Genomic DNA, 90,319 nt, shown 5'->3' with positions numbered 1-90,319 from the left:
GCACCCGCGCGGACTTGGACTTCGAGGTCGGCTTCTGCTCTGACATACCGGTAGGTCTCCTTCCACGAGCAGGCACAGCCTGCCCGCCGACGAGCCCGACCGTTTACACAGCTCATCTGACACCCCCACCGACGGCGCCACACCATGCGCAAGCGCTCCGGAGCGGCGTCCCTGCTGGCTCTCACCGTCGCGTTGGGCCTGGGCGTCAGCCTGGCACCTGCGGCGCAGGCGGGGACGACGATCCCGCGCCTCCCGCAGACCAACGCGGCGGACTGGACCCCTCGCGTGGTCGACGACGGCACCCGCACCGACGCCGGGGTCTACGAGCTCCGCCAGATCGGCAACACCATGTACGCCGGCGGCGACTTCACCAGCGTGCAGAACGCGACGGGCACCGTGACCTACCCGCGCACGCGGCTGTTCTCCTTCGACGCCACCACCGGAGCGGTGTCCGCCTGGGCGCCGAACGTGAACGGCCAGGTGTGGGCGATGGAGCCGAGCCCTGACGGCCGCTACCTCTACATCGGCGGCGAGTTCACCCGCTTTACCGGCCGCGCGGTCAACCGGCTCGTGAAGTACGACCTGCTCAACCAGCGGGTCGACACCGCCTTCAACTTCCCGACCTCGATCCGCAAGGTCACCGACCTGCAGCTGGTCGGCAACCGGCTCGTCGTGGCGGGCACCTTCCCCGGCGGCATCGTCGGCGTGAACCCCACCACGGGTGCCCCGGACGACTACTTCCGCAACACCCAGGCGACCGGTCAGGAGCAGGGGTACAACACGCAGGTCTACCGGTTCTCGGTCAACCCGGCCGGCACCCGCATGGTCATCCTCGGCTCGTTCACCGCGATCGGCGGCCAGCCCCGCCAGCAGGCCGCGATGCTCACCCTCGGCTCGACGTCCGCATCGGTCTCCGGGTGGTACTCCACGCGCTGGAACGAGGACTGCTCGACGACCCTGCGCCACTACACCCGTGACGTCGACTGGTCGGTCGACGGCAACAACTTCGCGATCGTGACCACCGGCGGACCGGCCCCGAACAGCCGACGGCTCTGCGACACCGTCACCTGGTGGCGCAACACCGACTCGGCCAACCAGGAGCCGGTCTGGATCAACTACTCCGGCGGCGACACCTTCCACTCCGTGGCGGTCACCAACCAGGCGGTCTTCGTCTCCGGCCACTTCCGGTGGCTCGACAACCCGCAGGGCCGCGACACCCCGGGTCCCGGGTCGGTCTCCCGGCAGGGGCTGGGGGCGATCTCGCCGACCACCGGCCGGGCGCTCTCCTGGAACCCGACGAAGAGCATCGAGGGTGGCCGCGGCGGCTACGACCTCTACTTCACCGGGGCCGGGCTGTGGATCGGCCACTTCGAGCAGCGGCTCACCCGTGAGCTGCACCCGGGGCTCGGGCTGCTGCCCTACTGAGCGGCCCCCTGAACGACACAGGACCCCTCCGGCTGGAGCCGGAGGGGTCCTGTCGTCCTGGGGTCAGCTGCGGGTCCAGGTCCGCACGTAGTCGATCTTCATCGCGGTCCGGTCACCCCAGCGGGTGGTGGAGTCCGGTGAGCCGCGGTGGCCGCCGATCTGCAGGTTCATGATCATCGACCAGCGCTTGCCGGCCTCGAAGATGCTGTTGAACCAGGTCGGGTCGCCCTGCTGCCACAGCCCCTTGCGCTGGCCGTCGACGAACATCTCGATCTTGCCCTTGGTCTTCTCGATGACGTAGGTGTGCCACCCGCGCGGGTCGCCGGGAAAGACCTTCTGCTTCTGGTTGGTCTGGTGACCCTTCCCGTAGGCGTTGTGCACCGTGTGGTGGACGCGGTACTCGCCGAACTTCTTGATGTCGTGGCCGTAGGTCTCGACGAGGTCGATCTCGCCGCCGGACCCGTCGGCAGGGCGGAACCACATCGGAGCCGCCCACATCCCGAGCTCGAGCGGCACCTGGGCGCGGATCTCGACGCGGAAGTAGTTGGGAAGCGTGTACTTGCCGCGGCTGTGGACGTAGCCGGAGGTGTACTTCCGGCCGCCCATGCTCTCCTTCTTGCTCTGCACCTTGAGGATGCCGGAGGAGACGGTGACGTTGCGGGACAGCAGGTAGCTCTCCTCGTTGCTGTGCGCGGCGTTGTTCTTCACCGTCCAGCGGGAGGTGTTGATCGAGCTGAAGCCGTCGTCGAGGTCGAGCTTCCACCCCGACAGCGAGGTGGAGCCGGTGCTCGTCGTGGTGCCGGCGACGCCGGGCGAGGAGAGCCCGCCGACGAGGACCGGCCCGGCGAGGGCGAGGACCGCGGTCGCGGTCAACGCCGTACGACGGCGCGAGCGGAGCACGGAAATGCGGGAGGAGCTGGATTCGGGCAGGCGCATGCGTCTGGTCCTTTCGGACGCCGACCGGGTTAGCTGACGGGTTCGGGCCGAAAGGTGGCCCTACGACCTGGTGGTCGATTCACCCCGGGACTGCGGTGGGTCCCCGGCTCCGGACCTGGTCCGGACTAGGCGTGAGGGTGTGTGGGGGCGTCCCCTGAACGGATGTTCGGGGGCCGTGGTGCGGACGGAAATGTAACCGCACCTCGGGCCCGAAAGGTAAAGGGGGTCGAAGTTCTCCAGGCGCATTAGGGACGCCATTTCTTAAATCGCCACATAGTGCGACAGGAGTGGCTTAGACCGTCGACGGTATTTGCCTGGACCGTCCAGCTCCGCGCTGGCACGCCCCGTCAGCGCCGGGTCCAGACCTTCACCCAGTCGACCGACATCGTGCTGCGGTGCCGGCGCCAGTCGGTGGTGCGGTCGGGGAGCCCGCCGTAGTCGCCGCCCACCTGGAGGTTGATCCGCATGCTCCACCGCTTGCCGGCCTCGTAGTAGCGGGCGAACCAGCTCGGTGAGCCCGTGCGCCACGTGGCCGTCCGCTTGCCGTCGACCTTCATCACGATGCGTCCCGGCGTCTTGACGACGGTGTAGACGTGCCACTTGCGGCCGGTCCGGTCACCCACGCGCTCGAACGGCGTCGGTCTGGCCGACTTGCGGTGTCCCGGTCCGTAGTCGGTGTGGATCGTCTGGTGGATCAGCGGCCGGCGCTCGAAGCCGTAGGTCTCGACGAGGTCGATCTCGCCGCCGGAGAAGTCGGTGGGCCGCAGCCACAGTGGGGCGGCCCACAGCCCCTGCTCCATCGGGACCTTCGCGCGCACCTTGACCACGAAGTAGTTGGGCAGCGACACCTTGCCGATGCTGTCGACGTAGCCGGAGGTGTACGCACGGCCGCCGGCGCGCTGCTTGCGCGCCTGGACACGCAGGGCGCCGCGGTGCACCCGGACGTTGCCCTGCAGCAGGAAGCTGTCCTCGTTGGCGTGCTTGGTGTTGTGACGCCGGTTCCAGCGCCGCGGGTCGAGCCGGTCGAACTCCTCGACGAAGCTCACCTTCCACCCCGACGGGGACCTGCCCGGCTGCTTGGGCTTCTTCGGCTTCTTCGGCTTGGCGACCTGGGCGACCTGGGCGACCTGGGCGACCGCGGGGATGGCAGCGGGGGTGGCAGCGGCCGGCGAGGCGGGTGCGGGCACGGTCCAGCCGGCACCCACGAGGGCGGCGACGGTGGCCACGCCCACGGCGAGACGCGGTTGCACTCCCACTGCCTCCCAACAGCTCCGACGGCCCCCATCCTCCGCGCGGATCCGCCTCCAGCAGGGTAGTCGACCTCAGGACACCCCGCCGCCGAACGGCTGCGAAGGGGCCGGACATGGGCGAGTGCTCAGCCGACGGGGGAGACGACTGAGCACCCGCGGGAGGAAGCCTCTTGCATCCGGGGGACGCCACGCAAGGGACGAACGTCTGCGCGCGCCAGATTTGACCCACCGCCCCGTCACCGGCGGAGGCCGAGGAAGCCCAGGCCGCACGTACGCTCGATGGGGTGAGTGTCGCCCCGTCCCGCACCGTCGCCCTCGGCAACCGCTTCGCCACCGAGCTCCCCGAGCTCGGGATCCCGTGGAAGGCGCAGCCCGTCGCGGACCCACGGCTGCTCGTGCTCAACGAGCGCCTCGCGCAGTCCCTCGGGCTCGACGCCGAGTGGCTCGCCGGGGACGAGGGGCTGCGGTTCCTCACCGGTGGCGCGGTCCCGCCGGACGCGACACCCGTGGCGCAGGGCTACGCCGGCCACCAGTTCGGCTTCTACTCTCCGCGGCTCGGCGACGGTCGCGCGCTCCTCCTCGGGGAGCTGGCCGGCGCCGACGGGGAGCTGCGCGACCTGCACCTGAAGGGCTCAGGCCGCACGCCGTTCGCCCGTGGCGGCGACGGGCTGGCCGCGGTCGGCCCGATGCTGCGCGAACACCTGGTCTCCGAGGCGATGCACGCTCTCGGCGTCCCGACGACCCGCTCGCTCGCCGTCGTCGCCACCGGCCGCCAGGTGCAGCGGGAGACCGTGCTGCCCGGGGCGCTCCTGGCGCGGGTCGCGAGCAGCCACCTGCGCGTCGGGTCGTTCCAGCTCGCCCGGGCGACCGACGACCTCGACCTCCTCCGCCGCCTCGCCGACCACGCGATCAGCCGCCACCACCCGGAGGCCGCCGACGCCGAGCACCCCTACCGGGCGTTCTTCGCCGCGGTCGTCTCCGCCCAGGCCCGGCTCGTCGCGCAGTGGATGCTCGTCGGCTTCGTGCACGGCGTGATGAACACCGACAACATGACGGTCTCGGGGGAGACGATCGACTACGGCCCCTGCGCCTTCATGGACGCCTTCGACCCCACCGTCGTGTACAGCTCGATCGACGAGGGCGGCCGCTACGCCTACGGCAACCAGCCGGTGGTCGCCGAGTGGAACCTCGCGCGGTTCGCCGAGTCGCTGCTGCCCCTGCTCCACGACGAGCAGGACGAGGGGGTGGAGATCGCCGTCGAGCTCCTCGGGGCGTTCCGCCGGGAGTACAGCGCGGCGTGGGTGGCCGGCATGCGCGCCAAGCTCGGCATCCCGGAGACCGCGGACGAGGCCGTCACCCGGCCGCTCCTCGACGACCTGCTGGCGCTGCTGCGCGACAACCACGTCGACCACACGTCGTTCCACCGCCGGCTCTCCCGAGCGGCGCGCGGCGACTCCGAGCCGGCGCGCGCCCTGGTGCTCGACCTCGCCGGCGTCGACGCCTGGCTGGACCGGTGGCGCGCGCTGGACCCGGACCCCGACGCCATGGACCGGGTGAACCCCGCCTACGTGCCGCGCAACCACCTCGTCGAGGAGGCGCTCGAGGCCGCCACGGCCGGTGACCTGGCACCGTTCCACCGGCTCCTCGACGTAGTCACCCGCCCGTTCGAGGAGCGGCCCGGGCTGGAGCGGTACGCCGAGCCCGCGCCCGACAGCTTCGGCCCCTACCGGACCTTCTGCGGGACCTGAGCGGCTAGCGCCGCCGGCTCTTCGGGTAGACCACCTGCGCCTCGCGCCACTTGTCCTGCGCGAGCTGCTTGGCCCGCGCGGCGAACGACGGGGCGAGCGAGGGGTCGGGGAGCACGGTCGCACCGGCGGGCGCGACCGACCAGCCGGTGCCGGCGTCGAGCAGCGACTCGTGCTTGACCCGGTAGTAGTCGCGGCTCACCTCGATCGCCACCCCCTCCGCGCCGCAGGCCGCGGCCAGCAGGTGGAGGTGGAACCGCGACGTCAGCCACGTCTGTCCAGGACGGGCCGGGAACTCCTGCTCCCACAGCCCGAGGAAGGGGACGAAGTTCTCGCGGGGGATCAGGTCCTCGAGCCGCTCGTACGCCGCGTGGTCGACGCCGGGGATCGCCTCGACGTACCTCACGGTCCGGCCCTGGAACGCAGGGCTGGTGAGCGTCGTGCGCAGCCCTTCGACCGCCGCCTCGAACACCGTCTGGTCGGACATGTCGCTCTGCAGGCACACCCACACGTCACCGGGCTCGGCAGGCCGCTTGTCGGCCACCTTCATCCGGGCGACCTCGAGGAAGGCGTCGTCCGCGCCGAGCTCGGCACCGGCGAGCTCGGCGCTCGGGCGGTCGCGGACGCCGACGTGGTCGAAGGCCTTGAGGGACTCCAGCAGCGACGGCTCGGTCGGCGCCGGCACCAGCCCGAGGCCGGTCGCGGCGAGCCGGGCCCCGGTGTGCTCGCGCAGCGCACGGGCCGCGCGGAGCAGCCCGGCGTGGTGCGGCCAGATCGCGTTGATGTAGCCGCCGCCGAGCACGTGGATCGTCGTAGCGTGGCGCGCCGCCTGGAGCCCGATGTCGTAGCGGGGCGTCCCGAAGTGGGCGACCCGCTCGTCGATGAGCTGGTCGGCTTCCGCGCGCTCGAGCGAGGCGGTGTCCCAGACCAGCCGCCACAGGGTGTCGGTGAACCGGACCCGGGGGTGCATCCCGCCGAAGAAGTGGGCGGCCTGGCCGGGCACGGGGCAGTCGAGCCAGACGTCGGCCTGCGGGCGCACGCCGGCGAGGAACTTCAGCCAGGCCGCGGTGATGAACTCGTCGCCGAAGTTGGGGTGACCGCTGGTGCCGACCAGGTAGATGGTCTCCCGTCGGGAGCCCCGCGCGGAATGGTTCACGGCCGCAGATTACTCAGCACGAGCGCCCTTCTGGCGTTCCGCCTCGGCGAGCAGCTCGACGACCCTGACACCGAGCCGGAGGTCGGCCGGATGGGGCTCTCCGGTCGTGGCGCTGCGGACCAGCGCGTCGGCCGCGCGGCCCAACGCCGCGGGCGCGTCGGCGCCGGTCTGCCCCGGCATCGTGGTCAGCCCGTGGTCGCCCCAGAGCCACACCTCCTGCGTCTCGGCGGCGGCCGGGGTGAAGATCCCGAGCGTGGCGGTACTGGTCGCGCCCGAGCGGTGGGTCAGCACGAGGTGCACCAGGTCCTCCTGCCCGGCGACCGCGACGATCCTGTCCACGGGGCCGAGGAGCGCGATCATCGTCGAGAGGGCGTGCGGCCCGATGTCCCACAGCGCTCCGCGGTCGAAGCGCCACGGGGACTTCGGGTAGCCCTGGCCGCCGGGCTCGGCGAGCGCGGCGAGCCACCGCATCTCGCCACCCCGCCACCCACCGGTGCGACGGGCCTCCTCGATCCAGGCGGAGCCCACCTCGGAGAACCGGTCGGTGAAGAACACCACCGAGGCGACCCCCTGTTCGGTCACCACCTCGGCGAGGGCCCGGGCGGCGGCCACGTCGGTGGCGACGGGCTTGTCGAGCAGCAGGTGCTTCCCGGCACGGGCCGCGCGGAGCGCCAGCTCCGCCTGGACGGACGGGGGCACCGCGAACGCCACCGCGTCCACGTCCGCCAGGAGGTCGTCGAGGTCGTCGTACGGGCGGACGCCGAGGGCGTCGGCGAGGGCGCGCGTCCTCTCCCCGTCGCGCCCCCAGACCCCGTCGAGCGTCGCGTCCCGGGCAGCGCGGAGCCCGGGACCGTGCACCCCGGTGGCCCACGGGCCGGTGCCCACCAGTCCGAACCTCATGGTGACCTCCTGGAGGCACCGTAGTGCCGATCGTTTGTTGTGAGCCACCCCAAACACACCTCCGGGGAGGATGGACACGCGCCGGAAGGCCGACTAAGTTGTCGGCGACAACATTAGATGTGACGCCGATCACGGGCGGTCACGACGTAGGGAAGGGTGCTCCCTCATGACCAGACGCAGGATCAACCGCGCCGTCGCGCTCGGCGCGACGACGCTCCTGACCCTCACCGTCGCCGCGTGCGGCGACGACGACGGCGGTTCCTCCTCGAACGGCGGCGGCGGCGGGGGCGGAGGCGAGTCGACCGGCAGCGTCGGCGTGATCCTCCCGGACTCCGTGAGCTCGCCGCGCTGGGAGGCCAACGACCGGCCCAGCCTCCAGGCCGCCTTCGACGAGGCCGGCATCGAGTCGAACATCCAGAACGCCGAGGGCGACGTCGCCAAGTTCGGCACGATCTGCGACAGCATGATCAACGAGGGCGTCGACGTCCTGATGATCGTCAACCTCGACTCCGAGTCGGGCCGGGCCTGCCTCCAGAAGGCCACCGACGCCGGCATCGTCAGCATCGACTACGACCGGCTCACCCTGGGTGGCGGCGCGCAGTACTACGTGTCGTTCGACAACGTCGAGGTCGGCCGGTTGATGGGGCAGGGGCTGCAGCAGTGCCTCGACGACGCCGGCAAGACCAAGGCGAATATCGCCTACATCAACGGCGACCCGACCGACAACAACGCGGCGCTCTTCAAGGAGGGCTACGTCGAGGCGCTCACGCCGAAGATCGACACCGGCGACTACAAGCTCGTCGGCGACCAGACCGGCGAGTGGGACGCCGACAAGGCGGCCGACGCCTTCGACGGGATCTACACCAGCAACGACGGCAAGGTCGACGGCGTGGTCTCTGCCAACGACACCATGGCCGGCGGCATCGTCGCCCGGCTCAAGGCCAACGGCCTGGCCGGCAAGGTGCCGGTCACCGGCCAGGACGCCAGCGTCGAGGGGCTCCAGCGGGTCCTCGCCGGGACGCAGTGCATGACCGTCTACAAGAACACCGCCCTCGAGGCCAAGGCGGCTTCCGACCTGGCGATCGCGCTGATCAACCAGGACGAGGCCGCGGCCGACGAGCTCGCCACCGGTTCGGTGCCGGACACCGAGACCGGCGAGGACGTGAAGTCCGTCCTCGCCACCCCGGAGGCGATCTTCAAGGACGACGTCAAGAAGGTCATCGACGACGGCTTCCAGTCCGCGGAGGATGTCTGCACCGGTGAGTTCGCGAAGTTCTGCGAAGAGGCCGGCATCCAGTAGCGCCGGGAACCACTGCCGGCACACCGACCGAGGGGACCGACAGAGGTGCCCGTCCGCGACTGCTCGCGGGCGGGCACCCCTGCCCCGCACCAGGACCAGGAAGACCATGGCCACCACCTCCACCGAGCTCCCGCAGCCGACTGCGGGGACCGGGCCGCTGCTTCAGCTGCGCGGCATCCAGAAAAGCTTCGGAGCCGTGCACGTGCTCCGCGGCGTCGACTTCTCCATCACCCCCGGGCGGGTCACCGCGCTCGTCGGGGACAACGGCGCCGGCAAGAGCACCCTGATCAAGGGGATAGCCGGGATCCACGCCTTCGACGAGGGCGAGTACCTCTTCGACGGCCGGCCCGTCACCGTGCACGGGCCCAAGGACAGCAGCGCCCTCGGGATCGAGGTCGTCTACCAGGACCTCGCGCTCTGCGACAACCTCGACGTCGTCCACAACATGTTCCTCGGCCGCGAGCTCACCAGGGCCGGACGGCTGGACGAGGCGGCGATGGAGACCCGCGCCAAAGAGGTGCTCCAGGGGCTGTCGGTGCGCACCCTGAAGTCGGTGCGCACGGTCGTCGCCAGCCTCTCCGGCGGCCAGCGGCAGACCGTCGCGATCGCCCGCGCGGTGCTGTGGAACTCCCGCATCGTGATCCTCGACGAGCCGACCGCGGCCCTCGGCGTCGCCCAGACCGAGCAGGTCCTCAAGCTCGTACGTCGGCTCGCCGACCGCGGCCTCGGCGTGGTGCTGATCAGCCACAACCTCAACGACGTCTTCCAGGTGGCGGACGACATCGCCGTGCTCTACCTCGGCCAGATGGTGGCCCAGGTGGACGCCCGGTCGGTCAACAACAGCCAGGTGGTCGAGCTGATCACCACGGGTCGCTCCGGCGACCTCGGCATGCAGGGAGGGGCGGCCTGATGAGCACGTCGACGACGGCGGCCTCGGGCCAGCCCGGTTTCGAGGAGTACCACCCCGACGAGGAGGACGACAGCCTCGCCGGTCAGGCGCGCGCCTACTTCGCGCGGGTGCGGGGCGGCGACGTCGGCTCGCTCCCGGCCCTCTTCGGACTGGTCTTCCTCTGCATCGTCTTCGCCAGCCTGAAGTTCGACGCCTTCACCAACGCGTTCAACTTCGCGAACCTGATCAACCAGGCCGCCGGCGTCACGGTCATCGCGATGGGGCTGGTCTTCGTCCTGCTCCTCGGCGAGATCGACCTGTCGGCGGGGTTCACCGCCGGCACCGCCGCTTGCATGCTCGCGATCGTGCTGACCGACCACGGGTGGCACTGGTTCCCCTCGGTGCTCGTCTGCCTGGTCACCGGGGCGGTGGTCGGCACCTGCATCGGGATGCTGGTCGCCGGGCTCGGCATCCCGTCGTTCGTGGTGACGCTGGCCGCCTTCCTCGGGCTGCAGGGCGTGATGCTGGTGCTGATCGGCGAGGGCGGGACGATCCCGATCCGCGACGAGACGATCCTCGCGGTGATGAACGACAACCTTCCGCTGTGGCTGGGCTGGCTGCTGTGCGCCGTCCTCATCGCCGGCTACGCGGCGAACACCTTCCTCACCGCGTCGGCCCGCCGGCGGGCTGGGCTGAAGGGGCAGCCACTCTCGCTGTCGCTGCTGAAGATCGGGTCGCTGGCCGTGATCCTCGTCGCCGCCACGGCGTACCTCAGCAAGGAGCGCAGCCGCAACGTCATCATCGCCTCGCTCAAGGGCGTCCCGGTCGTCGTCGTGGTCCTCGTCGTGCTGCTGGTCGCCCTGACCTGGCTGCTGACCCGGACCGCGTGGGGCCGCCACGTCTACGCCGTCGGTGGCAACGCCGAGGCGGCGCGGCGCGCAGGCATCAACGTGTTCCGCGTCCGGCTCTCCTGCTTCGTCATGTGCTCCACGCTGGCCGCCGTCGGCGGGATCCTCCTCGTCAGCCGGACCAACTCGGTGTCGCCGTCGACGGGTGGGTCGCTCACCCTGCTGTTCGCGGTGGGGGCAGCCGTCATCGGCGGCACCAGCCTCTTCGGCGGCAAGGGGCGGGTGGCCAACGCGGTGATGGGCGGCTTCGTCGTCGCGGTGATCGAGAACGGGATGGCGCTGCTCAACCAGCCGTCGGGGCGGGTCTTCATCGTCACCGGACTGGTGCTGCTGCTGGCGGCCAGCGTCGACGCGGTCAGCCGGCGCAGGGCAGCGGCCACCGGGCGGGTATGAGCGGCCCCACGGTCCGCGGCCTCGGTGGTCCGGGGTCGCGGGCCGCTCGAGGCCAGGAGGTGGTCCGGCGGTCCAACCGCAGCGCCGTGCTCAGCCACGTGCACGTCGCCGGCCCCACGAGCCGTGCCGAGCTGACCTCGAAGCTGGCGCTGAACCGCAGCACCATCGGCGACCTCACCGCCGAGCTCGTCACGATGGGGCTGGTCACCGAGGAGCCCCCGGAGGAGCAGCCGGCTCGGTCGGCCCGACGCACCGGGCGACCCTCCCTGGTGGTCCGTCCCCGCCCCGACGTCACCGCGCTCGCGGTGGCGCTCGAGGTCGACCGGATCACGGTCGCCCTCGTCGGGCTGGGCGGGGTCGTGCTCCGGCGGACCTCGCGGCGCCACCGGCCCGGGCAGCACGACGTGCGCCACGTCGTCGATGCAGTCACCCGGCAGAGCGAGGAGCTCCTCGAACCGGGCGGATACACCCGGTGCGTCGGCGTGGGGGTGAGCATCCCCGGGGTGGTCCGCCGCACCGACGCGCTGATCCGCTTCGCGCCCAACCTCGGTTGGGTCGACGCTCCCTTCCCCGAGCTGCTCTCCAAGGAGCTCGGGATGAGCGTGGTCGCCGACAACGACGCGACGCTGGGCGTGGCCGCCGAGCACCTGCGGGGTGCTGCCGTCGGCGTCGAGGACGTCGCCTACGTGCGCAGCGACATCGGCATCGGCGGTGGAGTGATCAGCGGCGGGAAGCTTCTCCACGGCGCCCAGGGCGGGAGCGGCGAGGTCGGCCACCTGCTCGTCGACAGCCGCGGCCTCGAGTGCCGCTGCGGCGCCACCGGCTGCTGGGAGACGAAGGTGGGCGTCGACCGGCTGCTCACCAGTGCCGGTCGGCTCCCCGGCGGCGGGTCGCACGCGGTCGAGGAGGTGCTCCGCGCGGCCGAGGCCGGTGACGAGCGGTGCGCCGAGGCAGTCGACGAGGCGGCGTACTGGACCGGCGTCGGGCTGGCCAACGTGGTCACCGCCTTCGACCCCCGGGTCATCGTGGTCGCCGGGGTGCTCGACCAGGTCTGGCGGGCGCGCCCCGACGTCGTCCACGACGGCATCGGCCACGCCTCCCGCATCGCGCTCCTCGAGGAGGTCGACGTGCGCAGTGCGGGGCTCGGCGAGGACTCTCCGCTGATCGGCGCCGCGGAGCTCGCGCTCGCTCCGTTGCTCGCCGACCCGGTGGGGGAGGACCCTGCCTGACATGGGCGTGATGGACGAGGCCGAGCTCTTCGAGCCGGCGTCGCTCGAGGAGTGGTCGTCCTGGCTCGAGCGCCACCACGCCGTACGCCGTGGCGTGTGGCTGGTCACCGCGAAGCGGTCGACCGGGCGGCAGCCGTTCGACTACGAGGACGCCGTCGTCGAGGCGTTGCGTTTCGGCTGGATCGACGCGACCCAACGCACCCTCGACGAGGAGCGGTCGATGCTGTGGTTCGCCCCGCGGAACCCGCGCAGCGGCTGGTCGGGGACGAACAAGGCGCGGATCGAGCGGCTCGTGGCCGAGGGGCGGCTCGAGCCGGCCGGGCGCGCCGCCGTCGAGGTGGCGCAGGCCAACGGCTCGTGGTCGCTGCTGGACGACGTCGAGGCGCTCGTCGTGCCGGACGACCTGGCGGTGGCGCTCGAGGCGGCAGGTGTCCGCGAGAGGTGGGAGGCGATGGCTCCCTCGCGGCGGCGGCAGCACCTCCTCGCGCTGGCGCAGGCCAAGCGGCCCGACACGCGGGCACGACGGGTGGAGGCCGCGGTGGCGGATGCCGCCCCGGGTGGCGCCGCCGGTTGACCCTCGGCTTCGATGGGCGGGTGCAGCTCCTCGCCCGCTGGCCCCTCGACGAGGGGGACGACCTGGCCGCGCGGCTCGTCGCGGCGTACGGCGAACCGCGGCGCAGCTACCACGACCTGCGCCACCTGGTCGAGGTCCTCGACCGGCTCGACGAGCTCGCAGAGGCAGGGACGCCCTTCGACGCCGTCCCCGTCCGGCTGGCCGCCTGGTTCCACGATGCCGTGCACGACGGCCGGCCCGACGACGAGGAGCGCTCGGCCCGGTGGGCCGAGGAGGCCCTGGCCGTGGTCGACGTGGACGCCGGTGTCGTCGCCGAGGTCGCGCGGCTGGTGCGGATGACCGAGCACCACGACCCCGCCGGCGCCGACCGCAACGGGGCCGCGCTGAGCGACGCGGACCTCGCGGTGCTCGCGCGGCCGCCGCAGCGCTACGCCGACTACGTCGCGGCAGTGCGGCGCGAGTACGCCCACGTCCCCGACGACCAGTTCGCGATCGGGCGGGCGGCCGTGCTCCGGGAGCTGCTCGCCGCCGACCGGCTCTTCCGGACCGACCACGGCCACGACCGTTGGGAGGACGTGGCGAGACGCAACGTCGAGGCCGAGCTGGCGGGGCTGGAGCCTCGGAGCGGGCTCAGCGGAGGCACGACCTGACGGTCAGCCGGCCCGCGCGCGCGTCGAGGGTGGCCGCCGCTCCGAGCGGCACCGGTCGGTTCCCGGGCACGTGGCCGAACGGCAGGTCGTGGACGACCGGCACCCCCAACGTCCCGAGCCGCTCGTCGAGCACCTGTCGGACGAGCGCGGGGTCGCCGCACCGGGTGAACGCCCCGAGCGCCACGCCGCGGACCCCCTGGAACCACCCGCTGCGGAGCAGCTGCGTGAGCGCCCGGTCGATCCGGTACGGCGCCTCGCCGACGTCCTCGAGCACCGCGATGCCGCCCTGGGCCGGGTGGACGAGGCCGGTCCCGGCCGAGGTCGCCAGCAGCGTCAGGTTGCCGCCGACGACGACGCCCTCGACGGTGCCCCCGCTCGTCCCGTTCGGGGTGCCGACGAGCTCGACTGCCTCGCAGCCCATCACCGCGCGCCGCACCTGGTCACGGGTCGCCTCGTCGGCGTCGCCGAGCGCCGCGATCCCGGGGGCGTGCAGGGTCGCGGTGCCGAGCCGCGCGGCGACCGCCTGGTGGAGGGCGGTGACGTCGGAGAACCCGACGAGGAGCCGTGGTGACGAGGCTCCGAGCAGCTCCCAGTCGAGGAGGTCGAGCAGCCGCTGGGTGCCGTAGCCGCCGCGCGTCGCCCACACCGCCTTGACGTCCAGGTCGGTCCAGGCGGCGACCAGCTCGGCGGCGCGGCGGCCGTCGTCGGCGGCGAGGTAGGGGAGCGGTGGGTCGGCGGGTGGCTCGGTGAGCTGCCCGGTCGGGCGTACCTCCAGGCCCCAGCCGCGCAGCACCTCGACCCCGGCGGCGAGCCGCGCCGGCTCGACCGGCCCGGCCGGCTGCACGACCGCGACGACGTCGCCGTCGCGGAGCCGCGGGGGCCGGAGCAACGTGGCGCCGGGGCGTCGGGGGACCGGGGTCCACATCTTCGGGCGACGGAGCCCGGCCTTCCGGAGCCGCTCGAGGAGCTCGCGGGAGGACACCGGCACGGCGCCGGCGGCCAGCAGCCGCTCGTACCACTCCGCCGGCACGTCGTAGTGGTCGCGGTCGAACCCCCGGCGGGGCACGCCGAGCGCCGCTGCGAAGGCGTGCAGCTCCTCGAAGGACTCGTCGCTGGCCACGTGGGACCAGAGCCGCCCGTGGCCCGCGGCGTTGGGCGGGTCCACGAGCACGGTCACCGCCCCATTGTCCCCGGAGCCCGGCGAGGTTTGCACAAACATGCAGTGCGATGACCTGTGTCCGATTTGACTGGTTCTCGGCGCCGAACTTTGGCACAGTCGTGGTGTCGGGACGATCGGCCGCGAAGCTTCTCTCCCAGGTTCCGCTCCGCACCGTGCCACTCCCAGTTCCTCCCGGCGTCTCCCAGGATGCGGAGGGCCCCGTCAGGGGCCCTCCGTCTGAGGTTTTCGAGCTCTTCCTCCTGGAATGGCCGCCTCCGCCACGGCGTTCTCCTCCTGTGCGTACCGACCTCGCCGACCGACTCCTCGACGTCCGGACGATCTACCTCGAACGCGGGGTGGAGGAGCTGCCGCGGGCCCGGCAGGTGCTCGAGCGCCACCCGGACGCGGAGCGGATCGAGGTGCTGTCGCACCAGGCGATCCCGGGGCTCTACGGCAACGAGGGAAACGTCTCCGAGTGGGTACGCAACAAGCGCGAGGTGCTCGTCCTCGGGGTGAAGAAGTCGCTGACCGCGCGCCGCAACGAGCGGTCGAGCGACTTCATCGCGCCGTCGACCTCGAACGGCTGCGCGATGGCCTGCTCCTACTGCTACGTGCCGCGACGCAAGGGGTTCGCCAACCCGATCACGGTCTTCGCCAACATCGAGCAGATCACCGGCTACCTCGAGCGGCATGCCGGCCGGCAGGGCGCGAAGCCCGAGCCCAACCAGTGCGACCCGGTCGACTGGGTCTACGACATCGGGGAGAACGGCGACTGTTCCGTGGACGCGATGGTCTCCGACAACGTGCGCGACCTGGTCTCGCTGTTCGCTCGGCTGCCGAACGCGAAGGCGAGCTTCGCCACCAAGCTCGTCAACCGCGACCTCCTCGACTACGACCCGCGCGGCGGCACCCGGGTGCGGTTCTCACTGATGCCCGAACGGATCTCGAAGCAGCTCGACATCCGCACCTCCAAGATCACCGACCGGATCGCAGCGATCGACGACTTCGTCGAGGCCGGCTACGAGGTGCACCTCAACTTCAGCCCGGTCGTCGTGCACGAGGGGTGGCTCGAGGAGTGGGCCGAGCTCTTCGAGCAGATCGACGCGGGCACGAACGCCGCGTCGAAGGCGCAGCTCGCGGCCGAGGTCATCTTCCTCACCCACAACGAGGGGCTCCACGAGGTCAACCTCGGCTGGCACCCGCGCGGCGAGGAGCTGCTCTGGCGGCCCGACCTCCAGCAGGCGAAGCGGAGCCAGAGCGGGCAGTGGAACGTGCGGTACAAGTCGCCGTGGAAGGGCACCTGGGTCAGCCGGCTGACCGACCTGATGGCGGAGAAGGTGCCGTACTGCCGCGTCCGCTACGCCTTCTGACGCACCCGCTCGAGCAGCCCCACCGCGTCGTGCGGTGCGAACCCCTTCGCGTCGTTGTCGAAGTAGACGTAGACGTCCCCCTGACCGGCCCACCCGAGGCACTTCCCGGCCCACCGGTCGAGCGCCTCGGGGCTGTAGCCGCTCGTGTAGAGCTCGGTGTCGCCGTGCAGCCGCACGTAGACGAAGTCGCTCGTCACCGCCTCGGCCATCGGCCACTTGCCGGCGGTGTCGGCGACGACGCAGCCGATGTCGTGGCGGCGCATCAGGTCGAACGCCTCGTCGGTGCAGTACGTCGCGCTCCGGAACTCCAGGCAGTGGCGCAGCGGCCGCTCGGCGTCGGCCTCGGTGTGCGCGCGGTCGTCGGGCACCTTGGCGTCGTGCTCCTTGGCCAGCACGGCGGCCTCCGTGGTCGTCCGGGGGAGCAGCGCGAAGAACGCCTCAAGCCGCGCCTCGTCGTACGGCAGGTTCTCGGGGAGCTGCCACAGGACCGGCCCGAGCTTGGGGCCGAGCGCGAGCACGCCCGAGGCGAAGAAGTTCGCGAGCGCGGTCTCGACGCCGCGGAGCTTCTTCATGTGGGTGATGAACCGGCCGCCCTTGACCGCGAAGACGAAGTCGTCCGGCGTCTGCTCCCGCCAGGTGGTGTACGACGACGGCCGCTGCAGGGAGTAGAAGGACCCGTTGATCTCTACCGACGTCAGCCGCTCGGCGGCGTACGCGAGCTCCTTCTTCTGGGTCAGCCCCTTCGGGTAGAAGTCACCTCGCCACCCGGCATACGTCCAGCCGGAGATGCCGACTCGGATCTCACCCATGCGGAAAGCGTGCGCGCTGCCCGGCACCTCGAAACCCTTCGCGGGTCAGGCTGCCTGGTCGGCGACCCAGCGTCCGAAGTGGCGCTCACCGGGGCAGGACGTCGCCGCGCTCCTCGAGGAGGAGGGCCGGGGCGGTCAGCCGCCACGCCTCGAAGGTGAGCTCGGCCAGCTCGTCCCGCTCGACTCCCTCCAGGTGCACCACCACCCAGCCGAAGGCGCCGGAGGTGAACTGCACCTCGAAGGTCTCCGGCCGCTCGGCGACCAGGGCGAGCTGCTCGGCGAGGGTCTGTTTCAGCCCGACCGTGCGCGTCGGCTCCCAGAGGTACCCGAACGTGCGCCCGGTGACCGCGAGCCGCCAGTAGCGGCCGTTGTCGTCCCTGGTGACCTGCGGCAGCTGGTCGGCGAGGTCGAACAAGTCGGCGATCGAGCAGCCCGTCACCCGTCCATGGTCGCAGCCCCCGCCGACAGGCGACACGGCGAATCGGTCGCGCGACCGATGCCGTCATGGGGTCCGGTGGCCTAGCGTCACCCCGTGCAGCAGCAAGTGACCGAGCGGGCGGCGGCGGACGACCCGCGTCCGTGGTGGTTCCCGCGCCGCCCACCGCACGTGGACGTCGCGATAGCGCTCGTGTTCGTGACGCTGGCCGTCTCGGAGCTGGTCACCTACGACACGATGGAGTCCGCGCTCCAGCACACCCTGCTCTCGGCGCTGCCGCTGGCGACGCTGGCCTGGCGACGGCAGTACCCCGAGCTGGTCGCCGGGCTTGTCGTGGTCTCCAACATGGTCAGCAACCCGACCTTCGAGTTCACGATCGTCCTGTCGCTCGTGCTCTGCAGCTACACCGTGGGCGCCGAGACGGATCCGCCGCGCAGCTGGTCGGGGCTGGTGGTCGTCCTGACCCCGTTCCTCGGGACGTTGTTCTTCCAGAACGGCTTCCTGCCCAGCGACGTCGCCGCCGCCGCGGTCTTCATCGTGGGCCCCTGGGCGCTGGGGGTGGGGTTGCGGCGACGCACCGCGCTCGCTGAGGCCGCCGTCGCGGAGGCCGAGGAACGGGCGAGGGTGCAGGAGCAGCAGGCCCAGGAGGCCGCTGCGGAGGAGCGAAGCCGGATCGCGCGCGAGCTCCACGACATCGTGTCCCACTCGATCAGCGTGGTGACGATCCAGACCCAGGCGGTACGCCGCAGGCTGGGGCCCGGTCAGGAGCAGGAGGCACGTGACCTCGCGATGGTCGAGGCCACGGCCCGGGAGGCGCTCGCGGAGATGCGGAGGTTGTTCGGCGTCCTCCGCACGGAGGGGCAGAGTGCCTCGCTGGCGCCCCAGCCCGGGCTGGGCGAGCTGCGCCGGCTCGTGGCGTCGGTCGGGACCGGGGGACCGGGGATCGAGGTCGTCGAACGGGGGCGGCCGGTGCCGTTGCCGCCCGGGCTGGACCTCGCGGCGTACCGGATCGCCCAGGAGGGGCTCACCAACGCGCTGCGCCACGCGGACGCGACCATGGTGACGATCACGATCGAGTACGGGGAGAGTGAGCTGACCGTCGAGGTGCGTGACGACGGCCGGGGGCCGTCCACGGTGGGTCGTACGCCGGGGCACGGCCTCGTCGGCATCCGCGAGAGGGTGGCGCTCTACGGGGGCCGTGTCGAGCTGGAGCACGCCGGACCGAGGGGTGCGCGGCTGGTGGCGAGGTTGCCGCTGGGGGAGGCAAGGGGACGGTGACCGGTCCGACGACCGTGGTGGTGGTGGACGACCAGGGGATGGTGCGCGCCGGCTTCCGGTCGTTGCTGTCGACCGAGCCTGGGCTCGAGGTGGTCGGCGAGGCAGGCAACGGCGAGGAGGCGGTGGAGGTCGTGGCCCGGCTGGCGCCGGACGTCACGCTGATGGACATCCGGATGCCGGTGCTCGACGGCATCGCCGCGACCCGTCGGCTGCTGGAGGGTGGTGCCACGACGCGGGTGATCGTGCTGACCACGTTCGACCTCGATGAGTACGTCTTCGAGGCACTGCGTGCGGGAGCGTCGGGGTTCCTCCTCAAGGACGCACCTGCGGAGGAGCTCGCCGACGCGATCCGGGTCGTCGCGGCCGGCGATTCGTTGCTGGCGCCGCAGATCACCCGCCGGGTGATCGACGCGTTCGTCGACCGCGCCGCCCCTCGCCGGAACGCGCCGGACGCGCGGCTGCAGCACCTGACGCCGCGCGAGCTGGAGGTGCTGAGGCTGCTGGCCCGCGGGCTCTCGAACCAGGACATCTCCGAACGGCTCTTCGTCTCCGAGGGCACCACCAAGACCCACGTCAGCAACGTCCTCGCCAAGCTCGGGCTGCGTGACCGGGTGCAGGCCGTGGTGTTCGCATACGAGAACGGCGTCGTGGTTGCCGGGGAGCAGGATCCGTCGTACGGCTGAGCCGGATCTCTGTCCTGCGCCGGATCCGGTTGAGGCGCCGCGACGGGAGCCTTGGGACATCGCTACTTCGTCCCAAGGAGACAAGAAATGACGACCGAGACCGTCACCCCGCCACCGGCCGCTGCTGCCGCGCCCCGGTCCGGTGCCCTGTCCGTGCGGAGGTGGTTCCTCGTTGCCTCGCCGGTGCTCGCCGGCCTGTTCGCCGTCGTCGGCGCCTACGCCGACCCGGCGGTGGGGCTCGACGGCAAGGAGCTGTTCCGGCTGTACGCCGACAACCCCGGCCCCCTGCAGTGGAAGTCACTCGGGTTCCACTGGTCCTACGCCTTCTGGATGGCCCCGGCGCTGCTGGTCGCGCCGTACGTGCGGGGCCGCGGCGCCTGGTTCGCCAACGTGACGGCGTTCGTCGGCTTCGCCGGGATGACCACCCTCCCCGGGCTGCTCTTCAGCGACTGGTACGACTCCGCCATCGGGCAGAGCTTCGGTGCCGAAGGCGTCGAGCAGGTGCAGCAGACGATGGAGGGGATGTGGGGTGTCCCGGTCTTCACGATGCCCGGGATGATCGGGCTGATGCTGTCCCTGCCGCTCGCCGCGCTCACGCTCTGGCGTGCTGGACGGGCGCCGGCATGGGGGCTCGTCGCGGCGGTCGCGGCGTTCGTCGCGTTCGCGGTCAGCGGCATCACCTGGTGGGGCTGCGCCATCGCCACGGTCTTCCTCGCCGTCGTCTCGATCGCCCTGCACCGGGCCACCGCGGAGGAGCCCGCGGCATGGAACCGCTGACGGACCCGCTGGAGACCCGCACGGTCCGGCTCACCGCCGGGCCGTGCGGCCGTCGGTCGTCGACCCACGGAGCAGCGTCACCCCGGCCGTGACGGTCCACGCGAGCTGCAGCACCAGAACCAGGAAACCGAGGTCGCCGTGGGGCGACAGCAGGCCGTCCGTCGCGAAGGCCACCGACCCGACGGCCGCGGCGCAACAGGTGACGACGCTCCAGGCGGCGAGGACCGGGCTGCCCCGCAGACCAGCCGCCGCGACAGCCCCGGTGAGCAAGGCGAGCCCCGCGGAACCCACGACGAACAGCAGCGCCGAGAGGTCGTGGATCGCGGTCACGACGTCGTTGCCGGCCGACTCGGCGGCGCCCTGGGCGAGGGTCGCGATCGCGGCGTATCCCGCCAGCTGGCAGGTCACCATCACCACGCCACCGGCCGCGACGGCGAACGCGGCGACGGGTCGTCGAGGGAGCAGCCAGGCGGCCAAGCCGGCGACCAGCAGCGCGCACAGCGCGGTCGAGAGGGTCTCCAGCGCCGCTGCCCTGAGGTATCCCGCGCTGCCCTCGGCGTAGCGGGCGGCGATGTCTTCCGGCGAGGTCCCTCCGCTGTCCGGGGGCAGGACGAGGAAAGCACCCAGCATCACCAGCGCGCTCAGGACCCCGGCCGCGCCGGCTGCCTGGAGCCCCGAGCGAGCGGTGCGCGGTCGTGGTAGCTCGGTGGACACGGTCGTGGTCATGGTCGATCCCTTCCGGCGGTGAGTGGTCCGACCCGACGCTAGGGACGGCGGCGAGCCGCTGTCGTCGACCGCCGGGCCGCTCGTGCTGCACCCAAGGGAGGAGGCGCCTCAACCCTGGGGGTGGAACTTCGTCGCGACGCTCGGTCCCGGGGCAGCTGTCGTTCTACGGTGTGCTCGTGTCCACGACCGCTCGCTCGCGTCGGCCTCGCTCCGCGGGTGACGTCGCGCTGGCCGTGGGGATCAGCGCGCTGGCGCAGACCGACGTCTGGGCCCCGGACCTCGCCGTGTGGGGTGACGACCCCGTCCCTGGTTCGCAGCCGCTCAACAGCGTGTTGTTCCTCCTCGTCACGGCCCCCGTGGCGTGGCGCAGGTCGGCTCCACTCGCAGCGACGTGCGTGGCGATGGCGGCGGTGGCGGTGCAGGCCGTGACCAGCCAGGACGCGCCGATCGGGCTGCTGCTCGTCGCCCCCGGCCTCGCGCTCGTCTATGCCGTGGGGTGCTACGCGGACCGCGTCCGCGGCTGGATCGGGCTCGGCGTCACGGCCTGCGCGACGGCCGTGCACGACGCCTTCGACGCCCAGATCCGCACGGCACAGGACGTGGGCGAGGCGTCGTACTGGTGGTTGGTGCTGGGCTCGACCTGGCTGGCCGGCAGGTACGTCGCCTCCCGGCGCCGCACCCGCGAGGCTCAGGAGGCGGAGGCGGAAGCGGTGGCCGCGGAGAGGCTGAGGATCGCCAACGAGCTGCACGACGTGGTGGCGCACGGGGTGAGTGCCATCGCCCTGCAGGCGGGGGCCGCGCTGGAGCTCCTGGACCGATCGCCGGAGCGGGCCCGGGCGCCGTTGGAGGCCATCGAGCGCACCGCTCGCGAATCGTTGGTGGAGATGGGAGCGCTGGTCGGCATCCTCCGGCAGGGGGAGGAGCCGGCTGCGGCACAGCCGTCGCTCCGCCAGCTCCCGGCGATGGTCGACCGGGCGCGCGCCGCCGGCCTCGCGGTCGAGGTGCGCACCGTGGGCGAGGCGCGGACCTTGCCGCCGGGCATCGAGCTGTCGGCGTACCGCATCGTGCAGGAGGCGGTGACCAACGCGTTGAAGCACGCCGGCCGCGGCGGCCGCGCGGTGGTCCTCGTCGAGCACCGGTCCGACGAGCTGAGGCTCACGGTCACCAGCACCGGAGAGCCGTCCGGCGTGACGGAGGGTCGGGGACACGGCCTGGTCGGGATGCGCGAGCGGACCGCGCTGTACGGCGGGACCGTGCACGCCCGACCGACCAGCGACGGCTTCGTCGTCGAGGCGACGTTGCCGCTACGGGGCGAGCCGACCCGCAGGGCGGTGCTGCCGTGACCGTCAGGGTGCTGCTGGCCGACGACCAGGCGTTGGTGCGGACCGGGCTCCGACTGATCCTCGAGGCTCAAGAGGGGCTCGACGTCGTCGGCGAGGCGGAGGACGGCGCGGTTGCGGTGCAGCTGTGCCGCGAGCTGCGGCCCGACGTCGTGCTGATGGACCTCCGGATGCCCGGCACGGACGGGGTCGAGGCCACGCGCCAGGTGACGAGTCTCGGGTTCGAGCCGCTCCCGAAGGTCGTCGTGCTCACGACCTTCGACCGGGACCGCCACGTCTACGACGCCCTGCGGGCGGGCGCCACCGGCTTCCTCACCAAGGACGTCGCCCGCGACGTCCTCGTCGACGCGGTGCGCCTCGCCGCTGCCGGCGAGGCGCTGCTCGCGCCCGCGCTGACCCGCCGGCTGATCGAGCAGTTCGTCACCATGCCCCGTCCCGGTCCCGAGCGCCCGGCCGAGCTCGAGCCTCTGACCGACCGGGAGGTGGACGTGCTGCGGCTGGTCGCGCGAGGACTCTCGAATGCCGAGGTCGCGGAACGGCTCGTGCTGGGAGAGGCGACGGTCAAGAGCCACCTCAACCGGATGCTGGCGAAGCTCTCGCTGGCCAATCGCACCCAGGCCGTGGTCCTCGCCTACGAGTCGGGGTTGGTGCGACCCGGCGAGCCGGACGTCAGCTGTCGAGGTGCTCGACGTCCTTGAAGCCGGTCTCCGTGTGCCGGATCCGGCGGTTGACGAACCAGGTGAACAGCCAGAGCGCGACGCCGACGAGGATCATCACGCCGGCGATGCGGTACTGGATCATCTGCTCGTCGGTCCGCGCCCAGGGGCCGATCAGGTAAGCACAGAACACCGCACCCAGCACCGGCGCGAACGTGGGCGCCCGGAACGACTCCCGGTGCGGGTCGTCCCGGCGGAGGACGAGGGCGGCGACGTTCACCACCGTGAACACGCACAGCAGGAGGAGCCCGGTCGTCCCGGACAGCGCGGTCACCGAGCTGTCGGCGAGCTGGCTCACCACGACGATGAGCACCAGCGCGATGCTCGTGGTGAACGCGATCGCGGTCCACGGCGACCGACGGCCAGGAAGAACGGAGCCGAGGTGGCGCGGCAGGACGTCCTGCCGCGCCATGCCGTAGATCAGCCGGCTCGCCATCAGCATGTTGATCAGCGCGGTGTTGGCGACCGCGAAGACGGTCAGGAACGGGAAGATCGTGCCGGCGGGGAAGTCCGGCAGCCCCTGAGTGACGACCGTGAGGAGCACGCCCTCCTCGGTGCCGGCGCCCTCGGCGATCTCGTCCAGCGAGAGCACCATGACGACGGCGACCGCGACCAGCATGTAGATCACCACCGCGATCCCCAGGCCGGTGAGCATGGCGCGGGGGAACACCTTCCGTGGGTCCCGGGTCTCCTCGACCATGTTGACCGAGTCCTCGAACCCCACCATCGAGAAGAACGCGATCGCGGTCGCGATGGTCACCGCGACGATCGCGCTCACGTCGCCGGTCCCGGTGAACTCCACGACCCGTGAGGGCTCGGCTCCGTTCCGGGCCATCGCGTAGAACCCGATCGCGATCACGATGGCGAGCGCGAGCAGCTCCACCAGGGTGAGCACCACGTTGAACTTCACGCTCTCGTTGACGCCGCGCAGGTTGATCAGCGCGAGGAGCAGGATGAACAGGAGCGCCACGACCACGGCGGTGGTCTCGCCGGTGGGCACCGAGAACCACTCGAGTCCGCCGTCGTCCCCGACGGTGCGGTCGAGGCCGATCAGCAGGTTGCTGGCCAGCAGCCCGGAGGAGGTCGAGGCGCTCGTGATGCCGGAGCAGACCACCGCGAACGCGACCAGGAAGGTGACGAAGTGGAGCCCGAACGCCTTGTGGGCGTAGAGCGCGGCGCCGGCGGCCTGGGGGTACTTGGTGACCAGCTCGAGGTAGGCGAGCGCCGTCAGCCCGGCGACCGTGAAGGCGAGGAGGAACGGCAACCAGGCCATCCCGCCGACCTGCGCCGCGATGTCGCCGGTGACCGCGTAGACACCGGCGCCGAGGATGTCGCCGACGATGAACAGCAGCAACAGCTTCGGCCCCATGACGCGCTTGAGCTCGGAGGTGCCTTCCTCCTTCGGCACGTCGGCCGCTGCGGTGTGCTCGACCATGACCCGCTCCTCACGTGAGTCCCCCGCGGGAAGGAATGCCCCGCTCGCTGACGCTTCACACAGGCTGCCCGCCCACGATCGGGTGCAGACTGGGGTGGTGAGCACGTTCGACACCGACCACGACGTCCTCGAGCCCCGCGACGTGCTGCTCGGGCGCACGACCCACGTCCGCCGGCTGCTCCCGCACAAGGTGCGCCGGACGGTGGGCGCGTGGTGCTTCCTCGACCACTACGGGCCCGACGACATCAAGGAGGTCGGGGGGATGTGGGTGCCGCCGCACCCGCACACCGGGCTCCAGACGGTGACCTGGCTCTTCGAGGGGCTCGGCCGGCACACCGACAGCCTCGGCTCCGACCAGCTGATCCGGCCGGGCCAGCTCAACGTCATGACCGCGGGGCACGGCATCTGCCACGCCGAGGTTTCGCCGGAGGACGCCCCGCGGCTCCTCCACGGCGTCCAGCTGTGGGTGGCGCTGCCCGACGAGCACCGGGACTCCGCGCCGGCCGACTTCACCCACCTGGCCGAGCTGCCGTCCTTCGCCGAGGACGGGGTGCGGGTGACCGTGATGGTGGGGTCGCTCGCGGGTCACGCGTCCCCGGCTCCGGCGTACTCCCCGCTGGTCGGTGCGGAGCTGCGGATGGAGCCGGGCGCCTCGGTCACGCTGCCCGTCGAGGCCGGGTTCGAGCACGCCGTGCTCGCCGTGGACCACCCGCTCGAGGTGGCCGGCGCCCCGCTGGAGCGCCACCGGCTCGTGCACCTGCCCGAGCGGAGCGCCACGCTGACCGTCGGCGCCCCCGAGGGCGGCATCGCGCTGCTGCTGGGCGGCGAGCCCTTCCAGGAGCAGCTGGTGATGTGGTGGAACTTCATCGGCCGCAGCCACGAGGAGGTCGTCGAGATGCGGGAGGCCTGGAACGGCTCCGGGGTGGACGACGTCCCCGAGCGGTTCGGCCAGGTGGCCGGGTTCGACGGCCCCCGGCTGCTCGCCCCGCCGCTCCCGAACACCCGGCTCAAGGCGCGCTGAGGCGGAGGAGTGACTGGACAACTTCTGGGAAACCTGTGGCAAAAGCGACAGAAGTGCCGCACAATAGAGCCCACAACTGCAGACCGCTGACCGTGCTCCCGGTCGGGATCCATCCGAGATCGCTGGGGAAGGCGTACCTCGCGCCGGATCACCATCAGGGAGGCCACGGTGACTTCACGTCAAGCGACCAGAGGCGTCATCTACGTCCACTCGGCGCCGTCCGCGCTGTGCCCGCACATCGAGTGGGCGCTCGGGGGCGTGCTCGGCAATGCCGTCAGCCTGGAGTGGACGCCTCAGCCTGCCCAGGCGGGGGCCTACCGGGCCGAGTACTCCTGGGTCGGTGAGGTGGGCACGGCCGCAGCGATCGCCTCCGCGCTGCGCGGCTGGAACCACCTCCGGTTCGAGATCACCGAGGAGCCGACGACCTCCACCGAGGGGTCGCGCTACTCCTACACCCCCGAGCTCGGGGTCTTCCACGCCGTCACCGGCATCCATGGGGACATCATGATCCCCGAGGACCGGCTCAAGGCAGCGGTCGTCAAGGCGACCCTCGGGGAGTCCACGTTGGAGCTCGAGGTCGAGCGGCTGCTCGGCAAGCCGTGGGACGACGAGCTGGAGACGTTCCGCCACGCCGGGGACGGCGCGCCCGTACGCTGGCTGCACCAGGTCGTCTGAACCACACGCCGGGGGAGATGTGCACAGCCTCGTCTACGTCAGCTCGGCCACGGAGCTCCTCGACCGTGACGAGCTGGAGCAGTTCCTCGCCGTGAGCCGGCGCAACAACGCCGCCGCCGGCATCACCGGGATGCTGCTCTACAAGGACGGCAACCTCATGCAGGTGCTGGAGGGCGAGGAGCCGGCCGTCCGCGAGACCTACGCGCGCATCGCCCTGGACGCGCGCCACCGGGGACTCCTGGTGCTCCTCGAGGACACCGTCGACCAGCGGCAGTTCGAGGACTGGACGATGGCCTTCCGCGACCTCGAGACCGACGAGGCGAAGGCGGCGCCGGGTTACAGCGCGTTCCTCAACACCCCGCTCGACGGACCGGAGCTCACCGAGGACCCGGGTGCGGCCCGCCGCCTGTTGACGACGTTCAAGGAGTCGATGTAGCGCGCAGCTCGCGCTCCAGCGGCGTGGGGAAGCTCGGCACCACCGCGGTGCCCCCGAGCGTCTTCTCGAGCCGCACCCGCTCCGCCTCGACCGCCTCGACGGCCTCCGTGCCGCGCTCGGCCAGCAGCCGGACGGCGACCGTCCCGTCGGCGCGCACCGCCCAGCCGCCGACGACCTCGCCGCCCCACCACACCGTGGGGCCGATGTTGCCGAAGGTGTCGTAGAGCGGCCGGCTGTCCTCGGGGAGGAACCACTCCCGCTGCTTCCACCCCATCGGGGTCGCGTCGAGCGCCGGCAGCAGCGCGGCGGTCGGCGCCGGGGGCTCCACCGGGTCGGCGTCGTCGGCCAGCACGTGGCCCGCCTCCGTGGTCACGACATCAAGTGCGGCGAGCGCCTTGCGGGTGGTTCCGAGCGGCCACCCCGTCCACCAGGCGACGTCGGCCTCGGTGGCGGGCCCGAAGCACCGGAGGTACGCCTCGGCCAGGGCGGCCCGCGCGTCGCCGGGCTCGGCGATCCCGTCCGGCCAGCACGTCGACGCTGCCGTCCAGGTGTGCTGGCGGGAGGTCCAGGAGCCGAGCGGACGGTGGCGCACCAGCCGCCCCTCGGTGCCCATGAGCACGAGGACCTGCGAGGTGACGGCCCGCCGGACGTCGTACTTCTTGGTGGTGCGGGGGAGCAGCGCGGTCCGCAGCCCGGGGACCGCCTTGGCCAGCTGCGCGCCGGAGGCGGTGCCCAGCTCGCGCACCGCCTGCTCGACCTCGCCCTCCAGCGCCCTCAGCCAGCCGTCGACGTCGTCGGGCAGCTCGGGGTCGGTGGGTCCGGTGGTGAGCTCCTTGACGAGCCGCCGGCGCAGCGTCGCGGCCACGTCGAGCGAGGCTCCGTGGTGCACCACCGGGACGTGCTCGGCGGGGACCACGAACATCGTGCGGCGCATCGCCATCATCCGCACGAGCGAGCGGGCCTCGTAGAGGGCCTCCGCCACGTCGTCGTACGACGCGGTGCGGCAGCGGCTCAGGACCGAGAGGTACACCGTCGCGGGATCGGTCGCGTGGAGCGCGAGCACCGCACGCGCGGCAGCCACCGGGTCCGCGGCGTCGCCGCGGAGGTGGTGCCGGACCACCAGCCGTGCCCTGCGCTGCTCCACGCTGCCGACGTCCACCCGCCCATCATGGCGGAGCAGCGGCGGCTCAGAGCGGGATGTTGCCGTGCGAGCCGCGCGCGCCGGGGTGCGCGGTGAGCGCCTCGGCGATCGCGTCCGCCAGCGCCTGCCGGGTCTCGGCCGGGGAGACGATCTCGTCGACGACCCCGATCTCGACCGCGGCCTCGACCCCGCCGGCGATCCGCTCGTGCTCCGCGGCCAGCTCGTTCTCCACCTGCGTGCGGAGCTCCGGGGCGACCTCGAGGAGCTTGCGGCGGTGCAGGATGCGGACGGCGGCGACCGCGCCCATCACGGCGACTTCCGCGCCGGGCCAGGCGAAGACCTTGGTGGCGCCGAGCGAGCGTGCGTTCATCGCGATGTAGGCGCCGCCGTAGGTCTTGCGGGTCACCAGCGTCACCCGCGGCACCGTGCACTCCGAGAAGGCGTGCAGGAGCTTGGCGCCGCGGCGGACCACACCGTCCCACTCCTGGCCGACGCCGGGGAGGTAGCCGGGCACGTCGACCAGCACGACCAGCGGGACGCCGAAGGCGTCGCACATCCGCACGAACCGGGCTGCCTTCTCCGCCGAGGCGGAGTCCAGGCAGCCGCCGAGGCGCAGCGGGTTGTTGGCGACCACACCGACGGTGCGTCCGCCGAGGCGACCGAGGGCAGTGACCACGTTCGGCGCCCACTTCGCGTGCAGCTCGACGACGGTGCCCTGGTCGAGGACCCCCTCGACCAGCGGGTGCACGTCGTAGGCCCGCTTCTTCGACTCCGGAAGGAGCGTCGCGAGGTCGCGCTGCTCGACCTGCTCGGGCGTCATCACGCCCTGGCTGCCGAGCAGGGCCGCCACGTCTCGGGCGTTCTGCAGGGCCTGGGCCTCGCTGTCCGCGAGCAGGTGGACGACGCCGGAGCGGCGGCCGTGCGGCTCGGGGCCGCCGAGCCGGAGCATGTCGACGTCCTCACCGGTGACCGAGCGGACCACGTCGGGACCGGTGACGAAGATCCGCCCCTCGGGACCGAGCACGACCACGTCGGTCAGCGCCGGGCCGTACGCCGCGCCCCCGGCCGCAGGACCGAGCACTACCGAGATCTGCGGGATCCGGCCGGAGGCCAGCGTCATCGCGTGGAAGATCTCACCGACCGCGTGGAGGGAGCGGACCCCCTCGGCGAGCCGAGCGCCGCCGGAGTGCCACAGCCCGACGATCGGGACCCCGTCGGCCATCGCCCGTTCGTAGGCACGGACCACGACCTTGCAGCCGACCTCGCCCATCGCGCCGCCCATGACGGTGGCGTCGGAGCAGAAGGCGACCACCGGGGTGCCGGCCACCGTGCCGACGGCGGCGAGCATGCCGCTGTCGTCGTCCTCGCTGATCAGCCGCAGCGACCCCTCGTCGAGGAGCGCGGCGAGCCGGAAGTTCGGGTTGCGCGGGTCCTGCTCGCGGGGCAGCTTCGGGCGGCGTGCCTGCGCGGGCGGGGCCGCGGGCGCGGTGGTGGTGGTCATGCGGTCTCCAGACGTCAGACGCTGCGGAAGGCGATGGCGACGTTGTGGCCGCCGAAGCCGAAGGAGTTGTTCAGCGCCGCGAGGTCGCCCTCGGGCAGGTCGCGCTTGGTCGACGCCAGGTCGAGCCCGACCTCCTCGGGGTCGTCGAGGTTGATCGTCGGGGGGACGACCCGGTCGCGGAGCGCCAGCACGGTCGCCACCGACTCCAGCGCCCCGGCCGCACCGAGCAGGTGGCCGGTCATCGACTTGGTCGAGGTGACCACGACCCGCTCGGCTGCGGCGCCGAGCGCCTCGCGGATCGCCATCGCCTCCGCGACGTCACCCAGCGGGGTCGAGGTGGCGTGCGCGTTGATGTGCGCGATGTCGGACGGCTCGAGGCCGGCTTCGACGAGCGCGCGCTTCATCGCCCGGGTGGCGCCGAGCCCCGCGGGGTCCGGCTGGGCGATGTCGTGGGAGTCGGCGGTGATGCCGGCCCCGGCGGCCTCGGCGTACGCCGTCGCGCCGCGCGCCTTGGCGTGCTCCTCGGACTCGAGGACGAGCACCGCGGCGCCCTCGCCCATGACGAACCCGTCGCGCCCCTTGTCCCACGGACGGGAGGCCTTGTCGGGCTCGTCGTTGCGCTTCGACAACGCCATCATCTGACCGAACGCGGCCATCGGCAGCGGGTGCACGGCCGCCTCGGTGCCGCCGACGACGACGACATCGGCGCGGCCGAGCCGGATCAGGTCGATGCCCTGGGCGATCGCCTCGTTGCCGGACGCGCAGGCCGACACAGGTGTGTGGACGGCGGCCTTGGCGCCGATCGCGAGACCGATGCTCGCGGCCGGGCCGTTCGGCATCAGCATCGGGATCGCGAGCGGGGAGACCCGGCGCGGGCCCTTCTCCTTCAGCGCGTCGTAGTTGGTGAGCAGCGTCTGCACCCCGCCGATGCCGGACGCGAGCGCGACCGCGACCCGCTCGGGGTCGGTGCCGTCGCCGTCGCCGTCACCGAGCGCGAACCCCGCGTCCGCCCACGCCTCCAGCGCCGCGACCAGCGCGAGCTGGCCCGAGCGGTCGAGGCGGCGGGCCTTGACCCGCTCCAGCACGTCGGAGGGGTCGACGGCGACCTCGCCGGCGATCTGGGTGCCGAGGTCGCCGGCCCAGTCGTGCTTGATGGTGTCGATGCCGGACTGCCCGGACAGCAGGGCGGACCAGGTGCTGGTGACGTCACCACCGACCGGGGACGTGGTCCCCAGGCCGGTCACGAGGACGCGGGTGGTCATGGAGGCTCCTCAGGAGGTGGGGCGGTGGTGCAAGGACGGCTCAGGAGGGCGCCGGCAGGTGCGCCGGCGCGGGCTCAGCCCTGGGCCTTGTCGATGTAGTTGACGGCGTCGCCGACGGTCTTGAGGTTCTTGACCTCGTCGTCGGGGATGCGGACGCCGAACTTCTCCTCGGCGGCGACGACGATCTCGACCATCGAGAGCGAGTCGACGTCGAGGTCGCCGATGAACTCCTTGTCGAGCTGGACGTCGGCGGCGTCGACGCCGGCGATGTCCTCGACGATGGCGGCGAGGTCGTTGAGGATGTCGGTCTGGGTGGCCATGGGGGCTCCTCCGTGGGTTGGCTGCGTGGGTTGTTGTGAGTTGTCGCGTGCGTTGTTGCGGGGGTGGTGCGTGCCGGCGCTTCGTCGCGCGGGCGGTCAGGGGACGGTGACGACCTGGGCGGCGTAGGCCAGCCCGGCACCGAAGGCGATGAGCAACGCGGTGTCACCGCTCTTGGCCTCGCCGTCCTCGATCAGCCGGTCGAGCGCGAGGGGGATCGAGGCCGCCGAGGTGTTGCCCTGCTCGGCGATGTCGCGGGCGATCGCGACGTGGTCCGGGAGCTTCATCGAGCGGGCCATCGCGTCGATGATCCGCATGTTCGCCTGGTGGGGCACGAACACGTCGAGGTCGTCCACGGTGATGCCGGTGCGGTCGAGGGCCTCGTGGGCGACCTTCGCCATCTCGAAGGCGGCCCAGCGGAAGACCGCGTTGCCCTGCATCGTCAGGTGCGGCATGCGCGGGTTGTCCGACGCGATCACGTCGCGCCAGTCCTCACGCTGCCGGATCAGGTCGGACTGCTCGCCGTCGGAGCCCCAGACGACCGGGCCGATGCCGGGCTCGTCGGAGGGGCCCACCACGACCGCCCCGGCGCCGTCTCCGAAGATGAACGCGGTGCCGCGGTCGGTGAGGTCGAGGATGTCGGAGAGCCGCTCGACGCCGATCACCAGCACGTACTTCGCGCTGCCGCCGCGGATCATGTCCGAGGCGAGCGCGACGCCGTGGCAGAAGCCGGCGCACGCGGCGCTGATGTCGAACGCGGCCGGCCGGTCGAGGCCGAGCTCGTGGGCGATCAGGGTCGCGACGGCGGGAGTCTGCATCAGGTGGGTGACGGTCGCGACGACGACGCCGTCGACCTGCGCCATGTCGAGCCCGGCGCGTTCCACCGCCGTGCGGGCGGCGGCGACGGACATCATCTGCACCGTCTCCTCCGGGGTGGCGAAGCGGCGCTGCTTGATGCCCGAGCGCTGCTGGATCCACTCGTCGGAGGAGTCGATCGCCTCGATGATCTCGCTGTTCGGCACCACCAGGCTGGGGCGGTAGACCCCGAGCCCCAGGATGGCGGTGTGCTGCGCGCCGGTCGCGGTGGGGGGCAGGCTCATGCGGGCACGCCCTCGGGGTGGAGCCGGATCAGCGGCTGGCCGGGAGAGACCAGGTCGCCGTCCTCGACGAGCCACTCGACGATCGTCCCGCCGTGCGGGGCGAGGACCGGCGTCTCGGCGCGGGAGCTGGCCACCGCGCCGATCGTGGCCTGCGCGGGGACGGTGCCCCCGGCGGCGTACGCCGAAGCCTGGCGGAAGGTGCCCTTGGACGGGGCCACGAGCATGCGCCAGGTGGGCGAGGTGTCGATCGCCGACGGCGAGCCGTGCTTGTCGACGAACGCACGCGCGTCGTCGAGCTGGTCGGGGGTCTTCAGCGCGAAGGTCTCGACGCCCTTCATCGCGCGCTTGGCGATGCCGGTGAGGGTGCCGGCGGGCGGCATCTCGAGGATCCCGGTGACGCCGAGGTCGAGCATGGTCTCCATGCACAGGTCCCACCGCACGGGGTTGGCGACCTGGGAGACGATCCGGTCGAGCACCTCACGGCCGTCGTGGACGACGTGGCCGTCGCGGTTCGAGATCACCGGGGTGCGCGGGTCGTGGGTCGACACGGCGGCGGCGAGCCCGGCGAGCCGGCTGACGGCCGGCGCCATGTGGGTGGTGTGGAACGCGCCGGCGACCGAGAGCGGGGTGAGCCGGGCGCGGGCCGGCGGGTCGGCGGCGAGCGCGGCGAGCTGCTCCACCGTGCCCGCCGCGACGACCTGGCCGGGGCCGTTGTCGTTGGCCGCGGTCAGCCCGTGCTCCTCGAGCTTGGCGAGGACCTCCTCGCGGACGCCGCCGAGGACCGCGGTCATGCTGGTGGGAGTCGCGGCGGCGGCCTGGGCCATCGCGCGGCCGCGCTCGCGGACCAGGACCATCGCCTGCTCGGCGGTGATCGCGCGGGCACCGGCGGCGACGGCGAGCTCACCGACGCTGTGACCGGCGACGGCGCCGATCTTGCCGAACGCGTCCGCAGGGTGCGGGAAGAGCTCCAGCGCGGTCACCAGCGCGGTCGCGACCAGGAGCGGCTGGGCGATCGAGGTGTCGCGGATGGTCTCGGCGTCGGCCCTGGTGCCGTAGTGGACCAGGTCGAGGTCCGCGACGGCGGAGAGCCAGCGCATCCGCTCGGCGTACGTCGGGTCCTCGACCCAAGGCTGGAGGAAACCGGGCGACTGGGCGCCCTGTCCGGGAGCGACGATGACGAGCATGGGTTCAACTGTGCCCGGCACGGACCGCAGATTCTGCTCAGCCACGCACGAAGAATGCGGGCGCGCCTTTGTAGGAACCCTACAAGTGGACTACGGTTGTTGCTCGGTTGCCCGCTGCGCCTCCAACCGGCCGAGCGCCAGCGCGATGCGCAACGTGAAGGCGTCGCGCGCCTTGTTCGGCGCCAGCCCCGTCACGTCGTGGATGCGCCGCAGCCGGTAGCGCACGGTGTTGGGGTGGACGAAGAGTGCCCGCGCCGTTCCTTCGACCGAACCGCCCTGGTCGAGGAAGGCCGTCAACGTCTCCAGCAGCTCGTGCCCCGCGCCCTGCAGCGGAGCGTAGATCCGCACCACCAGGTCGCGCCGGGCGATCGGGTCGTCGTCGAGCGCGCGCTCGGCGAGCACGTCCTCGCTGGTGACCAGCCGCGGGGTCGCCGGCCACCCGGTGGCGGCCCGCAGCCCGGCCACCGCGTCGGCCGCCGAGCGGTGGGCCTGGAGCAGGTCGCTGACGAGCGGTCCGACCACGACCGGGCCGTCCCCGAAGTGCCCCTCGACCGCTGCGCCCGCCTTGTCCGGATCCGACACCCCGCCGAGGATCACCACGAGTCGGTCGCCTTGCACCGAGCCGAGGGCCTCGAGCCCGGCCTGGTGCGCCGTGGTGCGGAGCTCGTCGACGACGCCTTCCCGGGCGGGCTCGGGCGAGGGTGCGGGCCCGACGACCACGACGACGTCGCCGGACTCCCGCCACCCCAGCGCGCTCGCCCGGGTGCGCACGGTGTCGGCGCCCTCGCCGCGCATCACCGAGTCGACGACGAGCGCCTCGAGCCGGGCGTCCCACGCCCCCCGCATCTCCGCCGCGTGCGCGTAGACGTCGGCGGTGGCGAACGCGAGCTCCCGGCCGTAGCGCAGGACGCTCTCGCGCACCTCGGCGGCGTTCTCCGGCGCGACCGCGCGGGCCAGCTCGCTCTCGGCCACCTCGATGCTGAGCCGGACCATGGCGACGGTCTGCTGCAGCGTGATCACCCCGGCGAACGAACGGGGCGCGTTGCCGAACACCTCGGTGGTCAGCGGCGGAGGGGTCTGCTCGGGGGAGCGGTACCACCCGATGAAGCTGTTGTAGCCGGCCTGCAGGATCATGCCGATCCAGGCCCGCTGCTCGGCGGTGAGCTCGGCGAACCACGGCATCTCCCGCTCCATGCGGGCCAACGAGGTCTTCGTCAGGTCGCCCACGGCGCGCTGCAGCTGCTGCGCGACGCGCGAACGGGATGCCGTCTTGGCCATGGCTCCAGCGTAGGGGGAGGATGGGGTGACGGCGGTGGTCCGACCGCCGGCGACGACCGGGCCAGGGGGTGGTGGCGATGGCTGACCCGCTCGAGGTCCGGCACGTCACCATCCACGGGCACCGGCGCGCCTACGTCAAGACCGGCAGCGGCCCTGCCGTGCTGCTGCTCCACGGCATGGCCTGCGACCACACGACCTGGGCTCCGGTGATCGAGAAGCTCGCCCGGCACCACACCGTGATCGCCCCCGACCTGCTCGGCCACGGCCGGTCCGACAAGCCGCGGGCCGACTACAGCGTGGGCGGCTACGCCAACGGCATGCGCGACCTGCTCACGGTGCTCGGCGTCGACAAGGCGACGGTCGTCGGCCACAGCCTCGGGGGCGGGGTGGCGATGCAGTTCGCCTACCAGTACCCCGAGCGCACCGAGCGGCTCGTCCTCGTCGCCCCGGGCGGGCTCGGCTCGGAGGTCACCCACCTGATCCGGGCGGTCACCCTCCCCGGGTTCCACCAGGCGCTGGGGGTGCTGACCCTGCCGGTGCTCCGGCACGCCGCCACCGGCGCCCTGCGCGCCGCTGCTCAGCTTCCCCACCCGGCCGTCCGCGACCTCGACGAGATCGCCGCGATGGTGGAGGCGCTGCGCGACCCGAGGGCCCGCCGGGCGCTGCGCCACGTGGTCCGGGCCTGCGTCGACCTGCGCGGGCAGGTGATCACGATGGTGGACCGGGCCTACCTGACCGAGGAGCTCCCGCTGTGCGTGGTGTGGGGCACCGCCGACCCGGTGATCCCGGCCGCGCACGCCGACACCGTGCGGCAGATCGCCCGCACCGCCCGGGTCGAGCTCGTCGAGGGCGCCGGCCACTTCCCGCACAAGGCCGACCCCGACGCGTTCGTGGCGCTGGTCGAGGAGTTCATCCGCACCACCCGCCCGGCGAGGTACAGCCGGGCGCGGTGGCGGGCGCTCCTCCGACGAGGAGCGCCCACCGAGGTCGCCGTCCCGGACAGCCGGGTCGTCACCTCGATCGCCTGAGCGGACGGTGGACCGGGTGACCGGTCAGGCGTCGCCGCCCTCCTGCTTGACCCCGGCGACCGCGGTCGGGTCGTCGATCCGGTAGGTGTCGAACGCCTTCTGGACCGTCTCGCGGTCGACCTCGCCGCGCTCGGCGAGCGCCGCGAGCGCCTGCACCACGACCGACTCGGCGTCGACGTGGAAGTAGCGCCGGGCCGCCGGCCGGGTGTCGGCGAAGCCGTACCCGTCCGTGCCGAGGGCGTGGTAGTCGCCGGGCACCCACTTGGCGATCTGGTTCTGCACCGCGCGCATGTAGTCCGAGACCGCGACGAAGGGGCCGTCGGCGCCCTGCAGCTTCTCGGTGACGTACGGCGTGCGGGGCGACTCCGACGGGTGCAGGAGGTTCCACTCCTCGACCGCCACGGCGTCGCGGGCCAGCTCGTTCCAGGAGGTGACCGACCACAGCGAGGCCGCCACGCCCCAGTCCTCGGCGAGCATCCGGGCGGCGTCGCGGATCCACGGGAACCCGACGCCGGAGGCCATCAGCTGCACCTCGGGGGCGCCGTCGGGGGCGTTCGAGGGCGGACCCTCGACCTTGTAGATCCCCTTGAGCAACCCCTCGACGTCGAGGTTCTCCGGCTCCTTCGGCTGGACCAGCGGCTCGTTGTAGACGGTGAGGTAGAAGATCACGTCCTCGCCGTGCGGGTGCTCGTCGGTCGAGCCGTACATCCGCTCGAGGCCGCTCTTCACGATGTGGCTGACCTCGTAGGCCGCCGCCGGGTCGTAGTGGACCACCGACGGGTTGGTCGCCGCGAGCAGCGGCGAGTGGCCGTCGGCGTGCTGGAGCCCCTCACCGGTCAGCGTGGTGCGACCGGCGGTCGCGCCGATGAGGAAGCCGCGGGCCAGCTGGTCGCCCATCGCCCACATCCAGTCGCCGGTCCGCTGGAACCCGAACATCGAGTAGAAGATGTAGAACGGGATCATGTGCTCGCCGTGGGTGGCGTAGGCCGAGCCGGCGGCGATCGTCGAGCCCATCGAGCCCGCCTCCGAGATGCCCTCGTGGAGGAGCTGGCCCTGCGGGGACTCCTTGTAGGCGAGGAGCAGCTTGCGGTCGACCGACTCGTAGGTCTGCCCGTGCGGGTTGTAGAGCTTCTGGTTCGAGAACATCGAGTCCATGCCGAACGTGCGGAACTCGTCCGGGGCGATCGGCACGATGCGGTGGCCGATCTCCTTGTCCTTGACGAGGTCCTTGATCAGCCGGACCAGCGCCATGGTGGTCGCCACGGGCTGCTTCCCGGAGCCCTGCTTGAGCTCGTCGTACACCTTGTCGCCGGGGAGCTTGAGCGGCTTGGCGCGCACGACCCGCTTGGGCAGGGAGCCGCCGAGCTGCTGGCGCCGCTCGAGGAGGTACTCCGTCTCCGGAGCCTTCTCGCCGGGGTGGAACAGCGGGGGAGCGCCGGTCCGCTCGTAGGCCTCCTCGATGTCGCGGTCGCTGATCGGGAGGTAGAGCCGGTCGCGGAACCGCTTGACGTTGTCCGGCGTCAGCTTCTTCATCTGGTGGGTGGCGTTGCGCCCCTCGAGCGCCTCGATCGTCCACCCCTTGATGGTCTTGGCCAGGATCACCGTCGGCTGGCCGACGTGCTTGGTCGCGGCGTCGAAGGCGGCGTAGACCTTGCGGTAGTCGTGGCCGCCGCGCGGGAGCTTGCGGATCTGCTCGTCGGTCATGTGCTCGACCATCTTCCGCAGCCGCGGGTCACCGCCGAAGAAGTTCTCGCGCACGTAGTCGCCGGACTCGACCGAGTAGGTCTGGAACTGGCCGTCGGGCGTGGTGTTCATCTTGTTGACCAGCACGCCGTCGACGTCCCGCGCGAGCAGCGGGTCCCACTCCCGGCCCCACACGACCTTGATGACGTTCCAGCCGGCGCCGCGGAAGAACGCCTCGAGCTCCTGGATGACCTTGCCGCTGCCGCGGACCGGGCCGTCGAGCTGCTGGAGGTTGCAGTTGATGACGAAGGTGAGGTTGTCGAGCTCCTCACGGGCGGCCAGCCCGATGGCGCCGAGCGACTCGGGCTCCCCCATCTCGCCGTCACCGAGGAACGCCCAGACGTGCTGCTGGCTGGTGTCCTTGATGCCGCGGTTGTGCAGGTAGCGGTTGAACCTCGCCTGGTAGATCGCGTTGAGCGGCCCGATGCCCATCGAGACCGTCGGGAACTCCCAGAAGTCCGGCATCAGCCGCGGGTGGGGGTACGACGGGAGCCCCTGGCCGGGGCCGTGCTGGACCTCCTGGCGGAACCGCATGAGCTGTTCCTCGGTCAGCCGGCCCTCGAGGAACGCGCGGGCGTAGATGCCGGGGGAGGCGTGGCCCTGGATGAAGACCTGGTCGCCGCCGCCGGGGTGGTCCTTGCCGCGGAAGAAGTGGTTGAAGCCGACCTCGTAGAGCGAGGCGGAGGACTGGTAGGTCGCGATGTGCCCGCCGACCTCGAGCCCCTTGCGGTTCGCCGCGGAGACCATGATCGCGGCGTTCCACCGGAGGAAGGCGCGGATCCGCCGCTCGACCTCCTCGTCGCCGGGGAACCACGGCTCCCGCTCCGGCGGAATGGTGTTGATGTAGTCGGTGCTGCGCAGTGCCGGGACGCCGACCTGCTTCTCCCGCGACCGCTCGAGCAGCTTCAGCATGACGTAGCGGGCGCGCTCGCGGCCGCGGTCGTCGATCAGCTCGTCGAGGGACTCGATCCACTCGCGGGTCTCGTCCGGGTCGATGTCGGGTAGCTGGGTCGGGAGGCCCTCGTGGATCACCACCGGACGCTCGCGCTCCTGGGACGGGTTCTTCTGGGGGTTGTCAGTCGCCACGGCTCCATCCTGTCAGCCTCTGTGAAGTACTCGCGAGTAGTGACGTTGGTCGGCTGCCGGGGGACCGGGACGGGCCATTCCCGGGGTGCCTTCGGGCGTACCGGTTGCACCGGCGTGTCCTTTCCGGTGGACTACGCGCACACACGAGACACGTCAGGTGGGGCCGCCCGGGTTCCGCCCGAACAGAGTGGAGGACCACACCGTGAGCGCGACCCCCGGCGGGGCGGACACCGGCAAGGCGCAGGGCGTTGGCGCGCGGATGGGGCTCGGCCCCGGATCCGTCGTCCAGGAGCTGGGGTGGGACGAGGACGTCGACGACGAGCTCCGCATCCAGATCGAGGACACGATCGACGCGGACATGGTCGACGGCGACTACGGCAACGTGGTCGACGCGGTGGTCCTGTGGTGGCGTGACGGTGACGGTGACCTGACCGACGCGCTCATGGACGCGCTCACCGACCTGACCGGCGGCGGTGTGATCTGGCTGCTGACCCCCAAGGTCGGGCGGCCGGGCGCGGTGGACGCCGCCGACATCACCGAGGCGGCCCCGATCGCCGGGCTCGCGGTGACCACCACCACCTCGATCAGCAAGGACTGGACCGCCACCCGACTGGCGGCCCCCAAGTCGGCCGGCCGCTGACGCTCCCGGCCCGTGTCCGGGCCCACTGTCGAGCCGCGGTCGAGCCGCGGTCGAGCCGCGGTCGAGCCGCGGTTGGGCCCGCGGCGGGGTGGGCATCAGACCGGGGAGTAACCAGGCGGCCACCGGGTGCGTTGGACCGAACGGGTCCGGTCGACCGACCGGACCACGTCCACCTGAGGAGCACCTGTGTTCAACGCCGGCCGATCGACAGGCGTGGTCAGCGAGAGCATCACCAAGCTGCGGGTGCTGGGGAGCACCGGCATCGTCCGCCCGTACTCCCCGGTCACGCTGGCCCGGCTGGGCCGGACCCTGCAGCAGTGGGGGGTGGGGCCGGCGGGCGGCTTCGCCGCGCTCGCCGTGCGCAACCCGGACGGCGTCGCGCTCGTCGACGAGCTCGGCGAGCTGACCTACCGCGAGCTGGACGAGCGGGCCACCGCGCTGGCCGACTCGATGCGCCGCCTCGGTGTCGGCCCGGACAGCGGGGTCGCGCTGATGGCGCGCAACCACCGCGGCTTCGTCGAGGCGACGGTCGCCGCGGCGAAGCTGGGGGCGGACCTGCTCTACCTCAACACCGCCTTCGCCGGCCCCCAGCTCGTCGAGGTACTCGAGCGGGAAGGGCCCACCGTCGTGATACACGACGAGGAGTTCACCGGCATGCTCGAGGATGCCGCCGACGTCACCCGGGTCCTCGCCTGGGTCGACAGCGACCCGGGGGCGCTCGGCGGGACGCCGACGCTCGAGGGGCTGGTCGCGGGGGGCTCGACGTCCGCGACGTTCTCCCCGCCGGAGAAGCCGAGCCGGATCATCATCCTGACCTCCGGCACCACCGGCACCCCGAAGGGCGCGCCCCGCAACAAGGCGGGCATCGACGACGCGGTCGCGCTGCTCTCCCGGATCCCGATGAAGCGCGGCTGGACCTGCCACATCGCGGCGCCGCTGTTCCACACCTGGGGCTTCGCGCACATGGCGCTGTCGATGTTGCTGGAGACCCGCATCGTGCTCCGGCGGAAGTTCGACCCGGAGGGGTGCCTCGAGGCGTGCGCGGAGAGCCACGCCGACTCGCTGGTGGTCATCCCGGTGATGTTGCAGCGGATCATGCGGCTGTCGTCGCAGACCCTCGACTCCTACGACCTGTCCACCCTCAAGGTCGTCGCCGCGTCCGGGTCGTCGCTCCCGGGTGACCTCGCCCAGCAGTGGATGGACCAGTTCGGCGACAACCTCTACAACACCTACGGCTCGACCGAGGTCGCCTACGCCACGATCGCGAACCCGCAGGAGCTCCGCGAGGCACCGGGCACGGCCGGCCGGCCGCCCCACGGCGCGGTGGTCAGGATCCTCGACGAGGACGGCAAGGAGGTGCCGACGGGGGAGACCGGCCGGATCTTCGTCGGCAACGGGATGCTCTTCGAGGGCTACACCGGCGGCGGCAACAAGGACATGGTCGACGGGCTGATGAGCAGTGGGGACGTGGGCCGGTTCGACGAGGCGGGCCGCCTCTTCGTCGAGGGCCGGGACGACGAGATGATCGTCTCCGGCGGCGAGAACGTGTTCCCCCAGGAGGTCGAGGACTGCCTGACCCGCCACGAGGCGGTCCACGAGGTGGCCTGCATCGGCGTCGACGACGAGGAGTACGGCAAGCGGCTCAAGGCGTTCGTCGTACTCGAGGACGGCAAGGACGTCGACGAGGACACCCTCCGCGAGCACGTGAAGTCCAACCTGGCCCGGTACAAGGTGCCGCGCGAGTTCGTCTTCATGGACGAGCTGCCGCGCAACGCGACCGGGAAGCTCCTCAAGCGCACGCTCGAGGAGGAGGGTGCCGACGCGCGGAGCGAGGGCACGGGGGATGATGGCTCCGACGGCGCCGCAGCGGGGGACGGCGGGAACCAGCAGGAAGAGCAGGACGTGAACGCGTGACGGGACTCCCGGACGGCACTGCCGCACCGGACTTCGCCCTCCGGGACCAGCACGGCCAGCAGGTCGCCCTCAGCGACCTGCGGGGGAGCCGCAAGGTCCTGCTCGTCTTCTACCCCTCGGCGTTCTCCAGCGTCTGCACCGGTGAGCTCTCCGAGCTCCAGCAGGCGTGGACGACCTTCGCCAGCCACGAGGTCGAGATCCTCGGGATCTCCTGCGACCCGATGTTCTCGCTGCGGGCGTTCGCCGACTCCCACGACATCCACTTCCCGCTGCTCTCCGACTTCTGGCCGCACGGGGCGGTGGCGTCGGCGTACGGCGTGTTCAACGAGGCGACCGGAGCGGCGCTGCGCTCGACGTTCGTCATCGACCGGGCCGGCACGGTGGCCTGGTCGGTCCACAACGCGATGCCCGACGCACGCAGCCTGAAGGAGTACGCCGAGGTGCTCGACCGGATCTCCTGACCCGCCGGTCAGCAGCCCCAGGCAAAACCTCTGAGCAATTCTGCCCGTTCGACTGACAACGGGTGCCTTCGTTGTGCAGAATGCTGTCTCAGCGGCCGCTGGTGACCCGAGACGCCAGCGGTCGCCCTATTTTTCCCTGCCCTCGGAGCGGTTTCTTCGGGTCTGTGCAGACTTCGCCGTTTCACTCCCCGGCCCGAGTCGCTGGGCTACCGTCGATGCAATGCCCGGGTGACCTCGTCCACATCGCGGTGAGCCCCACGGGCAGGCGGCGACGACCGACCGGACGGGGAAGGAGCTCACGTGTCCCGGTGGCATCTCGGTGAGCTCGGCTCGCGGGTGCGTGACGCGTTCCCCCGTGGCGGCGCCCTGCCGGCGCACGTGTGGTCGGCGCGGCACCGTGGCATCTGCGTCCTCCTGTGGCTCCACGTCGGGGCGCTGCCGCTGGTCGGGACCATCCGCGGCGACGGGTTCGTGCACTCCCTCCTGGAGACCGCACCGGTCGCGGCCCTCGCGCTCGGAGCCTGCCTCGAGGTGTTCAGCCGCGGCACCCGCTCCTCGCTGGCGACGGCAGGGCTGGTGGCGAGCTCGGCGGCCCTCGTGCACTTCTTCGACGGCCTCATCGAGATGCACTTCCACTTCTTCGTGATGATCGCCGTCGTCTCGCTCTACCAGGCGTGGCGCCCCTACCTGATCGGGGCGGGGTTCGTGCTCGCCCATCACGCGATCGCCGGCCTGCTGGCCCCGGAGAAGGTCTTCAACCACAGCGCTGCGGAGTCGAACCCGGCGCTGTTCGCCCTGGTCCACGGCGGCTTCGTCCTCGCCGAGAGCGCCGCCTGCCTGGTCTTCTGGAGGGTCACCGAGGACGCGCTCGATGCCGAGCGGGCGCGGCACGAGCAGCTGCAGGAGGCCAACGTCGCCCTCTCGCGGGCGAACCAGGAGATCTCCGACCTGGTCGCGATGCTCTCCCACGACCTGCGCACCCCGCTGGCGGTGGTCAACGGCTTCGCCGAGATGGCGATCGATTCCTGGCCGCACCTGAGCGACGACGAGCGGCTGGAGTTCATGCGCCGCGTCGAGCAGTCCGGGCGCCAGCTCCAGCAGATGGTCGACGACACCTTGACGGTCTCGGCGCTCTCGGCCGACGGGATCCAGCCCCGGGCGGTCGCGGTGCGGGTGGACCAGGAGGTCCGCGACCTCCTCGAGGCACTCCAGCGGCCGCTCCCCGGCGTGGACCTCACCGGGCTGGGGGCGGCGTCGGCGATGGTCGACCGCGGGCACCTCTCCCAGGTCATGACGAACCTGATCACGAACGCTGCGAAGTACGGCGAGGCGCCGTACTCCATCGGCAGCTGGCGGGTCGGCGACGAGGTCGTCGTCCGGGTCAGCGACGGCGGACCCGGGGTGACCCCGGCGTTCGAGCGCCGCCTGTTCGACCGGTACACCCGCTCCGACGAGGCCCGCGCAGGTGAGTCGAAGGGCACCGGGCTCGGCCTCTTCATCGCCCGCAGCCTGGTGGTCGCCAACGGCGGCGAGATCAGCTTCGCCCGGCCGCCCGGCGGCGGGGCCGCCTTCTCGATCGTGCTGCCGGCTGCGCAGCTGGCCAGCGAGGACCGCGCCCGGGGCGAGCCGACGGTCACCCTCGCCGGCAGCTGAGCGGCGACCCCCGGCCTCAGCTGCGGTGCGCGGGCGCGCGGGCCGCGCGGCCCTGCGCCGAGCGCCGCAGCAGCGGCATCACCCGGGGCGCCACCAGCTCGGACAGGATCACCACGCTGGTCGACCGACGGACCGCCGACAGCCGGGTGAGGTGCAGCAGCGTCTCCTGGAGCTGCTGATGGGAGTCGGCCGCCACCTTGCACAGCACGTCGTAGGTGCCGGTCGTGACGTGCGCCTCCAGCACCTCGGGCAGCGCCTCGAGGTCGGCGGCGAGCTCGTCGAGGGCACCCTGAGCGATCTCCAGCGTCACGAAGGCGGAGACCGGGAAGCCGGCCGCCTCGAGGTCGATGTCCGGGCCGTAGCCGGTGACGACGGCCTCCTCGAGCCGGCGGAGCCGGGCCTGGACGGTCGCGCGCGCCACGCGGGTGATCCGCGAGAGCTCGAGCGCCCCGGCCCGCGGGTTCTCCTTCAGTGCCTCGAGCAGCGCCAGGTCGAGCCGATCGATCACGCCGTCGGTCACGGCCCCTCCTAGCTAGTCGCAGCGACCAGTTTATCGCTGCTCGTGCCGGTCGAGATGGCCGTTCTGACCACCTCGTGGTGTGCATCTTGCCTCGTCGGACCCGCGATGGGTATGCCTGCAGGATGACCGGCGCACCGATGACGAGCTCCACCGAGCGGCTGATGGCCCTGACGTCAGGATCCCGGGAGGGCGCGCTGCTGCATGCGGCCGCGATCGTGACCCGGGCCTGGCGCTCCTTCGACGCCCCCAGACCGGGACAGCCCGCGACCAGCCCCGAGACCGAGCGGCTCACCGGTGAGCCGCTGCCGGGGGCGCCGTCGGACGCGATCGAGGTCCTGGGGCTCGCCGAGAAGGTACTCGATGAGAGCCTGTCGCAGAGCCGGCCGCGCTACTTCGCGTTCATCGGCTCCTCGGGGCTGGAGGTGGCGGTCCTCGGCGACCTGCTCGCCGCCTGCCACGACGTGAACATGGCGGTGACCGCGCACGCCGCCGACCTCGTCGAGGCGCAGACCGCCCGCTGGGTCGGCGAGTTCATCGGCTACCCGGCCGCTGCCGGCTACTGCACGAGCGGCGGGATGGTCTCGAACCTCACCGCGCTCAACGCCGCCCGCGAGCGCGCGCTGCCGGGCGCCCGGGCGCAAGGGATGGGCGGCCACCGGGCCGCGGTCTACGTCGGGGCCGAGGCGCACGCCTCGGTGACCCGCGCCGCCGAGGTGCTCGGTGTCGGGGCTGCGAACGTGCGCCGCATCCCCGTCGATGCCGCCCACCGGATGGACGTCGAGGCGCTCCGCGAGGCCCTCACCGCCGACCGCGCCGAGGGGATCACCCCGGTCGCGGTCGTCGCCACCGCCGGGACCACCCTGACCGGTGCGGTGGACCCGCTCGCCGCCATCGCCGACGTCTGCGCGGAGCACGGCGTGTGGATGCACGTCGACGGTGCGTACGGCGCTCCCGCGGCCGCCACCCAAAGCGCCGGGCCGCTCTTCGAGGGGCTGGCCCGGGCGGACTCGGTCTCGGTCGACGCCCACAAGTGGATGTACGTCCCCAAGGCGTGCAGCTGGCTGCTGGTCCGCGAGGGCGCGTCGTTGGGGGCGGCGTTCGCCCACGAGTCGGCGTACATGCTCCACGACGACGAGGCGCCCGAGCCGCACGCGGTCGACAACACCCTGGAGTACTCCCGGCCCTTCCGGGCGCTGAAGCTGTGGCTGGCACTGCGGGTGCACGGCGCCGACGCTTTCCGGGTCGCCATCGAGCGCAACCTCGAGGAGGCCCGGCTCCTCGCCGACCTCGTGCGTACAGCGCCCGACCTCGAGCTGCTGAGCGAGCCGATGCTGAGCGTCGTGCCGTTCCGCCACCTGCCGCGCTCCGGCGACGTCGACGTGCACAACAGGCGGCTGGTCCGCGCCCTCCAGGAGGACGGCAGCTTCTGGGTGAGCGACGCGGTGGTGGACGGCAAGGCGTGCCTGCGGCCGTGCTTCACCAACTACCGGACGCGCGAGGACGACGTCCGGGCGCTCGTCGACGAGGTGCGGGCGATCGGGGAGCGGCTGCAGGCCGGCTGAGCCGACCTGTACCCTCGTCCGGTCGTGCGCCCCTCCGGGCGCCCCGGGCGTATAGCTCAGCGGTAGAGCGCTGGTCTTACAAACCAGTGGTCGCAGGTTCGATCCCTGCTGCGCCCACCCCTCCTCGTCCCGTGAGAGCCCTCTCATCCGTCGCTCACGGTCGCCTCATCGAGCCGCCCCAACCTGGTTGTCGTCAACGAGAACGACAGGGCCCCCAGGGCGCCCGAGGAGGACACCATGAGGATCATCCGAGGAAGCATCGTCGGACTCGCCGGCGCCGTGGGCGCCGGTGTGCTCGCCTGGCCGGCCGTGGCCGGGCCGGACACGAAGGCCGACGAGGTCTACCTGAAGCGCAACGAGCAGGCCGGTGAGCTGGTCACCGTCGACGACGACGAGCTCGACGACGACGACGAGCTGCAGCTGGTCGCCGACACCCGCAGCAAGAACACGCGGAGCAAAGCCACCCGTAGCCGGGCGAGCCGCGACAACACCCGGAGCAACGTCACCGAGGTGAGCCGCGACCGGGACCGCAGCCGCGGCGACAAGACCCGTGACTGGACCCGCGACGGCGGCCAGAAGAAGCGTGACCTCTCGGCGAACAAGACCAACGACCGCAGCCGCAACGACACCCGAGGCCGGCGCTGACCGGCGCGACCGACCGACCACCGAGGAGCGACGGATGACGCGCGACAGCTGGGGGTTCCAGGCGGGGGACCCCCTCACCGACGACCTGACCGCGATGCGGCTGCTCGGCGGGGGCAACGCCTACGAGGCCTACCTCGCCTTCGACGAGGTGACCTACTCGCCCGTGGTGGTCAAGGTGGTGCGGCCCGCGCAGGTCTCCGACGAGGGGACGCTGCGCGGGCTGCGCCGCGAGGTCGAGGCACTCGACCGGACCAACCACCCAGCCCTGGTCCGGTCGCTGCGCGCGGAGACCGGAGGCGAGCGGCCGCACGTCGTCCTCGAGCAGCTCGACGGGCCGCGGCTGTCGACCCTGGTCCGCAAGTACGGGCCGCTCGAGCCCGCGCAGTACCTCGCGCTGGGGCTCGAGGTGGCCGCGGCCCTGCACTACCTGCACCGGCAGGGGTTCGTGCACCTGGACGTGAAGCCCAGCAACATCATCGTCGGTGCGCCCGCGAAGCTCATCGACCTCAGCGTCGCCCGTACGGTCGAGGATGCGGCGGCGCTCCGGTACCCGATCGGCACCGACGCCTACATGGCCCCGGAGCAGACCGACCCGCCGCGCACCGGCTCCCCGGGACCGGCCTCCGACGTCTGGGGGCTGGGAGCCGTCCTGTTCGAGGCCGCTGCGGGGTTCCCGGCCTTCGACGACGGGGACCCCGACCACGACGACGTGGAGGAGCGGTTCCGGCAGCTCGTCGACGAGCCGCGGCTGCTGCCGGAGTTCGTGCCCGACGACGTGGCCAAGCTGGTCGGGAGCATGCTCTCGCCCCGGCCGGAGGAACGCCCGACGCCGGCGGAGGTGGCCGACGCGCTCGGGCCGATCCTCGAGCGGCAGCCCCGCGGCGCACTGGGCGGCTGGAAGGTCGCGCTCACCGCCCGCTGATCCCGCAGGTTCTCCACAGCGGCCGACCACGCGGGTGCGGGGACGTGTGGCCGCAGGCCACGATGACGCCGGCGCCCGGGCACGCGGTCCGGGTCTGACGCTCACGGAGGCTTGCGGTGCGGTTCCCGACCCGGCAGTGGTTCAGGACGACGAAGGGTGCGCTTCCCGTCGTGCTCTCGCTGCTCCTCGTGCTCGCCCTCCTCGCGCTGTTCCTGGTCGCCCAGGCGAGCGGCGAGGACGCCGACAGTGCGCCCCTGGTCGAGGACGAGCTGCAGCTGGTCGTCTGGCCGACGGACGCGCGCGGCTTCGTCAAGGGGTTCAAGGCCGGCCGCTACGGGCGGTTCGAGCGCGACTTCAGGTACAGCCGGTCCTTCAAGCGGATGTACCTGCGGAAGGCCGAGGCCTCGTGGGCCCGGCAGCGCAGGTCCGCCAGCGCGTCGGGGAAGCCGGCGATGCCGACCGACGGGCAGGGGCGGTTCGACCCGGAGGTCGCCTGGCAGCTCTTCACCGCTCGCGACACGTGCGCGTCGAACACGAGCCACCTGTCGAGCGTCGCCGACTGCACCGCCATCGAGGCCTCGAGGAAGCTCCTCAGGTCCGACTACTGGCAACGACGGTCCGACGCGTTCAACCGGTGGACCGCGCGGGTGGTCTGGTGCGGCGGGGTCGGGCTGATCACGTTCTACAGCGGCGGCACGGCGGCCTCCGCGATCGGGCCGGGGTCCTCGGGATGTCTGGGGAGCTTCCTCGTCAAGTGACGGTCAGGAGCGACCGCCGAGCGCGAAGCGGTACCCCATCCCGCGGACCGTCACGATGACGTCCGACCCGAGCTTGCGGCGCAGGTAGCCGACGTAGACGTCCACCACGTTGGAGCCCGGGTCGAAGTCGTAGCCCCACACGTGCGAGAGCAGCTGCTCCCGCGACAGCACCTGGCCGGGGTTGAGCATGAAGAGCTCGAGCATCTGGAACTCGCGCGCGGAGAGCTCGATCTCGCGCCCGTCGCGGGAGACCGTGCGGCGGCGCAGGTCGAGCTCCACGGGACCGGCCGCGAGGGTGTCCTCCGCGACCGGTGAGGAGTCGTTGGCCTGGCGGAGCCGCAGCCGCACGCGGGCGAGGAGCTCGGCGAAGCGGAACGGCTTCGGCATGTAGTCGTCGGCGCCGCCCTCGAGGGCGTGGACGGTGTCGGTCACCGAGTCGCGGGCGGTCAGCACGACCACGGGGACCCGGCTGCCCTGGCTCCGGAGGCCGTCGAGGACGCCGTACCCGTCGAGGCGGGGGAGCCCGATGTCGAGGATCACCAGGTCGAACTCCCCGGAGAGCGCGAGGTCGAGCCCGGTGATCCCGTCCTCGGCGACCGAGGTGGTGTGGCCGTCGGCCGCCAGCCCCTTCGCCATGAACGACGCGATCCGGGGTTCGTCCTCGACGATCAGGATGCGGGCCACGCGACCTCCTTCCGCTCCCTCGGGAGCGTGAGCACGAACCGGGCGCCGCGGGGTGCGGCGTCCTCCACGTGGACCGACCCGCCGTGGGCAGCAGCGATCGCGGCCACGATCGAGAGCCCCAGCCCGACCCCCTCGGTGCCGCCCTCGTCGGCGCCGCGGGCGAACCGCGCGAAGATCGTCTCCTTCTCCGCGTCGGGCACACCGGGACCGGTGTCGCGTACCCAGAGTCGCACGTGCGCCCCGGCGTCCTCGGCGCCGAGCGCCACCTCGTCCTCGGGCGAGGTGTGCTTGACCGCGTTGTCGGCGAGCTGGAGCAGCGCCTGGGTGATCCGTTGCTCGTCGAGCCACGCGGCGCCCCCGGCGTGCGCCTCGACGCGCCACCTCCGGTCCGCCAGCCCGCGCGTCTTCCCGAGCACGTCCGCGACCAGCTGGTCGACCACCACCAGGTCGGGGGTGACGAAGCCCGGGCGCTCGGCCTTGGTCAGCAGGATCATGTCTTCCACCAGCCGGGCCATCCGGTCGACCTCGTCGACGAGCAGGTCGCGGGTGCGCTCCACGTCCTCGGGGTCGCCGGGGTCCACGAGCTCGAGGTGGCCTCGCAGGATCGTCAGCGGCGTGCGCAGCTCGTGGCCGGCGTCGTCGAGGAAGGCGCGCTGCCCCTGGAACGCCCGCTCGAGGCGCCCGAGCATCGCGTTGACCGTGCGGGTCAGCTCGGTGAGGTCGTCGTCGCCGGTCTCCTCGATGCGCAACGACAGGTCGGTCTCGGAGATCTCCTCGGCGGTCCGGCGCAGGCTGCGCAGCGGCGCAAGGAGCCGGCCGGCCTGCCAGCCGGCGACGCCGGTGACCACCAGCCAGGCCAGCGTCGCCCCGATGGCGTAGCTGCGGAGCGTGTCGTGCAGCGGTCCCCGCTCGTCGTCGACGAAGAAGGCGACCACGAAGGCACCCGTCCGCTGCGCGTCCTGCAGCGGAAGCACCTCGAGGTAGACCTCGCCCCACTGCGTGCCGACGGTCGCCGAGCCGCCGCTCTCCAGCCGTGACCGCACCGCGGAGACGAAGCCGTGGTCGTCCACGAGCTCGCCCCGGCTGGAGGCCGACCGGGTCTCGAAGTCGCCGCCCCAGTAGCCCGCCATCAGCTCCGACGGGGCGGGCACGTTGCGGAGCAGGAACTCCTCGACCAGCCGCTCGATCGAGGTGAACGCCCCGCCGCTCGCCGGGTCGACGCCCTCCTCCTCGAACGCCTCGAGCTCGGCGATCTCCTGGGCCGTCGCGGTGCGGACGGTGTCGTGCACCCGTTCCAGGCCGAGGAGGTAGACCAGCAGCCCGGCCCCGGCGAGGGCGAGCGCGACGCAGAGCCCGACGGTGGCGGTGATGCGGGCCCGGACCGACCAGCGGAAGGCCCGGAGCGCGCCGCTGTGCCCGGCCTCGCGCGGCTCAGCCGTCGTCGCGGTCGTCGTCCCGGTCGTCCCCACGGTCGCCCCGGTCGTCGTCCCGGTCGTCGTCCCGGTCGCCGGCGTCGTCCTGGTCATCGTCCTGATCATCTCCGATGTCCTCGGGGCACGGCCGGACGACGACCACGCCGTCGTCGTCGTCGTCGGGGTCGTCGTCGCACGCGGTCCCGCTCGGCCGTGGTGACGAGCTCCCCGACGGTGAGGACGGCGGGGACGACGACGGTGACGACGACGGTGACGACGACGGTGACGACGGTGTCTTCGACGGCTTGCCGGACGGCGTCGCGGTCGGCAGGACGATGGGGTCGTGGCCGGGGACGGGCGCCGGGTCGGACGTGACCGCGCCGACGGCGTACGCAGTGGGGAACGCAAGCACGGCGAGCAGCAGCAGCACCTTGAGAGCACGGGACCCGGGCATGGCGACGATCCTGCCGCAGCCGCGTGCGCCGATCGTGAGAGCGGGATGAGAGTCCTCTCATCCCGCCCTGTCGTCGGTCGTGTGGCCGGGGTCTACGCTCCGGGCCATGCGGCTGGCGGAGATGGTGCGGCACATCGAGGGCTGGTACGACCCGGCGTGGGCGGAGCCGTGGGACGCGGTCGGGCTCGTCTGTGGCGACCCGGACCAGGAGGTACGCCGGGTGCTGCTGGCCGTCGACCCGGTGGCCGCCGTCGTCGACGAGGCCGCGGAGTACGGCGCCGACCTGCTGATCGTCCACCACCCGCTGCTGCTGACCCCGGTGAGCTCGGTGGCCGCCACCACGCCCAAGGGTCGTGTCGTGCACCGGCTGCTCCGGGCCGGCACCGCGCTGTACACGGCCCACACCAGCGCCGACGTCCCCGCCGACGGGGTCAACGACGCCATCGCCCGCAGGCTCGGGCTCGTGGAGCCGCGGGTGCTCGTCCCCACCGACGGCGGCGGCCTCGACAAGCTGGTCGTCTTCGTGCCGGTCGGTGACGCCGAGCGGGTGCGCCGGGCGGTGACCGACGCCGGCGCCGGCCGGCTCGGCGCCTACGACTCGTGCACGTTCACCACTCCGGGCGAGGGCCGGTTCCGCCCGCTCGAGGGCGCCTCCCCGACGCTCGGCCGGGTCGGCAGCGTCGAGGTGGTGGAGGAGGTCCGGGTCGAGACGCTGTATCCGCGGCCGTTGCGCCGGCAGGTGGTGGAGGCGATGCGCGCCGCACATCCCTACGAGGAACCCGCGTTCGACCTCCTCGAGCTCGCCGACGTCCCCGGCGGTCCGGTGACCGGTTCGCTCCCGCCGGCGACCCGCGGCCACGGCCGGGTCGGGCGGCTGGCCGAGCCGACGACGTTGCGGACGTTCGCCGAGCACGTGGCCGCGAGCTTGCCCCGGACCGCCCACGGGGTGCGCGTCGCCGGCGACCCGGACCGGGAGGTGCGCACCGTCGCGGTGGGGGCGGGGTCGGGGGAGTCGCTGCTCGAGGCCGCCCGCCGCAGCGGCGCCGACGTCTACGTCACCAGCGACCTCAAGCACCACCGGGCGGGTGAGTTCCTCGAGGGCGGAGGGCCGGCGCTGGTCGACGTCGCGCACTGGGCGGCCGAGTGGAGCTGGCTGCCCGTCGTGGCGGCGAAGGTGGAGCAGGCGGCGGCGTCGGCGGGCGCTACGGTGGACACCCGCGTGAGCACGCTGGTGACCGACCCGTGGACCTTCCGGGTCTGAGACGCGAAGAAGACGACCGAGGAGCCACCCTGAAAGCCGACCCGTTCGCCCAGCTGAAGCTGCTCGACGTGCAGGAGCTGGACAGCAAGCTCGACGCGCTCCGCCACCAGGCGGCGAACCTTCCGGAGGTCGCCGAGCTCAAGGAGCTCACCGCGACGCGGGGCGAGCTCGACGGTCGTGTGCGCGACCTGCGGGTGCAGGTCGACGACCTCACACGTGAGCAGCGCAAGGCCGACGCCGACGTCGAGCAGGTCAGGACCCGGCGGGTCCGCGACCAGCAGCGGCTCGACAGCGGGGCGGTCTCGCACCCCAAGGAGCTGCAGCGGCTGCAGCAGGAGATGGTCTCGCTGGACCGGCGGATCGCCGAGCTCGAGGACGTCGAGCTCGAGGTGATGGAGAAGCTCGAGGACGCGCAGCAGGAGGTCGCGACGCTCGAGGAGCAGCTCGCCGAGACCGACCGGCGGATCGCCGAGCTCACCGAGGCCCGCGACGCCCGGATGGCCGGGCTGAGGGAGCAGGCCGGGACCATCCGGACCGACCGGGCGGCCAAGGTCGGGGACATGCCCGCCGACCTGCTCGCACTCTACGACCGGCTCCGGGAGCAGAAGGGTGGCGTCGGTGCCGCGCTGCTCCGCGCCCGCCGGTGCGGGGGGTGCAGCCTCGAGCTCAACAGCGCCGAGCTCGCCGACGTCGCGAAGAAGCCGTCCGACGAGGTCGTCCGGTGCGACGAGTGCGGCCGGATCCTCGTCCGCACCGGCGAGTCGGGGCTCTGATGGCGGCCTACCGCGCCGTCGTCGCGGAGGCCGACGGCGGGTCACGGGGCAACCCCGGCAACGCCGCGTACGGCGCGGTGCTCAAGGACGCCGACACCGGCGCCGTCATCGCCGAGCGTGCCGAGCGGATCGGGGTCGCCACCAACAACGTGGCGGAGTACCGCGGCCTCATCGCCGCGCTCGAGCTCTACCACGAGCACGCCGAGGGCGCGGAGCTCGAGGTGCGCATGGACTCCAAGCTCGTCGTCGAGCAGATGCGCGGCAACTGGAAGATCAAGCACCCCTCGATGAAGCCGCTGGCGATCCAGGCCAACCGGCTGGTGCCTCCGGTGACGACGTTCACCTGGGTCCCGCGCGAGCGCAACAAGCACGCCGACCGGCTCGCCAACGAGGCGCTCGACGGTCCCGAGGGCGTCGTCATCGGCGGTCACGTGCCCGCCGACACCGTCACCGTCGCCGCGGCCGAGGAGGCGGACCGGCAGCAGGAGGACACGGGGGAGTTCACCCCGCCCTGGGAGCAGGGCTCGCCGACGACGTTGGTGCTGGTCCGGCACGGCGACACCGCGGCGACCAAGGCGCGGGTGTTCAGCGGCCGCACCGGGGCCGACCCGGGGCTCGACGACGACGGCCGCGCCCAGCTGCGGGCGACGGCGGACTGGCTGGCACCGCTCGCCGAGCGGTCACCGGTGCTGCTCAGCTCGCCGCTGCGCCGCACGCGCGAGAGCGCCGACATCCTCGCCGCCCGGTTCGAGCTCGGCTACGAGGTCGACGACGGGCTCGTCGAAGCCGGCTTCGGCGCCTGGGAGGGGCTGACCTACCAGGAGGTCGTGGAGCGCGACCAGGAGCGGTTCCTCGCGTGGCTCGCCGACCCCGGGCTCCCTGCGGGCGGCACCGGCGACTCGTTGACCGGCATGGTCGCGCGCATGGCGGAGACCCGCGACCGGATCCTCGAGAAGCACCGCGGCCGCACGGTGGTGGCGCTGACCCACCTGACGCCGATCCAGCTGCTCACCCTCGACGTCCTCCAGTCGCCGTTGAAGGCGGTCTTCCGGACCGAGGTCGCCCCGGGGTCGGTCACCGTGCTCGCCTGGTACCCCGACGGCCGGCCCGTCGTACGGCTCCTCAACGGGCAGCCGGGACCTATGTCCTGATCCGGGGCCGACCGCTCAGCAGGGGGAGGTTCGCGCCGATCGAAGCGGCATGAGTGATGTCGAGACGACGGCGGCGTCCGGGTCGCTGGCGTGGGTCCCCCGCGGGGTCCGGCTGGAGGAGCACGCCTTCGTGGCGCGCCACCGGATGCTCACCCTGGTGGCCCTGGCCCAGGTGCCGGTGCTCGTGGTGCTGTCGGTCGTGCTCGAGGTCGGCGGTGCACCGATGTGGGGTGGCGTGGCCGTGATCGTCGCCGCCTGTGCCCTCGGCCAGCTCCAGCTGTCGCAGTCGGCGCGGGCCAGCCTGGTCGGGCTCGCGCTGATGATGGTCTCGACGGTGCTGGTGCACCTGACCGGCGGGCTGACCGACATCCACATCCACTTCTACGTGATGCTGGCGCTCGTCGCGCTCTACCAGGACTGGTCGCCGTTCCTGCTGGCCATCGCGCTCGTCGCCGGCCACCACTTCGTGCTCGGCTCGCTCGACGCCGACGCGGTGTTCTCCGACGCCGGTGCGCAGGGCAACCCGCTCGGGTTCGCCCTGCTGCACGCCGGCCTGCTCCTCGTGATGGCGGTGGGGCTCGCCCTCGGGTGGCGGTTCACCGAGGAGGCCGAGCGGCGACGGCGCGCCGAGCAGCGGCGGGCGGAGCAGCAGGCCCTCGCGCAGGCCGAGGCGCAGGCCGCGCTCGCCGACGAGCGGGCGCAGGCTGCCGAGGACGCCGCCCGCCGGATGGCCGAGCGGGAGCGGACGGCCGCGGTGCTGGCCAGCCGGCTCGCCGAGCTCGAGCAGGCCGGCGACCGGCTGCACGGCAACGTCGGCACCGCGACCGACGAGATGGAGTCGCTGCTGCGGGTCATCCGCGAGGTCGCCACCGCCGCCGCCCAGGCCTCGACCACGGCTGCCGAGGCGGACACCGAGATCCACACCAGCGTCGCGCTGATGGACCGGCTGACCCGGACGATGGCCCGGGTCGAGCAGATGGCGCAGACCATCACCTCGATCGCCGACCAGACCCACGTCCTCGCGCTCAACGCCACCATCGAGGCGGCGCGCGCCGACGAGGCGGGCAAGGGGTTCGCGGTCGTCGCGAGCGAGGTGAAGAAGCTCGCCCAGGAGACGCAGAACGCCACGGAGGGGATCCGCGAGGTCGTCGGCTCGGTGCACACCGACACCGCCACCGTCACCGAGTCGATCGGCCGGATCCGGCACGTCATCACCCAGGTGGTCGAGGCGCAGGCGACGATCTCCTCGGCCGTCGAGGAGCAGACCAGCGCCACCGTGCAGGCGCGCCAGGCGATCGCGAGCGCGGCGGGGGAGTCCGACCGGATGGCCAGCGACCTCCGCGAGATCGCCTCACTCCGAGGCTGACGCGGCGTCCCCGGGGGCGAGCAGCAGCGTCATGCACGTGCTGTTGCGGCTGCCCGGGTAGTCGCCGAACGGCGGGCAGGGGACGAACCCCGCGCCCGCGTAGAGCGACCGGGCCGCCTCGAACGCCGTCATGGTGCCGGTCTCGAGGCTGACGCGCCGCAGCCCTTCCTCGCGAGCCACCCGGAGCAGGTGCTCGAGCATCGCCCGGCCGTGGCCACGCCCGCGAGCGGCCGCGGCGGTGTGCATCGACTTGAGCTCGGCATGGTCGCGCGCCAGCCGGCGCAGCGCGCCGATCACGACCAGGGTGCCGTCAACCCGCCCGCCGAAGAGCGTCAGCCGCGGGTCGAGGAGCCCCTCGACGTCGAGCGCGTGGACGTCCTCGGGAGGGCTGTGCTCGTCGGCGAAGGCCAGGTGGACGGAGAGCAGCGCCCGCACGTCGTCGCGGCGCGGGTCCTCCGCGGCGATCACGAGAGCCGGACCCGGCTCCTCGCTCACAGCTCGGTCACCACCACGTCGAGACGTGTCGGCGAGCCGGCCTCCTCCACGTGCCACCCGAGGTCGCCGAGCGCCTCCCGGAGCCCGGCGGGCCGACGCGGCGCCGCACCGTCGAGGAGCAGGTCGCGCACGAGCCGCCCCTTCGTCGCCTTGTTGAAGTGCGAGACGACCTTGCGCCGGCCGTCGGCCTCGTGGAGCACCCGGACGGTGACGACGCGGTCGACCTCGTGCTTGGCGGGCTTCCAGAACGGTGCGTATGCCGAGGAGCGCAGGTCGACGACCAGCCCGTCGCCCGCGGCCTCCCCGAGCGCCGGCGCCAGCCGCGCGCCCCAGTAGCGGGCCACCGAGCCCACGCCGGGCAGCGTCACCTGGCCCGAGAGCCGGTACGCCGGGATCCGGTCGTCGGGGCGGACGATCCCGAACAGCCCGGAGGCGATCGCGAGCCGCGCCGTGGCCCGCCGCTTCGCCGCCGCCGGCAGTCCGGGCAGGTCGAGCGCCTCGTAGAGGACGCCGCTGTAGACGTGGTCCGCACGCGCGGTCGGCGCGGTCGCGAGCCCGGCGTCCCGGTCGACCTCGGCGAGCTGGGTCGTTCCGAGCCCCAGCGCTTCGGCGGCCTTCTCGCGGTCGCCGGTGCACAACGTGACCAGCGCGTCGAGCAGCTCGGCGCGGGCCGGCTCCAGGGCGGGGAAGGCGAGCCCCGACAGGTCGAGCGCTGCCCCCCGGCGCGGCGCCCTCTTGCCCTCCGACGGCGGCAGCAGGATCAGCACGGCGACCACCCTAGAGTGGCCGGGGCGACGTGCAGGAAGGGGCACCGCAGTGCCGAGACGGGTGGTGAGGGTACGGCGCGGAGGGGACGACGCCGCGCTCGCAGAAGGGTTGGCGAGGCTCCACGAGGAGCTCGGCACGCCGGGGGAGTTCGCGGCGGAGGTCCTCGCGGAGGCGGAGGAGTCGGCCGCGGCGCCCACGCTGCCGCCCCTCGACCGGACCGACCTGCCGCTCGTCACGATCGACCCCGAGAGCGCCCGCGACCTCGACCAGGCGCTCCACCTCGAGCGCCGGGGGAGCGGCTACCGGGTGCACTACGCGATCGCGGACGTCGCCTCGTCCGTCCACCCCGGCGGAGCGGTCGACCAGGAGGCGCACCGGCGTGGGGAGACGCTCTACGGCCCCGGGTCCAAGGTGCCGCTGCACCCGCCCCGGATCTCCGAGGAGGCGTGCTCGCTGCTGCCCGACGGCCCGCGTGCGGCGCTGCTGTGGAGCATCGACCTCGACGAGGCCGGCGAGCAGACCGCCGTACGGCTGGAGCGGGCGGTGGTGCGCAGCCGCGCCAAGCTGTCGTACGACGGGGTGCAGGCCGCGCTCGACGCCGGGACCGCCGACCCCGCGCTCGAGCTGCTCCGCGAGGTGGGGGAGCTCCGGCTCGCCCGCGAGCGTGACCGCGGTGGGGTGAACCTGCCGCTGCCCGACCAGGAGGTCACCCGGGTCGACGGCCGGTGGGAGCTCGGCTACCGCGAGCCCCTTCCGGTGGAGGGGTGGAACGCGCAGATCTCGTTGCTCACCGGGATGGCGGCCGCGGCGCTCATGCTCGACGGCGGAGTCGGGGTGCTGCGGACCGTGCCACCGGCGGACCCGCGCGACGTCGAGCGGCTGCGCCGGGTGGCGGGCGCCCTCGGGGTCCACTGGCCCGTGGAGGAGCCGTACGCCGAGCTCATCCGTCGCCTCGACGCCACCCGGGCCGACCACGCGGCACTGCTCAACGAGGCGACGTCGCTGCTGCGGGGCTCCGGCTACGTGGCGTTCGACGGGCCGCTCCCCGAGCAGCCGCTCCACTCCGCGATCGCGGCGCCGTACTCCCACGTCACGGCGCCGCTGCGCCGGCTGGTGGACCGCTACGCGCTCGAGTGCTGCGTGGCGCTCTGCGAGGGACGGCCGGTCCCGGAGTGGGTGCGCGAGCGGTTGCCCGGGCTGCCGGCGACGATGCAGGAGTCCGGCCGTCGGGCGAACGCGTACGAGCGCGGCGTCCTCGACCTCGTCGAGGCGGTGCTGCTGCGCGACCAGGTGGGCCGGCGGTTCCGCGGCTCGGTCGTCGACGTCGAGGAGAAGAAGCCGGACCGCGGGCGGGTCGTCGTCGCCGCGCCTGCGGTCGAGGCCCGGGTGAGGTCGGCGTCCGGGGAGCCGCTGCCGCTCGGGACCGAGGTGGAGGTCGTGCTGGTCTCCGCGGACCCGGACGACCGCCGGGTCGAGTTCGAGCTGCCCTGACCCCGGGCACGGCCGAGTGCCGTGGAGCGCCCCACGGGGGGTCAGGACTCTCCACGGCACACGGGCACCGAACCGGACCGCCGCCGCTCCCAACCTGTGGCGGTCCCTGCCAGCGCTTCCTCCCACCCAGCGGCTGACATCGACGACGATGCCACCGCGACGAGGCAGATACGACGGGGAAGTGACCCGTCCGCCTACCTGAATTCCCGCCCGGTCCTACACTGACGACTGCGGATGAGCTGACCGGGCGACCGCGGTCCTCGTGGCGACACGGGGGTCGAGGAAGGTCCGGGCTCCACAGGGCAGGGTGGTGGGTAACACCCACCCGGGGTGACCCGCGGGACAGTGCCACAGAAAACAGACCGCCTCCGGGCTCCGGCCCGGCGGTAAGGGTGAAACGGTGGTGCAAGAGACCACCAGCGTTCCGGGTGACCGGAGCGGCTCGGTAAACCCCACCCGGAGCAAGATCAAGAGGACGCCGTACGGCGTCTGCGCGAGCGTTCGAGGGCGGCCCGCCCGAGCTCGCGGGTAGATCGCACGAGGCCACCGGTGACGGTGGTCCCAGATGGATGGTCGCCCATCGCAGGCACCGCGAGGTGCGCGAGGACAGAACCCGGCCTACAGGTCAGCTCATCCGCTCACCCACGCGCTCACTTCACAGAGCCGAACCCCGCGCCGGTCTGGGAGGTCCGGCGCGGGGTTCGGCATGTGATGGGACGCCCACCCCCGGCGGCCCTGCCCCCATTGCAACGCTCGGACCTTAAGAGGCCGCTCCGACAGGACGCCAGAGTTGTCAGAAGCAACGGCGACCGCCAGATTGACGCCGTCCCTCGGACGTGAGCACTGATTCATGTCCGTTGACATCCCCAGACGCTCGGAGAGCTGCCGACGGACATGATCGGAGCACCCATGACCGGGACTAACAAAGAGGACGAGCCCCGGTCGACGTGGGAGGTATCGACCGGGGCTCTTCGCACGGGCCTGTGGGAGGCAGGCAGGCGTGCGCGTCGTCGCGGAGTTCCCCCTGTGGGTCCTGAAGTCCCGAGAGCCCCCTGACGACCTTGTTGTGCCCGTTCGTGCAGTTCTTACACCTCGTGCGTAGTCACAGTTGACCAAGAACTAGGTACCCGAACGGGTCAGACAGACGCTTCCACGAGGTCGGTCCGCTCCTAGCGTGAGAGGTGCCCCCCCGGGCTCGAGGGCCCATCCGTCGGTCCAGAACCGGTCGACGGGTGGGCTCGAGCCGGCTGTGGCGGTCCCGCGCCGTGACGAGGGTCGGTGCGGGGCTCGGCATCGCCGGCCACGCCGGAACGCGAAGGCGCCCCGAGGTCAGAGCCTCGGGGCGTCGTTCGTCGTCCGGGGTCAGCCGGCCTTGCGGGCGGTGACCAGCAGGTACTCCCACTCCATGACGCCGTCGTGGAGGTGGCGCTCGCCCAGGGCGGCGAGCTCCGCGTCGAGCGCCTCGACCTTCTGCGGGTCCTCGGCGATCGCGCGGTAGGTCACGATCGTCGGCCCGTAGGTCCGCTTGAAGAAGTCCCGGAACTCCTCGCCGCCGGCGAAGCGCGCCACCCGCACCACGCGCCGCTCGGTGCGCAGGTCGGTGACCTTCGCGCCGAGGAGCTGCTCCACGTGGTCCGGACGCCCCCACAGCGGCGGGGGCTGTGCCCCCGGCGGAGGAGCCGGCGCGTACGGCTTCATCGTCGCGAACATCTGGCCGATGAACCCCTCCGGCGTCCAGCTCAGCACCGCGATCCGCCCGCCGGGGCGGGTCACGCGGACGAGCTCGTCGGCCGCCCGCTGGTGGTGCGGCGCGAACATCACGCCGACGCAGGAGGTGACGACGTCGAACGTGTCGTCGGCGTACCGCAGCGCCTCGGCGTCGTCGACCTGCCACTCGACGTCGACGCCCGCCTCCTCGGCCTTGCGGGCGCCGACGGAGAGCAGCTCGGGGGTCAGGTCGCTCGCGGTGACCCGGGCACCCCGCCGGGCGGCGGGGATCGCGACGTTGCCGTCACCGGCGGCGACGTCGAGGACGCGGTCCCCGGACCCGATCCCGGCGGCCTCGGTGACGACCGGGCCGAGCTCGCTGATCACCTCGCTCACGACGGCGGGGTAGTCGCCGGAGGCCCACATCTTGCGGTGGCGCTCCTTGAGGGCGCGGTCGGCGGAGCCGGCGGAGGTGGTGTCGATGTCAAGGGTCATGGTGGTTCTCCTCATGTGGAAGGGATGGGTGCCGTTCAACGGGTGCTGAACGACCAGGTCTTCGGGGTGACCCCGGGCGAGCCGGGGTCCTGGTCGAGCGGGTTGCCGGCGTGGTCGCGCACCTCGTCGGTGACCACCACGACGTACGGCGTCCTGCGTGCGAGGTCGTCCACCGGGTCGATGCGCACGGTCCTGGTGTCCCCCCGCCAGGTGACCGCGGCGTGCACCGGGATGCCGGTCGAGCTGTCGACGAGCTGCACCGACGACGAGGTGACGGTCGACGGGCGCACGGCCTCGCTCAGGGTGAGCCGGAGCTCCGAGCCGGGGACGACCTGTGCAGGGGCCGTGGCCACGACGCGGGGCGGCACGCCGTCGCCCGGGCTGTGGCTGGTCACCTGCAGGGACCAGCCCTGCAGGCTGCCGCCCGAGCCGGCACCGTCGTCGACGTGGAGCCGCCAGGTGCCGTTGGGATTGGTGCCCTCGAACACCGCCAGGGTGCCGGCGGCGGGGGACGGGTCGGGCGCTGCGCCGTCCTCGAGGACGGTGGCCCGCTGGCCGTCGGGACCCACGAGCACCGCGTCGACCCGGTCGTCCCCGGCGACGGAGAGACCGGTGAGCGCGACGTCGACGTCGATCACGCGCGTGCCGGCCCCGGCGACGTGCAGGGGCGAGGGGGCGCCGGTGCCCTCGGGGCCACCGAAGACGAGCGGGGTGGTCGTGGTGTACGTCGTCGTGGAGCCGGCGGGCTCCCCGGAGCTCGCGGCGGCGGCCGCGGCGGCGACGGTGATCCCCGCCAGCACGGCTCCGGCGGCGGCCACGGGTACGGCGGTGGTGGACACGGACATGGGAGATTCCTTCGGAGCGGTCTTCGGGCCGGCGTGCGCCGACCACGACCACGAGGCTCGCCCCCGAACCCCCTCACGGGCATCGGGGAGAGCTCCCCATCTACGGGGGAGCGGACGGGTGGGACCTCCCTAGGGAGCCCAGAAGGGAGCTCAGAGCCCGATCTCCTGGGCGACGAGCACCACCTGGCGCCGGTTGGGCACACCGAGCTTGGTGAGGACCGCCGAGACATGGTGGTCGGCGGTCTTCGGCGAGATGTAGAGCCGCTCCGCGATCTCGGCGTTGGTCAGCCCCCGGGCGACGAGCTTGGCGACGTCGAGCTGGCGGTTGGTGAGCCCGCTCGGGTTGGCCGCGGTGCTCGACCGGGGCCGTGGCGGCACGCTCGGCACCCCCTGCCGCCGCATCTCGAGGCGCAACCGGTCGGCGACCGCGGCGGCCTGCAGCTGGTCGAGCCGCTCGAGCGCGCGGAGCCGGTGCTCCGGGTCGGGGGAGGTGGCCAGTGCCAGTGCCTCGTCGTAGACCGCACCCGCGCTGCGCCACCACTCCGCCGCGCCGACGTGGTCGCCGTCCAGCACCATGCGGTACGGCGGTGCCACGACCGCGGGGGGTCCGTCGAGGAGCCCGAGCCGCTGCAGCCACACCGCCATCTCGCCCGCGCCCCACGCCCCGGCCGGGGTGGCGCCGGTGCTCCTCATCAGCTCCGGCGCCAGCGTGGTCAGCCGTTCGTCGTGCTGCCCGGTGAGCCAGGCCCGCTCGGCGAGCGCGGAGAGGACCGCGAGCCGCCGCAGGGGTTCGTCGAGCCCCTCGGCCACCTTCCAGGCCGCGTCGACGTGGCCGTGGTCGCTGCCGTGGCGGCGCAGGTCGACGAGCCCGAGGACCAGGTGCGGCCACAGGTTGGCCAGCGGCATGCCGGACTGGGAGAGCACGTGTCCGGCGTCCTCCGACGACGCCTGCCAGCGGCCCTGCAGCAGCCGCATCCGGGCCCGGACGCCGGTCTGCCAGTAGCTGCAGATCGGCACCCCACGCTCGACGGTGTGCGCGATCGAGCGCTCGAGCACCGCCTGGGCGTCGGCCAGCCGCCGGTGCTCGACGTCGAGGTCGGCGAGGTTGGAGAACCCGGTCGACGCGAGCTCGTCGAGGTCCGCGGCCAGCGCCTCCTGGATGTCGTCGACCAGCCGCTCGCGCGCGGTCTCCTGGCCCAGGGACAGCTCGGTGAAGGCACCGAAGATCCTGCTCCGCAGGGCGACGGCGTCGTCCTCTGCCTGGCGGGCGATCCGCGCCGCCTCCGCGAGCAGCGTGGTGGCGGTGTCGAACTCGCTGCGCTGGAAGGCGAGGAAGGCGCGGGTGGCCAGGGCGGAGGCGTACTCGAGCCCCCGTTCGCCGCTGACGATCTCGACGGCGTGGTCCGCGTGCTTCTCCGCCTGGGTCCGCTTGCCGTTGTAGTACTGGAGCACCGCGACGGTGTCGTGCGCCGAGGCGAGCCCGGCGGCGTCGCCGACCTGGCTCCAGAGCGGGAACGTCGCGGTCACGTTGGCGATCGCCGACTCGAGCTCGTCGGTCATGTACTGCTCGAACCCCAGCCTCAGCAGCAACGACGCGCGCTCGCGGAGCTGTCCCGACGGCAGGCTGGCGAGCGCGGTCCGGAGGAACTCGACCGCCTCGGTGTGCGCGCCCGCGCGGGCCGCCTCGTCGGCGGAGGCCTCGGCGTAGCGCACGGCGCGCTCGGGGTCGCCGGCCCGGACCGCATGGTGCGTCAGCGCTGCGGAGTTGCCGGGGTCGACCTTCTCCAGCGTCGCGAGCAGCCGGGCGTGGAGCTGCGCGGCGCCGCCGGCCGGGATGGTGCTCTCCACGGCGAGCCGCGCCAGCTCGTGGCGGAAGGCCAGCCCGCGGTCGGTGCGTGCCAGCAGCCCGGTGGCGTCGAGCCGGCCCAGCGTCGCGAGGTCGACACCGAGGACCGGCAGCACCCGGTCGTCGAGCCGCTCCGGCGCCGTGGCGACGAGCTGGAGCAGCTCGAAGTCGTCCGGCGCCATGTCGGCGGTGCGGGCGAGGACCGCGTCGCGCACGCTCGACGGGAGCGGACGGTCGGGGTCCTTGGCGACCTCGGTGACGAAGAAGGGGTTGCCCCCGGTCAGCGCGTGCACCTGCACGGGGTCGAGCGGCGTGCCGGCCAGCAGCCGCGCCACGGCGTCGACGCTCAGCGGCGCCAACCCCCACGACTCGAGCCGGTCCAGCACGGCGAAGTCGCCGAGCAGGGCACGGGCCGAGTGCTGCCCGAGCTCGTCGCCGCGGTAGGTCACGAACAGCGCCAGCGGCATCGCCTCGATGCGCCGGGCCACGAAGCGCAGCACCTCGACGGAGGCCCGGTCTGCCCAGTGCAGGTCCTCGACGACCAGCACCGTCGGCTCCTGCGCGAGCGCGTCGTACACGATCTCGCAGAGCTCGGCGAGGGACCGCTCCCCGGGCCCGGCCAGCAGCTCGAAGCCGGGCTGCCGGGCCAGGTCGCGGAACGGCCCGAGTGGCCGCGGCGTCCCCAGCGGGTCGCACGCGCCCCGCAGCACGCGCATGCCCACCACTTCGGCGCACGCGGTCTCGACGAGGGCCGACTTGCCGGCTCCGGGCTCCCCCGAGACAGCCGTCCCCGCGCCGCTCCCTTCGGCCGCGCCGGCGATGCAGCTCCTCAACCTGGCCAGCTCGAGATCACGCTCGAGGATGTCCACGAAATGACAATAAAAGCCGCCTGACGCCCGGGCACAGGACACAGGTCCCGCTGGCTTGGAGCCGTGCAGGACGGGTACTGACCCCATATGTCATGGATGTCGCGTGCTGCCGCGCCGTGCCTGGCCGTGCTGCTGCTGTCCGCGTGCTCCTCCACCGCGGAGAGCGACGCGGGGGAGGCGGCGACCGCCTTCTACGCAGCCGTCGCCGCCGACGACGGCGCGGCCGCGTGCCGGCTGATGACGCCCAAGACCCGTTCGGAGGTGGAGAAGTCCGCCGGGAAGCCGTGTCCGCGTGCTGTGCTCGAGGAGGACGTGCCGTCCGTCGGTGCTGCGGTGCGGGTGGAGGTCTACGACACGATGGCGCAGGTCCGCTTCGCCGAGGACACCGCGTTCCTCACCCGGATCGAGGACCGCTGGCGGGTGGTGGCTGTGGCCTGCACGCCGCAGCCGGGGGACCGTCCGTACGACTGCCAGGTCCAGGGAGGCTGACGGTGCGGGCGATGTTCGTGCTCTACCTGCTCATCATCTTCGGCGGGCTCCTGTACCTGCTCCTCGCGGCGGTCGGGCAGTGAGCGGCATGCGGAAGTTCGTGCGGGAGTCGTCGCTGAGCATCTTCTTCCTGGGGCTGTTCGTGGCCAGCCTCGTGGGGCAGGCGTACGCCGGGTGGAAGCAGCTCAACGCCCAGCAGGTCGCCGACGGGCTCGGTGCCGTGACGCTGGGGGAGTACCTCACCTCGGCCGACTTCGCGGTCGACGTCACGGAGAACTGGCAGAGCGAGTACCTCCAGTTCTTCTTCTACATCCTGATGACGGTCTGGCTGGTGCAGAAGGGGTCCCCGGAGTCGAAGGAGCTCGACCGGACGGGCCGCGAGTCGGACGAGGACCAGAAGGTCGGGGAGCACGCCGACGAGAACTCGCCGGCCTGGGCGAGCGCGGGCGGCATCCGCCAGTGGGTCTACTCGTCCAGCCTGCTGCTCACCATGGGGGTGGTGTTCCTGCTCTCCTGGGGGATCCAGTCGGTCGCCGGCTGGATCGCGTACGACGAGGAGCGGCTGCGCAGCCTCCAGGAGCCGATCTCGTGGTCGGCGTACCTGGTGAACGCGGACTTCTGGGCCCGCACGCTGCAGAACTGGCAGTCGGAGTTCCTCGCGGTTGGGTCGATGGCCGTGCTGGCGATCTACCTCCGCGAGCGCGGCTCCCCGGAGAGCAAGCCGGTGGGGGCGGCGCACGAGCACACCGGCGTCGAGGGGTGATCCGCGCACCCTGTGTCGGAGGTCATGACGCCAGAGTTTGGATCGTTCCAAGGAACGCGCGACAGTAGAGGTGTCGAGGGAGGAGACACGCCATGACCCACGAGACCACCACCCGGCTCTACGACGAGCTCACCGAGCTGCACGCCGCCTACGCGACGGCGATCAACCACGCGCTCGAGGACAACGACGTGACCGCCGCCGAGGAGCTGGCCAAGGCGTACGACGACGACGCCTGGGAGCTCGTCGCGAAGCGCGAGGGGCGCACCCACCAGCTGAGGCAGCTGCGCCGGCCGGCGTACGACACCCCGCTCCGGCGGCTGGTGCGCTGGCTCGACGACTACACGCGGTGGGCCTTCAACCCGCAGCCCCCGCTGGACCCGCGGAGCGGGGAGCGGGTGCCCGCCGGACGCTGAGCGACCCTGAGCGACCCTGAGCGACCCTGAGCGACCCTGAGCGACGCTGAGCGACGCTCAGCCCGGCTCAGTACTGGTGGAACCAGCGGAACATCTGCCCCTCGGTCCCGGGGCACGTGACGTTGAGGTCACGCTGGTCCTGGACCCACTGTGCGATGACGCCCTGGCCGCCCTGGAACATCGCCTCCTCGCCGCAGCGGCGCAGCGCCTCCTGGCGCGAGGTCTGACCGGCCGCCCGCCATTCGGGGATCCCCAGGGCGAGGTCGCCCACGACCGCCCGCCACAGCGCCTGTGTGGAGTAGGCACCGATCTGGTGGCCGCGGTCGGTGTAGCCGCGGGCCGCGCCCTCCACGACCGCGGCGTTCGCCTCCAGGTCGTCGCTCCACTCGAAGACCGGCACCGGCTCGACGTCGATCCAGACCACCGGCGACCGGAGCCCGGCAGCCTCCATGGTGGCCAGGTTGAACAGCGCCTGCTGGTAGCCGACGTTCCGCAGCGCCCCGAGCTCGCTGCTGCCGTCGTACGGGCCCTGGTCGCGGTACTTCTCCAGCGTGGCGTCGTCCGGGTAGCTGGTCACCGCGTACGCCGCAGCCATCAACCCGCGCTCGGCCACCCACCGCACCTGGTCCGCGAGGCACGGGTTCGGCGTGAACCCGGGGCCGTTGGTGAGCCCGAGGATCACGAACTTCGCCGACGGCAGCGGCATCGGGAGCCCCAGGGACCGCTTCTCCGGGATGCCCATGCCCTCCGGGCACTGCGGCCAGCTGACGTCTCCGCCGAGCACCGCGCCCGAGAAGCTCGGGGGGACCTTGAGCTCGGGGACCGTGATCGGAGTCCGCGTCCCGGTGGCGGACGGGGTCGGCGCCGGGGTGGCGCTCGCCGACGGTGTGGGGGAGCCCGCGGGCGACGCGGCGCTCGTGCGCTCTCCCGAGACGGATCCCGACCCCGCGCACCCGGTGAGCCCCAGCACCACCGCGAGAACCGCGCCCGACGCGGCAGGCCGCACCGCACGGGCCGCGGCCGCAGAGGCCGCTCGGCTGCGAGGTGACATCGACCGCTCCGCTCGACGGGACGGGGTCATGGTGCCACGGGTGGGCCGGGCCGGGGCTGTGGCTGGGATCACCGCCGACGCCCGAGTCGCGTCGTGACTCGTGGGTAGGCGTCTGTGTGGCTGCGTTTCGCCTTGCACCACTGGGGATCCGTGGTCACGGGGGACAAACGAACCCGTCACGACCGACCGGCACCCGACCGGGACCGAGAAGAAGGAGAACGGGATGGCCAAGACGAAGTTCGACATCAGGACCGAGGCGACCAAGCCGCTGTACGCATCCGTGGGCGTCGTCGACCAGGCGGCCGAGCTGGTGCGCGGCTCCGTGTCCGACGTCCAGCGCAGGATCTCCGAGGTGCGGGCGAGCATCCGCGGCCTCGACTACGACCAGCTCGCCACGCGTGGCGAGGTGCTGGTGGCCCGGATCCGCAACCAGGAGACCACCAAGCAGGCGACGCGCCAGGGGAAGGTGACCAGCGTGAAGGCCAAGACCACGCGGACCCAGACGGCGAAGGCGGGCGATACCACGGCGAAGACCGCCAAGCGTGCGGCGCGGACCACCTCGGCCACCGCGAGCCGCCAGGCGAGCCGCCCGAAGAGCAGCGCCAAGGCGACCGGCACGGCCGCCCGGAGGTCGGCCTCCGCCGGCACCAAGGCCGCTTCGCAGGCCGCGAAGAAGGTCGGCGACTGACGCCAGGCAGGAACAGGGGAGCCCCCGAGAGCCGTGCTCTCGGGGGCTCCGTCACGTTCGGCTCGATCAGGACACCCCAGCCCGTCGACACCCCGACGCTGGGCAACGTTGGGAGAACCGCTGCCCATCCCCGCGCAGGATTCTAGGACCAGCCTCCGGCGCGCAGGTGTGGTCGTGACCACATCTTTACCGACTCTTCAGGAAAGGGCATGGGCACCGTGGCCAAGGGAACGGTGGCCACGGAACGACAACCCCGAGCCCGAGGAGGAACCGATGGCCACCGACCACGTGAGCGACGAGCTGTGGGACGAGTTCCACCGGGTGGTGAACATGACCTCCCGCGAGCTGAACGAGTGGATGCGCACCGAGTCGGCGGGCGAGGACGCCGAGACCTTTCCCGACCAGTCGGGCCGGTCCCTCGGCCACCGCGTCGCCGCGATCCTCGCCAAGCGCAGGTCCGACCTCACCGGAGACGACGTCGCGGCGATGACCAAGGTCGTCGACATCGTCCACCAGGAGCGTCGCGAGGACCTCGAGCCCACCGCCGGCGACGACCACTGGCGGCGGAAGCTCATGTCCATCGGCCACGACCCGCTCAAGCCGCCGCGGTCGCCCGACGTCACCTGAGGCCGGTCCACCGGTCGGGCGTCACCGGCTGCCGAGCACCCGGGCCTCCCAGGGCGCCAGCTCGCCCGCGTGCGCCGGGTCGGCCGCCCGCTCCGGCAGGTTCGCGAGGAGCAGCTCCCCGTCCGGGCGTACGACGGTCGAGGGGAGCGTCAGGGGCTCGTCGGACCAGTTGACGAGCACCTCGACCCACCGGTCACCCAAGGTGCGCCGGTAGGCGTAGAGCCGCGGGTGGTCGGGCTCGAGCATCGTGAACGATCCGTCGACCACGACGGGGTTGCCGTGCCGGAGCTCGACGAGGGCGCGGTAGTAGGAGTACACCGACGTCGGGTCGCCGACCTGCGCCTCGGCGTTGAGCCACCGGTGGTTGGGGTTCACGTCGATCCAGGGCGTCCCGGTGGTGAACCCGGCGTGGGGGCCGGACGTCCACTGGACCGGGGTCCGCGCGTTGTCGCGGCCGATCCGCCGGATGGCGTCCAGGACCTCCTCCGGGTCCTGCCCCACCTCGTCCACAGCGACGCGGTAGTGGTTCAGCGACTCGATGTCGCGCAGCTCCTCGACCGAGGCGAACGGCGCATTCGTCATCCCGAGCTCCTCGCCCTGGTAGACGAACGGAGTGCCGCGCTGCAGGTGGAGCACGGTGGCCAGCGCCGTCGCCGACTCGCGCCACCACGCGCGGTCGCCCTCGACCCGGTCGTTGCCCCAACGGGAGACCGGCCGGGGCTGGTCGTGGTTGGAGAAGTACAGGCTGTTCCACCCGCGTTCGCCGAGCTGCTCCTGCCAGCGCCCCAACGAATGCTTGAGGACGGTCAGCGGCATCGGCCGCGGCCGCCACTTGGACCCTTCGTGGTCGAGGTCCACGTGCTCGAACTGGAACACCATGCTCACCGACCCGGTCTCCCGGTCGGTCAGCCGCAGTCCCTGCTCCGGGGTGGCGCCGGGCGCCTCGCCGACCAGCAGGTAGGTGCCGGGACGAGGGTCGAAGACCTCGCGCTTCATCTCCGCCAGGAACTCCTCGAGCCGGGGCCCGTGCACGCAGCTCGACAGCCCGGCGCCGAGCCCGGTGGCGTCGACCGGCCCGTCCGGGAGCCCGGCCGGCTTCGAGATCACGTTGATGACGTCCATCCGGAAGCCGTCGACACCGCGGTCGAGCCACCAACGCATCATCGAGTGCACGGCCGCGCGTACGTCCGGGTTCTCCCAGTCGAGGTCGGGCTGCTTCCGGGAGAACAGGTGGAGGTAGTACTGACCCCGCTCGGGGACCCACTCCCAGGCCCGTCCGGAGAAGACCGAGCCCCAGTTGTTGGGCTCGGCCCCCGGTGTGCCGCCGACGGTGCCGGGCCGGGGGTCCCGCCAGACGTACCAGTCCGCCTTCGGGTTCGTGCGGTCAGCACGGGACTCGACGAACCAGGGGTGCTCGTCGGAGGTGTGGTTGACCACCAGGTCCATCACCAGCCGCATCCCGCGGCGGTGCAGCTGGTCGACCAGCTCGTCGAGGTCGGCGAGGGTGCCGAACGTCGGGTCGATGTCCTGGTAGTCGCTGATGTCGTAGCCGTTGTCGTCCTGCGGCGACCGGTAGACCGGCGAGAGCCAGACGACGTCGCAGCCCAGCCCGGCGATGTGGTCGAGGTGCTCGATCACGCCACGCAGGTCGCCGACACCGTCGCCGTCGGAGTCCGCGAAGCTGCGCGGATAGACCTGGTAGACGACCGCGGCCTTCCACCAGGGGTCGTACGTCGGGCGGCTGCTCTGGGTCGTCACGCCACCGACCTTCCCCGATCGGTCCTACTCGAAGCGGGTCGGGTCGCCGGCCCCGACGCGGACGACCTCCGGGGAGGCGTCGGACCAGTCGACGACGGTGGTCGGGTCGGGGATGCAGTCACCGGCGTCGATCACCACGTCGAGCTCGTGGTCGAGCGTCTCCTTGATCTGCCAGCCGTCGCTCATCGCCTCCTCCGCGCCCGGGAGGATCAGGGTGCTGGAGAGAAGCGGCTCACCCATCTCCCGCAGCAGCGCCTTGACCACCGGGTGCTCGGGGATCCTGACGCCGACGGTGCGCTTCTTCGGGTGGGCGAGCCGGCGGGGGACCTCCTTGGTCGCCGGGAGGATGAACGTGTAGGGCCCCGGGGTCGCGGCCTTGACCGCGCGGAACGCCGCGTTGCTGAGGTGCACCAGCTGGCCCAGCTGGGCGAAGTCGGCGCACACGAGCGTGAAGTCGTGGCGGTCGTCGAGCTGCCGGATCCTGCGGATCCGCTCCGGCCCCGTCCGACTCTCCAACCGGCAACCGAGCGCGTAGCCGGAGTCGGTCGGGTAGGCGACCAGCGCGTCCTCGCGGAGCATCGCGGCGACCTGGGCGATGGTCCGGGGCTGCGGGTCGACGGGGTGCACGTCGTAGAAGCGGCTCATGCCTGGCGAGTGTAGGTTCGCTCACGGACAGTCGTCGGGACGGAAGGACCGGGTGATGGCAGAGGAGTACTGGTACTGCCTCAAGCACAAGGCCGTGGAAGGCCCCGACGGTTGCAAGGCCGCCGACCGGCTCGGTCCTTACCCGTCCGCCGAGGAGGCGAGCCGCGCGCTGGAGAAGGTCGCCGAGCGCAACGAGGCGTGGGACAACGACCCTGACTGGAACGACGAGGCCGGCCCGGCGCCCTCCTCGAGCTGACCGGACCGGCGCCCGCGCCGCTCACTTGTCGGGGTTGACCCCCTCGGCATTCGCCTCGGTCACGCTGTCCACCGTCGGCGTCATCGGACCGGAGTCCTCGGTCGTCGGCTCCTGCTCGTCGCTGTCCTCCGAGACGTCCTTGCTGATCGCCTTCGCCGCGGCGTCGAGCTCGACGTCGCGCTTCTCGCGCCCCGAGCTGGCCGTGGTCCCCGTGTCGTCCGTGCCGTCGTCCATGCCGTCCTCCCTCGTGGTCGGTTCCCTGTGAGCGTGCCTCCACCACCTCCCGCCAAACCCGCGTCAGGGGGCTCCCGGCCGTCGCCGGGAGCTGTCACGAAACGGTTCGCGAAACGCCCTTAGTCGGAAGCACGAGCCGGACGAGGGTTCCGCCCCGCGGAGAGCGGCCGATGCTCACCCGACCTCCCGCCGCCCGGACCGCCTGTTCGGCCTGGCGGAGGCCGAGGCCGAGTCCGCCTTCGATCTCGCCGAACCCCGGCCCGTCGTCGTCCACCTCGACGAGCGCCGTGCCGCGCTCGTGACGGACCCGCACCACCACCGGCCCTGCGACCGAGGCCCGAGCAGCGTTCGCCAGGACGTTGACGATCGCACGCCGGAGCGAGGTCGGCTCCGCGTGCACCACGGCCCTGCCCTTCGTCCGGACCTCGACCTCGACGCCGTGCGCGATGCCGACGGTGCGCGCTGACGCCTCGACGAGCTCGGTCACGTCCGTGCGCACGCGCGCCGATGCCTGCTCCGGCAGCTGGGCCGACACCAGCGCCGAGAGCACGGCGAGCTGCTCCCTCAGCAACGCGAGCCGATGACGCACCGCTTCGGGCAGCTGCTCGTCAGCCTCGCGGGGCGACGCGAGCGTCGCCGCGGCCGCGATGTGTGAACGCAGGTCGTTGCAGAAGGAGGTCAGCCGGTCACCTGGCGCCCCGTCCGGCGAGCCTTCACGCATTGATGCCCCTCGAGAACCCCTCTCGGGGCCCGGCACCCAGGTCGCCGCTGCGCAGGCAACGGTGACGACAGGTGCCGTGGCATCGCCCGAGATCCCATCACCCGCCTTCGAGCGTAAGGGCGTGGGGCGGCTTGCCAAGTCCTGTCTAAGCCGGGACCCTTCGGGTGCTCGTCCCTGTCCAACGTCCAGCCGGGACGCCGGTCCCCGACGTCTGAGGAGCACGTGTGAGCAGCTCGCCCGAGCCGGGCCGGACCGACGCCCGGCAGGTGCTCGGGTCGTTCCTGGGGATGGGCGGGATGGCCTGCGTGCTGTTCCTCGTCCTCGCCTCGGGCCTCGTCGCCCCGTGGTACGGCGTGGTGCTGCTCGCCCTCGTCTGGCTGGTGCTCTTCGGGGTCGGCGTCCGGTGGTTCATGGCCCACCCGTGGCGCGTCGCCGCCCTGCCGGTCGTGATGGTCGTGGTCTGGTTCGCGACCGTGATGGCCGGGGACGTGCTGCTCGACTGGAACGCCTAGAAGGTGTGCTCCGGGCCGGGGAAGGTGCCGGCGGCGACGTCGGCCGCGTAGGCACGGGCGGCCTCGACCATGACGCCGTGGAGGTCGGCGTACTGCTTGACGAAACGGGGGAGCCTGCCGGTGCGCAGCCCGAGCATGTCCTGCCAGACCAGCACCTGCGCGTCGCAGCCGGCACCGGCGCCGATGCCGATGGTGGGGATCGCGAGCTCTGCCGTGACCTCCGCCGCCACGTCGCCCGGCACCATCTCCATGACCACCGCGAAGGCTCCCGCGGCCTCCACCGCCTTGGCGTCGGCGAGCAGCTTCTCCGCGCCTGCGCCGCGACCCTGGATGCGGTAGCCGCCGAGGTTGTGCTCCGACTGTGGCGTGAACCCGATGTGCGCCATGACCGGCACCCCGCCACGGGTGAGCAGCTCGATCTGGGGCGCCATCTCCGCGCCGCCCTCGAGCTTCACGCAGTGCGCCCCGGCCTCCTTCATGAACCGCACCGCGGTGTGGAACGCCTGCTCGGGCGAGGCCTGGTAGGAGCCGAACGGCAGGTCGGCCACCACCAGGGCGTGCTTCGCCGACCGTGCCACCGCACGGGTCAGCGGGATCAGCTCGTCGACGGTGACCGGCAGGGACGTCTCGTTGCCGTAGACGTTGTTGGACGCCGAGTCCCCGACGAGCAGCACCGGGATTCCGGCCTCGTCGAACGTCGCGGCGGTGTACATGTCGTAGGCGGTGAGCATCGCCCACTTCTCGCCGCGCTGCTTCATCTCGCGCAGGTGGGGGATCCGCACCTTCTTGCGGGCCGGAGCAGAGCTCGGCTGGTCGGTCGACGCGGACGGGACACCGCCGTACGGCGCGGGCTGGTCGCTCATCGCTCCAGGCTAGCCCCGGGCGCGGGTGCGGGATCCTGTGTCGAGCGCCACTCCTCGCGACGCAACCGGTAGAGCACGTGGCGGCGCAACGGGTGGCCCTCGGCCAGCCGTGGGTGGTCGAAGTCGTCGGCCGGGTCGTGGTGCATGCCGAGGCGGCGCATCACGGCCCGGGATCGGTCGTGCCCGACGGAGGTGAACGAGACGAGCTCGTCGAGCCCCAGCGTCGTGAAGCCGTGCTCCACCGCGGCCCGCGCCGCCTCGGTCGCGTAGCCGTGGCCCCAGGCGTCGCGACCCAGCCGCCACCCCACCTCGACACAGGGGATGAAGGGTGCCTCGAACGAGGGCCGGGCGAGGCCGACGAACCCGAGCAGCCGCCCGTCCTCGAGCCGCTCGGCGGCGAAGAGCCCCGGCTCGCCGGCGGCCAGCCGGCGGCGCTGCCGGTCGAGCAGGGCGACGACCTCGTCGCGGGTGTTCGGCCGCGGGAAGAACCGCATCACCTCCGGGTCGGTGCAGATCGCCACCATCGGCTCGAGGTCGTCGTCGGTCCAGCTGCGCAGCCGCAGCCGCGGCGTGACCAGGCTCGTCACCAGGTTTGTCAACGCAACCTCCCTGAGAGGATCCTCCCGTGGACTTCACCTCGGCCTACCGCCACGGCTTCGCCCGCATCGCCGCCTGCACGCTTCCGATCTCGATCGCGGACCCCGAGACCAACGCGGCCGCGGTGCTCGAGGAGGCGCGCGCCTGCCACGACGAGGGCGTGGCCGTCGCGATCTTCCCCGAGCTCTGCCTGACCGGCTACTCCCTGGAGGACCTGGTCCTCCAGGAGCCGTTGCAGGACGCGGTCCGGGCGGCGATCACCACGATCGCGGAAGCGAGCCGCACGCTGACCCCCGTGCTCGTCGTGGGCGCGCCGCTGGTCGACGGCAACCGGGTCTACAACTGCGCGGTGGTGATCAAGGGCGGCGAGGTGCTGGGCGTGGCCCCGAAGTCCTACCTGCCGACCTACCGCGAGTTCTACGAGCGGCGCTGGTACGCGCCCGGCGACGACCGCCGCGGGCAGACCATCACCCTCGACGGGCGCAGGGTCCCGTTCGGCCCCGACCTCCTGTTCTCGGCGACCGACGTGCCGGGGCTGGTCCTCCACGTCGAGGTGTGCGAGGACATGTGGATCCCGGTGCCGCCGAGCTGCGAGGCGGCGCTCGCCGGGGCCACCGTCCTGACCAACCTTTCCGGCAGCCCGATCACGGTGGCCCGCGCCGAGGACCGCAAGCTGCTCTGCAGGGGCACCAGCCAGCGCTGCCTCGCGGCCTACGCGTACGCCGCCGGCGGCGAGGGCGAGTCGACGACCGACCTGTCGTGGGACGGCCAGACGATGATCTGGGAGGTCGGCGATCTCCTCGCCGAGACCGAGCGGTTCCCGCAGGGCTCCCGCCGCTCCGTCGCCGACGTCGACCTCGACCGGCTCCGGATGGAGCGCATCCGCATGGGGACCTTCGACGACAACCGGCGCACCCACGAGAGCCGGGTCGCTGAGTTCCGCACGGTGGAGTTCACCCTCGACCCGCCGTCGGGCGACCTCGGGCTGCTCCGCAAGGTGGACCGGTTCCCGTTCGTCCCCGACGACCCCGCGCGGCTCGCGCTCGACTGCTACGAGGCCTACAACATCCAGGTCTCCGGGCTCGAGCAACGACTCCGGGCGATCGGCAACCCCAAGGTCGTCATCGGCGTCTCGGGCGGGCTCGACTCGACGCACGCCCTCATCGTCGCCGCCCGCGCGATGGACCGGCTCGGCCGGCCGCGCAGCGACATCCTCGGCTTCACCATGCCGGGGTTCGCCACCGGCGAGAGGACCAAGTCCAACGCCACCCGGCTGGCCGAGAGCCTGGGCATCAGCTTCGAGGAGATCGACATCAAGCCGGCGGCCCAGCAGATGCTGGAGGACATGGGCCACCCGTTCGCCAAGGGCGAGCCGGTCTACGACGTGACGTTCGAGAACGTCCAGGCGGGGCTGCGCACCGACTACCTCTTCCGGCTGGCCAACCAGCGCGGCGGGATCGTGCTCGGCACCGGCGACCTCTCCGAGCTCGCGCTGGGCTGGTGCACCTACGGCGTCGGTGACCAGATGTCCCACTACGCGGTGAACACCGGCGTCCCGAAGACGCTGATCCAGCACCTGATCCGGTGGGTGATCTCCGAGCAGCTCTTCGAGGAGCAGACCAACGAGATCCTCCGGGCGATCCTCGAGCAGAAGATCACCCCCGAGCTGGTGCCGTCGAAGGGCGAGGAGCTCGAGCAGGACACCGAGGAGTCGATCGGCCCCTACTCGCTGCAGGACTTCAACCTCTACTTCACGCTGCGCTACGGCTACCGGCCCAGCAAGATCGCGTTCCTCGCGATGCACGCGTGGAGCGACGTGGACCGGGGGGAGTGGCCGCCCGGGTTCCCCGACGAGCGGCGGACGGCGTACGACCTCGCGGAGATCCGCCGCTGGCTCGTCGTCTTCGTGCAGCGGTTCTTCGCGTTCAGCCAGTTCAAGCGCAGCGCGCTGCCCAACGGGCCCAAGGTCGCGGCCGGTGGCTCGCTGTCGCCGCGCGGCGACTGGCGGGCGCCGTCGGACGGCAACGCCCGGGTCTGGCTGGAGGACATCGAGCGCAACGTGCCCGGCGCGTGACCGCGACGGCGCATACGGGATAGTGACCCCCATGGGCAAGCAGGAAGACTTCGTGCTCCGGGCTCTCGAGGAGCGTGACGTCCGCTTCGTGCGGCTGTGGTTCACCGACGTGCTCGGCTTCCTCAAGTCGGTGGCCGTGGCCCCCGCGGAGCTCGAGGGGGCGTTCGCCGAGGGGATCGGTTTCGACGGCTCGGCGATCGAGGGGTTCGCCCGCGTCTACGAGGCCGACATGCTCGCCAAGCCCGACCCCGGCACCTTCCAGATCCTGCCGTGGCGGGGGGAGTACCCCGCCACGGCGCGGATGTTCTGCGACATCGTCATGCCGGACGGCTCTCCGTCGTACGCCGACCCGCGCCACGTGCTGAAGCGCATCCTGTCGGAGGCGGCGTCGAAGGGCTACACCTTCTACACCCACCCCGAGATCGAGTTCTACCTGTTCAAGGACCAGCCGGAGTCGGGCGTCGAGCCGGTGCCCGTCGACCGCAGCGGGTTCTTCGACCACACCGCCACCAGCAAGGGCTCCGACTTCCGCCGCGAGGCGATCACGATGCTCGAGCAGATGGGCATCTCGGTGGAGTTCAGCCACCACGAGGGCGGGCCGGGCCAGCAGGAGATCGACCTCCGCTACGCCGACGCGCTCACCACGGCGGACAACATCATGACCTTCCGCACGGTGGTCCGTGAGGTCGCGCTGGGCCAGGGGATGTGGGCGAGCTTCATGCCGAAGCCGTTCACCACCCACCCGGGGTCGGGGATGCACACGCACGTGTCGCTCTTCGAGGGCGACCGCAACGCGTTCTTCGAGGCCGGCGCGCAGTACCAGCTCTCTAAGAGCGGCCGGCAGTTCATCGCCGGGCTGCTCCACCACGCCTCCGAGATCACCGCCGTCACCAACCAGTGGGTGAACTCCTACAAGCGGCTGATCGGCGGCGGCGAGGCGCCGTCGTACATCTGCTGGGGCCACAACAACCGCTCGGCCCTGGTCCGGGTGCCGATGTACAAGCCCAACAAGGGGCAGTCGACCCGCGTCGAGCTGCGCACGATCGACGCGGCCTGCAACCCCTACCTCGCCTTCGCGGTGATCCTCGCGGCCGGGATGAAGGGGATCGAGGAGGGCTACGAGCTCCCGCCCGAGGCCGAGGACGACGTCTGGTCGCTGACCGACCGCGAGCGCCGGTCGATGGGGATCCAGCCGCTGCCGAAGACGCTCTACGAGGCGATCAACGTGATGGAGGAGAGCGAGCTCCTCGCCGAGACGCTGGGGGAGCGCGTCTACGACTTCTTCCTGCGCAACAAGCGGGCGGAGTGGGAGGCCTACCGCGGCCAGGTCTCCGCCTGGGAGCGCGACCAGATGCTCCCCGTCATCTGACGGACCGGAGGCCGCCGTGAGCCCCGAGGCCCGTCCCTCCCGCCGGACCCAGCTCTTCCGGCAGGGGTTCGTCGACGTGGAGCGGGCCGAGCAGCTCCTCGAGCGGCTCGACGGTGACGCCGGCCGGCTGCTGGCGCTGCTCGCCCGGACCACGGACCCGGACGCGGCGGCCGGGCGGCTCGTCGAGCTGGCCGAGCGCATCGAGCAGCGCGACGGCGCGGACGCCCGGCAGCGGTTCCTCGAAGCCCTCGCCGACGACGAGGGCACGGCGATGCGGCTGCTGACCGTCCTCGGCGCGAGCGTGGCGCTCGGCCAGCACCTGCTCCGCCACCCCGAGCAGTGGGCGGAGCTCACCGACCCGACGCTGGGCAGCACCCGCCCCGCGGCGTACTGGCTGCGCGGCGAGCTGCTCCGCGCCGTCGGTGCCGACCCGGACGACCAGGACCCCGTCGCCACCCTGTCGGACGCCGAGGCCGTCGACCGGCTCCGGGTCGAGTACCGCCGGCTGCTGCTCCGGCTCGCCTCCCGCGACCTCGCCCACGAGCTGGGCGTCGACGACGTGGCCGCCGAGCTCTCCGACCTCGCCGCCGCGACGCTGGAGGCGGCCCTCGCAGTGGCCCGCGCCCGGGTCGGCGAGCGTGCCTCGGGGTGCCGGCTGGCGGTCATCGCGATGGGCAAGTGCGGGGGCCACGAGCTCAACTACGTCAGCGACGTCGACGTCGTCTTCGTCGCCGAGCCCGCCGAGGGCCACGACGAGCAGGAGGCGGTGCGGGTCGGCACGAAGCTCGCCTCGAACCTCATGAAGGTCTGCTCCGACCACACCGGCGAGGGGACGATCTGGCCGGTCGACGCCGCGCTGCGGCCCGAGGGCAAGGCCGGGCCGCTGGTGCGGACGCTGGCCAGCCACGTCGGCTACTACGAGCGCTGGGCGAAGACGTGGGAGTTCCAGGCGCTGCTGAAGGCGCGACCGGTCGCCGGTGACCTCGAGCTCGGCCGCGAATACGCCCGCTCGATCGCCCCGATGGTCTGGCAGGCCGCCGAGCGCGAGGGATTCGTCCCCGAGGTGCAGGCGATGCGGCGCCGCGTCGTCGCGCACATCCCGGCGAAGGACGCCGAGCGGCAGATCAAGCTCGGCAGCGGCGGGCTCCGCGACGTCGAGTTCGCCGTCCAGCTCCTCCAGATGGTCCACGGCCGGTACGACGACGGCATCCGTCAGCCCACCACCCTCTCCGCCCTCGCCGAGCTCACCGCCCGGGGGTACGTCGGCCGGGACGACGGGGCCTCCCTCCACGACGCCTACCGGTTCCTGCGCACCGTCGAGCACCGGATGCAGCTGCACCAGCTGCGCCGCACCCACGTCCTGCCCGACGACGAGGTGGCGCTGCGCAGGCTGGGCAGGTCGCTGGGCTACCTCAAGGAGCCGGTCGACGAGCTCGAGCGGGTGCTGCGCCACCACCGCCGCGAGGTCCGGCGGCTCCACGAGAAGCTCTTCTACCGGCCGCTGCTGGAGTCGGTGGCGCGGATCCCGGGGGAGGCGGCCCGGCTGACCCCCGAGGCGGCGCGGACCCGGCTCGCCGCCCTCGGCTACCTCGACCCCGACGCGGCGCTGCGCCACCTCGAGGCGCTCACCAGCGGGGTCTCGCGGACCGCGGCGATCCAGCGGACGCTGCTGCCGGTGATGCTCGAGTGGTTCGCCGACACCGCCGACCCGGACGCCGCGCTCCTCGGCTTCCGCCGGATCAGCGAGGCGCTCGGGCGGACGCACTGGTACCTCGCGCTGCTCCGCGACGAGGGCGAGGTCGCGGAGCGCATGGCCGTGGTGCTCGGCAGCAGCCGGTTCGCCACCGACCTGCTCCAGCGCGAGCCCGCCGGGGTCAAGCTGCTGGCCAGCGACGAGCTCGTCGTCCGTGGCCGGGACGAGCTGCTCGCCGAGATGTCGGCCAGCTGGCAGCGCCAGGACGACCGGGCCACCGCGATCCGGCAGATCCGCGCGATCCGGCGCCGCGAGCTCTTGCGCGTCGCCGCCGCCGACCTCTCCGGCCTCCTCGAGGTCGAGGCCGTCGGGCGGGCGCTCACCGACCTCACCTGCGCGACGCTCGAGGCCGCGCTGGCCGTGGCGGTCCGGGCCGTCGAGTCCGACCGCGGCCGGCCGGTGGCCACGCGCATCGCCGTGGTCTCGATGGGGCGGCTCGGCGGCCACGAGACCAGCTACGCCAGCGACGCCGACGTCATGTTCGTCCACGAGCCGCTGCCGGGGGCCGACCCGCAGGAGGCGGCGCGGGGCGCACAGGCCGTCGCCAACGAGCTCCGCTCGCTGCTCGGCGCCGCAGGGTCCGACCCGCCGCTCGTCGTCGACGCCGACCTGCGGCCCGAGGGCAAGCAGGGGCCGCTGGTCCGCACCCTCGACTCCTACGCCGGCTACTACGCCCGCTGGTCGGCCGTCTGGGAGGCCCAGGCGTTGCTCCGGGCCGAGGCCGTCATCGGCGACGAGCAGCTCGGCAAGGCGTTCGTGGCGATGATCGACCCGCTCCGCTACCCGGCCGACGGGCTCGGCGAGGCCGACGTGCGCGAGGTGCGCCGGATCAAGGCCCGGGTCGACGACGAGCGGCTGCCGCGCGGGGCCGACCCGGCGACCCACCTCAAGCTGGGCAGGGGCGGGCTCTCCGACATCGAGTGGACGGTCCAGCTGCTGCAGATGCGCCACGCCGGGTCGCACCCCGAGCTGCGGACCACCGAGACGCTGCGGGCCCTGGAGGTGGCGGCCGGGGCCGGGCTGCTGGAGCAGGCGGACGCGGAGGTGATGGCCGCGGCCTGGCGGCTGGTCAGCCGGGTGCGCAACGCGCTCACGCTGGTCCGCGGCAAGCCGCTCGACCAGCTGCCTCGCGACACCCGCGAGCTGGCGACGACGGCCGCGCTGATGGGGTACGAGGCGGGGGAGACCGACGCCCTGGTCAACGACTACCTGCGGTGCACGCGACGGGCCCGGTCGGTCGTGGAGCGGCTGTTCTGGGGCTGATCCCCGGCTGCTCGTTCCTGTTACCGAGCTGTGGGGATCGGTTGTTCTCCGTGTGGAGCTGTCGTGGTCGGGCGGCTCCTAGCGTTGAGGTCAACAACAAACCAACTCAGATCGCCCCAGATCGCACCCCTGAACCAGGAGCCACCATGGCCGCCAACCGCCGCAAGGTCCTCGTCCCGCTCGCCACCCTCCTCGCCGCCGGCGCGGTCGCCGTGGGCTCGGGCGCGACCTTCACCTCCACCTCCGGCAACACCCTCTCCACGGTGGCCTCCGGCACCCTGTCGCAGTCGAACTCGAAGGCCGACAAGGCGATCTTCGACCTCAAGGACATGAAGCCGGGCGACACCCTCAACGGGTACCTCAAGGTCACCAACACCGGCTCGCTCCCGGCGAAATTCATGCTGACCGAGACCGCGTCGACCAACACCTTCACCGGCAGCAACCTGTCGCTGACGATCACCAACACCACCGCCGGCACCCAGGTCTACAGCGGAACCTTCGGTGGCCTCGAGGACGGCCTCGCCAAGGACCTCGGCGCCGTCGAGCCGGGCGTCGCGACCGAGTACAAGTTCGCCGTCACCCTCGCCGCGAGCACCCCGAACAGCGACCAGGGCAAGACGGCCGGCGCCACCTACACCTGGAGCTCGGTGCAGACCGACGCCACCAGCACCGACCAGCGCTGACCCACACGCCGACGGCAGACGGAGGACCCATGGGCACGGACGAGCGGGACGGCCGCACCAGCAGCCGTCCCTCGCCGCTCCAGCGGCTCGGGAACCTCGCGATGGTGCTGGTCATCCTCGGCTGCGCCGCCTGGCTGGCGCCGAGCCTCCTCGGCTACGACCGCTACGTGATCACCGGCGGGTCGATGTCGGGCACCTTCGAGAAGGGGTCGGTCGCGTTCGAGCGCCAGGTCCCCGTCGAGCAGCTCGAGGTCGGCGACGTCATCACCTACCTCCCGCCGGCCGACTCCGGCACGACGGACCTGGTGACCCACCGCATCGTCTCGATGGTCCCCGACGGGACGGGCCGCCTGACCCTCCGCACCAAGGGCGACGCCAACGCCTCGGTCGACCCCTGGACCTTCAGCCTCGACCGGGCCACCCAGCCGGTCGTGGTCACCACCGTCCCGCACGTCGGCCACCTCTTCATCGCGCTGGCCGACCCGCAGCTCCGGATGCTGGCGATCGGCGGCCCCGCCGCCGTCATCGCCCTGCTGGCCCTCGGCGAGCTCGCCGGAGCGCTCCGCGAGCGACGCAGGGACGCCCGCCGGGCCGGGCACATCCCCGCCCAGGCCCGGGGCGACCGCGGTGCTCCCGTGCACGCCTGAGCTGTTACCCCGCCGTGGACTCCGTGTGGAAGTCCTGTGGGCCGCTCCTCCGTAGCGTTGACGACGCCCCCGAAGCCCGATCCCCAGGACGCCACATGCCCCGCCGCCTCACCGCCGCCCTCGTCGGCGCCGTCGCCCTCGCGACCGCGCTCGTCGTCGGCGGGCCGCAGCTGGCCGGGGCGACGTTCGTGTCCGCGACCACCGCCACCGCGACCGTCCGTGCGGCCTCCGACTGGACGCCCCCGACGGTCGTGCTCACCGCGCCCCCGGCCGTCGTGCAGGGCACGGTCACCCTCACCGCCACCGCCGCGGACGCCGACAGCGCGATCGCCTCGGTCGCCGTGCAGCACGCCGGCTCGGGCGGGACCTGGACCACGCTCTGCACGAGCACCACCGCGCCGTACACCTGCGCGTGGGACAGCCGCACCGTCGCCGACGGCAGCCACGAGCTCCGCGCCGTGGCGACCGACACCGCGGGGATCAGCGCGACCTCGGCGACCCTCACCACGCGCGTCGCCAACACCGCGACGGTGGTCCTCGCCGAGCCGACGGACGTGCTCCGCGGCACCGTGCCGCTCGCGGTGACGGTGACCGGGGCCGGTGCGTGGTCGGTGAGGATCGAGCACGCCACTGCCGGCAGCACGACGTGGAAGCCGATCTGCACCGACGCCACCGCGCCGTACGGCTGCGACTGGAGCACCACCGGCGTCGCCGACGGCGACTACGACCTCCGCGCGGTCGCCACCGCGGGCACGGTCACCCGCACGTCCTCGCTGGTCGAGGACGTCACCGTCGACAACACCGCGCCCGCGGTCACGATGCAGAACCCGGGCAGCCCCCTGCGCGGGACCGTGCTCCTCACCGCGACCGCCTCCGACGCCACCTCCGGCGTGGCCGCCGTGACGATCCAGGTCGCGGCCGGCGGCACGACGGTCTACCGGGACGTCTGCACGGTGACCGAGGAGCCCTACGGCTGCGCCTTCGACACCACCAAGGTCGCCGACGGCAGCTGGTCGTTCCGGGCCCTGGCCACCGACGAGGCCGGCAACGCGTCGACCTCCGCCGTGGTCGCCGGCCGGACCGTCGACAACACCGTCTCGTCGGTGTCGGTGACCGACCCCGGCAGCAACCTGCGCGGAACGGTGACGGTCGCGGCCAACGCCAGCTCCACCGCCGGTGTCACCTCGGTCCGGCTCCAGCAGGCCGCGACCGGCACCACGGGCTGGGTCGACATCTGCGCCGACACCACGGCGCCGTACTCCTGCACCTGGGACACCACCGGCGTCGCCGACGGCGGCTACGACCTGCGCGCCGTCCTCGTCGACGGGGCCGGGAAGAGCACCTCCTCGACCGTCGTGACCAACCGTCGCGTCGACAACAGCCCGCTGCGCGCTCTCGGGGTGCAGACCGCCAACGGCGGCGGCACCCCCGGCCGGCTCGACGCCGGTGACACCGTCACCTTCACCTACAGCGGCCAGGTCGACCTGGCCAGCATCACCCCGTCGTGGAACGGCGCGGCGCTCCCGGTCACGGTCCGGGTCCGCGACGGCCTCCTGCTGGGCACCGGTAGCAACGGCGACGTGCTCGACGTCCTCCGCGGCTCCGCCGCGGTGCGCCTCGGGTCGGTGAACCTCAAGCAGAACTACGTCGGGTTCCTCAAGACCGTCCAGTTCGCCGCCACCATGACGGCGACGACCACGACCGTCGAAGGAATGCCCGTCACCACCGTGACGCTGGTCGTCGGCGCGCAGACCTCGGGCAACACGCCCCGTCAGGTCACCACGGCTTCGACGACGGTGTGGACGCCCTCCGCCGGCGCCACCGACCTCGCCGGACGCCCCACCTCGACCGCCGCGGTCGCCGAGCCCGGCGTCCTGGACCGGGAGTTCTGATGAGCGTCGCGCACGAGCTCCCGGACCTCGGGGGTGGCGACCCTATCCTCGGTGGGATGGCGCACCAGATCCTGATGGTCGAGGACGACGACGGCATCGCGCTCCCGCTGCGCCGCACGCTCGAGCGCGAGGGGTACGACGTGGACCGGGCCGCGACCGGCGGCGACGGGATCTCCCGGGTCGGAGCCGGCGGTGTCGACCTCGTCGTGCTCGACCTCGGGCTGCCCGACATGGACGGGCTCGAGGTGTGCCGCGAGCTGCGCGGCCAGGGGTTCGACGGCGGCATCCTGATCCTGACCGCGCGCGGCGGGGAGCTCGACCGGGTCGTCGGGCTCGACGTCGGCGCGGACGACTACCTCGCCAAGCCGTTCGCCCTCGGGGAGTTCCTGGCCCGGGTGCGGGCGCTGCTCCGACGCGCGGTGCGGGTGACGCACGCCCCCGCCGCCGAGGGCGCGCCTGCCGCCACGGGCCCGGCCCCGTCCGGGCTGCGCGTCGACCCCCAGGCCCGCCGGGTGTGGGTCGGGGAGGAAGAGGTCGCGCTGACCTCCAAGGAGTTCGACCTGCTCGCACTGCTCGACGAGGAGCGCGGCAACGTCCTGACCCGCGAACGGCTCATGGACGAGGTCTGGGACGAGAACTGGTTCGGCTCCACCAAGACCCTTGACGTCACGATCGGGAGGCTGCGGCAGAAGCTCGAGAGCGCCTCCGCGCCCGTCGCGGTCGTGACCGTGCGCGGCGTGGGGTTCCGTCTCGAGGACAGGCCGGGCGATGCGTAGACGCCTGGTCACCGCCTTCGTCGGCATCGCGGTCGTCCTCGTCGTGCTGTACGGCGGCCCCCGGTTCTTCATGCTCACCTCGCTCGTCGAGTCCGAGCAGCAGGACCGGGTCGACCGCGCAGCCGACCTGGTGGCCCTCCACCTCGAGACCGGCGTCGGGGACGGCGAGCCGATCACCTCGGAGACGCTCGAGCGGCTCGTCGGTGAGGACGAGCGGCTGACCTACACCTCGGGCGACGGCGAGGACGTCTCCGTGCCGCCACGGGCCTGGCCCGACGCCGACATCTCGGCGAGCCGCGAGCTCGACGGGGGCGGGACGGTCACCCTGACGCTGTCGGACGAGGTGGTCGACGACGCGGTCCGCTCCGCGGTGCTCCCGCTCCTGGTGCTCGGGGTGCTGCTGATCGTGGTGGCCGGCGTCGCCGGGCTGCTGCTCTCCCGCCGCCTGTCCCGCCCGTTCACCGAGCTGGCGTCCGTCGCCGAGGAGCTCGGACGGGGGCGGCTCGACCAGGAGGTGCCGCGCTACGGCGTACCGGAGGCCGACGCGATCGGTCGTGCGCTCCAGGACAGCGGGCAGCGGCTGGAGCGGATGCTCCGACGCGAGCGGGACGTCGCGGTCTACGCCTCCCACGAGCTGCGCACGCCGATCACCGCGCTGCGGCTCACCCTCGAGGACCTGACGATGTGGCCGCAGACCACTCCGGAGGTCTCCGCCGAGCTGCACCGCATCATCGGTGAGGTCGACCGGTTCTCCGCGGCCGTGACCTCGCTGCTCGAGCAGTCGCACGACGAGACGATGCACCGCGCCGAGCCGCTCGACCTCGCCGACGTGGTCGCGGAGTGCGTGCGCTCCGCCGAGCCCGCCGCACGCAGCCGGGGCCAGCGGTTCGCCGTCGACGGGGCCACGTCGCTCCCGGTCCGGCTGCCGCGCACCGCGGTCGTCCGGGCGGTGGACCTGCTCCTCGAGCGGGCGGCGTCGGAGGCCGAGGGACCGATCACGGTCCGGCTGACGCAGGAGACGACCCACGACGCGGTGAGCTTCACCTACGCGACCGCCTCCGGTGGCCCGACGGTCGCCGTCGAGGCGTCCGAGATCGCCAGCGCGCTCGGGGGCCGGGTCGTCAACGACTGCGGCCCGCCGCCGCGGCTGGTGCTGATGCTGCCCCGGGAAGACGTGGTGGCCGGGCTCGGCATGCAGTGACGCGCTGACCCGGGGCGCCGGTCGCGCCGGGGACGTGGACTTCCCTGGCGCCTCCAGCGCGCCAGGGAAGCCCACCGCGAAGGATCCATGTCCTCCGCTCCTCGCACCGGGGCGCGCCCTGTGGGGGAGGGTCTCGCTGGGACCGAGGGGTGGGTGGGGTGGGGGTCACCAGCGGTGCGTCCCGGTAGTTGCAGTATGGCGAGGCGTCCAGGCCCCAAACAGAGCGCCGCCGTGCGCGAGGGTGTAATGCAACTTCCTGCAATCCCGGGCGTGTCGTGGGTCTGTCGAACCGCCCCTCGTGGCGGCCGGGGGGTGTGTTGAGCCGCCCCTCGTGGCGCGCGTCTGGGTGTTGAGCCGCCCCTCGTGGCGCGCGTCTGGGTGTTGAGCCGCCCCTCGTGGCGCGGGTCGGCCGCGGCCCGAGTCGCATCTAGTTCGATCCGCACAGCTCGGACGTCGATCCGGTGCTGATCGAACTTACTGAGCTCGTTCGCGTGCCGTCGTACGACGCAAGGGGCGGTTCAACGCGAAGGGGCACGCCACGAAGGGCGGTTCAACGCGAAGGGGCACGCCACGAAGGGCGGTTCAACATGGAAAGGTCAGGCGGCGGCGGGGCCGTGGTGGCGGCGCTGCTGGGGAGCGGTCGGAGGAGAGTACGCAGGCGCGGGCACGTGCGCCGGGTCGGCGGGGCCGCCGGGGAGGCGGGTCTGGTCGGAGCCCAGACGGGCGGCGCGGCCGAAGGCCAGCGCGACGACGAGGCTCAGCACGAACCAGCCTGCCAGGATGGCGATGACGAGCGACATCCTGCACCTCCCCGAGTGTGTGTCAGGTCCCTCCCGACACGGACCCAGTCTGGATGGGGACATAGGTCCTGAACAGTATCGAGCGCGACTTTTTACTTTTCGTTTCGCCGGGTGAGCCGGGACCTTCGGCAACGGGGTGGGGAGACGGTCCGAGGGTCCCGCCGGAGGTGCCGGTCGGCCCTTGGGAGGTACAACCACATCTCCCTACCGTGGAGGCTGCGGACGGACTCGTCGCTTGGGAGGCTGCGCCTTCGTCCGCGCTGGGAGGAACGGTGTCTGGACGACACGCGCCGCCGCCCTCGGGGTCCCGACGACCCCTCCGGGTGACGGTCGCACACAGGGATGACAGTGGTGCCGACGTGGTGGTGGCCGGAGACGTCGACGTCGCGGGCACACCCGACCTCGTGCGGTGCCTGGACGAGCTCGTGGCCGAGGGGCGCACGGAGCTGGTGGTGGACCTCAGTGGGGTGACCTTCGCCGACGCGTCCGGGCTCGGGCTGCTGCTGCGCACGAAGCGGAAGGTCGAGGCCGAGGAGGGCTCCCTCCGGGTTCTCTACGACCGGAACCCGTACCTCGACCGGCTGCTCGCCGTCACCGGGCTCGACGCGCTGCTGCGCTGACAGCTCCGGGGTTGACCGCACGTCACCCCCGTGGTGGCGTTGCCCCATGGACGGCGCAGGGCCCGAGCGTCCTGACCCCGAGCGCCACGACGTCGAGTGGCTCGACGACGAGCGTGCCCCTGGCCGCGTGCGTCGCCTGCTCGCCGGTCGGATGGCGTCCGTCCCCGCCCGGGTCGCGGTCGCCGTGGTGGCGGTCGCTGCCGGGGTCACCGCGGTCGTCAACTGGCCCGGGCAGACCGAGGCCCAGCCGGACGCCGCCGCAGCGGACGCCCCCGCCCTCTCGGAGCCGCTGGCCCGGTCGATCGACGACGCGGCACGCGACGACGGCGAGCGGCCCGACGTCTGGCGGGTCGTGGGTCCGGTGCGGGTCGCGAGGACCACCGACGGCACCCGGACGTGGTTCCGGCTCGTCAACGGCGGCGCCGGCGCCCAGCGTCCGATCGGGGTCACGGTCACCGGCACGTTCCGCGGCGCCACGGAGATGGGGTACCGCGCCCGCTGCCGGTCCGCCGGCCCGGCCGGTCGGCTCGTCGAGCCCGGCGAGCGCGTGGTGCTCCGCTGCCGCGACGTGACGAGGTACGCCGGCACGCCGCCCCGGCTCGACCGCCGCTCGCTCCAGGTGGTGTTTCCTGGGCACGAGTGCGAGTCCGAAGGCCGGCAAGGGCCTTCCTGACGCATCGGGAGGGCACGTGGCAGCAGCACCTGCACAGGCGTCGATCGACCTGCCGCCCCCGTCGTTGACCGAGGTCGAGGTGGCCGCGACGCCTCTCGACCGGCTCTTCCCGCTCGTCGGGGAGGAGCGTGCAGCGCGGCTGGTCTCGGCCGCCGGCGCCGCGCGTACGCTGCTCGGCGATCGCACCGTCTGGAACGTGAACGCGACCGCGAGCGGCGGCGGCGTCGCCGAGATGCTCGGCACCCTGCTCGCGTACACCCGCGGCGCCGGCGTCGACTCCCGGTGGCTCGTGCTCAGCGGCGAGCCGGCGTTCTTCACCCTCACCAAGCGGCTGCACAACTACCTGCACGGCTCGCCGGGCGACGGCGGGCCGCTGGGGGAGGAGCAGCGCGGTGAGTACGAGCGGGTGCTGGCAGTGAACCTCGAGGCGTTGCTCGAGCGGGTCCGTCCGGGTGACGTGGTCCTGCTCCACGACCCGCAGACGGCCGGGCTGGTGCCAGGGCTGCGCGAGGCCGGCGCCCGGGTCCTGTGGCGGTGCCACGTGGGCCGGGACACTCCCGACGAGCACACCGAGGCGGGCTGGGCCTTCCTCCGCCCGTACGTCGAGCAGGCGGAGGCGACCATCTGGTCGCGTGCGGTCTACGCGCCCGACTGGGTCGACCCGTCGACGGTCCGGGTCATCCCGCCCTCGCTCGACCCGTTCAGCCCCAAGAACCTGCAGCTCCCCGAGGCCGACGTCCGGGCGACCCTGCACCGCTCCGGGCTGCGCGCCGACGGGGACGCCGGGGGCAGCGCGACCTTCGGCCGCCGCGACGGCTCCACCGGAGTGGTCCGTCGCCACGCCGGGCTCTTCGCCGCGGGCGCACCGCCGCGCCCCGGGGCGAAGGTGGTGCTGCAGGTCAGCCGGTGGGACCGGCTCAAGGACATGGCGGGCGTGCTGCGGGCGTTCGCGGACCACGTCGACCGGTTCCGCGACGACGCGCACCTGCTCCTCGTCGGGCCGGAGGTGGCGGGGGTCGGCGACGACCCCGAGGGCGCCGAGGTGCTGGGGGAGTGCTGTGCGCTCTGGGAGGAGCAGCCGTCCGCGGTCCGCGAGCGGATCGGGCTCGTCGCGCTCCCGATGGGCGACCTCGAGGAGAACGCGCACCTCGTCAACGCCTTGCAGCACGACGCCGCCGTGGTGGTGCAGAAGAGCCTCGTCGAGGGGTTCGGGCTGACGGTGACGGAACCGATGTGGAAGGGGCGCCCGGTCGTCGCGTCCCGCGTCGGCGGGATCGCGGACCAGGTCGAGGACGGCCGCAGCGGCCTGCTGCTCGACGACCCGCGGGACCTGGGCGCGTTCGCCTCGCTCGTCGGCGAGCTGCTGGCCGACGACCAGCTCGCCGCTAGGCTCGGGTCTGGAGCCCGGGAACGGGTGCGGACCACCTACCTCGGCGACCGGCACCTCATCCAGTACGTCGAGCTCCTCGGCGAGCTGCTCGGGTCATGAGCCTGCCGACCGCCGTGACCGACGACGTCCGCGTCCACCGCTCGCTCGCGGCGCGCGTGCTGACCGGCGTCGGGGCGCGCCACCACGTGGTGGACGAGGTGACCCGGATCGGCGCCGAGCGGGTGCTGCTCGTCGCGACACGCTCGGCGTCCGCCGCCGCCGACGAGCTGGCGACCGAGCTCGGCGGGCGGCTGGCCGCGAGGTTCGACGGCCCGGTCGTGCACACCCCGGTCTCGGTCACGGCCGAGGCGATGGAGCTGGTGGCCGCGCGGTCGGTCGACGCCGTCGTCGCCGTGGGGGGCGGGTCGGCCGTGGGGCTGGGGAAGGCGGTCAGCGCCCGCACCGGGGTGCCCCAGGTCGCGGTCCCGACCACCTACGCCGGCTCGGAGGTCACGCCGGTGCTCGGGGAGACCGACGAGGGGGTCAAGACGACGCGACGTGACCCGGCGCTGGCCCCGGGCACCGTGGTCTACGACCCCGAGCTCACCATTGCGATGCCGGCCGGGCTGACCCTCACCAGCGCCTTGAACGCGGTTGCCCACGCCGTCGAGGCGCTCTGGGCGCCCGATGCGGTGGCGGTCACCGACGCCCTCGCCACCGAGGCCGTGGGCCACCTCCTGGATGCGCTCCCGGACGCGCTCGAGGCTCCCGGGGACATCCACGCCCGGAGCCGGCTGCAGTCCGGGGCGTGGCTCGCGGGGCTCTGCCTGGCCGGTACGACGATGGGGCTGCACCACCAGCTGGCGCACGCCCTCGGCGGCACCTTCGACCTGCCGCACGCCGAGCTCCACGCGCTGCTGCTCGCCCACGTCATGGAGCACAACCTCCCGCACGCGCCGTCCGCCGCGGAGCGGCTCGCCTCGTGCGTGGACGGTGACCCCGTCGCGGTGGTCGCCCGGCTCGCCGGCAGCCACGACGGGCCGACCCGGCTCCGTGACCTGGGGGTGCCGCGCGAAGGGTTGGCCGGCATCGTCGAACGGGTCGTGGCGTCGCCGTACCCGAACCCCCGGCCCGTCGACGCGGCGTCGCTCGGGGAGCTCCTGTACCGCGCCTGGTGACGGGGCCGCGAGCGGGCTCAGACACCGCGACGGGGCTGTGGGCCGCGCGGATGACCGCGTTGCTGGACCACCAGCCGACCTCGACGTACATCGCGCGAACCTCCGGGTGCTCGGGTCCCTCCCGTCGTCGCAGGCCCCGGTGTAATTGTCTGAGTCACAATTCGCAGCAGGCGACCCGGCCCCACAAGAGGCGGTCGCACCGCAGCCGGGGGTCGAACGTCCTGTCGAGACGAGGCTGCCGAGCTTCCTCCGCACGCGGAGGAACAGGGCCTAGATCACAAACGGGTGTCTCTGCGGCGGGTTCGTTGACCTGCCAACCTAGCCCGCCCTATGTTGCGCAGACCACGCTCAGCCCATCTCACGTCGGCAGCAGGGAGCAGCACAGTGAACCGGAACCAGCGCCCGAACCCCGGACTTTCCCGCCGTCAGCTGCTCAGGTACTCCGGGCTCGGGGTCGCCGCGGTGGCCGGGAGCGGCTTCCTCTCCGCCTGCGGCGGTGACGACGGCGGGGGCGGCGGTGGTGGCGGCGGCGGCGAGCAGCGCACCGGCGGCATCCTCATCCACGGCGCGACGGGCGGTGGCAGCAAGGACACCCTCGACCCGCACCAGCCGGTCCAGGCGGCCGACATCGCACGGTGCTGCAACCTCTACGAGCCGCTGCTGTTCTGGAACAACAACTTCGAGCTGGAGCCGGCGCTCGCCGAGACCGTCGAGCCGTCCCAGGACGCCAAGACCTGGACGATCAAGATGCGCGAGGGCGTGACCTTCCACAACGGGAAGACCGTCACCGCCAACGACGCCTGGCTGAGCATCCGCCGGGTGGCCAACCCCAAGGCGCCCTTCTCCGCAGGCGGCCAGCTCTCCCAGATCATCGACTTCCAGTCGAGCAAGGTGGTCGACGACACCACGCTGGAGCTGGTGCTCAACACGCCCTACGCGATCCTCGACACCCTGCTCGCGGAGTACACGCTCGGGATCATCCCCGACGGCGAGTTCGACCCGCAGAACCCGGTCGGCACGGGCGCGTTCGCCTTCAAGTCGTTCGAGGTCGGCAAGACGAGCACCTTCACCAAGTACGCCGACTACTGGGGCGACCCGGCGTTCGTCGACGAGCTCCAGATCCAGGACTTCGCCGACGACAACGCCAAGGTCAACGCCCTGCAGGCCGGCCAGATCCACACCCTCGACAACCTGCCCTACAACCTCGTCGACACGATCGAGGGGGCCGGTGGCGGTGTGCTCGTGGCCGAGGGCGGCCAGTGGGTGCCGTTCACGATGCGGGTCGACCAGGCGCCGTTCGACGACGTCCGGGTGCGCCAGGCGTTCCGGCTCATCGTGGACCGCCAGGCGATGATCGACCAGACCCTGAGCGGCTACGGCTCCCTGGGCAACGACCTCTACGCGCCGCTCGACACGGCCTACGCCGACGACCTCCCGCAGCGCGAGCAGGACATCGACCAGGCCAAGTCGCTGCTGAAGGCGGCCGGCGCGGAGGGGCTCCAGGTGGAGCTCTTCACCGGCGACGACATCGGCTCGGTGGCAGTCCCGGCCGCGAACCTCTTCGCCGAGCAGGCCAAGCAGGCCGGTGTCCAGGTGAAGGTCACGAAGAAGACGCCGTTCTACGACGACGACTACCTGTCGTACACGTTCGCGCAGGACTTCTGGAACACCCGCAACTACATCCCGCAGGCGGTCGTCGGCACGTTCCCGCCGGAGCAGGGCGGCACGTACAACGAGACCCACTGGGACAACGAGAAGCACCGCGAGCTCGTCAGCGCAGCAGCGCGTGAGGTCGACGAGGTGAAGCGGAACGACCTGCTCCACCAGGCCCAGGAGATCGAGTACGAGGAGGGCG

At 72.5% G+C, this 90,319-nt stretch carries 85 protein-coding genes, 1 tRNA gene, 1 other RNA gene and 1 riboswitch (1 of these 88 cut by a window edge); of the genes, 53 read left to right on the top strand and 34 right to left on the bottom strand.

Going from position 1 to position 90,319, the window contains the following annotated elements:
- The first annotated feature begins 144 nt into the window (after nt 1-144).
- Complete coding sequence (locus tag FIP57_RS19785; RefSeq protein ID WP_148575276.1) at nt 145-1,425, top strand: hypothetical protein; 1,281 nt, start codon at nt 145-147, stop codon at nt 1,423-1,425.
- A gap of 63 nt (nt 1,426-1,488) precedes the next feature.
- On the opposite strand, the gene FIP57_RS19780 is transcribed toward FIP57_RS19785, so the two are convergent.
- Entirely contained in the window at nt 1,489-2,361 is an 873-nt protein-coding gene (locus FIP57_RS19780) for a glycoside hydrolase family 16 protein (protein WP_148575275.1), read from the bottom strand.
- 3 nt (nt 2,362-2,364) lie between these two features.
- Nucleotides 2,365-2,503: riboswitch (cyclic di-AMP (ydaO/yuaA leader) on the bottom strand.
- A gap of 205 nt (nt 2,504-2,708) precedes the next feature.
- On the bottom strand, nt 2,709-3,611 hold the full coding sequence (locus FIP57_RS19775) for a glycoside hydrolase family 16 protein (RefSeq protein WP_148575274.1): 903 nt from the start codon (nt 3,609-3,611) through the stop codon (nt 2,709-2,711).
- Between the two features lie 284 nt (nt 3,612-3,895).
- Here FIP57_RS19775 and FIP57_RS19770 point away from each other — a divergent pair, with 284 nt between their 5' ends.
- A complete protein-coding gene (locus tag FIP57_RS19770; RefSeq protein ID WP_148575273.1) occupies nt 3,896-5,359 on the top strand; it encodes a protein adenylyltransferase SelO in 1,464 nt (487 codons plus the stop codon).
- 4 nt (nt 5,360-5,363) lie between these two features.
- Here FIP57_RS19770 and FIP57_RS24355 read toward each other — a convergent pair whose 3' ends face one another.
- Nucleotides 5,364-6,512 carry a polysaccharide pyruvyl transferase family protein gene (locus FIP57_RS24355; protein ID WP_148575272.1) on the bottom strand — a complete coding sequence of 383 codons (1,149 nt, stop codon included), beginning with the start codon at nt 6,510-6,512 and terminating at the stop codon, nt 5,364-5,366.
- Nucleotides 6,513-6,521: 9 nt separating this feature from the next.
- Nucleotides 6,522-7,412 (bottom strand): Gfo/Idh/MocA family protein, encoded by an 891-nt coding sequence (locus FIP57_RS19760; RefSeq protein ID WP_148575271.1) that lies wholly within the window; start codon nt 7,410-7,412, stop codon nt 6,522-6,524.
- 166 nt (nt 7,413-7,578) lie between these two features.
- On the opposite strand from FIP57_RS19760, the gene FIP57_RS19755 reads away from it, so the two are divergent.
- From FIP57_RS19755 to FIP57_RS19730, 6 genes are all read left to right on the top strand, one after another.
- Nucleotides 7,579-8,712 carry a sugar ABC transporter substrate-binding protein gene (locus FIP57_RS19755; protein ID WP_148575270.1) on the top strand — a complete coding sequence of 378 codons (1,134 nt, stop codon included), beginning with the start codon at nt 7,579-7,581 and terminating at the stop codon, nt 8,710-8,712.
- 106 nt (nt 8,713-8,818) lie between these two features.
- Nucleotides 8,819-9,622 (top strand): ATP-binding cassette domain-containing protein, encoded by an 804-nt coding sequence (locus FIP57_RS19750; protein ID WP_148575269.1) that lies wholly within the window; start codon nt 8,819-8,821, stop codon nt 9,620-9,622.
- Nucleotides 9,622-10,902 carry a sugar ABC transporter permease gene (locus FIP57_RS19745; RefSeq protein WP_148575268.1) on the top strand — a complete coding sequence of 427 codons (1,281 nt, stop codon included), beginning with the start codon at nt 9,622-9,624 and terminating at the stop codon, nt 10,900-10,902. The genes FIP57_RS19750 and FIP57_RS19745 overlap by 1 nt, the downstream gene beginning before the upstream one ends.
- Entirely contained in the window at nt 10,899-12,131 is a 1,233-nt protein-coding gene (locus FIP57_RS19740; RefSeq protein ID WP_148575267.1) for an ROK family protein, read from the top strand. The genes FIP57_RS19745 and FIP57_RS19740 overlap by 4 nt, the downstream gene beginning before the upstream one ends.
- A gap of 1 nt (nt 12,132) precedes the next feature.
- Entirely contained in the window at nt 12,133-12,705 is a 573-nt protein-coding gene (locus tag FIP57_RS19735; RefSeq protein ID WP_148575266.1) for a YdeI/OmpD-associated family protein, read from the top strand.
- Nucleotides 12,706-12,725: 20 nt separating this feature from the next.
- Nucleotides 12,726-13,355 (top strand): HD domain-containing protein, encoded by a 630-nt coding sequence (locus FIP57_RS19730; protein WP_148575265.1) that lies wholly within the window; start codon nt 12,726-12,728, stop codon nt 13,353-13,355.
- On the opposite strand, the gene FIP57_RS19725 is transcribed toward FIP57_RS19730, so the two are convergent.
- Nucleotides 13,336-14,532, bottom strand: coding sequence for a DUF4031 domain-containing protein (locus FIP57_RS19725; RefSeq protein WP_162529882.1), 1,197 nt, complete (start codon nt 14,530-14,532; stop codon nt 13,336-13,338). The genes FIP57_RS19730 and FIP57_RS19725 overlap by 20 nt on opposite strands.
- Before the next feature lie 278 nt (nt 14,533-14,810).
- Here FIP57_RS19725 and FIP57_RS19720 point away from each other — a divergent pair, with 278 nt between their 5' ends.
- On the top strand, nt 14,811-15,884 hold the full coding sequence (locus FIP57_RS19720) for a spore photoproduct lyase family protein (RefSeq protein ID WP_238993607.1): 1,074 nt from the start codon (nt 14,811-14,813) through the stop codon (nt 15,882-15,884).
- Here FIP57_RS19720 and FIP57_RS19715 read toward each other — a convergent pair.
- Nucleotides 15,872-16,693, bottom strand: a complete 822-nt coding sequence (locus tag FIP57_RS19715) for a DUF72 domain-containing protein (protein WP_148575263.1) — start codon at nt 16,691-16,693, stop codon at nt 15,872-15,874. The genes FIP57_RS19720 and FIP57_RS19715 overlap by 13 nt on opposite strands.
- 85 nt (nt 16,694-16,778) lie before the next feature.
- The gene (locus FIP57_RS19710; RefSeq protein WP_238993606.1) at nt 16,779-17,132 is read right to left on the bottom strand and encodes an MmcQ/YjbR family DNA-binding protein; all 354 of its coding nucleotides are present in this window, start codon (nt 17,130-17,132) and stop codon (nt 16,779-16,781) included.
- Nucleotides 17,133-17,225: 93 nt separating this feature from the next.
- On the opposite strand from FIP57_RS19710, the gene FIP57_RS19705 reads away from it, so the two are divergent.
- The 3 genes from FIP57_RS19705 to FIP57_RS19695 all read left to right on the top strand — a co-directional run bounded on the left by FIP57_RS19705 (nt 17,226) and on the right by FIP57_RS19695 (nt 19,867).
- On the top strand, nt 17,226-18,407 hold the full coding sequence (locus FIP57_RS19705; protein WP_148575262.1) for a sensor histidine kinase: 1,182 nt from the start codon (nt 17,226-17,228) through the stop codon (nt 18,405-18,407).
- Nucleotides 18,404-19,090, top strand: coding sequence for a response regulator (locus FIP57_RS19700; RefSeq protein WP_275266182.1), 687 nt, complete (start codon nt 18,404-18,406; stop codon nt 19,088-19,090). Before FIP57_RS19705 ends, FIP57_RS19700 begins: the two co-directional genes overlap by 4 nt.
- An 87-nt stretch (nt 19,091-19,177) precedes the next feature.
- The gene (locus FIP57_RS19695) at nt 19,178-19,867 is read left to right on the top strand and encodes a hypothetical protein (RefSeq protein WP_148575261.1); all 690 of its coding nucleotides are present in this window, start codon (nt 19,178-19,180) and stop codon (nt 19,865-19,867) included.
- A 30-nt stretch (nt 19,868-19,897) separates the two neighbouring features.
- On the opposite strand, the gene FIP57_RS19690 is transcribed toward FIP57_RS19695, so the two are convergent.
- Nucleotides 19,898-20,593: a hypothetical protein gene (locus tag FIP57_RS19690; protein ID WP_148575260.1), complete on the bottom strand. Its 696-nt coding sequence runs from the start codon at nt 20,591-20,593 to the stop codon at nt 19,898-19,900.
- A gap of 176 nt (nt 20,594-20,769) precedes the next feature.
- Here FIP57_RS19690 and FIP57_RS19685 point away from each other — a divergent pair, with 176 nt between their 5' ends.
- Complete coding sequence (locus FIP57_RS19685; protein ID WP_148575259.1) at nt 20,770-21,936, top strand: sensor histidine kinase; 1,167 nt, start codon at nt 20,770-20,772, stop codon at nt 21,934-21,936.
- Complete coding sequence (locus tag FIP57_RS19680) at nt 21,933-22,631, top strand: response regulator transcription factor (RefSeq protein ID WP_148575258.1); 699 nt, start codon at nt 21,933-21,935, stop codon at nt 22,629-22,631. Before FIP57_RS19685 ends, FIP57_RS19680 begins: the two co-directional genes overlap by 4 nt.
- Here the strand turns inward: FIP57_RS19680 and FIP57_RS19675 are convergent.
- On the bottom strand, nt 22,603-24,084 hold the full coding sequence (locus FIP57_RS19675) for an APC family permease (protein WP_148575257.1): 1,482 nt from the start codon (nt 24,082-24,084) through the stop codon (nt 22,603-22,605). The two genes, FIP57_RS19680 and FIP57_RS19675, sit on opposite strands and share 29 nt — an antisense overlap.
- Before the next feature lie 97 nt (nt 24,085-24,181).
- Here FIP57_RS19675 and FIP57_RS19670 point away from each other — a divergent pair, with 97 nt between their 5' ends.
- The 3 genes from FIP57_RS19670 to FIP57_RS19660 all read left to right on the top strand — a co-directional run bounded on the left by FIP57_RS19670 (nt 24,182) and on the right by FIP57_RS19660 (nt 26,216).
- Nucleotides 24,182-25,105, top strand: coding sequence for a pirin family protein (locus tag FIP57_RS19670; protein WP_203231354.1), 924 nt, complete (start codon nt 24,182-24,184; stop codon nt 25,103-25,105).
- Between the two features lie 168 nt (nt 25,106-25,273).
- On the top strand, nt 25,274-25,780 hold the full coding sequence (locus FIP57_RS19665) for a DUF3145 domain-containing protein (protein WP_148575255.1): 507 nt from the start codon (nt 25,274-25,276) through the stop codon (nt 25,778-25,780).
- Between the two features lie 19 nt (nt 25,781-25,799).
- On the top strand, nt 25,800-26,216 hold the full coding sequence (locus FIP57_RS19660; protein ID WP_148575254.1) for a BLUF domain-containing protein: 417 nt from the start codon (nt 25,800-25,802) through the stop codon (nt 26,214-26,216).
- On the opposite strand, the gene FIP57_RS19655 is transcribed toward FIP57_RS19660, so the two are convergent.
- The 7 genes from FIP57_RS19655 to FIP57_RS19625 form a co-directional block, all read right to left on the bottom strand.
- Nucleotides 26,200-27,375, bottom strand: coding sequence for a winged helix DNA-binding domain-containing protein (locus FIP57_RS19655; protein WP_148575253.1), 1,176 nt, complete (start codon nt 27,373-27,375; stop codon nt 26,200-26,202). The two genes, FIP57_RS19660 and FIP57_RS19655, sit on opposite strands and share 17 nt — an antisense overlap.
- Before the next feature lie 28 nt (nt 27,376-27,403).
- On the bottom strand, nt 27,404-28,858 hold the full coding sequence (locus FIP57_RS19650) for an acyl-CoA carboxylase subunit beta (RefSeq protein ID WP_148575252.1): 1,455 nt from the start codon (nt 28,856-28,858) through the stop codon (nt 27,404-27,406).
- Between the two features lie 14 nt (nt 28,859-28,872).
- A complete protein-coding gene (gene fabF, locus FIP57_RS19645; protein WP_148575251.1) occupies nt 28,873-30,120 on the bottom strand; it encodes a beta-ketoacyl-ACP synthase II in 1,248 nt (415 codons plus the stop codon).
- A gap of 74 nt (nt 30,121-30,194) precedes the next feature.
- Nucleotides 30,195-30,440 carry an acyl carrier protein gene (locus FIP57_RS19640; protein ID WP_148575250.1) on the bottom strand — a complete coding sequence of 82 codons (246 nt, stop codon included), beginning with the start codon at nt 30,438-30,440 and terminating at the stop codon, nt 30,195-30,197.
- A gap of 96 nt (nt 30,441-30,536) precedes the next feature.
- On the bottom strand, nt 30,537-31,538 hold the full coding sequence (locus FIP57_RS19635) for a beta-ketoacyl-ACP synthase III (protein WP_148575249.1): 1,002 nt from the start codon (nt 31,536-31,538) through the stop codon (nt 30,537-30,539).
- On the bottom strand, nt 31,535-32,722 hold the full coding sequence (locus FIP57_RS19630; protein ID WP_148575248.1) for an acyltransferase domain-containing protein: 1,188 nt from the start codon (nt 32,720-32,722) through the stop codon (nt 31,535-31,537). Before FIP57_RS19630 ends, FIP57_RS19635 begins: the two co-directional genes overlap by 4 nt.
- A 90-nt stretch (nt 32,723-32,812) precedes the next feature.
- Complete coding sequence (locus FIP57_RS19625; protein ID WP_148575247.1) at nt 32,813-34,000, bottom strand: PucR family transcriptional regulator; 1,188 nt, start codon at nt 33,998-34,000, stop codon at nt 32,813-32,815.
- Nucleotides 34,001-34,077: 77 nt separating this feature from the next.
- Here FIP57_RS19625 and FIP57_RS19620 point away from each other — a divergent pair, with 77 nt between their 5' ends.
- Entirely contained in the window at nt 34,078-35,028 is a 951-nt protein-coding gene (locus FIP57_RS19620; RefSeq protein WP_148575246.1) for an alpha/beta fold hydrolase, read from the top strand.
- Between the two features lie 24 nt (nt 35,029-35,052).
- On the opposite strand, the gene aceE is transcribed toward FIP57_RS19620, so the two are convergent.
- Nucleotides 35,053-37,857 (bottom strand): pyruvate dehydrogenase (acetyl-transferring), homodimeric type, encoded by a 2,805-nt coding sequence (gene aceE / locus FIP57_RS19615; RefSeq protein WP_148575245.1) that lies wholly within the window; start codon nt 37,855-37,857, stop codon nt 35,053-35,055.
- Between the two features lie 202 nt (nt 37,858-38,059).
- Here aceE and FIP57_RS19610 point away from each other — a divergent pair, with 202 nt between their 5' ends.
- The 4 genes from FIP57_RS19610 (at nt 38,060) to FIP57_RS19595 (ending at nt 42,525) form a co-directional block, all read left to right on the top strand.
- Nucleotides 38,060-38,497 (top strand): DUF3052 domain-containing protein, encoded by a 438-nt coding sequence (locus tag FIP57_RS19610; protein ID WP_275266181.1) that lies wholly within the window; start codon nt 38,060-38,062, stop codon nt 38,495-38,497.
- Between the two features lie 186 nt (nt 38,498-38,683).
- On the top strand, nt 38,684-40,411 hold the full coding sequence (locus tag FIP57_RS19605) for an AMP-binding protein (RefSeq protein ID WP_238993605.1): 1,728 nt from the start codon (nt 38,684-38,686) through the stop codon (nt 40,409-40,411).
- Entirely contained in the window at nt 40,408-40,872 is a 465-nt protein-coding gene (locus FIP57_RS19600) for a peroxiredoxin (protein WP_148575244.1), read from the top strand. The genes FIP57_RS19605 and FIP57_RS19600 overlap by 4 nt, the downstream gene beginning before the upstream one ends.
- 300 nt (nt 40,873-41,172) lie before the next feature.
- Nucleotides 41,173-42,525, top strand: a complete 1,353-nt coding sequence (locus tag FIP57_RS19595; RefSeq protein ID WP_148575243.1) for a sensor histidine kinase — start codon at nt 41,173-41,175, stop codon at nt 42,523-42,525.
- Between the two features lie 16 nt (nt 42,526-42,541).
- On the opposite strand, the gene FIP57_RS19590 is transcribed toward FIP57_RS19595, so the two are convergent.
- Nucleotides 42,542-43,045 (bottom strand): Lrp/AsnC family transcriptional regulator, encoded by a 504-nt coding sequence (locus FIP57_RS19590; RefSeq protein WP_148575242.1) that lies wholly within the window; start codon nt 43,043-43,045, stop codon nt 42,542-42,544.
- 122 nt (nt 43,046-43,167) lie between these two features.
- Between FIP57_RS19590 and FIP57_RS19585 the strand changes: the two genes are divergently transcribed.
- From FIP57_RS19585 to FIP57_RS19565, 5 genes are all read left to right on the top strand, one after another.
- Nucleotides 43,168-44,607: a pyridoxal phosphate-dependent decarboxylase family protein gene (locus FIP57_RS19585; RefSeq protein WP_148575241.1), complete on the top strand. Its 1,440-nt coding sequence runs from the start codon at nt 43,168-43,170 to the stop codon at nt 44,605-44,607.
- Nucleotides 44,608-44,652: 45 nt separating this feature from the next.
- Nucleotides 44,653-44,724, top strand: a tRNA-Val gene (locus tag FIP57_RS19580).
- 120 nt (nt 44,725-44,844) lie between these two features.
- Entirely contained in the window at nt 44,845-45,252 is a 408-nt protein-coding gene (locus FIP57_RS19575; RefSeq protein ID WP_148575240.1) for a hypothetical protein, read from the top strand.
- Between the two features lie 34 nt (nt 45,253-45,286).
- Nucleotides 45,287-46,174 carry a serine/threonine-protein kinase gene (locus FIP57_RS19570; RefSeq protein ID WP_148575239.1) on the top strand — a complete coding sequence of 296 codons (888 nt, stop codon included), beginning with the start codon at nt 45,287-45,289 and terminating at the stop codon, nt 46,172-46,174.
- Between the two features lie 116 nt (nt 46,175-46,290).
- Nucleotides 46,291-46,932: a hypothetical protein gene (locus FIP57_RS19565; protein ID WP_148575238.1), complete on the top strand. Its 642-nt coding sequence runs from the start codon at nt 46,291-46,293 to the stop codon at nt 46,930-46,932.
- Between the two features lie 3 nt (nt 46,933-46,935).
- On the opposite strand, the gene FIP57_RS19560 is transcribed toward FIP57_RS19565, so the two are convergent.
- The 3 genes from FIP57_RS19560 to FIP57_RS19550 are packed head-to-tail and all read right to left on the bottom strand — an operon-like array spanning nt 46,936 to nt 49,482.
- On the bottom strand, nt 46,936-47,616 hold the full coding sequence (locus tag FIP57_RS19560) for a response regulator transcription factor (RefSeq protein WP_148575237.1): 681 nt from the start codon (nt 47,614-47,616) through the stop codon (nt 46,936-46,938).
- Entirely contained in the window at nt 47,601-49,142 is a 1,542-nt protein-coding gene (locus tag FIP57_RS19555) for a sensor histidine kinase (protein ID WP_148575236.1), read from the bottom strand. The genes FIP57_RS19560 and FIP57_RS19555 overlap by 16 nt, the downstream gene beginning before the upstream one ends.
- On the bottom strand, nt 49,048-49,482 hold the full coding sequence (locus FIP57_RS19550; RefSeq protein WP_148575235.1) for a hypothetical protein: 435 nt from the start codon (nt 49,480-49,482) through the stop codon (nt 49,048-49,050). The genes FIP57_RS19555 and FIP57_RS19550 overlap by 95 nt, the downstream gene beginning before the upstream one ends.
- A gap of 106 nt (nt 49,483-49,588) precedes the next feature.
- On the opposite strand from FIP57_RS19550, the gene FIP57_RS19545 reads away from it, so the two are divergent.
- The 4 genes from FIP57_RS19545 (at nt 49,589) to FIP57_RS19530 (ending at nt 54,033) form a co-directional block, all read left to right on the top strand.
- Nucleotides 49,589-50,743, top strand: coding sequence for a Nif3-like dinuclear metal center hexameric protein (locus tag FIP57_RS19545; RefSeq protein ID WP_203231353.1), 1,155 nt, complete (start codon nt 49,589-49,591; stop codon nt 50,741-50,743).
- A gap of 68 nt (nt 50,744-50,811) precedes the next feature.
- Nucleotides 50,812-51,516, top strand: coding sequence for a zinc ribbon domain-containing protein (locus FIP57_RS19540; RefSeq protein WP_203231352.1), 705 nt, complete (start codon nt 50,812-50,814; stop codon nt 51,514-51,516).
- Complete coding sequence (locus FIP57_RS19535) at nt 51,516-52,667, top strand: bifunctional RNase H/acid phosphatase (protein WP_148575234.1); 1,152 nt, start codon at nt 51,516-51,518, stop codon at nt 52,665-52,667. The genes FIP57_RS19540 and FIP57_RS19535 overlap by 1 nt, the downstream gene beginning before the upstream one ends.
- A gap of 49 nt (nt 52,668-52,716) precedes the next feature.
- Entirely contained in the window at nt 52,717-54,033 is a 1,317-nt protein-coding gene (locus FIP57_RS19530; protein ID WP_148575233.1) for a methyl-accepting chemotaxis protein, read from the top strand.
- Here the strand turns inward: FIP57_RS19530 and FIP57_RS19525 are convergent.
- Together FIP57_RS19525 and yaaA are read right to left on the bottom strand one after the other, a co-directional pair.
- Complete coding sequence (locus FIP57_RS19525; RefSeq protein WP_148575232.1) at nt 54,019-54,528, bottom strand: GNAT family N-acetyltransferase; 510 nt, start codon at nt 54,526-54,528, stop codon at nt 54,019-54,021. The genes FIP57_RS19530 and FIP57_RS19525 overlap by 15 nt on opposite strands.
- A complete protein-coding gene (yaaA, locus tag FIP57_RS19520) occupies nt 54,525-55,295 on the bottom strand; it encodes a peroxide stress protein YaaA (RefSeq protein WP_148575231.1) in 771 nt (256 codons plus the stop codon). The genes FIP57_RS19525 and yaaA overlap by 4 nt, the downstream gene beginning before the upstream one ends.
- A 109-nt stretch (nt 55,296-55,404) precedes the next feature.
- Between yaaA and FIP57_RS19515 the strand changes: the two genes are divergently transcribed.
- Nucleotides 55,405-56,787: a ribonuclease catalytic domain-containing protein gene (locus FIP57_RS19515; RefSeq protein WP_238993604.1), complete on the top strand. Its 1,383-nt coding sequence runs from the start codon at nt 55,405-55,407 to the stop codon at nt 56,785-56,787.
- A gap of 235 nt (nt 56,788-57,022) precedes the next feature.
- Nucleotides 57,023-57,424, top strand: an RNA gene (rnpB, locus tag FIP57_RS19510) — RNase P RNA component class A.
- A 725-nt stretch (nt 57,425-58,149) separates the two neighbouring features.
- Here rnpB and FIP57_RS19505 read toward each other — a convergent pair.
- From FIP57_RS19505 to FIP57_RS19495, 3 genes are all read right to left on the bottom strand, one after another.
- Nucleotides 58,150-58,989, bottom strand: coding sequence for a class I SAM-dependent methyltransferase (locus FIP57_RS19505; RefSeq protein ID WP_148575229.1), 840 nt, complete (start codon nt 58,987-58,989; stop codon nt 58,150-58,152).
- 35 nt (nt 58,990-59,024) lie between these two features.
- Nucleotides 59,025-59,834, bottom strand: a complete 810-nt coding sequence (locus tag FIP57_RS19500) for an Ig-like domain-containing domain (RefSeq protein WP_148575228.1) — start codon at nt 59,832-59,834, stop codon at nt 59,025-59,027.
- A 150-nt stretch (nt 59,835-59,984) separates the two neighbouring features.
- Complete coding sequence (locus FIP57_RS19495; protein ID WP_203231351.1) at nt 59,985-62,549, bottom strand: ATP-binding protein; 2,565 nt, start codon at nt 62,547-62,549, stop codon at nt 59,985-59,987.
- A gap of 96 nt (nt 62,550-62,645) precedes the next feature.
- Between FIP57_RS19495 and FIP57_RS19490 the strand changes: the two genes are divergently transcribed.
- From FIP57_RS19490 to FIP57_RS19480, 3 genes are all read left to right on the top strand, one after another.
- Nucleotides 62,646-63,038 carry a hypothetical protein gene (locus FIP57_RS19490; RefSeq protein WP_238993603.1) on the top strand — a complete coding sequence of 131 codons (393 nt, stop codon included), beginning with the start codon at nt 62,646-62,648 and terminating at the stop codon, nt 63,036-63,038.
- 88 nt (nt 63,039-63,126) lie between these two features.
- The gene (locus tag FIP57_RS19485) at nt 63,127-63,801 is read left to right on the top strand and encodes a DUF6766 family protein (RefSeq protein ID WP_148575226.1); all 675 of its coding nucleotides are present in this window, start codon (nt 63,127-63,129) and stop codon (nt 63,799-63,801) included.
- A gap of 92 nt (nt 63,802-63,893) precedes the next feature.
- Nucleotides 63,894-64,214, top strand: coding sequence for a hypothetical protein (locus tag FIP57_RS19480; RefSeq protein WP_148575225.1), 321 nt, complete (start codon nt 63,894-63,896; stop codon nt 64,212-64,214).
- Between the two features lie 67 nt (nt 64,215-64,281).
- On the opposite strand, the gene FIP57_RS19475 is transcribed toward FIP57_RS19480, so the two are convergent.
- Nucleotides 64,282-65,265, bottom strand: a complete 984-nt coding sequence (locus FIP57_RS19475; RefSeq protein WP_238993602.1) for a glycoside hydrolase family 25 domain-containing protein — start codon at nt 65,263-65,265, stop codon at nt 64,282-64,284.
- A gap of 223 nt (nt 65,266-65,488) precedes the next feature.
- Here FIP57_RS19475 and FIP57_RS19470 point away from each other — a divergent pair, with 223 nt between their 5' ends.
- Nucleotides 65,489-65,953: a hypothetical protein gene (locus tag FIP57_RS19470; protein ID WP_148575224.1), complete on the top strand. Its 465-nt coding sequence runs from the start codon at nt 65,489-65,491 to the stop codon at nt 65,951-65,953.
- A gap of 273 nt (nt 65,954-66,226) precedes the next feature.
- Nucleotides 66,227-66,580, top strand: coding sequence for a DUF3140 domain-containing protein (locus FIP57_RS19465; RefSeq protein WP_148575223.1), 354 nt, complete (start codon nt 66,227-66,229; stop codon nt 66,578-66,580).
- 21 nt (nt 66,581-66,601) lie between these two features.
- On the opposite strand, the gene FIP57_RS19460 is transcribed toward FIP57_RS19465, so the two are convergent.
- Together FIP57_RS19460 and FIP57_RS19455 are read right to left on the bottom strand one after the other, a co-directional pair.
- Nucleotides 66,602-68,338, bottom strand: coding sequence for an alpha-glucosidase (locus FIP57_RS19460; RefSeq protein ID WP_148575222.1), 1,737 nt, complete (start codon nt 68,336-68,338; stop codon nt 66,602-66,604).
- A 24-nt stretch (nt 68,339-68,362) separates the two neighbouring features.
- The gene (locus tag FIP57_RS19455) at nt 68,363-68,983 is read right to left on the bottom strand and encodes an L-threonylcarbamoyladenylate synthase (protein WP_148575221.1); all 621 of its coding nucleotides are present in this window, start codon (nt 68,981-68,983) and stop codon (nt 68,363-68,365) included.
- A 55-nt stretch (nt 68,984-69,038) separates the two neighbouring features.
- Between FIP57_RS19455 and FIP57_RS19450 the strand changes: the two genes are divergently transcribed.
- Complete coding sequence (locus FIP57_RS19450; RefSeq protein ID WP_148575220.1) at nt 69,039-69,239, top strand: hypothetical protein; 201 nt, start codon at nt 69,039-69,041, stop codon at nt 69,237-69,239.
- A 21-nt stretch (nt 69,240-69,260) separates the two neighbouring features.
- Here the strand turns inward: FIP57_RS19450 and FIP57_RS19445 are convergent, their stop codons facing one another.
- Together FIP57_RS19445 and FIP57_RS19440 are read right to left on the bottom strand one after the other, a co-directional pair.
- A complete protein-coding gene (locus FIP57_RS19445) occupies nt 69,261-69,473 on the bottom strand; it encodes a hypothetical protein (protein ID WP_148575219.1) in 213 nt (70 codons plus the stop codon).
- Between the two features lie 94 nt (nt 69,474-69,567).
- Complete coding sequence (locus FIP57_RS19440; RefSeq protein WP_148575218.1) at nt 69,568-70,194, bottom strand: sensor histidine kinase; 627 nt, start codon at nt 70,192-70,194, stop codon at nt 69,568-69,570.
- A gap of 224 nt (nt 70,195-70,418) precedes the next feature.
- On the opposite strand from FIP57_RS19440, the gene FIP57_RS19435 reads away from it, so the two are divergent.
- Complete coding sequence (locus FIP57_RS19435; protein ID WP_148575217.1) at nt 70,419-70,706, top strand: hypothetical protein; 288 nt, start codon at nt 70,419-70,421, stop codon at nt 70,704-70,706.
- Here FIP57_RS19435 and panB read toward each other — a convergent pair.
- Nucleotides 70,703-71,569: a 3-methyl-2-oxobutanoate hydroxymethyltransferase gene (panB, locus tag FIP57_RS19430; RefSeq protein ID WP_148575216.1), complete on the bottom strand. Its 867-nt coding sequence runs from the start codon at nt 71,567-71,569 to the stop codon at nt 70,703-70,705. The genes FIP57_RS19435 and panB overlap by 4 nt on opposite strands.
- Nucleotides 71,566-72,168, bottom strand: coding sequence for a GNAT family N-acetyltransferase (locus FIP57_RS19425; protein WP_238993601.1), 603 nt, complete (start codon nt 72,166-72,168; stop codon nt 71,566-71,568). The genes panB and FIP57_RS19425 overlap by 4 nt, the downstream gene beginning before the upstream one ends.
- Nucleotides 72,169-72,194: 26 nt before the next feature.
- On the opposite strand from FIP57_RS19425, the gene FIP57_RS19420 reads away from it, so the two are divergent.
- The 8 genes from FIP57_RS19420 to FIP57_RS19385 all read left to right on the top strand — a co-directional run bounded on the left by FIP57_RS19420 (nt 72,195) and on the right by FIP57_RS19385 (nt 83,824).
- Nucleotides 72,195-74,240: an NAD(+) synthase gene (locus tag FIP57_RS19420; protein WP_148575215.1), complete on the top strand. Its 2,046-nt coding sequence runs from the start codon at nt 72,195-72,197 to the stop codon at nt 74,238-74,240.
- Nucleotides 74,241-74,271: 31 nt separating this feature from the next.
- On the top strand, nt 74,272-75,609 hold the full coding sequence (locus tag FIP57_RS19415; protein ID WP_148575214.1) for a glutamine synthetase family protein: 1,338 nt from the start codon (nt 74,272-74,274) through the stop codon (nt 75,607-75,609).
- 16 nt (nt 75,610-75,625) lie between these two features.
- Nucleotides 75,626-78,625 carry a bifunctional [glutamine synthetase] adenylyltransferase/[glutamine synthetase]-adenylyl-L-tyrosine phosphorylase gene (locus tag FIP57_RS19410; RefSeq protein ID WP_148575213.1) on the top strand — a complete coding sequence of 1,000 codons (3,000 nt, stop codon included), beginning with the start codon at nt 75,626-75,628 and terminating at the stop codon, nt 78,623-78,625.
- 146 nt (nt 78,626-78,771) lie between these two features.
- On the top strand, nt 78,772-79,308 hold the full coding sequence (locus tag FIP57_RS19405; protein WP_148575212.1) for a TasA family protein: 537 nt from the start codon (nt 78,772-78,774) through the stop codon (nt 79,306-79,308).
- 29 nt (nt 79,309-79,337) lie between these two features.
- Nucleotides 79,338-79,955 carry a signal peptidase I gene (locus FIP57_RS19400; RefSeq protein WP_148575211.1) on the top strand — a complete coding sequence of 206 codons (618 nt, stop codon included), beginning with the start codon at nt 79,338-79,340 and terminating at the stop codon, nt 79,953-79,955.
- Nucleotides 79,956-80,050: 95 nt separating this feature from the next.
- Nucleotides 80,051-81,847, top strand: coding sequence for an Ig-like domain-containing protein (locus tag FIP57_RS19395; protein WP_148575210.1), 1,797 nt, complete (start codon nt 80,051-80,053; stop codon nt 81,845-81,847).
- A gap of 56 nt (nt 81,848-81,903) precedes the next feature.
- Nucleotides 81,904-82,623 carry a response regulator transcription factor gene (locus FIP57_RS19390; RefSeq protein ID WP_148575209.1) on the top strand — a complete coding sequence of 240 codons (720 nt, stop codon included), beginning with the start codon at nt 81,904-81,906 and terminating at the stop codon, nt 82,621-82,623.
- Nucleotides 82,616-83,824, top strand: a complete 1,209-nt coding sequence (locus FIP57_RS19385; RefSeq protein WP_148575208.1) for an ATP-binding protein — start codon at nt 82,616-82,618, stop codon at nt 83,822-83,824. Before FIP57_RS19390 ends, FIP57_RS19385 begins: the two co-directional genes overlap by 8 nt.
- Nucleotides 83,825-84,420: 596 nt before the next feature.
- On the opposite strand, the gene FIP57_RS19380 is transcribed toward FIP57_RS19385, so the two are convergent.
- Nucleotides 84,421-84,624, bottom strand: a complete 204-nt coding sequence (locus FIP57_RS19380; RefSeq protein ID WP_162529881.1) for a Sec-independent protein translocase family protein — start codon at nt 84,622-84,624, stop codon at nt 84,421-84,423.
- Nucleotides 84,625-84,983: 359 nt separating this feature from the next.
- Between FIP57_RS19380 and FIP57_RS23390 the strand changes: the two genes are divergently transcribed.
- The 5 genes from FIP57_RS23390 to FIP57_RS19355 form a co-directional block, all read left to right on the top strand.
- Nucleotides 84,984-85,244 carry an STAS domain-containing protein gene (locus FIP57_RS23390; RefSeq protein WP_162529880.1) on the top strand — a complete coding sequence of 87 codons (261 nt, stop codon included), beginning with the start codon at nt 84,984-84,986 and terminating at the stop codon, nt 85,242-85,244.
- A 46-nt stretch (nt 85,245-85,290) separates the two neighbouring features.
- A complete protein-coding gene (locus FIP57_RS19370; protein ID WP_148575205.1) occupies nt 85,291-85,917 on the top strand; it encodes a hypothetical protein in 627 nt (208 codons plus the stop codon).
- 16 nt (nt 85,918-85,933) lie between these two features.
- Nucleotides 85,934-87,406, top strand: coding sequence for a glycosyltransferase (locus FIP57_RS19365; protein ID WP_148575204.1), 1,473 nt, complete (start codon nt 85,934-85,936; stop codon nt 87,404-87,406).
- Nucleotides 87,403-88,464, top strand: coding sequence for a maleylacetate reductase (locus tag FIP57_RS19360; RefSeq protein ID WP_148575203.1), 1,062 nt, complete (start codon nt 87,403-87,405; stop codon nt 88,462-88,464). The genes FIP57_RS19365 and FIP57_RS19360 overlap by 4 nt, the downstream gene beginning before the upstream one ends.
- 384 nt (nt 88,465-88,848) lie before the next feature.
- Nucleotides 88,849-90,319: the 5' portion of an ABC transporter substrate-binding protein gene (locus tag FIP57_RS19355; protein WP_203231350.1), read on the top strand. It continues 119 nt past the right edge of the window; only the first 1,471 of its 1,590 coding nucleotides appear in the window; the start codon lies at nt 88,849-88,851; the stop codon falls past the right edge of the window.

Origin of the sequence: Nocardioides caldifontis, from assembly GCF_008087345.1 — a bacterium.
Lineage (GTDB): Bacteria > Actinomycetota > Actinomycetes > Propionibacteriales > Nocardioidaceae > Marmoricola_A > Marmoricola_A caldifontis.
Note: the sequence above shows the minus strand (reverse complement) of the source record. Positions and strands in the feature narration are given on the sequence as shown.

Bases quoted from the DNA above. Each gene is read 5' to 3' on its own strand.
- FIP57_RS19455 (WP_148575221.1), bottom strand. From the start codon at position 68,983: ATGAGCCGCTTCTACGACGTGCACCCCGTCGACCCGCAGCCCCGGACC.
- FIP57_RS19450 (WP_148575220.1), top strand. From the start codon at position 69,039: ATGGCAGAGGAGTACTGGTACTGCCTCAAGCACAAGGCCGTGGAAGGC.
- FIP57_RS19440 (WP_148575218.1), bottom strand. From the start codon at position 70,194: ATGCGTGAAGGCTCGCCGGACGGGGCGCCAGGTGACCGGCTGACCTCC.
- FIP57_RS19395 (WP_148575210.1), top strand. From the start codon at position 80,051: ATGCCCCGCCGCCTCACCGCCGCCCTCGTCGGCGCCGTCGCCCTCGCG.
- FIP57_RS19715 (WP_148575263.1), bottom strand. From the start codon at position 16,693: ATGGGTGAGATCCGAGTCGGCATCTCCGGCTGGACGTATGCCGGGTGG.
- FIP57_RS19530 (WP_148575233.1), top strand. From the start codon at position 52,717: ATGAGTGATGTCGAGACGACGGCGGCGTCCGGGTCGCTGGCGTGGGTC.
- FIP57_RS19490 (WP_238993603.1), top strand. From the start codon at position 62,646: ATGTCGCGTGCTGCCGCGCCGTGCCTGGCCGTGCTGCTGCTGTCCGCG.
- FIP57_RS19500 (WP_148575228.1), bottom strand. From the start codon at position 59,834: ATGTCCGTGTCCACCACCGCCGTACCCGTGGCCGCCGCCGGAGCCGTG.
- panB (WP_148575216.1), bottom strand. From the start codon at position 71,569: ATGAGCGACCAGCCCGCGCCGTACGGCGGTGTCCCGTCCGCGTCGACC.
- FIP57_RS19535 (WP_148575234.1), top strand. From the start codon at position 51,516: ATGGCGGCCTACCGCGCCGTCGTCGCGGAGGCCGACGGCGGGTCACGG.
- FIP57_RS19640 (WP_148575250.1), bottom strand. From the start codon at position 30,440: ATGGCCACCCAGACCGACATCCTCAACGACCTCGCCGCCATCGTCGAG.
- FIP57_RS19415 (WP_148575214.1), top strand. From the start codon at position 74,272: ATGGGCAAGCAGGAAGACTTCGTGCTCCGGGCTCTCGAGGAGCGTGAC.
- FIP57_RS19550 (WP_148575235.1), bottom strand. From the start codon at position 49,482: ATGCCCGGGTCCCGTGCTCTCAAGGTGCTGCTGCTGCTCGCCGTGCTT.
- FIP57_RS19570 (WP_148575239.1), top strand. From the start codon at position 45,287: ATGACGCGCGACAGCTGGGGGTTCCAGGCGGGGGACCCCCTCACCGAC.
- FIP57_RS19380 (WP_162529881.1), bottom strand. From the start codon at position 84,624: ATGTCGCTCGTCATCGCCATCCTGGCAGGCTGGTTCGTGCTGAGCCTC.
- FIP57_RS19695 (WP_148575261.1), top strand. From the start codon at position 19,178: ATGACGACCGAGACCGTCACCCCGCCACCGGCCGCTGCTGCCGCGCCC.
- FIP57_RS19635 (WP_148575249.1), bottom strand. From the start codon at position 31,538: ATGAGCCTGCCCCCCACCGCGACCGGCGCGCAGCACACCGCCATCCTG.
- FIP57_RS19735 (WP_148575266.1), top strand. From the start codon at position 12,133: ATGGGCGTGATGGACGAGGCCGAGCTCTTCGAGCCGGCGTCGCTCGAG.
- FIP57_RS19445 (WP_148575219.1), bottom strand. From the start codon at position 69,473: ATGGACGACGGCACGGACGACACGGGGACCACGGCCAGCTCGGGGCGC.
- FIP57_RS19740 (WP_148575267.1), top strand. From the start codon at position 10,899: ATGAGCGGCCCCACGGTCCGCGGCCTCGGTGGTCCGGGGTCGCGGGCC.
- FIP57_RS19785 (WP_148575276.1), top strand. From the start codon at position 145: ATGCGCAAGCGCTCCGGAGCGGCGTCCCTGCTGGCTCTCACCGTCGCG.
- FIP57_RS19505 (WP_148575229.1), bottom strand. From the start codon at position 58,989: ATGACCCTTGACATCGACACCACCTCCGCCGGCTCCGCCGACCGCGCC.
- FIP57_RS19690 (WP_148575260.1), bottom strand. From the start codon at position 20,593: ATGACCACGACCGTGTCCACCGAGCTACCACGACCGCGCACCGCTCGC.
- FIP57_RS19585 (WP_148575241.1), top strand. From the start codon at position 43,168: ATGACCGGCGCACCGATGACGAGCTCCACCGAGCGGCTGATGGCCCTG.
- FIP57_RS19650 (WP_148575252.1), bottom strand. From the start codon at position 28,858: ATGACCACCACCACCGCGCCCGCGGCCCCGCCCGCGCAGGCACGCCGC.
- FIP57_RS19470 (WP_148575224.1), top strand. From the start codon at position 65,489: ATGGCCAAGACGAAGTTCGACATCAGGACCGAGGCGACCAAGCCGCTG.
- FIP57_RS19745 (WP_148575268.1), top strand. From the start codon at position 9,622: ATGAGCACGTCGACGACGGCGGCCTCGGGCCAGCCCGGTTTCGAGGAG.
- FIP57_RS19755 (WP_148575270.1), top strand. From the start codon at position 7,579: ATGACCAGACGCAGGATCAACCGCGCCGTCGCGCTCGGCGCGACGACG.
- FIP57_RS19480 (WP_148575225.1), top strand. From the start codon at position 63,894: ATGACCCACGAGACCACCACCCGGCTCTACGACGAGCTCACCGAGCTG.
- FIP57_RS19575 (WP_148575240.1), top strand. From the start codon at position 44,845: ATGAGGATCATCCGAGGAAGCATCGTCGGACTCGCCGGCGCCGTGGGC.
- FIP57_RS19405 (WP_148575212.1), top strand. From the start codon at position 78,772: ATGGCCGCCAACCGCCGCAAGGTCCTCGTCCCGCTCGCCACCCTCCTC.
- FIP57_RS19485 (WP_148575226.1), top strand. From the start codon at position 63,127: ATGCGGAAGTTCGTGCGGGAGTCGTCGCTGAGCATCTTCTTCCTGGGG.
- FIP57_RS19555 (WP_148575236.1), bottom strand. From the start codon at position 49,142: ATGACCAGGACGACGCCGGCGACCGGGACGACGACCGGGACGACGACC.
- FIP57_RS19390 (WP_148575209.1), top strand. From the start codon at position 81,904: ATGGCGCACCAGATCCTGATGGTCGAGGACGACGACGGCATCGCGCTC.
- FIP57_RS19370 (WP_148575205.1), top strand. From the start codon at position 85,291: ATGGACGGCGCAGGGCCCGAGCGTCCTGACCCCGAGCGCCACGACGTC.
- FIP57_RS19620 (WP_148575246.1), top strand. From the start codon at position 34,078: ATGGCTGACCCGCTCGAGGTCCGGCACGTCACCATCCACGGGCACCGG.
- FIP57_RS19545 (WP_203231353.1), top strand. From the start codon at position 49,589: ATGCGGCTGGCGGAGATGGTGCGGCACATCGAGGGCTGGTACGACCCG.
- FIP57_RS19385 (WP_148575208.1), top strand. From the start codon at position 82,616: ATGCGTAGACGCCTGGTCACCGCCTTCGTCGGCATCGCGGTCGTCCTC.
- FIP57_RS19475 (WP_238993602.1), bottom strand. From the start codon at position 65,265: ATGTCACCTCGCAGCCGAGCGGCCTCTGCGGCCGCGGCCCGTGCGGTG.
- FIP57_RS19625 (WP_148575247.1), bottom strand. From the start codon at position 34,000: ATGGCCAAGACGGCATCCCGTTCGCGCGTCGCGCAGCAGCTGCAGCGC.
- FIP57_RS19780 (WP_148575275.1), bottom strand. From the start codon at position 2,361: ATGCGCCTGCCCGAATCCAGCTCCTCCCGCATTTCCGTGCTCCGCTCG.
- fabF (WP_148575251.1), bottom strand. From the start codon at position 30,120: ATGACCACCCGCGTCCTCGTGACCGGCCTGGGGACCACGTCCCCGGTC.
- FIP57_RS19400 (WP_148575211.1), top strand. From the start codon at position 79,338: ATGGGCACGGACGAGCGGGACGGCCGCACCAGCAGCCGTCCCTCGCCG.
- FIP57_RS19750 (WP_148575269.1), top strand. From the start codon at position 8,819: ATGGCCACCACCTCCACCGAGCTCCCGCAGCCGACTGCGGGGACCGGG.
- FIP57_RS19760 (WP_148575271.1), bottom strand. From the start codon at position 7,412: ATGAGGTTCGGACTGGTGGGCACCGGCCCGTGGGCCACCGGGGTGCAC.
- FIP57_RS19630 (WP_148575248.1), bottom strand. From the start codon at position 32,722: ATGCTCGTCATCGTCGCTCCCGGACAGGGCGCCCAGTCGCCCGGTTTC.
- FIP57_RS19675 (WP_148575257.1), bottom strand. From the start codon at position 24,084: ATGGTCGAGCACACCGCAGCGGCCGACGTGCCGAAGGAGGAAGGCACC.
- FIP57_RS19360 (WP_148575203.1), top strand. From the start codon at position 87,403: ATGAGCCTGCCGACCGCCGTGACCGACGACGTCCGCGTCCACCGCTCG.
- FIP57_RS19465 (WP_148575223.1), top strand. From the start codon at position 66,227: ATGGCCACCGACCACGTGAGCGACGAGCTGTGGGACGAGTTCCACCGG.